Annotated in this window: 107 protein-coding genes and 3 tRNA genes (2 of these 110 only partly in view); 68 read left to right on the top strand and 42 right to left on the bottom strand. The window is 69.0% G+C overall.

What is annotated here, in order from left to right; all coding sequences use genetic code 11:
• Both ABDK56_RS05885 and ABDK56_RS05880 read left to right on the top strand, forming a co-directional pair.
• Positions 1-520, top strand: the 3' portion of a protein-coding gene (locus ABDK56_RS05885) for a L,D-transpeptidase family protein (RefSeq protein ID WP_349807217.1). 467 nt of this gene lie to the left of the window's left edge; the window shows 520 of its 987 coding nt (coding positions 468-987); the start codon falls outside the window, past its left edge; the stop codon is at positions 518-520.
• A gap of 96 nt (positions 521-616) precedes the next feature.
• Positions 617-1,294 (top strand): phytanoyl-CoA dioxygenase family protein, encoded by a 678-nt coding sequence (locus tag ABDK56_RS05880; RefSeq protein WP_349807216.1) that lies wholly within the window; start codon positions 617-619, stop codon positions 1,292-1,294.
• A gap of 32 nt (positions 1,295-1,326) precedes the next feature.
• Here the strand turns inward: ABDK56_RS05880 and ABDK56_RS05875 are convergent, their stop codons facing one another.
• Positions 1,327-2,352, bottom strand: a complete 1,026-nt coding sequence (locus ABDK56_RS05875) for a rod shape-determining protein (protein ID WP_349807215.1) — start codon at positions 2,350-2,352, stop codon at positions 1,327-1,329.
• A 189-nt stretch (positions 2,353-2,541) separates the two neighbouring features.
• Here ABDK56_RS05875 and ABDK56_RS05870 point away from each other — a divergent pair, with 189 nt between their 5' ends.
• On the top strand, positions 2,542-4,407 hold the full coding sequence (locus ABDK56_RS05870) for a TIR domain-containing protein (protein ID WP_349807213.1): 1,866 nt from the start codon (positions 2,542-2,544) through the stop codon (positions 4,405-4,407).
• Here ABDK56_RS05870 and ABDK56_RS05865 read toward each other — a convergent pair.
• The 4 genes from ABDK56_RS05865 to ABDK56_RS05850 form a co-directional block, all read right to left on the bottom strand.
• Positions 4,404-5,075, bottom strand: a complete 672-nt coding sequence (locus ABDK56_RS05865) for a glutathione S-transferase family protein (RefSeq protein ID WP_349807212.1) — start codon at positions 5,073-5,075, stop codon at positions 4,404-4,406. The two genes, ABDK56_RS05870 and ABDK56_RS05865, sit on opposite strands and share 4 nt — an antisense overlap.
• A 56-nt stretch (positions 5,076-5,131) precedes the next feature.
• The gene (locus ABDK56_RS05860) at positions 5,132-5,542 is read right to left on the bottom strand and encodes a hypothetical protein (protein WP_349807210.1); all 411 of its coding nucleotides are present in this window, start codon (positions 5,540-5,542) and stop codon (positions 5,132-5,134) included.
• Positions 5,543-5,621: 79 nt separating this feature from the next.
• Positions 5,622-6,434, bottom strand: coding sequence for an undecaprenyl-diphosphate phosphatase (locus tag ABDK56_RS05855; RefSeq protein WP_349807209.1), 813 nt, complete (start codon positions 6,432-6,434; stop codon positions 5,622-5,624).
• Positions 6,435-6,478: 44 nt separating this feature from the next.
• Positions 6,479-7,414, bottom strand: coding sequence for a complex I NDUFA9 subunit family protein (locus tag ABDK56_RS05850; RefSeq protein ID WP_349807208.1), 936 nt, complete (start codon positions 7,412-7,414; stop codon positions 6,479-6,481).
• A gap of 155 nt (positions 7,415-7,569) precedes the next feature.
• Here ABDK56_RS05850 and ABDK56_RS05845 point away from each other — a divergent pair.
• The 11 genes from ABDK56_RS05845 (at position 7,570) to ABDK56_RS05795 (ending at position 20,622) form a co-directional block, all read left to right on the top strand.
• Positions 7,570-7,656, top strand: a tRNA-Leu gene (locus ABDK56_RS05845).
• A 270-nt stretch (positions 7,657-7,926) separates the two neighbouring features.
• Positions 7,927-8,016: a potassium-transporting ATPase subunit F gene (locus tag ABDK56_RS05840; RefSeq protein ID WP_349807207.1), complete on the top strand. Its 90-nt coding sequence runs from the start codon at positions 7,927-7,929 to the stop codon at positions 8,014-8,016.
• 10 nt (positions 8,017-8,026) lie between these two features.
• Positions 8,027-9,715 carry a potassium-transporting ATPase subunit KdpA gene (kdpA, locus tag ABDK56_RS05835; protein ID WP_349807206.1) on the top strand — a complete coding sequence of 563 codons (1,689 nt, stop codon included), beginning with the start codon at positions 8,027-8,029 and terminating at the stop codon, positions 9,713-9,715.
• A gap of 13 nt (positions 9,716-9,728) precedes the next feature.
• Positions 9,729-11,726: a potassium-transporting ATPase subunit KdpB gene (kdpB, locus tag ABDK56_RS05830; RefSeq protein ID WP_349807205.1), complete on the top strand. Its 1,998-nt coding sequence runs from the start codon at positions 9,729-9,731 to the stop codon at positions 11,724-11,726.
• A 14-nt stretch (positions 11,727-11,740) separates the two neighbouring features.
• Positions 11,741-12,526, top strand: coding sequence for a transporter (locus ABDK56_RS05825; protein ID WP_349807203.1), 786 nt, complete (start codon positions 11,741-11,743; stop codon positions 12,524-12,526).
• Positions 12,527-12,539: 13 nt separating this feature from the next.
• Positions 12,540-13,127, top strand: a complete 588-nt coding sequence (gene kdpC / locus ABDK56_RS05820; protein WP_502959270.1) for a potassium-transporting ATPase subunit KdpC — start codon at positions 12,540-12,542, stop codon at positions 13,125-13,127.
• Positions 13,124-15,757, top strand: a complete 2,634-nt coding sequence (locus ABDK56_RS05815; protein WP_349807201.1) for a DUF4118 domain-containing protein — start codon at positions 13,124-13,126, stop codon at positions 15,755-15,757. The genes kdpC and ABDK56_RS05815 overlap by 4 nt, the downstream gene beginning before the upstream one ends.
• Complete coding sequence (locus ABDK56_RS05810; protein ID WP_349807200.1) at positions 15,754-16,428, top strand: response regulator; 675 nt, start codon at positions 15,754-15,756, stop codon at positions 16,426-16,428. The genes ABDK56_RS05815 and ABDK56_RS05810 overlap by 4 nt, the downstream gene beginning before the upstream one ends.
• A 55-nt stretch (positions 16,429-16,483) precedes the next feature.
• Entirely contained in the window at positions 16,484-17,176 is a 693-nt protein-coding gene (locus tag ABDK56_RS05805) for a pirin family protein (RefSeq protein ID WP_349807283.1), read from the top strand.
• A gap of 142 nt (positions 17,177-17,318) precedes the next feature.
• Positions 17,319-18,620 (top strand): hypothetical protein, encoded by a 1,302-nt coding sequence (locus ABDK56_RS05800; protein ID WP_349807199.1) that lies wholly within the window; start codon positions 17,319-17,321, stop codon positions 18,618-18,620.
• Between the two features lie 79 nt (positions 18,621-18,699).
• On the top strand, positions 18,700-20,622 hold the full coding sequence (locus ABDK56_RS05795; protein ID WP_502959269.1) for a CocE/NonD family hydrolase: 1,923 nt from the start codon (positions 18,700-18,702) through the stop codon (positions 20,620-20,622).
• Between the two features lie 3 nt (positions 20,623-20,625).
• Here ABDK56_RS05795 and ABDK56_RS05790 read toward each other — a convergent pair whose 3' ends face one another.
• From ABDK56_RS05790 to ABDK56_RS05715, 16 genes are all read right to left on the bottom strand, one after another.
• Positions 20,626-21,249: a DNA-3-methyladenine glycosylase family protein gene (locus ABDK56_RS05790; RefSeq protein WP_349807198.1), complete on the bottom strand. Its 624-nt coding sequence runs from the start codon at positions 21,247-21,249 to the stop codon at positions 20,626-20,628.
• Complete coding sequence (rlmB, locus tag ABDK56_RS05785; RefSeq protein WP_349807197.1) at positions 21,249-21,989, bottom strand: 23S rRNA (guanosine(2251)-2'-O)-methyltransferase RlmB; 741 nt, start codon at positions 21,987-21,989, stop codon at positions 21,249-21,251. Before rlmB ends, ABDK56_RS05790 begins: the two co-directional genes overlap by 1 nt.
• A gap of 33 nt (positions 21,990-22,022) precedes the next feature.
• Positions 22,023-22,706 carry a phosphate regulon transcriptional regulator PhoB gene (gene phoB / locus ABDK56_RS05780; protein WP_349807196.1) on the bottom strand — a complete coding sequence of 228 codons (684 nt, stop codon included), beginning with the start codon at positions 22,704-22,706 and terminating at the stop codon, positions 22,023-22,025.
• Between the two features lie 4 nt (positions 22,707-22,710).
• Complete coding sequence (gene phoU, locus ABDK56_RS05775) at positions 22,711-23,409, bottom strand: phosphate signaling complex protein PhoU (RefSeq protein WP_349807195.1); 699 nt, start codon at positions 23,407-23,409, stop codon at positions 22,711-22,713.
• Between the two features lie 14 nt (positions 23,410-23,423).
• Complete coding sequence (gene pstB / locus ABDK56_RS05770) at positions 23,424-24,221, bottom strand: phosphate ABC transporter ATP-binding protein PstB (protein ID WP_349807194.1); 798 nt, start codon at positions 24,219-24,221, stop codon at positions 23,424-23,426.
• Positions 24,218-25,060, bottom strand: coding sequence for a phosphate ABC transporter permease PstA (gene pstA, locus ABDK56_RS05765; protein ID WP_349807193.1), 843 nt, complete (start codon positions 25,058-25,060; stop codon positions 24,218-24,220). The genes pstB and pstA overlap by 4 nt, the downstream gene beginning before the upstream one ends.
• Positions 25,060-26,019 carry a phosphate ABC transporter permease subunit PstC gene (pstC, locus tag ABDK56_RS05760; protein ID WP_349807192.1) on the bottom strand — a complete coding sequence of 320 codons (960 nt, stop codon included), beginning with the start codon at positions 26,017-26,019 and terminating at the stop codon, positions 25,060-25,062. Before pstC ends, pstA begins: the two co-directional genes overlap by 1 nt.
• Positions 26,016-27,044, bottom strand: coding sequence for a phosphate ABC transporter substrate-binding protein PstS (gene pstS / locus ABDK56_RS05755; protein WP_349807281.1), 1,029 nt, complete (start codon positions 27,042-27,044; stop codon positions 26,016-26,018). The genes pstC and pstS overlap by 4 nt, the downstream gene beginning before the upstream one ends.
• Positions 27,045-27,155: 111 nt before the next feature.
• Complete coding sequence (locus ABDK56_RS05750; RefSeq protein ID WP_349807191.1) at positions 27,156-27,833, bottom strand: DUF2490 domain-containing protein; 678 nt, start codon at positions 27,831-27,833, stop codon at positions 27,156-27,158.
• A gap of 68 nt (positions 27,834-27,901) precedes the next feature.
• The gene (locus ABDK56_RS05745; protein WP_349807189.1) at positions 27,902-28,912 is read right to left on the bottom strand and encodes an ATP-binding protein; all 1,011 of its coding nucleotides are present in this window, start codon (positions 28,910-28,912) and stop codon (positions 27,902-27,904) included.
• A gap of 34 nt (positions 28,913-28,946) precedes the next feature.
• A complete protein-coding gene (locus tag ABDK56_RS05740; RefSeq protein ID WP_349807187.1) occupies positions 28,947-29,390 on the bottom strand; it encodes a hypothetical protein in 444 nt (147 codons plus the stop codon).
• A gap of 52 nt (positions 29,391-29,442) precedes the next feature.
• Positions 29,443-29,793: a hypothetical protein gene (locus ABDK56_RS05735; RefSeq protein WP_349807185.1), complete on the bottom strand. Its 351-nt coding sequence runs from the start codon at positions 29,791-29,793 to the stop codon at positions 29,443-29,445.
• Between the two features lie 79 nt (positions 29,794-29,872).
• Positions 29,873-30,454 carry a LuxR C-terminal-related transcriptional regulator gene (locus tag ABDK56_RS05730; RefSeq protein WP_349807184.1) on the bottom strand — a complete coding sequence of 194 codons (582 nt, stop codon included), beginning with the start codon at positions 30,452-30,454 and terminating at the stop codon, positions 29,873-29,875.
• Positions 30,455-30,641: 187 nt separating this feature from the next.
• Positions 30,642-30,728 (bottom strand) — tRNA-Tyr (locus ABDK56_RS05725).
• 43 nt (positions 30,729-30,771) lie between these two features.
• Entirely contained in the window at positions 30,772-32,154 is a 1,383-nt protein-coding gene (locus ABDK56_RS05720) for an ATP-binding protein (protein ID WP_349807182.1), read from the bottom strand.
• Position 32,155: 1 nt separating this feature from the next.
• The gene (locus tag ABDK56_RS05715; protein ID WP_349807181.1) at positions 32,156-32,818 is read right to left on the bottom strand and encodes a response regulator; all 663 of its coding nucleotides are present in this window, start codon (positions 32,816-32,818) and stop codon (positions 32,156-32,158) included.
• 106 nt (positions 32,819-32,924) lie between these two features.
• On the opposite strand from ABDK56_RS05715, the gene ABDK56_RS05710 reads away from it, so the two are divergent.
• Positions 32,925-33,596 carry a hypothetical protein gene (locus ABDK56_RS05710; RefSeq protein ID WP_349807180.1) on the top strand — a complete coding sequence of 224 codons (672 nt, stop codon included), beginning with the start codon at positions 32,925-32,927 and terminating at the stop codon, positions 33,594-33,596.
• A gap of 187 nt (positions 33,597-33,783) precedes the next feature.
• On the opposite strand, the gene ABDK56_RS05705 is transcribed toward ABDK56_RS05710, so the two are convergent.
• Positions 33,784-33,857 (bottom strand) — tRNA-Gly (locus ABDK56_RS05705).
• Positions 33,858-33,979: 122 nt separating this feature from the next.
• On the opposite strand from ABDK56_RS05705, the gene ku reads away from it, so the two are divergent.
• The 3 genes from ku to ABDK56_RS05690 are packed head-to-tail and all read left to right on the top strand — an operon-like array spanning position 33,980 to position 39,476.
• Positions 33,980-34,870 (top strand): non-homologous end joining protein Ku, encoded by an 891-nt coding sequence (gene ku, locus ABDK56_RS05700; protein WP_349807179.1) that lies wholly within the window; start codon positions 33,980-33,982, stop codon positions 34,868-34,870.
• 3 nt (positions 34,871-34,873) lie between these two features.
• Positions 34,874-37,300 carry a DNA ligase D gene (gene ligD, locus ABDK56_RS05695; protein WP_349807178.1) on the top strand — a complete coding sequence of 809 codons (2,427 nt, stop codon included), beginning with the start codon at positions 34,874-34,876 and terminating at the stop codon, positions 37,298-37,300.
• Complete coding sequence (locus tag ABDK56_RS05690) at positions 37,293-39,476, top strand: penicillin acylase family protein (protein ID WP_349807176.1); 2,184 nt, start codon at positions 37,293-37,295, stop codon at positions 39,474-39,476. The genes ligD and ABDK56_RS05690 overlap by 8 nt, the downstream gene beginning before the upstream one ends.
• A 3-nt stretch (positions 39,477-39,479) precedes the next feature.
• Here ABDK56_RS05690 and pip read toward each other — a convergent pair whose 3' ends face one another.
• The 4 genes from pip to ABDK56_RS05670 all read right to left on the bottom strand — a co-directional run bounded on the left by pip (position 39,480) and on the right by ABDK56_RS05670 (position 43,450).
• Positions 39,480-40,439 (bottom strand): prolyl aminopeptidase, encoded by a 960-nt coding sequence (pip, locus tag ABDK56_RS05685; RefSeq protein WP_349807175.1) that lies wholly within the window; start codon positions 40,437-40,439, stop codon positions 39,480-39,482.
• Between the two features lie 13 nt (positions 40,440-40,452).
• Positions 40,453-41,823: a glutamate--cysteine ligase gene (locus ABDK56_RS05680; protein WP_349807174.1), complete on the bottom strand. Its 1,371-nt coding sequence runs from the start codon at positions 41,821-41,823 to the stop codon at positions 40,453-40,455.
• A 65-nt stretch (positions 41,824-41,888) separates the two neighbouring features.
• Positions 41,889-42,626 (bottom strand): 16S rRNA (uracil(1498)-N(3))-methyltransferase, encoded by a 738-nt coding sequence (locus ABDK56_RS05675; protein WP_349807173.1) that lies wholly within the window; start codon positions 42,624-42,626, stop codon positions 41,889-41,891.
• Positions 42,626-43,450: a PEP-CTERM sorting domain-containing protein gene (locus tag ABDK56_RS05670; protein WP_349807172.1), complete on the bottom strand. Its 825-nt coding sequence runs from the start codon at positions 43,448-43,450 to the stop codon at positions 42,626-42,628. The genes ABDK56_RS05675 and ABDK56_RS05670 overlap by 1 nt, the downstream gene beginning before the upstream one ends.
• 46 nt (positions 43,451-43,496) lie before the next feature.
• On the opposite strand from ABDK56_RS05670, the gene ubiA reads away from it, so the two are divergent.
• Genes ubiA through ABDK56_RS05655 form a run of 3 tightly spaced genes read left to right on the top strand, consistent with a single transcriptional unit; the run spans position 43,497 to position 46,120 of the window.
• Positions 43,497-44,414, top strand: coding sequence for a 4-hydroxybenzoate octaprenyltransferase (ubiA, locus tag ABDK56_RS05665; RefSeq protein ID WP_349807171.1), 918 nt, complete (start codon positions 43,497-43,499; stop codon positions 44,412-44,414).
• A gap of 17 nt (positions 44,415-44,431) precedes the next feature.
• A complete protein-coding gene (locus ABDK56_RS05660) occupies positions 44,432-45,766 on the top strand; it encodes a TldD/PmbA family protein (protein WP_349807170.1) in 1,335 nt (444 codons plus the stop codon).
• 51 nt (positions 45,767-45,817) lie between these two features.
• Positions 45,818-46,120 carry a hypothetical protein gene (locus ABDK56_RS05655; protein ID WP_349807169.1) on the top strand — a complete coding sequence of 101 codons (303 nt, stop codon included), beginning with the start codon at positions 45,818-45,820 and terminating at the stop codon, positions 46,118-46,120.
• Here ABDK56_RS05655 and ABDK56_RS05650 read toward each other — a convergent pair.
• The gene (locus ABDK56_RS05650; RefSeq protein ID WP_349807168.1) at positions 46,117-46,554 is read right to left on the bottom strand and encodes a CoA-binding protein; all 438 of its coding nucleotides are present in this window, start codon (positions 46,552-46,554) and stop codon (positions 46,117-46,119) included. The genes ABDK56_RS05655 and ABDK56_RS05650 overlap by 4 nt on opposite strands.
• Positions 46,555-46,580: 26 nt before the next feature.
• Entirely contained in the window at positions 46,581-47,519 is a 939-nt protein-coding gene (locus ABDK56_RS05645) for an Mrp/NBP35 family ATP-binding protein (protein ID WP_349807167.1), read from the bottom strand.
• Between the two features lie 71 nt (positions 47,520-47,590).
• Here ABDK56_RS05645 and hflK point away from each other — a divergent pair, with 71 nt between their 5' ends.
• The 6 genes from hflK (at position 47,591) to ABDK56_RS05615 (ending at position 54,927) form a co-directional block, all read left to right on the top strand.
• On the top strand, positions 47,591-48,655 hold the full coding sequence (gene hflK / locus ABDK56_RS05640; RefSeq protein WP_349807166.1) for an FtsH protease activity modulator HflK: 1,065 nt from the start codon (positions 47,591-47,593) through the stop codon (positions 48,653-48,655).
• A complete protein-coding gene (gene hflC / locus ABDK56_RS05635; RefSeq protein WP_349807165.1) occupies positions 48,652-49,506 on the top strand; it encodes a protease modulator HflC in 855 nt (284 codons plus the stop codon). The genes hflK and hflC overlap by 4 nt, the downstream gene beginning before the upstream one ends.
• 86 nt (positions 49,507-49,592) lie before the next feature.
• On the top strand, positions 49,593-51,164 hold the full coding sequence (locus tag ABDK56_RS05630; protein ID WP_349807164.1) for a trypsin-like peptidase domain-containing protein: 1,572 nt from the start codon (positions 49,593-49,595) through the stop codon (positions 51,162-51,164).
• A gap of 85 nt (positions 51,165-51,249) precedes the next feature.
• A complete protein-coding gene (locus ABDK56_RS05625) occupies positions 51,250-51,648 on the top strand; it encodes a nuclear transport factor 2 family protein (RefSeq protein ID WP_349807163.1) in 399 nt (132 codons plus the stop codon).
• A 1-nt stretch (position 51,649) separates the two neighbouring features.
• On the top strand, positions 51,650-52,861 hold the full coding sequence (locus tag ABDK56_RS05620) for a M20 metallopeptidase family protein (protein WP_349807162.1): 1,212 nt from the start codon (positions 51,650-51,652) through the stop codon (positions 52,859-52,861).
• Between the two features lie 65 nt (positions 52,862-52,926).
• The gene (locus tag ABDK56_RS05615; RefSeq protein ID WP_349807161.1) at positions 52,927-54,927 is read left to right on the top strand and encodes an OPT family oligopeptide transporter; all 2,001 of its coding nucleotides are present in this window, start codon (positions 52,927-52,929) and stop codon (positions 54,925-54,927) included.
• A 4-nt stretch (positions 54,928-54,931) separates the two neighbouring features.
• On the opposite strand, the gene ABDK56_RS05610 is transcribed toward ABDK56_RS05615, so the two are convergent.
• Positions 54,932-57,619, bottom strand: coding sequence for a M1 family metallopeptidase (locus tag ABDK56_RS05610; protein ID WP_349807160.1), 2,688 nt, complete (start codon positions 57,617-57,619; stop codon positions 54,932-54,934).
• A 22-nt stretch (positions 57,620-57,641) separates the two neighbouring features.
• Positions 57,642-58,100: a preQ(1) synthase gene (queF, locus tag ABDK56_RS05605; protein WP_349807158.1), complete on the bottom strand. Its 459-nt coding sequence runs from the start codon at positions 58,098-58,100 to the stop codon at positions 57,642-57,644.
• Positions 58,101-58,166: 66 nt separating this feature from the next.
• Between queF and ABDK56_RS05600 the strand changes: the two genes are divergently transcribed.
• Together ABDK56_RS05600 and ABDK56_RS05595 are read left to right on the top strand one after the other, a co-directional pair.
• Positions 58,167-58,472 (top strand): rhodanese-like domain-containing protein, encoded by a 306-nt coding sequence (locus tag ABDK56_RS05600; RefSeq protein WP_349807157.1) that lies wholly within the window; start codon positions 58,167-58,169, stop codon positions 58,470-58,472.
• Between the two features lie 3 nt (positions 58,473-58,475).
• A complete protein-coding gene (locus ABDK56_RS05595; RefSeq protein WP_349807156.1) occupies positions 58,476-59,000 on the top strand; it encodes a sulfurtransferase in 525 nt (174 codons plus the stop codon).
• 3 nt (positions 59,001-59,003) lie between these two features.
• Here the strand turns inward: ABDK56_RS05595 and ABDK56_RS05590 are convergent, their stop codons facing one another.
• From ABDK56_RS05590 to ABDK56_RS05565, 6 genes are read right to left on the bottom strand one after another with little or no spacing between them, the layout of a single operon-like run.
• Complete coding sequence (locus ABDK56_RS05590; protein ID WP_349807155.1) at positions 59,004-59,405, bottom strand: hypothetical protein; 402 nt, start codon at positions 59,403-59,405, stop codon at positions 59,004-59,006.
• Positions 59,406-59,443: 38 nt separating this feature from the next.
• The gene (locus tag ABDK56_RS05585) at positions 59,444-59,992 is read right to left on the bottom strand and encodes a winged helix-turn-helix domain-containing protein (RefSeq protein ID WP_349807154.1); all 549 of its coding nucleotides are present in this window, start codon (positions 59,990-59,992) and stop codon (positions 59,444-59,446) included.
• Positions 59,993-60,017: 25 nt separating this feature from the next.
• Positions 60,018-60,413, bottom strand: a complete 396-nt coding sequence (locus ABDK56_RS05580; RefSeq protein ID WP_349807153.1) for a DUF3035 domain-containing protein — start codon at positions 60,411-60,413, stop codon at positions 60,018-60,020.
• Positions 60,406-60,909, bottom strand: coding sequence for a signal peptidase II (gene lspA / locus ABDK56_RS05575; RefSeq protein WP_349807151.1), 504 nt, complete (start codon positions 60,907-60,909; stop codon positions 60,406-60,408). The genes ABDK56_RS05580 and lspA overlap by 8 nt, the downstream gene beginning before the upstream one ends.
• Positions 60,902-63,763, bottom strand: a complete 2,862-nt coding sequence (ileS, locus tag ABDK56_RS05570; protein ID WP_349807150.1) for an isoleucine--tRNA ligase — start codon at positions 63,761-63,763, stop codon at positions 60,902-60,904. Before ileS ends, lspA begins: the two co-directional genes overlap by 8 nt.
• 24 nt (positions 63,764-63,787) lie before the next feature.
• On the bottom strand, positions 63,788-64,714 hold the full coding sequence (locus ABDK56_RS05565; protein ID WP_349807148.1) for a bifunctional riboflavin kinase/FAD synthetase: 927 nt from the start codon (positions 64,712-64,714) through the stop codon (positions 63,788-63,790).
• Positions 64,715-64,916: 202 nt separating this feature from the next.
• Between ABDK56_RS05565 and rpsM the strand changes: the two genes are divergently transcribed.
• The 5 genes from rpsM (at position 64,917) to ABDK56_RS05540 (ending at position 69,830) form a co-directional block, all read left to right on the top strand.
• Positions 64,917-65,285: a 30S ribosomal protein S13 gene (rpsM, locus tag ABDK56_RS05560; RefSeq protein WP_349807147.1), complete on the top strand. Its 369-nt coding sequence runs from the start codon at positions 64,917-64,919 to the stop codon at positions 65,283-65,285.
• A gap of 104 nt (positions 65,286-65,389) precedes the next feature.
• Entirely contained in the window at positions 65,390-65,779 is a 390-nt protein-coding gene (gene rpsK, locus ABDK56_RS05555; protein ID WP_349807146.1) for a 30S ribosomal protein S11, read from the top strand.
• A 94-nt stretch (positions 65,780-65,873) separates the two neighbouring features.
• Positions 65,874-66,962 carry a DNA-directed RNA polymerase subunit alpha gene (locus ABDK56_RS05550; protein WP_349807144.1) on the top strand — a complete coding sequence of 363 codons (1,089 nt, stop codon included), beginning with the start codon at positions 65,874-65,876 and terminating at the stop codon, positions 66,960-66,962.
• A 246-nt stretch (positions 66,963-67,208) separates the two neighbouring features.
• Positions 67,209-67,625: a 50S ribosomal protein L17 gene (gene rplQ, locus ABDK56_RS05545; RefSeq protein WP_349807143.1), complete on the top strand. Its 417-nt coding sequence runs from the start codon at positions 67,209-67,211 to the stop codon at positions 67,623-67,625.
• Positions 67,626-67,715: 90 nt separating this feature from the next.
• Entirely contained in the window at positions 67,716-69,830 is a 2,115-nt protein-coding gene (locus tag ABDK56_RS05540; protein WP_349807141.1) for a prolyl oligopeptidase family serine peptidase, read from the top strand.
• A gap of 3 nt (positions 69,831-69,833) precedes the next feature.
• On the opposite strand, the gene ABDK56_RS05535 is transcribed toward ABDK56_RS05540, so the two are convergent.
• The 4 genes from ABDK56_RS05535 to ABDK56_RS05520 are packed head-to-tail and all read right to left on the bottom strand — an operon-like array spanning position 69,834 to position 73,958.
• Positions 69,834-71,786 (bottom strand): glycoside hydrolase family 125 protein, encoded by a 1,953-nt coding sequence (locus ABDK56_RS05535; RefSeq protein ID WP_349807140.1) that lies wholly within the window; start codon positions 71,784-71,786, stop codon positions 69,834-69,836.
• Positions 71,787-71,837: 51 nt separating this feature from the next.
• A complete protein-coding gene (locus ABDK56_RS05530) occupies positions 71,838-72,692 on the bottom strand; it encodes a formate/nitrite transporter family protein (protein WP_349807139.1) in 855 nt (284 codons plus the stop codon).
• The gene (locus ABDK56_RS05525; RefSeq protein ID WP_349807138.1) at positions 72,689-73,321 is read right to left on the bottom strand and encodes a c-type cytochrome; all 633 of its coding nucleotides are present in this window, start codon (positions 73,319-73,321) and stop codon (positions 72,689-72,691) included. Before ABDK56_RS05525 ends, ABDK56_RS05530 begins: the two co-directional genes overlap by 4 nt.
• Before the next feature lie 7 nt (positions 73,322-73,328).
• Complete coding sequence (locus ABDK56_RS05520) at positions 73,329-73,958, bottom strand: c-type cytochrome (protein ID WP_349807136.1); 630 nt, start codon at positions 73,956-73,958, stop codon at positions 73,329-73,331.
• Between the two features lie 187 nt (positions 73,959-74,145).
• Between ABDK56_RS05520 and ABDK56_RS05515 the strand changes: the two genes are divergently transcribed.
• From ABDK56_RS05515 to ABDK56_RS05465, 11 genes are all read left to right on the top strand, one after another.
• A complete protein-coding gene (locus ABDK56_RS05515) occupies positions 74,146-74,742 on the top strand; it encodes a hypothetical protein (RefSeq protein ID WP_349807135.1) in 597 nt (198 codons plus the stop codon).
• Positions 74,743-74,843: 101 nt separating this feature from the next.
• Positions 74,844-76,415, top strand: coding sequence for a glutamine-hydrolyzing GMP synthase (guaA, locus tag ABDK56_RS05510; RefSeq protein WP_349807133.1), 1,572 nt, complete (start codon positions 74,844-74,846; stop codon positions 76,413-76,415).
• A 59-nt stretch (positions 76,416-76,474) separates the two neighbouring features.
• Positions 76,475-77,113, top strand: a complete 639-nt coding sequence (locus tag ABDK56_RS05505) for an alpha/beta hydrolase (protein WP_349807132.1) — start codon at positions 76,475-76,477, stop codon at positions 77,111-77,113.
• A complete protein-coding gene (locus ABDK56_RS05500; protein WP_349807131.1) occupies positions 77,113-77,394 on the top strand; it encodes a DUF427 domain-containing protein in 282 nt (93 codons plus the stop codon). The genes ABDK56_RS05505 and ABDK56_RS05500 overlap by 1 nt, the downstream gene beginning before the upstream one ends.
• Complete coding sequence (locus ABDK56_RS05495; RefSeq protein WP_349807130.1) at positions 77,391-77,726, top strand: ArsC/Spx/MgsR family protein; 336 nt, start codon at positions 77,391-77,393, stop codon at positions 77,724-77,726. The genes ABDK56_RS05500 and ABDK56_RS05495 overlap by 4 nt, the downstream gene beginning before the upstream one ends.
• Entirely contained in the window at positions 77,723-78,526 is an 804-nt protein-coding gene (locus tag ABDK56_RS05490) for an HAD family hydrolase (protein ID WP_349807129.1), read from the top strand. Before ABDK56_RS05495 ends, ABDK56_RS05490 begins: the two co-directional genes overlap by 4 nt.
• 36 nt (positions 78,527-78,562) lie before the next feature.
• Positions 78,563-79,432, top strand: a complete 870-nt coding sequence (panB, locus tag ABDK56_RS05485) for a 3-methyl-2-oxobutanoate hydroxymethyltransferase (protein ID WP_349807128.1) — start codon at positions 78,563-78,565, stop codon at positions 79,430-79,432.
• Positions 79,433-79,570: 138 nt separating this feature from the next.
• On the top strand, positions 79,571-80,284 hold the full coding sequence (locus ABDK56_RS05480) for a tetratricopeptide repeat protein (RefSeq protein ID WP_349807127.1): 714 nt from the start codon (positions 79,571-79,573) through the stop codon (positions 80,282-80,284).
• 17 nt (positions 80,285-80,301) lie between these two features.
• Positions 80,302-81,627, top strand: coding sequence for an outer membrane protein assembly factor BamB family protein (locus ABDK56_RS05475; RefSeq protein ID WP_349807125.1), 1,326 nt, complete (start codon positions 80,302-80,304; stop codon positions 81,625-81,627).
• Between the two features lie 47 nt (positions 81,628-81,674).
• A complete protein-coding gene (gene der, locus ABDK56_RS05470) occupies positions 81,675-83,039 on the top strand; it encodes a ribosome biogenesis GTPase Der (RefSeq protein ID WP_349807124.1) in 1,365 nt (454 codons plus the stop codon).
• A gap of 34 nt (positions 83,040-83,073) precedes the next feature.
• A complete protein-coding gene (locus tag ABDK56_RS05465) occupies positions 83,074-83,544 on the top strand; it encodes an Hpt domain-containing protein (RefSeq protein WP_349807123.1) in 471 nt (156 codons plus the stop codon).
• Positions 83,545-83,548: 4 nt separating this feature from the next.
• Here the strand turns inward: ABDK56_RS05465 and purL are convergent, their stop codons facing one another.
• A complete protein-coding gene (gene purL, locus ABDK56_RS05460) occupies positions 83,549-85,819 on the bottom strand; it encodes a phosphoribosylformylglycinamidine synthase subunit PurL (RefSeq protein WP_349807122.1) in 2,271 nt (756 codons plus the stop codon).
• Between the two features lie 209 nt (positions 85,820-86,028).
• Positions 86,029-86,361 carry a hypothetical protein gene (locus ABDK56_RS05455; RefSeq protein WP_349807121.1) on the bottom strand — a complete coding sequence of 111 codons (333 nt, stop codon included), beginning with the start codon at positions 86,359-86,361 and terminating at the stop codon, positions 86,029-86,031.
• Between the two features lie 82 nt (positions 86,362-86,443).
• On the opposite strand from ABDK56_RS05455, the gene ABDK56_RS05450 reads away from it, so the two are divergent.
• The 23 genes from ABDK56_RS05450 to argS form a co-directional block, all read left to right on the top strand.
• Positions 86,444-86,695, top strand: coding sequence for a hypothetical protein (locus ABDK56_RS05450; RefSeq protein WP_349807120.1), 252 nt, complete (start codon positions 86,444-86,446; stop codon positions 86,693-86,695).
• On the top strand, positions 86,692-87,342 hold the full coding sequence (locus ABDK56_RS05445) for a motility-associated ABC transporter substrate-binding family protein (RefSeq protein WP_349807119.1): 651 nt from the start codon (positions 86,692-86,694) through the stop codon (positions 87,340-87,342). The genes ABDK56_RS05450 and ABDK56_RS05445 overlap by 4 nt, the downstream gene beginning before the upstream one ends.
• Positions 87,343-87,671: 329 nt before the next feature.
• Positions 87,672-88,091: a division/cell wall cluster transcriptional repressor MraZ gene (locus ABDK56_RS05440; protein WP_349807118.1), complete on the top strand. Its 420-nt coding sequence runs from the start codon at positions 87,672-87,674 to the stop codon at positions 88,089-88,091.
• Entirely contained in the window at positions 88,088-89,053 is a 966-nt protein-coding gene (rsmH, locus tag ABDK56_RS05435) for a 16S rRNA (cytosine(1402)-N(4))-methyltransferase RsmH (protein WP_349807117.1), read from the top strand. Before ABDK56_RS05440 ends, rsmH begins: the two co-directional genes overlap by 4 nt.
• Complete coding sequence (locus ABDK56_RS05430; protein WP_349807116.1) at positions 89,050-89,721, top strand: hypothetical protein; 672 nt, start codon at positions 89,050-89,052, stop codon at positions 89,719-89,721. The genes rsmH and ABDK56_RS05430 overlap by 4 nt, the downstream gene beginning before the upstream one ends.
• Positions 89,721-91,433: a peptidoglycan D,D-transpeptidase FtsI family protein gene (locus ABDK56_RS05425; RefSeq protein ID WP_349807115.1), complete on the top strand. Its 1,713-nt coding sequence runs from the start codon at positions 89,721-89,723 to the stop codon at positions 91,431-91,433. Before ABDK56_RS05430 ends, ABDK56_RS05425 begins: the two co-directional genes overlap by 1 nt.
• Positions 91,434-91,437: 4 nt before the next feature.
• Positions 91,438-92,856 (top strand): UDP-N-acetylmuramoyl-L-alanyl-D-glutamate--2,6-diaminopimelate ligase, encoded by a 1,419-nt coding sequence (locus tag ABDK56_RS05420; RefSeq protein WP_349807114.1) that lies wholly within the window; start codon positions 91,438-91,440, stop codon positions 92,854-92,856.
• The gene (locus ABDK56_RS05415) at positions 92,853-94,244 is read left to right on the top strand and encodes a UDP-N-acetylmuramoyl-tripeptide--D-alanyl-D-alanine ligase (RefSeq protein WP_349807113.1); all 1,392 of its coding nucleotides are present in this window, start codon (positions 92,853-92,855) and stop codon (positions 94,242-94,244) included. The genes ABDK56_RS05420 and ABDK56_RS05415 overlap by 4 nt, the downstream gene beginning before the upstream one ends.
• A gap of 1 nt (position 94,245) precedes the next feature.
• Positions 94,246-95,316, top strand: a complete 1,071-nt coding sequence (gene mraY, locus ABDK56_RS05410; RefSeq protein WP_349807112.1) for a phospho-N-acetylmuramoyl-pentapeptide-transferase — start codon at positions 94,246-94,248, stop codon at positions 95,314-95,316.
• Positions 95,313-96,674, top strand: a complete 1,362-nt coding sequence (gene murD / locus ABDK56_RS05405; protein ID WP_349807111.1) for a UDP-N-acetylmuramoyl-L-alanine--D-glutamate ligase — start codon at positions 95,313-95,315, stop codon at positions 96,672-96,674. Before mraY ends, murD begins: the two co-directional genes overlap by 4 nt.
• Positions 96,671-97,897 carry an FtsW/RodA/SpoVE family cell cycle protein gene (locus ABDK56_RS05400; protein WP_349807110.1) on the top strand — a complete coding sequence of 409 codons (1,227 nt, stop codon included), beginning with the start codon at positions 96,671-96,673 and terminating at the stop codon, positions 97,895-97,897. The genes murD and ABDK56_RS05400 overlap by 4 nt, the downstream gene beginning before the upstream one ends.
• Entirely contained in the window at positions 97,894-99,054 is a 1,161-nt protein-coding gene (gene murG / locus ABDK56_RS05395) for an undecaprenyldiphospho-muramoylpentapeptide beta-N-acetylglucosaminyltransferase (RefSeq protein WP_349807109.1), read from the top strand. Before ABDK56_RS05400 ends, murG begins: the two co-directional genes overlap by 4 nt.
• Positions 99,051-100,472, top strand: a complete 1,422-nt coding sequence (gene murC / locus ABDK56_RS05390) for a UDP-N-acetylmuramate--L-alanine ligase (protein ID WP_349807108.1) — start codon at positions 99,051-99,053, stop codon at positions 100,470-100,472. The genes murG and murC overlap by 4 nt, the downstream gene beginning before the upstream one ends.
• Positions 100,469-101,401 (top strand): UDP-N-acetylmuramate dehydrogenase, encoded by a 933-nt coding sequence (gene murB, locus ABDK56_RS05385; protein ID WP_349807107.1) that lies wholly within the window; start codon positions 100,469-100,471, stop codon positions 101,399-101,401. Before murC ends, murB begins: the two co-directional genes overlap by 4 nt.
• Positions 101,398-102,348 (top strand): D-alanine--D-alanine ligase, encoded by a 951-nt coding sequence (locus ABDK56_RS05380; RefSeq protein WP_349807106.1) that lies wholly within the window; start codon positions 101,398-101,400, stop codon positions 102,346-102,348. The genes murB and ABDK56_RS05380 overlap by 4 nt, the downstream gene beginning before the upstream one ends.
• Entirely contained in the window at positions 102,345-103,190 is an 846-nt protein-coding gene (locus ABDK56_RS05375; RefSeq protein ID WP_349807105.1) for a cell division protein FtsQ/DivIB, read from the top strand. The genes ABDK56_RS05380 and ABDK56_RS05375 overlap by 4 nt, the downstream gene beginning before the upstream one ends.
• Positions 103,190-104,455 carry a cell division protein FtsA gene (ftsA, locus tag ABDK56_RS05370; RefSeq protein WP_349807104.1) on the top strand — a complete coding sequence of 422 codons (1,266 nt, stop codon included), beginning with the start codon at positions 103,190-103,192 and terminating at the stop codon, positions 104,453-104,455. The genes ABDK56_RS05375 and ftsA overlap by 1 nt, the downstream gene beginning before the upstream one ends.
• A 169-nt stretch (positions 104,456-104,624) precedes the next feature.
• Positions 104,625-106,040 carry a cell division protein FtsZ gene (gene ftsZ / locus ABDK56_RS05365; protein ID WP_349807103.1) on the top strand — a complete coding sequence of 472 codons (1,416 nt, stop codon included), beginning with the start codon at positions 104,625-104,627 and terminating at the stop codon, positions 106,038-106,040.
• A gap of 109 nt (positions 106,041-106,149) precedes the next feature.
• On the top strand, positions 106,150-107,862 hold the full coding sequence (locus ABDK56_RS05360) for an SPOR domain-containing protein (protein ID WP_349807102.1): 1,713 nt from the start codon (positions 106,150-106,152) through the stop codon (positions 107,860-107,862).
• Positions 107,862-109,022 carry a deoxyguanosinetriphosphate triphosphohydrolase gene (locus tag ABDK56_RS05355; protein ID WP_349807101.1) on the top strand — a complete coding sequence of 387 codons (1,161 nt, stop codon included), beginning with the start codon at positions 107,862-107,864 and terminating at the stop codon, positions 109,020-109,022. The genes ABDK56_RS05360 and ABDK56_RS05355 overlap by 1 nt, the downstream gene beginning before the upstream one ends.
• Positions 109,023-109,107: 85 nt before the next feature.
• Complete coding sequence (locus ABDK56_RS05350) at positions 109,108-110,589, top strand: DUF1800 domain-containing protein (RefSeq protein WP_349807100.1); 1,482 nt, start codon at positions 109,108-109,110, stop codon at positions 110,587-110,589.
• Between the two features lie 2 nt (positions 110,590-110,591).
• The gene (locus ABDK56_RS05345) at positions 110,592-111,734 is read left to right on the top strand and encodes a DUF1501 domain-containing protein (RefSeq protein ID WP_349807099.1); all 1,143 of its coding nucleotides are present in this window, start codon (positions 110,592-110,594) and stop codon (positions 111,732-111,734) included.
• An 82-nt stretch (positions 111,735-111,816) separates the two neighbouring features.
• A protein-coding gene (gene argS / locus ABDK56_RS05340) for an arginine--tRNA ligase (RefSeq protein WP_349807098.1) crosses the window boundary here: on the top strand, positions 111,817-113,055 show its 5' portion. 477 nt of this gene lie beyond the right edge of the window; only the first 1,239 of its 1,716 coding nucleotides appear in the window; it begins with the start codon at positions 111,817-111,819; the stop codon falls past the right edge of the window.

Below are 113,055 nucleotides of genomic sequence, written 5' to 3'. Positions count from 1 at the left end.
CATGGGCGGAACGGTGATCGTCGGCGGCGCCGCGGGCGAGGTTTCGACCGAACCCGAGGCCGGCGTGCTGGCGCCGCACATGCCGAGCGGCGCGCGCGCCGAACGCCGGCTTCTGGCGGATGGCGAGACGTTTCGCTGGCAACCGCATCTGTCGCCGTCGGGTCCGGTGTCGATCATCGTCTCGCGGCTCGACAAGCGGGTCATCGTGCTTCGCAACGGGATCGAGATCGGCCGCTCGCGGGCGGAGATCGCCGACCAGAAGTCGGACATCCACGTCTACACCTACATCGGCGAGGTCGGCGGCGAACGGCGCTGGATGGTCGCCGGCGTCGCGCGCGGCCAGGCCGCTCCCCCGGTCAAGCCGTGGCTGGCCGAAGGGATCGACATCCCGCCCGCCTTCCTCGCCAACGTCCGCTCCATCCTGACGCCCGGCGCCAGCATGCTCGTCACCCGCTCGCGGGTCCTCCCGTCGACCAGCGGCCGCCAGATGACCGTGCTCGATTCCGGCCCACGCGCCTGAGCGGAGATTGGCCCGCATGCCTTCGTGGCCAGTGTCCGCTAACGACCCATTGCGGTCGTTGCGCGGGAGTTAGGCTAGCGCCTACCAAGGTTGTCGATGACTGAAACCTCTTCCAGCGAATTAGCGACCGATGGCGCGCGAATCTTTCAGGGCGCGTTGAAGCCCTGCTTGGCCGAATTAGAGGCGGCACTAGCAAATCTTCCCTCGGACGAAGCCGGGGTACGTATTCAAGGGATAGACGCGCTGAAACCGTGGCTCGCTCGCGCCGGTCGCATTGGAGCAATCGCTGCGTCGGTCCTAGGTGAGGGTGCACGACCAGTTCGCGCTATCCTTTTCAACAAATCCCCGAAAGCTAACTGGTCCCTCGCGTGGCATCAGGACCGAACAATATGTGTGAAGGCGAAGCGCGACGTGGCTGGCTACGGGCCGTGGACGGTTAAGAGGGGCATGCATCACGTCGAGCCGCCATTTGAATTGCTCGCGAGAATGGTGACGCTGCGGGCGCACCTTGATGATGTTCCGTCCACCAATGCGCCCCTACTCATAGCGCCCGGCTCGCACCTTTTTGGTCGGATAGCGGTAGGCGACGTCGATGAGATTGCGAAGCGTTGCGGGACCAAGGCATGCTTGGCACACGCGGGCGACGTGTGGCTTTACGCGACGCCCCTCCTGCACGCATCCGAGGCGGCTACCGCACCCACTAGGAGGAGGGTCTTGCAAGTTGACTTCTCGGTGGACGTACTGCCCGGCGGACTCGAATGGCTCGGCTTTTAATGTCCGCTTTCCACCCTTAGCGGAAACTAAGGCTAGGCCGTCTGCAACGCCCCGCGGTAGACGCCTTCCTCCAGCGTCCGTCCCGCGCCCAGCGCCACGCAGTGCAGTGCGTCGCCGGCCACGCGCACCGGCAGCCCGGTCTCGTCAGCGATGACCGCGTCGAGCCCGGCAAGCAGCGATCCGCCCCCGGTCATGGTGATGCCCTCGTCGATGATGTCGGCGGCGATCTCGGGCTGGATATGCTCGAGCGCCTCGCGCACCGAATGGACGATCTGGCCGACCGGCTCGGCCACCGCGTTCGCCAGTTCGGCCTGCGTGATCGACAGCTCGCGCGGCACCCCGCGCTCGACGTCGCGGCCCTTGACCGCGATCGTCGCGCCCTTGCCGTCGACCGGCGGGCGCGCCAGCCCGAACGCCTTTTTCACCCGCTCGGCGGTCGCCTCGCCGATCTGGAGGTTATGCGCGCGGCGGATGTAGCTCATGATCGCCTCGTCCATCTTGTCGCCCCCGACCCGGACCGAGCGCGAATAGGCGAGGCCCTGGAGCGAGATGACGCCGACCTCGGTCGTCCCCCCGCCGATGTCGATCACCATCGAGCCGACCGGGTCGATCACCGGCAGCCCCGCGCCGATCGCGGCGGCCATCGGCTCCTCGATCAGCCGCACCTCGCTCGCCCCGGCGTTGGTCGCCGCGTCGCGGATCGCGCGCCGCTCGACGCTGGTCGATCCCGACGGCACGCACAGCACAACCTTCATCCGCCCGCCGATCCGCCTGCCGCCGGTCGCCTTGCCCATGAAATGCTTGATCATCTGCTCGGCGACTTCGAGGTCGGCGATCACCCCGGCGCGAAGCGGCCGGATGGTCTTCACATTGGCCGGGGTCTTGCCCAGCATCAGCTTGGCGTCGGCGCCGACCGCGCGGACCTTGGCCGGGCCGTTGCCATATTCGAGCGCGACCACCGAGGGCTCCTCGATGACGATGCCGCGGTCCTTCAGATAAACCACCGTGTTCGCGGTGCCGAGGTCGATCGCCAGGTCGCGCGATCCGAAATTGAACATAGGCAGGCCCATCTGGCGCGTCCCCCCGGACAACAGGAGGGGCACGCCGGTCGCCCCACTGGCGCCGGTCATCCTCCCTCGACGATTACAAGGTAGGCGGAAAGGGTAACCGCCCCGATTCCGGGCGTCGAGTTCGCTTGGCCGCACCCCAGCCGCGACTGGACGACAACAGGATTAACGTCCGTCCCGGTGTTGCGCCCGCGCGCACATCGGTCGCTCCCTTGCGAAGCCGCCGGCAATGCGCGACACTCGCCCCGGCCCGGCGTTGCCGACGTCGAAGGGCCTGGTGGGAGTCGGGGGCTGGCCAGGATCTTTTTAAGTTATGCGCGCCACGACCGCCCGGCGGTCGAAGGACTGGCCGCCGCCCTCGATAAGGCGGGCCACTCGGTCTGGTGGGATCGCCAGATCGGCGGCGGCGCGCGTTTCACCGACGAGATCGACCGCGCCCTTCGCGACAGCGACGCGGTGATCGTGCTGTGGTCGCCCGCCGCGATCGCCTCGACCTGGGTGCTCGACGAGGCCGCCGAAGGCCGCGACGCGGGCAAGCTCGTCCCGGTGCGGATCGACGATTGCAAGCCGCCGCTCGGCTTTCGCCAGTTCCAATCGATCGACCTGTCGGGCTGGCGCGCGGGCGACCCGCTGCCGGCCGATCTCGGCGACGCGCTGGCTCGCCACGGCGGCGAAGCGGACAGCGCCAAACGCGCCACGGCGGGCGCGGCCAAGCCCGCCGGGCCGGCACGGGTCGCGATCTGCGTGCTGCCCTTCCTCAACATGAGCGGGGATCCCGAGCAGGACTATTTCTCCGACGGCATTTCCGAGGACATCATCACCGACCTCAGCAAGGTGTCGGCGCTGTCGGTGGTCGCCCGCAACACGGCGTTCGCGCTCAAGGGCCAGTCGCTCGACGTGAAGGAGGTCGCGCAGCGGCTCGGCGTCACCCACGTGCTCGAAGGCAGCGTTCGCAAGGCGGGAGGACGGGTGCGCATCACCGCGCAGCTGATCGACGGAAAGGCGGGCGATCACCTGTGGGCCGAACGCTACGACCGCGACCTCGACGACATCTTCGCGATCCAGGACGAGATCAGCCACGCGATCGTCGCCGCACTGAAGCTCAAGCTTCTGCCCAGGGAAAAGAACGCGATCGCGCAGCGCGGAACGACCAACGTCGAGGCCTATAATCTCTACCTGATGGCCCACCAATATTGGAACCAGGGCAATTGGGGGGACATCCGCCAGCTCGAGCTGGTGCTCAAATTATGCCAGCGCGCGATCGACCTCGATCCGCATTACGCCAAGGCGATGGGCCTGATGGCGATCATCCAGAGCAATCTCCATCACATCTTCGACAAGTCGGGCGATGCCGGGGCCGCCGCGGCCGAGCGCGCGCTCGCGCTCGATCCCACGGTGGCGGAGGCGCACTGCGTTGCTGCCCGCCGCAAGTTCGAGGACGGCGACCTGGCCGGGTCGAAGGAATCGATCGGTCGCGCGCTGGCGCTCGATCCCGACAATTGGGCCGTCCGCAAGGAGGCCGGGCGGCTCGCCTATCACCAGGGCGACCTCGCGGGGATGCTCGAACATTTCGAACGCGCGGTCGAGATCGATCCGAAGGACTTCTACGTCTGGGGGATATTGGTCAACCTCTACCCTGCGGTCGGGCGGCCCGAATCGCGCCAGCACGCCGCCGAAATGGCGATCAGCGAGGCCGAACGCGCGCTCCAGCAGGATCCCACCAATGGCGCGGCGATCACCAGCGGGGTCGCCGGGCTTGCCGCGCTCGGCCAGATCGACCGGGCGCGGGACTGGATCGCCCGGGCCCAGGTGATGTGCCCCGACAACGACGTGCTTCGCTACAACCTGGCCTGCTGTATGGCCGATATAGGCGATATCGACGCGGCGATCGACCTGCTCGAAACGCTTTGCTCGCCGTCGGTTTTCTTCATCAGCGCGATCACCACCGATCCCGACCTCGAACCGCTCCGCGCCAGTCCGCGTTTCGCGCCGCTGGTCGAACGGCTCACGGCGCTCGGCGAGACGATGGCGGAACCGAAGCCCTAGAAATCGACCTTGTCGTAGTGGCCCGGCGGGACGATCACTTCCATCCGCTCGCCGAGGAGAGGGCGGAAGCAGGGGCGGCTCTTCATCACCGCGTACCAGTCCTTGGTCTGCTTGTGCCCGCGCCAGTCGAGCGCGCCGAGATAGTCGATCACACTGAGGTGCGCGGCGGCGGTGAAGTCGGCGAGGCTAAGCCCGGCGCCAGCGATCCAGCGGCGGTGGTCGAGCAGATAATCGAGATAGTCGAGATGCCCGTTGGCGATCCGCATCGCCTCGCGCAGCACCCGCGTGTCGGGGCTTTCTCGGCTGACGAGGCGCTTTCGCATCCGCTCGTGCATCAGCGGCTCGACCACTTCGCGGTAGAGCTTCTCGTCGAACCATTCGACCAGCCGCCGAATTTCGGCGCGCGCCTGCGCATTGCCGTGGAGCATCGGCATCTTGTCGACCGTCTCGTCGAAATATTCGCAGATCGGCTGCGATCCGATCAGGACGATCCCGCCGGTGGAATCGACCAGCACCGGGGTTTCGCCCGCCGGGTTGAGGTCGATGAACTCGTCGCGCCGCTCCCACGGATTTTCGCGCAACAGCTCATGCGCCACGCCCTTCTCGCCGAGCACGAGCCGGACCTTGCGCGAAAAGGGGCAGAGCGGGAATTGGTAGAGTTGCCACATCGGAGTCGGGATCAGGCTTTAGCGACCCCGCCGATTGTCACAACCCGGCGCGGGGCTCAGCGGACCGGATAATTTGGATTGGGCAGGTTGGCGGTCGCGCGGTCGATCTCGGCGCTGAGGTCGCCGACCGCCTTGAGGATCGCGGGAACCGACCGCGACAGCTGGTCGGTCGCCTGCTGGATCACCGGGCCCGACGCGGCCACCTTGCGCTGGATCTCGCGGACCGCGGCGGGGCCGCCGATCTCGTCGCCGACGGTGCGCTGCCGCTCGCGCGCGGTCGCGGTCCGTCCCTCGACCGCGGCGCGAAGCTCGCCGGTGTGGATTCCGGCGATCGCGCGGGTCATCGCCTCGGCCATGCCGCTGATCCGGTTGCCGAGATTGGGGTCGCCGATCACCGGCGGCGGCGCCGTCTGCGCCAGCGCGGGGGTCGCGACCGACAGGGCGATCAGGGGGACTAGAAAACGCATGCCACGCTCCACGACGGAATCGACAGCTTTCAAAATGGCAGGCTTCGCCAATCCGATCAATGGGTTGCGCGATGGCCGCCTAGAGCGCGCGGAGCCAGACCAGCGCGACCACGCCGGCGACGATCCGGTACCAGGCAAAGGGCGCGAAGCCGTGGCGCGAGATATAGCCGACGAACGCCCGGACCACGACCAGCGCGACGAGGAAGCTGACGATGAAGCCGACCGCGATCGTGCCCCAGCCGACGCCGTGCGCGCCGCTCATGATCTCGGCATGGTGCTTGGCGAGTTCGAGCGTGGTCGCGCCGACCATCGTCGGGACGGCGAGGAAGAAGCTGAATTCCGCCGCGGTTCGCCGCTCGACCCCGAGGCTCAGCGCCCCCATGATCGTCGCACCCGAGCGGCTGACGCCGGGGATCATCGCCAGGCACTGGGCGAGGCCGATGCCGAGCGCGGTGCCGACCGGAAGCTCGGCGACCCCGACCTTTTCGGCGCGCCGGGCGAGCCGCTCGATCAGCAGGATGGCGATGCCGCCGACGATGAACGCGATCGCGACCACCTCGGCATTGCCGAGCAGCGCCTCGATCTTCTTGATCAGCAGGAAGCCGAGGATCGCCGACGGCAGGAAGCCGAGCAGGATGTTGCGCACGAAGCGGATCGACACCGGGTTGCCGCGAAGCACGCCCTGGATGACGGTCCAGAAAGTCCGCCAGTAGAGCACGACGATCGCCAGGATCGCGCCGAGCTGGATGATCACGTTGAACGCGTTCCACTGCGCATCGTCATAGCCGAGCAGGCGGCTGGCGAGGATCAGGTGGCCGGTCGAACTGACCGGCAGGAACTCGGTAACCCCCTCGACGATGCCGAGGATGATGGCAATCAGCAGTATCGGCATGGCGGCTTACGCTTTCGACAAGGGGGCAGGTTCGATCGGGGGGATCAGGCGGCGGTCGGGGCGAAGCGGCCGCCGCGGCGATAGCGGCCGAGCCATTCGGGGGCGACCGCGTCGAGCGCGGTGGGGGTGATCCCGAACGCGGCGAGACCCTCGTTCGCGGCCACATTGTCGTGCTGGAGCATCGCCCACTGGTCGCGGCTGAGCGGCGCGCCGGGGAGAAAGCCGAGCGCCGCCATCGCCGAGCCGGCGACGTGGGGCAGGTCGACGAAATCGGCCTTTTTGCCCGCCAGTGCGGCGATCCGCTCGTTGAGCGCTCGCATCGTCAGCACCTCGGGCCCGGCGATGTCGTAGGTCTTCCCGCCATAGGTCGCGGGGTCGAGCGCGGCCTTGGCGATCGCCTGCGCGAGGTCGCGGACATAGACCGGCTGGAATTTGGTCTGCGGGGCGAGCACCGGCACGATCGGCAGCGAGGCCATCGAAGCGAACCGGTTGGTGAACTGGTCCTCGGGCCCGAACACCACGCTGGGGCGAAGGATGGTGGCGGCAGGGAACGCCCTGCGCACACGTGCCTCGCCCTCGCCCTTGGTCCGGCCGTAGAGCGAATCGGCGTGGGGGTCGGCGCCGATCGCCGAAATCTGGACGAAGGCGCTCACGCCCGCCTTTTTCGCTGCCTCGGCGAGCTGGCCCGGTCCGTCGGCGTGGAGCAGGTGAAGCCGGCCCTCGAACGCGCCGACGAGGTTGATCACCGCGTCGACCCCGTCAACCGCGGCGGCAAAGTGCGAAGGACGGGCCATGTCGAAGCCGGTCAGCGCGACCTGCCCGACCGACCCGAGCGGCTGGAGGAAATAGGCCTTGCGCGGGTCGCGCTCGGCGGCGCGGACGCGGACCCCGGCCTTGAGCAGCTGCTCGGCGACGTAGCGGCCGATGAAGCCGCTTGCGCCGATCAGCAGGACGGTCGGGGTGCGTTCGCTCTTTCGCATCGGTACGGGGCTCTGGCTGGTGTCGACGGCGAGGGTCTGTGGGCCAAGCGCGCCGCCCGCGCAAGGGGGCAGCGACTTGGCTGCGCGGGAGCGGTTGACAAGCCGCGCCGAGCCCCTCTAAGCGCCGCCGCCTACCGACACGACGATGTCCCTGTGCCCAGGTGGCGGAATTGGTAGACGCACCAGCTTCAGGTGCTGGCGATCGCAAGGTCGTGGAGGTTCGAGTCCTCTCCTGGGCACCATCAAATCAGTCCGGGGGACTGATTTGATCCGTCGGATGGCAACCCAAGCAAAAGCTTTCCGGGGGACTGATTTGATCCGCCGGATGGCAACCCAAGCAAAAGCTTCCCGGGGGACTGATTTGATCCGCCGGCGGGCGCAAGCGCGGCGGGCAGCTGGGCGTCTCGGTGATCTCCCCGGCTTTATGAAAACTTTACGCGGGCAGCGGCCGTCTCACCGCGCGGGTTAACGGCGATCGGGCCTAGGGGCGGCGCTCCGTTGGGAGAAACCGCGTGTCGTTCGATCTCGCCGCCGGGGCCGCCGTCGCCCTGATCATCCTCGTCTACCTGCTCGCCGTGCTGGCGCGCCCCGAGAAATATTGAGGCCCGCGCCATGACGCTTTCCGGCTGGACCCTGATCGTCCTGTTCACCGCCTTGTTCGTCGCGCTGGCCAAGCCGGTCGGGGCGTTGCTGTTCGCGACCTATTCGGACCGGCGCCTGCCGCTCGCGGCGATCGAGGAGGCTTTCTATCGCTGGTCGGGAGTCGGCGAGAAGGAGCAGGATTGGAAGGCCTATGCCTGGGCGGTGATGATGTTCACGCTCGTCGGCATCGCCAGCCTGTTCGCGATCCTCAAGCTCCAGGGCGGCCTGCCGCATAATCCGCAGGGCTTCGGCGGGGTCGAGACCTGGCTCGCGCTCGACACGGCGGTGAGCTTCGTCACCAACACCAACTGGCAGAACTATGCCGGCGAATCGACGCTGTCGAACTTCAGCCAGATGGCGGGCCTGACGGTTCACAACTTCCTGTCGGCGGCGACCGGGATCGCGGTCGCCTTCGCGCTGATCCGCGGCTTCGCGCGCAGCTCGACGAAGACGATCGGCAATTTCTGGGTCGATATCACCCGGGTCACGCTCTACCTGCTGCTTCCCGCGAGCCTCGTGCTGGCGCTCGCCTATGTCGCGCTTGGCGTCCCGCAGACGATGGCCGGGTCGGTTACCGCGACGACGCTCGAGGGCGCGAAGCAGGTCATTTCGATCGGGCCGGTCGCCTCGCAGCTGGCGATCAAGATGCTCGGCACCAACGGCGGCGGCTTCTTCAACGCCAACAGCGCCCACCCGTTCGAAAATCCGTCGGCGATCACCAATTTCATCGAGATGCTGTCGATCTTCGTGATCGGGGCGGGGCTGACGATCTGCTTCGGCAGGGCGGTCGGGCGCGAGCGGCAGGGCTGGGCGCTGCTCGCGGCGATGGTCGTGCTGTTCCTGATGGGGGTCGCGGTTGCCTACGCGGTCGAAGCGGGCGGCAACCCGTTCCAGCATGCGCTCGGCCTCGCCGGGCCGAGCATGGAAGGCAAGGAAGTGCGCTTCGGGCTGGCCGCGACGATTCTGTTCGTCGTCGTGACCACCGCGGCGAGCTGCGGCGCGGTCAACGCGATGCACGACAGCCTGATGCCGCTCGCCGGGCTGGTCCCGCTGTTCAACATGCAGCTCGGCGAGATCATCGTCGGCGGGGTTGGGGCGGGGCTCTACGGGATGCTGCTGTACGCGATCCTGGCGGTGTTCATCGCCGGGCTGATGGTCGGGCGGACGCCCGAATATGTCGGCAAGAAGATCGAGGCGCGCGAGATGAAGCTCAGCGTCATCGCCATCGCCATCCTGCCGCTGTTCATCCTCGGGCTGACCGCGATCGCCGCGGTCACCGTACCGGGGCTGGCGGGACCGCTCGCTAAGGGGCCGCACGGCTTCAGCGAGATCCTCTACGCCTATTCGAGCACGGTCGCGAACAACGGCAGCGCCTTCGCCGGGCTGAGCGGGAACACGACCTTCTATAACCTGACGCTGGCGCTCGCGATGTTCGTCGGGCGGTTCGGGGTCGTGCTGCCGGTGCTGGCGATCGCCGGCGGGCTGGCGGCCAAGAAAAAGGTGCCCGAGGGCCCGGGCAGCTTCCCGACCACCGGCGGGCTGTGGATCGGGCTGTTGGTCGCAATCATCCTGATCGTCGGCGGGCTGACCTTCCTGCCCAGCCTCGCGCTCGGCCCCATCGCCGACCAGCTCCAGCTCAACGCCCACGTCCTGTCGTAAAGGCGCCGAACCCGTGTCCAAGACTTCCTCGCTGTTCACCGCCGAGCTCGTCACCCCGGCGATCGCCCAAAGCTTCGCCAAGCTCGACCCTCGCACGCTGGTGCGCAACCCGGTGATGTTCGTCACCGCGATCGTCGCGGCGCTGTCGACGCTGGTATTCGTTCGCGGCCTCGTGACTGGTGGCGAGCATTTGTTCTTCCAGGGGCAACTTGTCTTCTGGCTGTGGCTGACGGTGCTGTTCGGCAATTTCGCGGAAGCCCTGGCCGAGGGACGCGGCAAGGCGCAGGCGGCCTCGCTGCGCGCGACCAAGGCCGACCTCAAGGCAAAGCTGCTCGACGGCCGCACGGTCGACGCCGCCGGCCTGAAGCTGGGCGATGTCGTGCGGGTCGATACCGGGGAACTGATCCCGGCCGACGGCGAGGTCGTGAAGGGCGTCGCCTTCGTCAACGAGGCGGCGATCACCGGCGAATCGGCGCCGGTCATCCGCGAGGGCGGGGGCGACCGCTCGGCGGTCACCGCGGGAACGCGGGTCATCGCCGACTGGATCGAGGTCAGGATCACCGCCGCGCCGGGCGAGGGCTTCCTCGACCGGATGATCGCGCTGGTCGAGGGCGCGAGCCGCCAGAAGACCCCGAACGAGATCGCGCTGACGATCCTGCTCGCCGGGCTGACGCTGATCTTCCTGATCGCGGTCGGCACGCTGCCCGCCTTCGCCGCCTACGCCAAGGGCTCGATCGCGGTGCCGGTGCTGGTCGCGTTGTTCGTGACGCTGATCCCGACCACCATCTCGGCGCTGCTCTCGGCGATCGGGATCGCGGGAATGGACCGGCTGGTGCGGTTCAACGTGCTCGCCAAGTCGGGCCGCGCGGTCGAGGCGGCGGGCGACATCGACGTCCTGCTGCTCGACAAGACCGGGACGATCACCATCGGCGACCGCCAGGCGACCGCCTTCTTGCCGGTCGACGGGGTGACCGGGGAGCAGCTCGCCGCCGCCGCGCGGCTCGCCAGCTTGGCTGACGAGACGCCCGAGGGCCGCTCGATCGTCGTGCTGGCCGGGGAGGGCGAGGCGATGCCCGCCAAGGCCGAGGCGATCCCGTTTACGTCGCAGACCCGCGTGTCTGGGCTCAAGATCGGCGAGCGGACGCTGATCAAGGGGGCGATCGACGCGGTGCTCAAGGTAGTCGGCGACCGGCCCGGCGCCGACCAGCTCCGCCAGATCGCCGACGGCATCGCGCGGCAGGGCGGGACCCCGCTCGCGGTCGCCGACGACGGCCGGCTGCTCGGGGTCGTCCAGCTCAAGGACATCGTCAAGGCGGGGATCCGCGAGCGCTTCGCCGAGCTTCGCCGGATGGGGATCCGAACGGTGATGATCACCGGCGACAACCCGCTCACCGCCGCCTCGATCGCCGCCGAAAGCGGGGTCGACGATTTCCTCGCCGAGGCGACGCCGGAGGACAAGCTCGACCTCATCCGCAAGGAGCAGCAGGGCGGTCGGCTGGTGGCGATGTGCGGCGACGGGACCAACGATGCTCCCGCGCTGGCCCAGTCCGACGTCGGGGTGGCGATGAACACGGGCACGCAGGCGGCGCGCGAGGCGGGCAACATGGTCGACCTCGACAGCGACCCGACCAAGCTGATCGAGGTGGTCGGGCTGGGCAAGCAATTGCTGATGACCCGCGGCGCGCTGACCACCTTTTCGATCGCCAACGACGTCGCGAAATATTTCGCCATCCTGCCGGCGATCTTCGTCGCGCTCTACCCGCCGCTCGGCGTGCTCAACGTGATGCGCCTCGCCAGCCCCGAAAGCGCGATTTTGAGCGCGATCATCTTCAATGCGCTGATCATCCCCGCGCTCGTCCCGCTCGCGCTCAAGGGGGTCAAGTATCGCCCCGCCCCCGCCGGGACCCTGCTCGCGCGCAACCTCGCCATTTTCGGCGTCGGCGGCCTCGTCGCGCCGTTCGCCGGGATCAAGCTGATCGACCTCGCGGTCGCCGGCCTTCACCTCGCCTGACCGGAGTGTCCCCGATGCGTTTCCTCGTCCTCGCCGCCGCCGCGATCGCCACGCCCGCGCTCGCCGACGATTCCCCGCCCGCGCTGTGCACCGACCGGCCGACCAAGGCGACCGGGCCGTGCATCGTCCCGACCGGCATGGTCCAGGTCGAAAGCGATGTCGGCAACTGGACCCACTACCGGATCGACGGGACCGGCACCGACACGGTGCTGTGGGTCAACCCGACGCTGAAATACGGCCTCGGCCCGTCGACCGACGTCGAGGTCAACTGGGCGCCGCTGGTTACCGTACGCACCAGCGACGGCGTTCACGACAGCGCGCTGTCGGGGACCGGCGACGTCTATCTGAAGGTCAAGCAGCGGCTGACCGATCCAGCCGCGAAGCTGCAGGTCGCGGTGCTGCCGTGGGTCAAGGCGCCGACCGCGAGACTGGGCATCGGCAACGGCGAATGGGAATATGGCGTGGTGCTTCCCGTCACCTACGCCATCGCCAACGGGACCACGCTTACCGCCGCGCCCGAAGTCGACGCGCTCGCCGATAGCGACGGACACGGCCATCACGCGCAGGTCCAGGGGTCGGTCAATATTGGCCAGGCGCTGTCGTCGACGGTGACCGCTTACGGCGAGCTGTGGACCGCGCAGAACGACGATCCGGCCGGCACCGTCCGCCAGTATTCGGCCGACGCCGCGGTGGCGTGGCTCGCGCGCCCGACGCTGCAGTTCGATGCCGGGGTCAACCTCGGGCTCAACCGCGCGACGCCCGGGGTGCAGGCCTATCTGGGCGTCTCGACCCGTTTCTGAATAGGAGCCACGCATCATGTCCGCGCTTTCCGCCACGATCCGCCCCGCGCTCGTCATGACGCTCGGCTTCACCCTGCTCACCGGGCTCGCCTATCCGCTGGCGGTGACGGGAATCGCGCAGGCGGTGTTGCCGGCGCAGGCGAACGGCAGTCTCGTCGTCGATGGCGGGCGGGTGGTCGGCTCGGCGCTGATCGGCCAGGGCTTCGCCAGCCCGCGCTATTTCCACGGGCGCCCGTCGGCGGCGGGCAAGGGCTATGACGCCTCGTCGTCGGGCGGAAGCAACCTCGCCCCCGGCTCGCGCGACCTCGAAACCCGGATCGAGGGCGACGTGAAGGCGCTCCACGCCGAGGGCATCGCGACGGTCCCCGCCGATCTCGTCACCACCTCGGCCTCGGGGCTCGATCCCGACGTCAGCCCCGATGCCGCGCTGGTGCAGGTGCCGCGAGTCGCCGCCGCGCGCGGTCTCGATCCGCGCGTGATCGAGGCGCTGGTCGAGGCGGCGGTCGAACCCTCGCCGCTCGGCATTCTCGGCGCGCCGCGGGTCAACCTGCTCGCGCTCAATCGACAACTCGACCGGCTGTCCGCTAATCGAAGGCCGTGAACGACGAGCGCCGTCCCTCTCCCGATGCCCTGTTGAAGGAAGCCGTGCGCGACGAGCGCGGGCGCCTGAAGATCCTGCTCGGCGCCGCCCCTGGGGTCGGCAAGACGGTCGAGATGCTGCGCGAGGGAGCCGACCTCCTCGCCGCCGGGGTCGACGTCGTCGCCGGGGTGATCGAGACTCACGGCCGTGCGCATACCGAGCAGCTCGCTGCCCCGTTCGAGCGGCTGCCCCCGCGGACGGTCGAGCACGAAGGTCACCGGCTGGCCGAGTTCGACGTCGACGCGATGCTGGCGCGGGCGCCGCGGGTCGCGCTGGTCGACGAGCTTGCCCACAGCAATGCGCCCGGGAGCCGCCACGCCAAGCGCTGGCAGGACGTCGAGGAACTTCGCGCGGCGGGGATCGACGTCCTCACCACGCTCAACATCCAGCACGTCGAGAGCCTTAACGACGTTGTCGCCAGCTTCACCCGCATCCGGATGCGCGAGACGGTGCCCGACAGCATCCTCGACGAAGCCGAGATCGAGATCGTCGACGTCCCCCCCGACGAGCTCATCGACCGGCTGAAGGCGGGAAAGATCTATGTCGCCGAGGAAGCCAACCGCGCGCTTGGCAATTTCTTCACCCGTGCCAACCTGTCGGCATTGCGCGAGCTGGCGCTTCGCCGCGCGGCGCAGACGGTCGACCGGCGCATGCTCGACGACCTGCGGGCGAGCGGGGCGCGGGGCAATTTCGCCGGGGCCGAGCGGTTCGTCGTCGCGGTCGGCGACCAGCCGGGGGGCGAGCGGCTGATCCGCGCGGCGAAGCGGATGGCCGACGCGTTCGACGCGCCGTGGACCGCGCTGGTGCTCGAAACCCCGCGCAGCGCGACGCTCGATGCCTCGGCGCGCGGGCGGATCGCCGACGCGCTCAAGCTGGCGGCGTCGCTGGGGGCCAATGTCGCGGTGGTCCCGGCCGCCGACGTCGTCGCCGGGCTCGCCGAGTTCCTCGAGGAAAACCGGACCACCGCGCTGGTGGTCGGCAAGGTGCGGCGGGGCTGGTGGTTCACGCTCCGCCACCCGTCGGTAGTCGACAAGCTGGTGCGCGAGCTCAAGGACGTGTCGGTCCACGTCATCCCGCTGAGCGCCTATGCGCCCGCCGATTCGCGGCCGGCGCGCTCGGTGCGGCGTTCGATCAACCCGGCGGGACTGCTCTGGTCGGTGCTGCTGGTCGGGTTGACCACGGTGCTCGCGCGCTTCGCCGAGCCGTTCACCGGGCCGAACTCGATCGACCTGATGTACATCTTGCCGGTGATGTTCACCGCGGCGCGGTTCGGGCTGCGCTCCTCGCTCGCCGCCGCGCTGATGGCGGCGCTGGCCTATAATTTCTTTTTCCTGCCGCCGCTCTACGAACTGACCATCCAGGACCCGCAGAACGTCACCACCTTCTTGGTGCTGATCGCGGTGGGGACGGTGGTCGGGCAGCTGGCGGGCAACCTTCAGCGCCGCGCGATCCTCGGGGCGCGGACCGCGAGCGAGAATGCCGCGGTCGCCGCCTTCGGCCAGAAGCTGGCGGGGCTGTCGGCGCGCGCCGAAACCGCCGCCGCGGTGGCCGAAGAGATTGCGCAGGCGTTCGGGGTCAGCGCGATCGTCGTGTTGCGCGATTCGACCGGGCGGGCCGCGGTCGACGCGGGCTCGCCGGCGATGGTCGAGCTCGACGCGATCGACGAAGCCTCGGCCGACTGGGCGTTCACCCATAACGAAGATACCGGGCGCGGAACCGGCACGCTCGCCGCGAGCGACTGGCAGTTCCACCCGCTGGCCACCTCGCTCGGCATCCATGCGCTGATCGGGCTGGCCAAGCCCGGCCCCGGCTCGCCGATCCCGCCCGACCGCCAGCTGCTGTTCACGACGATGAAGGGGCAGGCGGCGCTCGCCTACGAGCGCATCCGGCTCGAAAAGGACACGCGCGAGCTTCAGGCGCTGCGCCAGCGCGAGGACCTTCGGCGGACGCTGCTAAGCTCGATCGCGCACGACCTGAGGACCCCGCTGACCGCGCTCGTCGGTGCCGCGCAGGCGCGCCAGCCGCAGCTCGACGACGTCCGCGCCAATGCGCGCCGGCTGGCACATTTCTTCGACAATCTGCTCGAGATGACTCGGCTCCAGGAAGGCGGTCTCGAGCCGGCGCTCGAGCCGATCGACCTGACCGACGCGGTCGCCGCCGCGCTCGACGACCTCAAGCCCGAGCTGGCCGGGCGGACGGTCGCGGTCGACGTCCCGGCCGACCTGCCGCTGGTCTCGGCCGATGGGCGGATGCTCCACCAGTGCCTGCTCAACCTGCTCGCCAATGCCGCCCGGTTCACCCGCGCGGGCGGGCAGATCCGAATCGAAGCCGAGGCGCGTGAGGGCGGCGTCCGGCTCGAGGTGGTCGACGACGGCGTCGGCCTGCCCCCCGGCGACCCGGCGCAGCTGTTCGACCGGTTCCGCAAGGTCGAGGTCGGTGACCGCAGCGGCGGCACCGGTCTCGGGCTGGCGATCGTCAAGGGCTTCGCCGACGCGATGGGGATCGCGGTCGGCGCGCGCCGGGTCGAGCCCGCTGGCGCGGCCTTTTCGCTCCACTTGCCGGCCTCGCGGCTGGCGCCGGGCGGGACGTGAGTGCGCCGCTGCTGGTGATCGACGACGAGGCGGCGATCCGCAGCCTCGTGCGTCGCGCCGCCGAGCGCGCGGGCTGGGGCGTCGCCGAAGCCGCCGACGCGCGCGAAGGGCTCGACCTCGCGCGCCGGACGGGGTGCGAGGTGGTGCTGCTCGATCTCGGCCTGCCCGACCGTGACGGGGTCGAGATCATCCCCCAGCTCAAGGCCGCCGGCCGTTCGGTTATCGTGCTGACCGCGCGCGACAGCGCGTCGGAAAAGGTCACCGCGCTCGACCTCGGGGCCGACGATTATCTGGTCAAGCCGTTCGATACCGAGGAGCTGCTCGCCCGCGTCCGGGTCGCCTTTCGCAATCGCGGGCGCGGCGGCGGCGAGCTGGTGCGGGTGGGACCCATCGCGATCGACCTCGCCCGGCGGGTTGTGACCCGCGACGAGCGCGCGCTCGACCTGCCGCCGAAGGAATTCGCGTTGCTGCTCGAGCTTGCGCGCAACGCCGACCGGGTCGTCACCCACCGCCATTTGCTGGAGGCGGTTTGGGGCCCGGCGCATGTCGCCGACCTCGCCTATCTGCGCGTCGCGGTGCGCAATTTGCGGCAGAAGCTGGAAGCCGACCCGGCGCGACCTTCACTGCTGATCAACGTCCCGGCAATCGGCTACCGGCTGCGCTCGCAATAGCGGGTTACACGGCTGACACTTGAAGCCGTCGGCGCGCCGCGCGATCTTCGGCGGCATGATCGACATTCGCCCCTTCGCTTCGCTCGGCCACGCCGACCATGGCTGGCTCGACGCCCGCCACCACTTCAGCTTCGCCAACTATTACGACCCGGCCCGGATGGGCTGGGGCGCGATCCGGGTGTGGAACGACGACACCATCGCGGCGAAGAGCGGCTTCCCGCCGCACCCGCACCGCGACATGGAGATCGTCACCTACGTCCGCACCGGCGCGATCACCCACCAGGACTCGATGGGCAACAAGGGCCGCACCGCGGCGGGCGACGTCCAGGTGATGAGCGCGGGCTCGGGCGTCACCCACGCCGAATATAACCTCGAGGACGAGGCGACCACGCTGTTCCAGATCTGGATCGAGACCGACCGCCGCGGGGTCGCCCCCGGTTGGGGCCAGATGCCCTTTCCAAAGGAAGCGCGCGAAGGCAGCTTCCAGCTGCTTGCCAGCGGCAACCCGGATGACGGCGCGCTGTCGATCCATGCCGACGCGACCATTTGGGGCGCGACGCTGAAGGGCGGCGGGCGGCTGGCGTATCAGGCCGATCCCGCGCGCCACCTCTATCTCGTCTCGTCGGCACCGGTGCGGGTCAACGGGGTCGCCGCCAACCCGCGCGACGGAATCGCCGTGACCGGCGAGGACCGCATCGAGATCGAGGCCGAGTCCGACGCGGAAATCGTGCTGGTCGACGCGCGCTGATCCGCCGCGGACTTGCGGGGCGGCGCGGCTCGGGGCAATAGGGCCGGGCGAGGGTCCGGGGGCGAACGGACTCGCGCATCCGGTTCAACGGGGGAATTTGGGAGCGGTCATGGGCTTCGGCTCGCGGCACCTTTGGTCAATCGTGGCGTTCGTCGCCGCCACCCTGCTGCTCGCGCCGACCCCCTCGCTCGCCCAGTCGAGCGGGTCGCAGAGCCAGTCGGCGGGCACCATCGGTCCGGCCGAGCTCAAGAATTTCAGCCTCGGCAAGGGCGGCGGCGCGGGGCTTACCGTGACCCCGCCGCCCGCCACCACCCCGCCCCCCGCCTCGACCCAGGCGACCCCGTCGCTCGGCGACGTGGCGACGCCCTCACCGCGATCGGTCTTTTCGACCCGGATCGGGTCCGACCTTCCCGCCCGCTCGTCGCCCCAGGTCGCGGCCCGGCGGACCGAGCCCGCGCCGCGTCCCGAAGCGACCGTCAACGCGCCGGCGGCGCCCGCCGCGGCGCCGTCGAGCCCGAACAGCTCGCCGCTGGGCACCGACCTGCCGGTGACCGCGGCGGCCTCGGCGCCGACCCCGATCGAGCCGACCGGTTCGTTCGGCCCGACCGCGAGCGGCAGCCTCGGGATCTGGCCGTGGCTGCTCGCGCTTGTCGCCGCGGTCGGGATCGGGATCGTCTTTTGGGGGCTTCGCCGCCGCACTCCGCAAGTGGCGATGGCCGGCGTCCGGCTCGGCGACCTCGCCCAGCCGCGAGTGCCCGAGCCGTCGCCGGGTCCGCGGCCTTCGCCCCAGCCCCAGTCTGCGCCATCGCCCCATCCTTCGCCGATGCCGCGCGCGATGCAGCCTTCCGCCGCGCCCGCGCCGCGCCACGACCCGGTGCCCCCCGCCGGAACGCCGGCCCCCGCGCCCTCGTCGTCGCTGCTCGGCGGGATCGTCGCCCGGACGCTGCAGCCGAAGATCGCGTTCGAGTTCCAGCCGATCCGGGTCGATTACGATGCCGAGGGTCGCGCGACCCTGCTGTTCGACCTGACGATCACCAACACCGGCCACGCCCCCGCGCGCGACGTGCTGGTCGAGGGCAAGATGTTCAACGCCGGCCCGCGGCAGGACGAGGAAATCGCCGCCTTCTTCCTCAACCCGCGCGGGATGGGCGAGCGGATCAGCTTTCTCCCGCCGACCGAAAAGCTGTTGCTTCGCAGCCGTGTCGCGCTGACCGGGGACGACGTTCGCCCGGTGGGTTACGAGGGACGGCAGCTGTTCGTCCCGCTGGTCGGCTTCAATGCGCTCTATCGCGGTCCTTCGGGCGAGCAAAAGGATTCGGCGAGCTACCTCGTCGGGCGCGGCGGTCAGGACGGCGGCAAGATGGGCGCCTTCCCGCTCGACCAGGGGGCGAGGGGCTGGACCGAGGTGTCGGCCCGCCCGCACAGCGCCGGTCTCAGTTCGTAGAGTCTCAGTTCGTAGAATAGTCGCTGGACAAGCCGCGCGCCGCCGCCGAAGTCTGCCGCCCGAACAGGGAGACCGACCGATGCCGAACACCGCCGCGCCGCTGAAGTTTGCGCTGACCGCGCCGCTGACCGCCATGCTGCTCGCGGGCAGCGCCGCCGCCCAGCCGGTCACCCCGATGACTCCCGACGTCGTCGCCAGCTACGACCCGGTGATGCCGTGGGCCGACTTCGTCCGGCGCGAAGTGATGATCCCGATGCGCGACGGGACCAAGCTCTACACGGTGATCGTGATGAAGAAGAGCACCCGGAACGGGCCGATCCTGTTCTCGCGCACCCCCTACGACGCCCACGGGTCGGCGTTCGCGAACAAGAGCCAGCGCGCCGACGACATCCTGCCCGCGATGAACAAGGAGTTCGTCGATGACGGCTACATCATCGTCTACCAGGACATTCGCGGGCTGCACCGGTCCGAAGGCACCTTCATCATGACCCGGCCGATCGTCGGGCCGCTCAACAACAGCGGCATCGACGAGAGCACCGATGCCTACGACAGTATCGACTGGCTGGTGAAGAACATCCCCGAATCGAACGGCAAGGTGGCGACAATCGGCTCGTCCTACCTCGGCTTCACCACGCTGATGACCGAGATCAATCCGCATCCCGCGCTCAAGGCGGCGGTCCCCGAGAGCCCGATGGTCGATACGTGGATGGGCGACGACGACTTCCACAACGGCGCGTTCCGCGTCCCCTCGTTCGACTATTTCCTCGAGATGAGCACCGGCAAGGCCGACGCGGGCGCGGGAATCGCGCGTGGGCAGGGCGACGACTACACCGCCTACCTCGAGGCCGGCTCGGCGGGCGATTTCGCGCGGAAGTGGAAGATCGACCAGGTGCCGTTCGTGCGCAAGGTGATGGAGAACCCGGCCTACACCGCCTTCTGGCAGGAGCAGGCGGTCGACAAATGGTTCGCCGCCCGCGCGCTGACCGTGCCGACGATGCTCGAGGTCGGGCAGTGGGACCAGGAAGACAGCTATGGCGCGCCCGCGGTCTATCGCGCGCTCAAGGACCGTTACGAAGGCACCGACCTGCTCCACCTCGTGATCGGGCCGTGGCGGCATTCCGGGGCCAATCACTATGGCTACGAGCTCGGCGCGCTGACCTTCGCCGGCGACACCGCGCGCGAGTGGCGGGTCAAATATATGAAGCCGTGGCTCGACCATTATGTGAAGGGCGCGCCCGACCCGCACATTCCCGCCGCGCTGACCTACGCCACCGGGATCGACCAGTGGCAATCCGCGCCGCGCTGGCCGGCGGGGACGCCGACGCCCTATTATCTGGACGCGGGGCGGAGCGCCTCGTTCACGCCCGGCGGGGCGGGAAGCGACGACTATGTCTCCGACCCGGCGAACCCGGTGCCGTTCCTGCCGCGCCCGATCGACATGGCCGACGGCAGCCAGTGGAAGACATGGCTGGTGAAGGACCAGCGCTTCGTCGACGGTCGCCCCGACGTCCTCACCTGGACCGGTGCGCCGCTCGACAAGGCGGTGCACATCATGGGCGCGCCCAAGGCCGACATCTTCCTGTCGACCAGCGGCAGCGACACCGACGTGGTGGTCAAGCTGATCGACGTTTATCCCAACGACATTCCCGAAGGCGCGGGGCAGGGGTCGAAGCCGTCGATGGCGGGCTACGAGCTGCCGATCGGGATCGAGATCTTCCGCGGGCGCTACGTGAAGAGCCTGTCGAACCCCTCGCCGCTGAAGTCCGGCGCGGTCAACCGCTTCCAGTTCAGCCTGCCAAACGTCAACCATGTCTTCCTGCCCGGCCACCGCATCGCGGTACAGATCCAGTCGAGCCTGTTTCCGCTCTACGACCGCAACCCGCAGAGCTTCGTGCCCAACATCTTCAACGCGAGGCCGGGCGATTATCGCAAGGCGACGATCAGCGTGAAGCACGGCGGGGCGACGCCGAGCGCGGTGTGGCTGCCGGTGGTCGCCGACTAAAGGCTAGAGCGCGCTGTCGCCCGCCATATAGGCGTGCCAGGCGAACACCGCGGCCGCGCCGCGATGCGGGCGCCAGCGCTCGGCCCAGTCACGCACCTGCTTCTCGCTCGGGCGTTCGGCATGGCCGAGCATCCGGCCGATCTGGACCTGGACCGCTAGGTCGCCGGCAGGAAAGGCGTCGGCACGCCCTTCGGCGAACAGCAGGTAGATTTCCGCCGACCAGCGGCCGATGCCCTTGATCCGCGTCAAGAGCGCGATCGCTTCCTCGTCGTCATCGGGCAGGTTGGCGAGGTCGAGCTCGCCCGAGAGGACCAGCGCGGCGAGGCTCCGCGCATAGCCCGCCTTCTGCCGCGACAGCCCGGCCTCGCGAAGCTCGTCGTCGCTGGCGGCGACGATCGCGGCAAGGTCGGCGGGGTCGCCGAAGCGGGCGGTGAGCTTGGCCCACATCGAGCGCGCGGCGGCGACGCTGACCTGTTGGCCGACGATGGTCCGGAGCAGCGTCATCACCCCGGGCTCGCTCAGCCGCGGCTCGGGATGGCCGTGCGCCGCCAGCGCCGCCGCGAAGGCGGGTTCGCGCCGGGCAAGCTCGTCGAGACTGGAATGGAGGCTTGCGGCGGTGCGGACCATCAGGCGACGCTGGCGGCGTAGAGCGCGACCGCGGCGGCGTTGGAAACGTTGAGGCTCTCGATCGAATCGCTGATCGGCAGCCGGGCGAGCGCGTCGCAATGGTCGCGGATGTTCGATCGCATCCCCGGCCCCTCGGCGCCGAGCACCAGCGCGATCCGCGCCGGGCCGAGCGCGTCTTTCAACTCGTCCTTCGCCTCGCCCGCCAGCCCGATCCGCCAGAAGCCGGCCTCGGCCATTTCCTCGAGCGCGCGGGCAAGGTTGACGACCCTCACCCACGGCACGCGTTCGAGCGCGCCCGAGGCGGCCTTGGCGAGGGCCCCGCCTTCGGGCGGCGAATGGCGGTCCTGGGTGACGATGCCGATCGCGCCGAACGCCGCCACCGAGCGCAGGATTGCGCCGACGTTATGCGGGTCGGTGACCTGGTCGAGGACGAGCAGCGTCGCCCGCTCGGGCGCGTCGCTGAGCACGTCGCCGAGCCACTGGTCCTCGAGCGGCTCGACCTCGATCACCACGCCTTGGTGCGGGGCGTCGTGGGGGACGAGCCGGCCGAGGTCGGCGGCCTCGGCCATCACCACCGGCATTTCCGACGGGAACTGCATGAACCCCGCCGCCTCGCGCGTCGCCCACGCCTTCAGCACGCGGCGGTCGGGATTGTCGAGCGCGGCGGCGACCGCGTGCTTCCCCCAGAAACGGGGACGGTTGGGGTTGGCCCCGCCCTTGTGCTTGTTCTTGCGCGCCATCTTTTTCCGCCTAACGCGAGGCGGGCTTGGACGCTAGTGCGCGGCGTCGAGCGAATAGCCGGCCGAGCGCACGGTGCGGATGATGTCGGGCTCGCCGAGCGCGAGGCGCAGGCGGCGGACATGGACGTCGACCGTGCGAAGTTCGATTTCCTCGCTGTGTTGCCACACCGCCTCGAGCAGCTGCTGGCGCGAGAAGACCCGGCCCGGGTTTTCGAGGAAATGGCGCAGCAGCCGATATTCGGTCGGACCGAGCTGGAGCGGGGCATTGTCGCGGCGGACGCGGTGCGCAGCGAGATCCATCTCGATCCCGGCATAGCTGAGCGCCCCGGCGGCGATCGCCGGTCGCACCCGGCGCAGCACCGCGCTGGCGCGCGCGAGCAGCTCCTTGGGCGAGAAGGGCTTGGTCATATAGTCATCGGCGCCGGTTTCGAGCCCGCGGATCCGGTCTTCCTCCTCGCCGCGCGCGGTAAGCATGATGATCGGCACGTTGGCGCTGTTTTCCTTGCGGCGCAGCCGGCGGCACACCTCGATCCCGCTGATCCCCTCGATCATCCAGTCGAGCACGACGAGGTCGGGCTTGATCTCCTCGGACAGGATCAGCGCTTCCTCGCCGTCGCCGGTGCGCGTCACCGCCCAGCCGGCGCGGTCGAAGTGGAAGCCGACCAGTTCGGCCAGCGGGCGGTCGTCCTCGACCAGGAGGAGGCGCTTGATCGACATGGGGTCAGGCTCCGATCGAACTCGATCCGCGCGGGCGGTCGGCAAGGTGCTGACCGGTCGCGGCATAATAGACCATCTCGGCGATGTTGGTGGCGTGGTCGCCGACCCGTTCGATGTTCTTGGCGATGAACAGGAGGTGGGTCGACGGGCCGATGTTGTGCGGATCCTCCATCATGAAGGTCAGCAACGTGCGGAAGATCGAGTTGTAGAAATCGTCGACCGCGGCGTCGCGCTCGACCACCCGCACCGCCGCCTCGGCGTCGCGCTGGACGAAGGCGTTGAGCACGTCATGGACCATGCCGGTGGCGATCCGCGCCATTTCCGGAAGCAGCGAGATCGGCTCGATATTGCCGACATTGTCGAGCAGCGGAACGCGCTTCGAGATATTCTTGGCATAGTCGCCGATGCGTTCGACCACGCTCGAGATCTTCATCGCCGCGACGACGTCGCGAAGGTCGCCCGCCATCGGCGCGCGCAGCGCGATCAACTGGACCGCGCGGCGCTCGGTCTCGATCTCGAGCGCGTCGAGCTTCTTGTCGTTCTCGACGATCTTTTCGGCGCCCTCGAGGTCGCGCTGGATCAGGCATCGCATCGATTCGCGGATCGCGTGCTCGGCGAGCCCGCCCATCTGGCTGATGAGCGCGCGCAGCCGGTCGAGGTCCTCGTCGAATGCCTTGAGCGTGTGCCCGCTGGTGGTGGCCATCGTTCCTACTCCGATCAGCCGTAACGGCCGGTGATGTAATCGCGGGTGCGTTCTTCCGCGGGGTTGGTGAAGATGTCGGTGGTGCGGCCGAATTCGACCAGCTCGCCGAGGTGGAAGAAGCCGGTCCGGTCGGAAACGCGCGCCGCCTGCTGCATGTTATGGGTGACGATGAGGATGGTGTAGTCGGCCTTGAGCTCGTGGATCAGCTCCTCGACCTTGGCGGTCGAGATCGGGTCGAGCGCGCTGGTCGCCTCGTCGAGCAGCAGGATCTCGGGCCGCACGGCGATGGTCCGCGCGATGCACAGCCGCTGCTGCTGACCGCCCGACAGCGACAGCGCGCTGACGCCGAGCTTGTCCTTGACCTCGTCCCACAGCGCGGCGCGCTTCAGGGCGTCCTCGATCCGGTCGTCGCGTTCGGACTTCGACAATTTCTCGAAATAGCTGAGCGCGAAGCCGACGTTGTTGCGGATCGACGAGGCAAACGGGGTCGGCTTCTGGAACACCATGCCGACCTTGCGGCGAAGATCGGACAGCGGGTAATTGCGCGCGAGGACGTTCTCGCCGTCGATGAGAATTTCGCCTTCGGCGCGCTGCTCGGGGTAAAGCTCGTAGATGCGGTTGACGGTGCGCAGCAGCGTCGACTTGCCGCACCCCGACGGGCCGATCACCGCGGTCACGGTGTTCTTGGCAAGATCCATGTTGACGTTCTTCAGCGCCGGCGACTTGCCGTAGAAGAAGTTGAGGTCGCGGATCGACAGCTCGGGATCGGCGCTGGCCGCGGTCGTCGCCGGGCTCGCCACATATTCGTTCATTTGCGTTTCCTTTGCCGTGCGAACAGCCGGACCAGAAGGTTCAGGCCGAGCACGAAGGTCGTCAGGATCAGCGCCCCGGCCCAGGCCAGTGCGTGCCATTCGTCATAAGGGCTCATCGCATATTGGAAAATGACCACCGGCACGTTGGCCAGCGGACCGCCCATGTCGCTGCTCCAGAACTGGTTGTTGAGCGCGGTGAACAGCAGCGGCGCGGTCTCGCCCGCGATCCGCGCGAGGCCGAGAAGCACGCCGGTGAGAATCGAGCTCTTGGCGGCGACATAGAGGATCTGGCTGGTCACCTTCCAGCGCGGGACGCCGAGCGCGAAGGCGGCCTCGCGCATTTGGTCGGGGACGAGGCGAAGCGCCTCGTCGCTGGTGCGAACGACGATCGGCAGCAGGATCATCGCCAGCGCGACCGACCCCGCCCAGCCCGAGAAATGGCCCATCGGCCGGACCAGCAGTTCGTAGACGAACAGACCGATCACGATCGACGGCGCGGAAAGCAGGATATCGTTGACGAAGCTGACCAGCTTGGCGAGCCGCGAGTAGCGGCCATGCTCGGCAAGGTAGGTACCCGCCGCGACCCCAACCGGGGTGCCGATCGCCAGCGCGAGGAGGATCATCACCCCGCTTCCGTAAAAGGCGTTGAGCAGCCCGCCCGACGCGCCCGGTGGCGGGGTCATCTGGGTGAACATCGCGGCGTTGATCGCGCCCACGCCCTGCTTGATCGTGGTCCACAGGATCCATGTCAGCCAGGTCAGGCCGAACAGGGTGGCGGCACCGGCGAAGGTCAGCGCGATGGCGTCGACCGCGCGGCGTCGGCGTTCGATCGGGCCCATCAGCCGGCCCGCCCGTGGGTCTTGTTGACCCGCGCCAGCAGCAGCTTGGCGAGGCTCAGGACGATCAGCGTGACCATGAACAGCAGGAAGGCGAGCGCGATCAGCGACGAGCGGTAGAGCTCGGTATCGGCCTCGGTGAATTCGTTGGCGATCGCCGCGGCGATCGAGTTGGACGGCATCAAGAGCGAGCCCGACAGGTCGTGGGCGTTGCCGAGCACGAAGGTCACCGCCATCGTCTCGCCGAGCGCGCGCCCGAGGCCGAGGAAGATCGCGCCGATGATCGCCGAGCGGGTGTACGGGAGGGTCACGCGGCTGAGGATTTCCCATCGGGTCGAGCCGAGCGCGACCGCCGATTCGCGAAGCGCGGGAGGCACCGCGTTGAACACGTCGCGCGCGACCGAGGCGATGAACGGGATGACCATGATGCCGAGCACGATTCCGGCGGTCAGCATGCCGATCCCGATCGGCGGCCCCTGGAAGAGCGGACCCACCAGCGGCAGCGGGCCGAGGTGCGCGGTCAGCCACGGCTCGACGTTGGCGGCCATGAACGGGGCGAAGATGAACAGCCCCCACATGCCGTAGATGATGCTGGGGATGGCGGCGAGCAGCTCGATCGCCATGCCGATCGGCCCGCGCGTCCAGCGCGGCGCGATATCGGTCAGGAACAGCGCGATGCCGATGCTGACCGGGACCGCGATGACCAGCGCGATGATCGAGGTGACCAGCGTCCCGTAGATCGGGACCAGCGCGCCGAACTTCGCGCCGACGACGTCCCAGTCGCGGCCGGTGACGAAGCCAGGGCCGAAGGTCTGGAACGCCAGCCTTCCGCCCCACGCCATCGCCGCCATCGCCGCGCCGAGAACGATCAGCACGAGCCAGGCGGCGCCGGCGGTGACGAGTCCGAAGACCCGGTCCGCGCCGGCGCCGGAAGCGGGCTTGGACAAGCCCCTGTCGCTCACTTGATCGACTTGCCGATGTAATCGTCGACCTGCTTCACCAGCGCGTCGGGCAGCGGGACATAGTCGAGCTTGCCGGCCTGCGCCTGGCCCTTGGCCAGCGCCCACTTGAAGAAGGCGAGCGCCGCGTCCGAACGCGCCTTGTCCTTCGGCGCCTTCGGCATCAGCACGAAGGTGGTCGCGGTGATCGGGTAGGCGTTGGCGCCCGGCGCGTTGGTCATGACCAGGAAAAAGTCCTGCGCATGCGCCCAGTCGGCACTGGCGGCGGCTTCCTGGAAGCTCGCCGCGCTCGGCGCCGGGAAGTTGCCCGCCGAATTCTGCAGCCCGGCGTAGTTCATCTTGTTCTGGACGACATAGGCATATTCGACATAGCCGATCGAGTTCGGGATCTGGCGGACATAGCCCGCGACGCCCTCGTTACCCTTGCCACCGACGCCGACCGGCCAGTCGACCGACTTGCCCTCGCCCGGCCCCGCCTTCCACGCCGGGCTGACCTGGCTGAGGTAGTGGGTGAAGTTGAAGCTGGTGCCCGACCCGTCCGAACGGTGGACGACGGCGATATCGGCGTTGGGCAGCGCGACGCCGGCGTTGAGCGCGGCGATCGCCGGGTCGTTCCACTTCTTGATCTTGCCCTGGAAGATGTCGGCGAGCAGCTGGCCCGACAGGTGGAGCTTGCCCGGCTCGATCCCGGCGACGTTGATCACGGGGACGATCCCGCCGATCACGACCGGGAACTGGGCCAGACCCGAAGCGGCGAGCTCCTTGGGATCGAGCGGCTGGTCCGACGCGCCGAAGTCGACGGTGCCGGCCTTGATCTGGGTGATCCCGCCGCCCGAGCCGATCGACTGGTAGTTGATCTGCGGGTTGCCGGCCTTGGCATAGTCAGCCGACCAAGCCGACAGGACCGGGTAGACGAAGGTCGAACCGGCGCCGGTGATGCTGCCGGCGGCGGCCTGCTTGTTGTCGCCCTTGCCGCCGCAGCTGGCGAGGCCGGTCGCGGCCAGCGCGATCGCGAGGCCGAAAATCATCTTCTTCAAGGCATGTCTCCCAATTCTGTTCGCGCCTTATGAGCGCTCGGCGTCGAATATTTTACGTGGTCGTGACACTATGATGACAGTCGCGGCGACTGCCGCGGCGAATCAGAAGGACAGGCCGATCGTGCCGGTCAGCGCATGGTCCATCTGGTCGGGACCGTTCTTTACCACCCGATACTGGTTGAGGTAGCCGATGTCGGCCTTGATCGTCTTGCTGAGCGGGACCGACAGCGCGACCGCGTTGCGAACCCGGTCGAAGCCGTTGATCGTCTGGAAGCTGGTCCGGTTGAGATTGATGAACGGCTCGGTCGTGAAGACGAGGCTCGGCGCGGTTTTGCCGCCGAGCGGGAGCGCGAGCTTGGCATAGGGGCGAAACCGCCAGCCGGTGCCGCCCACCCCGTCGCGCCAGCGCTGCTCGGTGCGGGCCCGAAAGCTCAGGCTTGCCGATCCGAGCGAGGCGACATTGTCGAAGGTGACCTGCTCGCGCGCGCGATGTTCCATCACCGTGAAGTCGCCGCCGGCGTAGTTGGGATCGTGGACGTAACCGGCCCAGAAGCCGATCTTCTTGTTGAGCTGGTAGCCGACCAGCGTGCTGTTCTCGACCTCGTAGAGCCCGTGCCGCTGGTCGCTGAAGCGAAGCACCAGCTCGTTCGACAACCGCCAGTGGCTATCGAGCTTCACGCTGGTGTTCGAAGTCAGCCATTGCTGGAAGTCGTCGCCGGCCGAAGCGGTCGACGGAAGCGCGAGGAGGGCGGCGCCGGCCGCGAGGATCAGCTTTGTCATGCGGCGCCCCTGCGACAATATTATTGCAGCAATATGACAGTTTGGCCGGCGACGTAGAGGCGAGACGTTCAGGCGCCGGCCAGCAGCGGTAATCGCACTGTCACAATCGTCCCCCTGCCGGGCCGACTGGCGATGTCGAGCGTGCCGCGGTGCCGCTCGACGATATGCTTGACGATGGCGAGGCCGAGCCCGGTCCCGCCGCTGTCGCGGCTGCGCGCGGCGTCGACGCGGTAGAATCGTTCGGTCAGCCGCGGCAAATGATCGGCGGCGATGCCTTCGCCGTCGTCGGCGACGTCGAGTCGCGCCATCCCGCCGGCGTGCGCCAAGTGCAGCCGCACTTCGCCGCCCGGCTTGGGACAGGCATAGCGCAGCGCATTGCTGACAAGGTTATTCACCAGCTGGACGAGTTGGCTCCGGTCCCCAGCGACGACCAGCGGTTCGGCTTCGACCAGGACTCGCGCGCCGCGCTGCCGGGCGAGTTCGCCGGTGTCGCTGACCGCCGTCTCGATCACCGCGGCAAGGTCGACCGGGTCGGTCGGGTGCTGGAAGCGGCCCGCCTCGATCCGGCTGAGACCCATCAGCTCCTCGATCAGCCGGAGCATCCGCCGCGCCTCGCCGAGGATGGTATGCCCGAAGCGGCGGCGAAGCTCGTCGTCGAGCGGGTCTTCGTCGGCGAGCGTCTCGCCATAGCCGACGATGGTGGCGAGCGGGGTGCGGAGCTCGTGGCTGGCGTTGGCGACGAAATCGACCCGCTGGCGTTCGGCGGCGCGCGCCTCGCCGCGATCGATCAGCCGGATCAGCCGGCGACCCTCGCCGAGATCGTTGACGGTCAGCGCCCACGGCCGCTCGACCCCACCGATGCCGACGATCTCGCGGCTTCCCTCGGGCGAGGGGCCGAGGATGAGGTCGAGCGCCTCGGGATGGCGGATCGCGAGACGGACGTCGCGCCCGATCGCATCGACCCCGACAAGCGAGCGCGCCGCGCGATTGACCGCGACCACCCGCTGGCGGTCGATGATAAGGGTCGGTTCCTCGATCGCGTCGATGAGGGTTGCGGTGATCGGCGGGAGGCTGGCCATCGCCGTTCCTGATAAAGGCGGCGGAAGGGGACGACTAGGGGGCGGCGAAGCGGTCGCGATAGCGCTCGATCTCGGCATAGCGCCACGGGCTGCTGAGCGCGGCCACGAGGACGATTACCACGATCGGGTAGCTCCAGAACCGCTCGGCCACGGCGTAGACGCGGGGCATCAGGCCGAAGTCCATCGCCTTGAAGAAGTGGGCGATGATCGTCGACAATTGCAGCCCGGCAATCCACAGCGGCCAGAAGCGCGGCGACTGTAGCGCGAGCCAGACGAAGGCGGCGAGCGTGATCACGTCGATCCCGGCAAGCCCCATCTCGACATCGCTGAACCGCTCGCGAAGCGGGGCTTGGAGGAACACCGACACGAGGCTCGCGCCCAGGCAGATGAAGGCGGCGACGCGCTCGTCGCGTCCGCCCTTGGCGAGCGCGCTGAGGCAGGCCAATGCCACCAGCGTCCAGAAGAAATATTTGGTCATGATCGGCCAGTGGACCGGACCATGTCGCCCATGGTCCGGTCAACCCTTCGTGTCAGGCGACCACGCGAAGCGGGGTCGGCATCGCGCCGCTGGCGGGGGGGCAATCGCTGCCGTCGCCGAACGACACGGTGCGAAGCCCGGGGACGAACCTTTGCGCGCTGGCGAGTTCGCGGTGGCATTCGACCATCGAGCCGCGCGCTTGAATCAGAGCCGATACGGTGACCGACAGCTGGGCCAGCGCTTCGTGGCCGGTCGCGGGGCCGACGCCCATCACGCCGCGCGCGGCGATCATCCGCGACTGGAGTTCGGCAAGGTCGCTCAAGGTGGCGTCGATCGCGTCCTCGACGGTCCGCACCTGGGTGGCGATATCGTAGGCGGCATTTTCGATCAGCTGCTTGCGCATAACACGTACCTTTCCAGTGCCGGGCGCCACGTGAAGGCGCGCCGGTCGGACAAGGCCAGCGATGAACGCGAGGGTCGGCTTACTTGGCCATCAGTCTTGAAAGGCTCTCCAGGCCGGCGAGATACATTCCGGCGCAGAACATCGCGCCAAGCGCGATCAGGAGGACCCAGAGCAGGCGGGCGCCGACGCCCAGTTCATTCGCAGGCTTGCTCCTCGTTGCGAACGGCAGAGGCAAGGAGGACCAGCGACCCGACGTTGCCTGCTCGGTTATGACACCGGCGGAACTGGTCCCCCCTGCACGGTCAGCGTGCCGAATCTGATGACTGACCGCCTCACTGGGTTGGGGGACTGCCGCCGGATCGTCGATGTGCGGCGCTTGATGTATCAATCGCTGATATGGGGCTTCGAACAGCCCGGCGGCGGCGGCGAGGCGCGCCGCCTCGCTCCGCCGCTCGACCCCGAGGGTCTGGAGCGCGAGGCGGATCCGCTGGTCGACGGTGTGCGGCGAGATCTCGAGCCGGGCCGCGATCTCCTTGCTGTTCATGTGCTGATAGACCAGCGCCAGGCAGTCGATCTGCCCCGCGCTCAACCGGTCCAGGCGTGGCTCGCTCCGGTCAGGCACGAAATCGCAAACTCCGTAGCGGGACGCAGCCGTCGCCATCGTCAGCTCCTTCATCGAAGGGTCGGCACGGTTCACTAGCCATTAGACCCGACAGATATAACAATCGTCGCAAAGTCGCCACTCCGCAACGAATCCGGAAGGAAATTGCATCCGAACTGGATCGGCGCAAACGACGAATGACAGTAAATCCCCGTTCGCCATTAGGCGTTGCGCATTTGCCGCAGCGTGGTGGAGAGGGCTGGATTCGAACCAGCGTACGGGAAACCCGGGCAGATTTACAGTCTGCTGCCTTTAACCACTCGGCCACCTCTCCAGGTGCAGGCAGGCGCGCCCAATGGCCGGGGAGCGGCGGGGTGTCAACTGCGAGAAACGACTCGCGGCAGGCGAATGGTCACCCCGAGGCCTCCCAGAGGGCTTGTCGCCAGCGCCAGCGACCCGCCGTAGAGCGCGACCAGCTCGCTCGCGATAGACAGGCCGAAGCCGTAGCCGTCGCCGCGCTCGTCGAGCCGGGTGCCGCCCCGAATCGCCCGTTCGACGTCGGCCGACGCGATGCCGGGCCCGTCGTCGTCGATCCGGATCGTGGCGGTTCGCGGATCGTCGGGGGCGGGCGACGCGGTGACCTCGACCCGCCGACGCGCGTGCCGGGCGGCATTGTCGAGGATGTTGCCGACCAGTTCGGTGACGTCGTCGGGATCGACCGCGACGCTGAGCCCGTCGTCGACCGCTGCCGCGATGCCGAGCCCGCGGTCGTGGTGGATCCGCCCGATGGTCGCGACCAGGTCGTCGACCAGCGGCGCGAGCTCGCTCGCCGAGCGGCGATTCGCGATCTCCGACCGGGCGCGTGCGAGGTGATGGCGGATGCTCCGGTCGATCCGCTCGACCTGCGCGGCGAGGTCGGGGCGATCGCGGACGTCGATCGCCAGCTTTGCGACCGGGGTCTTGAGCGCATGCGCGAGGTTGGCCGACGACAGGCGCGCCGCGGCGAGCGCCGAGCGATTGTCGGCGGCCAGCGCGTCGAGCTCGCTCGCGAGCGGGGCCAGCTCGGTCGGCTGGTCGGGCGCGATCGATTCGCGCGCGCCGCGCCGGATCGCGGCGACGTCGGCCCGCAAGCGGCGGAGCGGGCGGAGGCCGAGCCTCAGCTGGACGATCGTCGCCGTCACCAGCAGGACCGCGAGCGCGGCGAGCACCGCGAGCAGCGGCGCGACCGCGGCGGCGAGCGGCCGGTCGATCAGCGAACGCGGCGCGACGGCGGTGATCGTCACCGGGCCGTCGCGGGCGGGAATGACCAGCTGGCGCGCATGAACCTCCGACCGGTCGTAGGCGTGACCGTCGAGCGCGCTGATCGGCGACGATTCGATCGGCGGCGGTGGCGGGGGCGGCGGCGCGGCGCGGCGATCGTCCCCGTGCGGCGGACGCGGACGGGGAAGGCGGTCGAGCCGGGGAAAGTCGCTCGACCCGACCGACCCGTGCGGCCCGGCGATCTGCCACTGCCAGCCCGGTGCCTCGTCGAGCGCGCCAAGCTTCTGCCGGAGCGCGGGCAGGTCGACCCGTCCGTCGGGCCCGACCGTGCTGGCGAGAAGCGCGACCTCGCCGTCGAGCCGCCGGTCGAGCCCCTGCACCACGAATTTTTCGAGGATTCCCCCGATCACCCAGCCCGCGACCAGCAAGGCGACGAGCGTCGCGAGCGCCGACAGGACGATCATCCGTCCCTCGATCGACCCCAGGATCAGCCGCCGCATATCAACCGCCGCACGTCAGCCGGTACCCGCGCCCGCGAACGGTCTCGATCATCTCGCTGCCGATCTTGCGGCGAAGCCGGCCGATGATCACCTCGAGGCTGTTCGAATCGACGTCGGCGTCGCCTTCGTAGACGCGCTCGAGCAGGTCGAGCCGCTCGATCACCGCCTCCTTGCGAAGCATAAGCTGCGACAGCACCCGCCATTCGAACGCGGTCAGCCGGAGCGGCAGCCCGTCGAGCTCGAACTGGCCGACCTGGCTGTCGAACGCCAGCCGGCCGCATTCGAGCCGGGTCTGCGCATGACCCGCCGACCGGCGCACCAGCGCGCGCAGCCGCATCACCAGTTCCTCAAGCCGGAACGGCTTGACCAGATAGTCGTCGGCCCCGGCCTTGAACCCGGCGACCTTGTCGGGCCACGCTTCGCGCGCGGTGAGGACGAGGACCGGGAGCGAGCGTCCCGCCTTGCGCCACTCGGCGATCACCGACACGCCGTCCTTTCCGGGCAGCCCGAGGTCGACCACCGCGACGTCGTAGGCCTCGGTCTCGCCAAGATGCGCGGCGTCGATCCCGTCGCTGGCGAGGTCGACGGCGAAGCTCTGGTCGCGCAGCGCCCGTGCGATGGTCGGGCCGAGGTCGCGGTCGTCTTCGGCGAGCAGGACACGCATCGTCGGCCTCCTAGGTCGCTGGCTTAAACCCAATCTGAACCGCTTGGTTCAGCGCGCGTCGGCCGGCGCCGGATAGGAATCGCGGCACCAACCAAGGAGTATCGCGATGAATATTCGAAAATTTCCCTCGCTCGGCGTTCGCCAGCGGATCGCGCTCGGCGGGGCGACGCTGCTCGCGCTCGGGGCCGCGGGCGGGGCGGGGGCGGTGTCGATGACCCGCCCGAGCGTCAGCATGGCCCCGACCGTGGTGACCGCCGCCGCCAAGCTTCCTCAGTCGAGCGGGATCGTCACCGTCAAGGGCAAGGTGGCCGAGGTCTATGGCGACCGCTTCGTCGTCCAGGACGGGTCGGGCAAGGCGATGGTCGACGCCGGCCGCGACGGCGAACAATATGCCCAGCTCGGCGCGCCGCTGCTCGTCCAGGGCCGCTACGACAACGGCCAGCTCAAGGCCGACTATCTGGTCAATGCCTCGGGCCAGGTCGCGCAGGTCGGCCCGCCGCCGCGCGGTCCGCGCGGTCGCCCGCACGGCGGGCCGGGCGGACCCGGTGGTCCCGGCCGGCCCGGCGATCCGCGCTGCGCCGCGGGCGGTCCGCCGCCGCCGCCGCCGCCCGGGATGGCGGGGCCCGCCGGTCGCGGGATGGCGCCGCCCCCGCCGCCGCCGGGCGCCGGTCGGCGCGGTGGACCGGGCGCGCCGCCGCCGCCGCCGGGCGCTGGCCCCGCCGGCCAGGCCATGACGCCGCCCCCGCCCCCGCCGGGCAACGCTGCGCCCGCCGCCTGACGGCGACGGGCCAGGAACGACCGGCCGAGCGCCCCCACGGCCGGTCGTTCAATGGCGGTGGTCAGATGAGTTCGGCGTTGGCCGACAACTTTTCGCCCCTACGGCTGCGCCTCGTGCGCTACGCCGCCACGGCAGGCCGTGACGCGCTCCAAGTCGCGAACTGCCCCCGGCAGTTCGCTTAAAGGCTTGGAGCGGGTGAAGGGAATCGAACCCTCGTCGTAAGCTTGGAAGGCTTCTGCTCTACCATTGAGCTACACCCGCCCGGGGCGAGGCCGGGCTTTGCCAGAGCCCCCCGCGCACGGTCAAGCGCAACGACGGGGTGTCGGAACGACTTTGGGCGCCGTCGATTGAATCGGGACCGAATCAATCGTGGAGTCCGCCATATGCCCGCTCGTCCGACCTGGCGCGGCCAGATCCGCCTGGCGCTCGTCTCGATCCCGGTCGAGATCTACCCGGCGACCAAGGCGGGAAAGTCGATTGCGTTCCACCAGGTCCACGAACCGTCGGGCCAGCGGGTCAAATATGAAAAGGTCGTCCCCGGCATCGGCCCGGTCGACCGCGACGACATCCTCAAGGGCTATGAGGTCGAGAAGGGCGAATACGTCCTGCTCGATCCCGAGGAGATCGAAAAGGTCAAGCTGGAGAGCCGCAAGACGCTCGAGCTGACCCAGTTCGTCGACCTGAAGGACATCGACCCCATCTATTACGACAAGCCCTATTTCGTCGTCCCCGCCGACGACCTCGCCGAGGAAGCGTTCATCGTCGTTCGCGAGGCGCTGAAGAAGACCGGCAAGGTCGGGGTGGGGCAGCTCGCGATGCGCGGGCAGGAATATGTGGTGAGCCTGAAGGCGTGCGGGCGCGGGATGGTACTCGAAACGCTGCGCTACGCCGACGAGGTCAACAAGGCGTCGAGCTATTTCCGCGACATCGGCGATGCCAAGCCCGACGCCGACCTGCTCGACATGGCCGAGAGCCTGATCGAGAAGAAGAGCAGCGACTTCGATGCCGCAGAGTTCAAGAACCGCTACATCGACGCGCTGAAAGGGCTGATCGAGGAAAAGATCAAGAAGAAGGGCAAGCGCGTCATCCAGGACCGTTCGTCGGACGAGCCGCCCAAGGGGAGCAACGTCGTCGACCTGATGGCCGCGCTCAAGAAGAGCCTCGGCAGCGATGCCCCCGCTCGTAAGGCGACCGAGACGTCGAAGGCCAAAAAGGCGCCCGCGAAAAAGGCGCCGCCGAAAAAGGCAGCTGCCCCGGCGAAGAAGCGGGCTTGAGCGATGGCGCGCAAGCTCGACATCGACACCTACAACGAGAAGCGCGACTTCAAGAAAACCGCCGAGCCCAAGGGGCGCAAGGCCCGGCGAAAGGGCAACAGCTTCGTCGTCCAGAAGCATGACGCGAGCCGGCTCCACTGGGACTTCCGGCTCGAGATGGACGGAGTGCTGAAAAGCTGGGCGGTCCCCAAGGGCCCCTCGCTCGATCCCGACGACAAGCGCCTCGCGGTGCGGACCGAGGATCATCCGCTCGACTATGCAAGCTTCGAAGGGACCATCCCCGAGGGCGAATACGGCGGCGGGACGGTGATGCTGTGGGACCGCGGCACCTGGACGCCCGAGCCGGGCAAGGACCCGGCCAAGACGATCGAGGAGGGTCATCTCCACTTCCGGCTCGAAGGCGAGCGTATGCGCGGGGACTGGGTGATGTTCCGGCTGAAGGGCAAGGACGGAGAACGCCAGGAACCGTGGATGCTCAAGAAGGTCGACGACGAGTTCGCGGGGGATAGCGACACGCTGGTCGAACGCGACGTCACCAGCGTCGAGACCGGGCGGACGATGGCCGAGATCGCCGCCGGGACCGACGAGTGGCGGACCAAGAAGGGCGGCGCGCGCAAGAAGGCGGCGAGCGTCGAGCCGCCCAAATACCAGCCGCCGCAGCTGGCGACGCTGGTCGACGCGGTGCCGACCGGGCCAGGCTGGCTGTTCGAATATAAGTATGACGGCTACCGGCTGCTGCTCGCGACCGGCGGCGGGACCGCGACCGCGTGGACCCGCAACGGCAAGGACTGGACCGACAAGTTTCGCGGCATCGTCAAGGCAGCGGGCGAGCTGCCGGGCGGATGCCTGATCGACGGCGAGGCGGTCGCGCTCGGCGACAATGGCAAGCCCGACTTCGGCAAGTTGCAGGCCAGCCTCAAGGACGGCGGCGGCGAGCTCGCCTATTACGCCTTCGACCTGCTGGTCGATCGCGGCGAGGACATCCGCAAGCTGCCCAACTTCGAACGCAAGGCGCGTCTCGCTGCGTTGCTGGAGGGCGTGGCCGGGCCGATCCTCTACGGCGACCATGTCGAAGACAAGGGCGAGGCGTTGCTCAAGGCGATCTGCAAGGAGGGCGGCGAGGGGGTCATCGCCAAGAAGGCCGACGCGCCATACCGCGGCGACCGGGGCCGCAACTGGCTCAAGATCAAGTGCGTCGCGCGGCAGGAGTTCGTGATCGTCGGCTGGCAGGCGAGCGACAGGCGCAACGGCTTCCGTTCGCTTCACCTCGCCGCGCGCGAGGGCAAGGCGCTGACCTATGCGGGTAAGGTCGGCACCGGCTTCGACACCGCGCTTCGCGACGAATTGCTGGCGACGATGTCACCGCTCGAAGTCGCCGAGCCGGGGGTCGAGGTGCCGCGCGCCGCCCGCAAGGGGTCGCACTGGATCAAGCCGAAGCTGGTCGCCGAGATCGCCTTCACCGAGTTCACCCGCGAGGGCACGCTTCGCCACCCGAGCTTCGTCGGGCTGCGCGGCGACAAGACGGCGACCGAGGTCGTTCGCGAACGCCCGCAGCCGGTTGCGTCCGACGATTTCGTGAAGATCACCAACCGCGACCGCGTCATCTTCCCCGGCGACAATCTCACCAAGGGCGAACTGGCCGACTATTACGCCGCGCTCGGCGACGAGCTTCTCGTCACTATGCGCGACCGGCCAATGACGCTGATCCGTTGCCCGCAGGGACGCGGCAAGCATTGCTTCTTCCAGAAGCACGACAGCGGCTCGATGGGGGCCGACGTCCACCAGGTGACGATCGCCGAGAACGACGGCGACAAGGCCGACTATCTGTACGTCGACGACGTCAAGGGGCTGCTCGAGTGCGTGCAGATGGGGACGATCGAGTTCCACGGCTGGGGCAGCCGGGTGAAGCCGCTCGAACAGCCCGACCGGCTGGTGTTCGACCTCGACCCCGACGCCGGGCTCGACTGGGCGACGGTCAAGCAGGCGGCGGTGCGGCTGCGAGACTTGCTCGCCGACATAGGGCTGGTGACCTTTCCTTTATTGTCGGGGGGCAAGGGGGTACACGTCATCGCCCCGCTGACGCCAAAGGCCGACTGGCCGGCGGTCAAGTCGTTCGCCGAACGCTTCTCGCGAGCGGTCGCGGAAAGCGAGCCCGAGCTGTTCACCGCCAATATCCGCAAGGCGCAGCGCAAGGGGCGGATCTTCCTCGACTGGCTGCGCAACCAGCGAGGCGCGACCGCGGTGATGCCCTACAGCGCGCGCGCCCGCGACGGCGCGCCGGTCGCGGCGCCGATCGCGTGGGACGAGATCGACGATTACAAGGGCGCCAACGCGTTTACGATCCGCGATGCCGGGGCGCTGCTGGAGCGCGCCGCGTCGAAGGCGCTTGCGGGATGGGGAGAAGCCGCGCAATTCTTGCCCGATGCGTAACGTCCTTCTCGCGCCGCTCGCCTTTTCGCTAATCGCCGCCGCCGATCCGCCGATCCCGGTCCACGGCCCAGCCGACTGGAAGGCGACCGCCGCGCGGGTGACGATTACCCGCGACGACTGGGGCATCGCCCATGTGCGCGGCCACACCGACGCCGACGCGGTGTTCGGCATGATCTACGCCCAGGCCGAGGATGATTTCGCGCGGATCGAGGCCAACTACCTCACCAGCCTTGGCCGCACCGCCGAGGCCGATGGTCCGAAGGCGGTGTGGCAGGACCTTCGTGCGCGCTTCTACGTCAGCGAGCCCGAACTGAAGGCCGATTACTGGAAGAGCCCGCAGGCGATGCGGCGGTTGATGGACGCGTGGGCCGACGGGCTGAACTATTATCTGGCGACCCACCCCGCGGTGAAACCGCGCGTGCTCAAGCGGTTCGAGCCGTGGATGGCGCTGAGCTTCACCGAGGGGTCGATCGGCGGCGATATCGAGCGGATCGACCTCGACAAGCTCGCCGCCTTCTACGGCGGCAAGACGATTGGTGGTAACATTGGGCCGAAGGTCGCGATGCTGAACCCCGACCTCGAACCGCGCGGATCGAACGGGATCGCGATCGCGCCGGGGCGGACCGGCGACGGTCACGCGCTGCTGCTGATCAACCCGCACACCAGCTTCTACTTTCGCTCCGAACAGCAGGTGACGAGCGACGAGGGTCTCGACGTCTATGGCGCGGCGACCTGGGGGCAATTCTTCATCTATCAGGGGTTCAACGCCCACGCCGGGTGGATGCACACCTCGAGCGGCGTCGATAATGTCGACGAGTTCGCCTACCCGGTGCGGCGTATGGGGGCGGGCTGGCAATATCGCTTCGGCGGCAAGTGGCAGCCGATCGTCGCGCGACCGATCGCGATCAAGGTGCGTCAGGCGAACGGCACGCTCGCGACCCGCCGCTTCACCGGCTGGATGACCCGGCGCGGGCCGGTGGTGCGAAGCGAGGGCGGCAAGTGGATCGCCTTCGCGATGATGGACCGCCCGGTCGAGGCGCTGCAGCAATCGTTCGGGCGGACCAAGGCGACCGATCTCGACCAGTTCGTCGCGGTCTCGCAGTTGAAGGCGAACAGCTCCAACAACACGGTGTTCGCCGATAACAAGGGCGAGATCGCGTTTCTCGCGCCGCAGTTCGTGCCTGCGCGCGACGACCGGTTCGATTATACGAAAGCGGTCGACGGCGACGATGTGGCGACCGACTGGGGCGCATTGCTGCCGGTGTCGCGGCTACCCAACGTCATTTCGCCAGCCAACGGCTGGATCGCCAACAGCAACGATTCGCCCTGGTCGGTCGCGGGGCCCTTTTCGCCCGACCCCAAGCGGTTTCCGCCTTATCTCGATACGGCCGGGCGCAACTACCGGACGGTCCATTACACCCGGCTGCTGAGCCAGCCGGGGCCGTGGTCGCTCGACCGGCTGCAGAAAGCGGCCTACGACCGCGACCAGCCCGCGTTCGAGACGCTCGTGCCGATGCTCCAGCAGGCGTGGGCGCGGCTTCCCGCCGGCGACCCGCGCCGCGCGCGCTTCGCGGCGCCGGTGCAGGCGATGGCCAATTGGGACAAGCGCTGGTCGGTCTCGTCGGTCCCCAACACGCTGGCGAATTACTGGGGCGACGAATTGTACAAGGCGGTGCTGGCGCGCGACTCGGCCGACCATGACAATGCCTTCCGTCACATCGAGCGGCTGAGCGACGCGGCCAAGCTCGACGCGTTCGCCGCGGCGCTCGACCGGATCGAGCGCGATTTCGGCCGCTGGCAGGTGCCGTGGGGCGAGGTCAACCGCTACCAGCGGCTCAGCGGCGCGATCGACCCGCCCTACAGCGACTCCGCGCCGAGCCTGCCGGTCGGCTTCACCTCGAACCGGTGGGGGAGCCTCGCCTCGTTCGGCGCGCGCCCGCGCGACGGGACGAAGCGCTGGTATGGCGACAATGGCAACAGCTTCGTCGCGGTGGTCGAGTTCGGGCCGCGGGTCCGCGCGCGGGCGGTGACCGCGGGCGGCGAGAGCGGCGATCCCAAATCGCCCCACTTCACCGACGAGGCGCGGCGCTACGTCGACGGGAACCTGCGCGACGTCTATTTCTATCCCGACCAGCTCGCCGGCCACACCGAGCGAACCTACCGCCCGGGCGAATAGGCCCTAGAGGCCGGCGAAGCGGTCGGTCGCGCGGACGAGGCCGTCGGTGATCCCCGGCTCGCTGAACAGATGCCCGCCGTCGGGAACGATCTGAAGGTCGACCTCGGGCCACGCCTGCTTCAGCTTCCACGCCGCCGCGGGAGGCGTGCAGCTGTCGTGGCGGCCCTGGACGATGACGCCGGGAATGCCCCGAAGCTTATGCGCGTCGCGCAGCAGCTGGCCCGGTTCGAACCAGCCCATGTTCGCCATGTAATGGTTCTCGATCCGCGCCACCGCGACCGCGACCTTGGGATCGGTGATATGGTCGATCGTGCCGGGGCTCGGCAGCAGGGTGACGATGTCGCCCTCCCACTTGCTCCATGCCTTGGCCGCCTCGATCTTGGCCGCCTCGTCGTCGCCGGTCAGCCGCTTGCGATAGGCTTCGACCATGTCGCCGCGCTCGGCCTCGGGGATCGGGGCGAGGAACTCGGCGAACTTGTCGGGGTAGATTTGCGAAGCCCCGCCTTCCACATACATCCAGTCGAGCTCATATTGCTCGAACAGGAAGATGCCGCGAAGCACCAGCTCGGTCACTCGCTCGGGATGCGTCTCGGCATAAGCGAGCGCCAGCGTCGAGCCCCAGCTTCCGCCGAACACCTGCCACTTCTCGACCTTCATCACCCGCTCGCGAAGCTGCTCGAGGTCGGCGACGAGGTGCCAGGTCGTGTTGTTCTCGAGGCTGGCGTAGGGCGTCGAGCGCCCGCAGCCGCGCTGGTCGAAGACGAGGATGTTATACTTGTCGGGGTTGAACTGGCGGCGATGCGCCGGGCTCGCGCCGCCGCCGGGGCCGCCGTGGAGGAAGACCACTGGCTTGCCGTCGGGATTGCCGGATAGCTCCCAGAACAGCGCATGTCCGTCACCGACGTCGAGCATGCCGCTCTCGCGCGGCTCGATCGGCGGATAAAGCGTTCGGCGGTCGGTCATTCTGTCCCCCCGGTCAGAAACTATAGTCGTTGTAGACATGAGCGACGTCGCCGCCCCATTCGCCGCGATATTTGGCGAGCATCTTCTCGGCGAAGGTCTGCCAGCTCGCCACCACCTCGCGCAGCGGGTCGAGGAAACCCCCCTCGTTATCGCCAGCGGCGTTGAGTTCGGCGCGCTCCGTCAGTCCCATCGCGGCGATCTCGATCACCCGCTCGGCCAGCTCGCGCACCGTCCCGCCGCCCGGCACCGGCGCCTTGAGCGCCAGTTCGGGCACCGCGTGGCGAAGCGTCTCGCGCTCGTCGATCGACCAGTGCTTCACCACTTCCCACGCCGCGTCCATCGCCTTGTCCGAATAGAGCAGCCCGACCCACAGCGCGGGGAGCGCGCATATCCTCCCCCATCGCCCGCCGTCGGCACCACGCATCTCGAGGAAGCTCTTCAGCCGCACCTCGGGGAAGGCGGTCGACAGGTGATCGGTGAAGTCGGCCAGCGTCGGCTTCTCGCCCGGAAGCACCGCGAGCTTGCCCTCGAGGAAATCGCGGAAGCTGTGCCCTGCCGCGTCGATATATTTGCCGTCGCGGAAGACGAAATACATCGGCACGTCGAGCGCATAGTCGCAATAGCGTTCGTAACCGAACCCGTCCTCGAACACGAACGGCAGCATGCCGGTGCGGTGCGGGTCGGTGTCTTCCCAGATATGGCTGCGGAACGACAGGAAGCCGTTGGGCTGGCCTTCGGTGAACGGCGAATTGGCGAACAGCGCGGTGGCGACCGGCTGCAGCGCCAGCGCGACCCGGAATTTCTTCACCATATCCGCCTCGCTCAAATAATCGAGGTTGGTCTGGATGGTGCAGGTGCGCAGCATCATGTCGAGGCCGAGATTGCCAACGCGCGGCATGTGGCGAAGCATGATCTGGTAACGCCCCTTCGGCATCAGCGGCAGGTCTTCGCGCCGCTTGTCGGGCCACATGCCGAGCCCGAGGAAGCCGAGCCCGAGCCGGTCGCCGACCGCCTTGACCTGCTCGAGATGGCGCCCGCTCTCGGCGCAGCTTTCGTGGAGGTCGCGAAGCGGCGCGCCGCTGAGCTCGAGCTGGCCCGCGGGCTCGAGGCTGATCGTCCCGTCGGGGCCGGTCAGCGCGATGATCTTGCCGCCCTCCTCGACCGGCTGCCAGCCGAACTCGGTCAGCCCGACGAGCAGGTCGCGGATCCCGCCGGGCTCGTCCCACGACGGGGCGCGGTGGTCGGCGAGGCGATAGACGAACTTCTCGTGCTCGGTCCCGATCCGCCAGTCGGCGCGCGGCTTCTCGCCCTTTTCGAACACCGAGATGAGGTCGGCGCGGCTCTCGATCGGGGGGCTTTCCGACAGGTCGGTGCGGGTCGTCATGATGTGTCAGCCCCTAGCCGCCGGAAGAAAGCGGTCAATGACAATCTGGTGGCGGATCGAAACGATTACCAGTCGCCCGCTGTCGCCATCCATGCCGTCACCGCCGCCAGCGCGGCGGTTTCGGCGCGCAGGATGCGCGGGCCGAGCGAGACTGGCACGGCGCCCGGCGCGGCGCGGACCCGTGCGGCCTCGTCGGGAGTGAAGCCGCCTTCGGGACCGACGAGAATCGTCGCCGGGCCGGGCCGGATGGCTTCGCCGAACGGCGGCCCGCCGGTTTCGTCGGCGAAATAGAGGGTCCGGCCGGCGGGGCGGGCGGCGAGCCAGTCGCCGAACCTCGCCGGCGCCTCGATCGTCGCCAGCGCGGTTCGGCCGCATTGCTCGGCCGCCTCGACGATGTGGCTTCGCATCCGTTCGAGGTTGAGGTCGCGAACGATGGTCCGCTCGGTGATCACCGGCAGCAGCCGCGCCACCCCGAGCTCGACCGCCTTTTCGACCAGCCAGTCGACCCGGCCCTTCTTGATCGGCGCGAAGGCGAGCCACAGGTCGGGGACCGTCTCTTGCTCGCGGGTGGCCTGCGCGATCGTCAGCGTGACCCGCTTGCGCCCGGGCTCGACGATTCGGGCAAGCCATTCGCCGTCGCGTCCGTTGAACAGCAACAGCGCGTCGCCGGCCTTAAGCCGCAGGACGTTGGCGAGATAGTTGGCGCCCGAACCCTCGACGCTCACCGCCGCGCCCTCGCTAAGCGCCGCCTCGACGAACAGCCGCGGCAGGCTTCGCGGCGGCCAGGCGGGGGTGGCGACCATCAGCCGCAGCGGCCCCGCACGGTGTCCGACGCGATCCGCTGGAGGCTCGCCGCGAGCGTCGGCGCGATGCCGAGGTCGCGCGCCGCCGCCTCGCGCGCGCCGAGCCGCCGCGGGTCGCGCCCGCTAAGCCCCGCGAACACCACCAGCGCTTCGAGATAATAGCCCTCGGTTGAGGCGTGATAATGATCGCTCGCCCACAGGTCTATCTTGCCGCGCTCGATCCCGTCGTAGGGATTGGCGTCGGCCAGCCCGCGACGGATCGCGCAGTCGAACGCCGCGCCGACCCGGTTGACGGTCGGGATCTGCGCGATCCGCGCGGCGAGCCGGTCCCCCTGCTCAACCGTCGCCTGCATCGTGCTGATCGACTGGCCCGACCACGGCTTGCCCGCGGGAACGGTGAGGTCAGGGCGCGACCAGGTCGCGGTCAGGCTGAGCGTGACCGCCGGGTTGCGCGCGCGCATCAGACCGGCGAAGCTTTCGGCCGCGACGATGGTCGAGGCGGGATCGCCGGGCCGCTCCTCGCTCAACGTCGAATATTGCTGGAGCACGACCTTGTCCCAGCGCCGGTCGAGCAGCGCCTTCTTGTTGTCGAGATGCCAGCCGAGCGACTTGCCCGGCGAGGTTTCGAGCGACACCTGCCACTTGAGCCCGCTCTCGTCGGCGAAGCGCTTGACCAGCGCGGGGACGCCGCCGATCCCCTCGCCGTTGAGGTCGGTGACGCTGTGCGCGCGATAGGTCATGACCGGCGACAGCGCGCCGAAGGTGAAGCTGTTGCCGACGAACAGCACGCTGGACTGGGCAGCAAGGACAAGCAGTGGAAGCATGGCGGCCAGCCTAGCGGGTGCATCGCTTAGCCGCTAGGCGGTCGGGGTGAGCGAAAACGACCTCCTCGTCCCCGACAGCGAACGGCGCGGGCTGATCGGCGCGCTTCCGGCGTTCGTCCGACCGTTCGCCTCGCTGATGCGGATCGACCGGCCGATCGGGAGCTGGCTGCTCTACTGGCCGTGCGCGTGGAGCGTCGCGCTGGCTGGGGTCGGCGGGACGTGGGCGCTGTTCGCGTGGCTCGGGCTCGGCGCCTTCGCGATGCGCTCGGCGGGGTGCGTCTACAATGACATCGTCGACCGCGACCTCGACCGGCAGGTCGAACGGACCCGGCTTCGCCCGCTCGCGTCGGGGCGGGTGACGAAGCGGGCGGCGTGGGGGCTGCTGGTGGCGCTCTCGCTGGTCGGGCTGCTCGTCCTGCTCCAGCTCCCACGCGCTGCGCAGATCGTGTCGCTGCTGAGCCTTGCCCCGGTCGCCGCCTATCCGTTCATGAAGCGCATCACCTGGTGGCCGCAGGCGTGGCTGGGGCTGGTGTTCAGCTGGGGCGCGCTGGTCGGCTGGCCGGCGGTGACCGGCCACTTCGCCTTGCCCGCGCTGCTGCTGTGGCTGGGGTCGATCCCGTGGGTGATCGGCTACGACACGCTCTACGCGGTGCAGGACATCGAGGACGATGCGCTGGTCGGGGTGCGATCGAGCGCCCGGGCGCTGGGACGCCATGTGCGGCGCGGGGTGGCGGCCTGCTACGCGGTCGCGCTGTTCGGCTGGGGCGCGGCGATCTGGTCGGTGTTCCCTGAGCCGCTGGCGCTCGCCGCGCTGCTTCCGGCGGCGGCGCATCTCACGTGGCAGGCGGCGCGAGCCGATTCCGACGACGGTGCGCTCGGCCTGCGCCTGTTCCGGTCGAACCGTTTCACCGGACTGTTGCTGCTGCTCGGCTTCCTGACGGTCGGCTTGTCGGTCGCGCCGTAAGGCCCTAGGCCCCGCCGATGCTCGATCCCGCCGCCGCCCGCGATGCCGCCGCCGCCCTTGTCGACAAGGCGCTGAAGCTCGGCGCCGACGCCGCCGACGCGGCCTATGTCGGCGAGCGATCGAGCGGGGTCGGGGTCCGTCTCGGCGCGCTCGAGGACGTCCAGCGCAGCGAGGGCGAGGAGATGGGGCTGCGCGTGTTCGTCGGCCGCCGCAACGCGCTGGTCGGCGCGTCCAACCTCGCCGACCTCGACACGCTCGCCGAGCGCGCGATCGCGATGGCGCGCGAGGCGCCCGAAGACCCCTATGCCGGGCTCGCCCCGCGCGACCTGCTGTTCACCGGCGAGCCGGCCGAGCTCGACCTCGACGATCGCGGCGATCCCGACATGGCGAGCCTGCGCGAGCGCGCGCTGGCGGTCGAGGCGGCGGCGCGGGCGGTCGACGGCGTCACCAATTCGAGCGGGGGGAGCGCATCGGCCTCGGCCTCGACCTTCGCCATCGCCACCAGCGACGGCTTCGCCGGGGCGACCCGCGCAACGGGTTACAGCTGCTCGGCCAGCGTCGTCGCGGGCGAGGGGGCGGGGATGCAGCGCGACTATGGCTGGCATTCGGCGCGCCACCTCGCCGATCTCGAGCCGCCCGAGGCGATCGGGCGCCGCGCGGGCGAGCGGGCGGTGGCGCGGCTCAACCCGCGCGCCGTCGGGCAGGGGCGGATGGCGGTGTTGTTCGACCCGCGCGTCGCGACCAGCCTGCTCGGCCATCTCGCCGCCGCGATCAACGGCGCCAGCGTCGCGCGCAAGTCGAGTTTCCTCCAGGACCGGCTCGGCGAGCGGATCTTCGCCGCGGGCGTCACCGTGGTCGACGACCCGCTCCGCCCGCGCGGGCTGCGCAGCCGGGCATTCGACGGCGAGGGGCTGCCCGTCGCCCGCCGGGCCCTGATCGAGGACGGGGTGCTCACCGGCTGGTTCGCCGACAGCGCCGCGGCGCGCCAGCTTGGCATCCAGCCAACCGGCAGCGCGATCCGCGGCAGCGGCGGCGGCCCTTCGGCGGGACCGTCGAACCTGTTCATGGCCGCGGGTCCGCGCTCACGCGAAGACATGATTGCCGGGCTCGACCGCGCGATCCTCGTCACCGAGCTGATCGGGCAGGGGGTCAACGGGGTCACCGGCGACTATTCGCGCGGGGCGTCTGGGTTGCTCGTCGAACGGGGCGAGATCGTCGGCGCGGTCAGCGGCCTCACCATCGCCTCGAACCTCTTCGACATGTTCGCCGGCCTCGAGCCCGCGAGCGACCTCGTCATTCGCCGAGGAATCGACGCGCCGACCATCCTCGTCCCCGAAATGACGGTCGCCTGATCGCGCGGATCGGCTAAAGTGCGCGACCTCGCTTGAGTCAGGAGAGACGCGATGAGCCTATTTGACGATATCCTCGGTCAGGCCGGCGGCAATGCCACGGTCCAGAACCTCGTTTCGAAGGTCGGGCTGTCGCCCGAACAGGTCGAGCAGGCGGTCGCCGCGCTCGGACAGGCGCACGCGCAGGAAGGCGACACGGTCGAAACCGCCGCCGCCGACACCGGGCTGCCGACCGACAAGCTGCAGGAAATCGTCGGTCACATCGGCGGCGAGGGCTCGCTCGGCAAATTCGCCTCGCTGCTCGATTCCGAGGGCGGGATCGGCGGGCTGCTCGGCAAGGCGAAGGGTTTCTTCTAGGCCTTTTCGCCGACCGGCTTAAGCCCGAGCCGGGGGATCTCGATGTGCGGGCAGCGGTCCATCACGACCTTGAGCCCCGCCGCCTCGGCGCGCGCGGCGGCGGCCTCGTCGATCACGCCGAGCTGCATCCACACCGCCTTCGCCCGGGTCGCGATCGCCTGGTCGACGATGTCGCCGACCAGCTCCGAACGGACGAAGCAATCGACGATGTCGATCGGCTCGCCGATCTGCGACAGCTCGCGCCACACATATTCGCCGTGGACATGCTCGCCGGTGATGCGTGGATTGACCGGGATCACGCGATAGCCCTGCTCCTGAAGGAAGCGCATCACTCCGAAGGCGGCGCGGCGCGGATTGTCGCTCGCGCCGACCATCGCGATGGTCCGGGCGCTTCGCAGCAGGTCGGCGATGTCCTCGTCACGGGTCAGCGGCACGATTGTCTCCTAGCCGCCCCAACGCGTCAGGCGGGGAGCGTTTCCAGCAGGCGACGCGCGATCGACGCGAAGGCCTCGGCGGCGGGGCCGTCGCCGGCGGCGGGCGGGCGGCCCGCGTCCGACGCTTCGCGCAGGCTCGCCGACAGCGGCAGGCGCCCGAGGAATTCGATTCCGAGCCGCGCGGCGCTGGCCTCGGCCCCGCCCGAGCCGAACGGGTCGCTGGCCTCGCCGCAATGCGGGCAGGTGTAGCCCGCCATATTCTCGACGAGCCCGAGGATCGGCACCGCCGCCTTGCCGAACAGGTCGATCGCGCGCGCCGCGTCGATCAGCGCGAGATCCTGCGGCGTCGAGACGATCACCGCGCCGTCGGGCCGCGCCTTCTGCAGCAGTGACAGCTGGACGTCGCCGGTGCCCGGCGGAAGGTCGACCAGCAGCAGGTCGCAATCGCCCCACTCGCCGTCGATCAGCTGGCCGAGCGCGCCCGCCGCCATCGGCCCGCGCCACGCCAGCGCCTGCCCCGGGGGGACCAGCTGGCCGACCGACAGCAGCTTGACGCCGAAGCGCGTGTCGGCGGCGAACAGCTTCTCCTTTTCGGCGCGCGGGCGGTCGGGGGCGGCGAGCAGCGTCGGTTGCGACGGGCCGTAGATGTCGGCGTCGATCAGCCCGACCCGGCGCCCCATCTTGGCGAGCGCGACGGCAAGGTTGGCGGTGAGGGTCGACTTGCCGACCCCGCCCTTGCCCGATCCGACCGCGATCACCGTTCGCTGCGGCTTTGCGGCAGTCATCGCGATCCGCACGTCGGTGACGCCGGGAAGCGCGCGGGCGCGCGCCTCGATCGCGTCGTAAAGCGCGATCCGCTCGCTTTTGCCGAGCCCGGTCGAATCGACGACCAGTGTCGCGATCCCGTCGGCGAGGCGTTTCGAGCGGAGGCGCGGGTCGTCGAGCGAGGCGAGCGGGTCGGACATCAGCGAGCGCTTAAGCGGCTTTTCGACCGGCGCCACTGTTTTTCGCGCGAACAGTTCCTATGATGGCGTGCATGACATTATTTCAGCGCGCGGGGCGCATCTTGTTCGCCGATTCCAAGGGCCCGTGGGGAAGCGGCAGCGGGTCGGGCGATCCGCCCAAGCCCGAAAAGCCGGCAAGCCCGTGGGCAGGGCCGCAACCGGGCCAGCCGGGCGGCAATGCGTTCGACGAATGGCTGAAGGCGCGGACCCGCGGCGTCGGCGGTGGCGGCGGCGGAGGCGGGGGCTTCGGCGGCTTCCGCGGACGGCCCGACCGATCGCTGATCGGCTGGGGGCTGGTGGCGTTCGCGACGCTGTGGCTGCTGCTGTCGACCACGCACAGCATCGGCGCGAGCGACGAGGGCGTGGTGATGCAGCTCGGCCGCTACAACCGGACGCTTCCGCCGGGCGTGTCGCTGACCCTGCCGTGGCCGATCGAGAGCGTGCGCAAGGTCAACGTCAGCCAGACCCGGACGACCGAGCTCGGCAGTTCGGGCAGCCAGGACCTGATGCTGACCGGCGACCAGAGCCTGATCGACATCGCCTTCCTCGTCCGCTGGAACATCAAGAACCCCGAGCAATATCTGTTCGAGCTGTCGGACCCGCAGGAAACGATCAAGCAGGTCGCCGAAAGCGCGATGCGCGCGGTCGTCGCCAATGCGACGCTGAAGGGCGCGATGGGGCCGCAGCGCCCGGACATCGAGGCGCGGGTGCGCGACGAGATGCAGCGCACGCTCGACAGCTACAAGTCGGGGATCCAGGTGCTCGGCGTCTCGCTTAGCCAGGCCGACCCGCCCGACCAGGTCAACGACGCGTTCAAGGCGGTCACCGCCGCGCAGCAGGAGGCCCAGTCGTACAAGAACGGCGCGACCGGCTACGCGAACCAGGTGCTCCAGAAGGCGCAGGGCGAGGCGACCGCGTTCGACAAGGTCTACGAGCAGTACAAGGCTGCCCCCGGCGTGACCAAGCGGCGCATGTATTACGAGACGATGGAACAGGTGCTGCGCAAGAACGACAAGACGATCATCGAGGCGCCGGGGGTCAACAGCTACCAGCCGCTGCCGCCGATCCGCCGCACGGTCGAGGGAGGCGGGCAATGAGCTTTGTCCGCCGCCATCCGATCGCGACGCTGGTGATCGCCTTCATCCTGCTGATCGCCGCGTTCAGCTCGGTCCGGATCGTTCCAGAGACCCAGCAGGGGCTCGTCCTGCGCTTCGGCAAGCCGGTGCGCGTCATCAACCGCTACACCCCCGGCGCGCCGTTCGGGGCCGGGGGCGCGGGGCTGACGGCCAAGCTGCCGTTCGCCGAGGATTATGTCTGGGTCGACAAGCGGATCCACGCGGTCGAGATGCAGCAGCAGCAGGTCGTTTCGACCGACCAGCGGCGGCTCGAGGTCGACGCCTTCGCCAACTATCGCGTGGTCGATCCGCAGCGGATGTACACCGTCGCCCGAAGCCAGGACCAGGTCGGCGAGGCGCTAAAGCCGATCCTGAGCTCGGCGCTCCGCAACGAGCTCGGCAAGCGCCCGTTCGCCTCGCTGCTCAGCCCCGAGCGCGAAGGGGTGATGGAGGGCATCCGCGAGGGGCTCGACCGTACCGCGCGCCAATATGGCGTCGAGATCATCGACGTTCGCATCAAGAAGGCCGACCTGCCCGACGGCGCGCCGCTCCAGTCGGCGCTCGACCAGATGCGCACCGCGCGCCTCCAGGAAGCGCAGCTGATCCGCGCCGAGGGGATGAAGCAGGCGCAGATCATCCAGGCGCAGGCCGACGCCGACGCGTCGAAGATCTACGCCGCCAGCTTCGGCAAGGACCCCGAATTCTACGACTTCTACCGGGCGATGCAGTCGTACCGGACGACCTTCGTCGGGGACGACCAGAACAAGGTCGCGCCGACGACCATCATCCTGTCGCCGCAAAGCGACTATCTGAAGGAATTCACTGGACGATAGGGAGACGCACCGTTCAATTTGCGTTCAACAGGGCAGGCTAGCCTCGGCGTCCCCAACGCCCAGATCATGTAAGGATCGATGTCGACATGAGTTCAAACAAGGAGTTCCGACCGGTGCGATATGCCTATACCGTCGCCGCAGCCCTTTTGTTGGGCGGGACCGCTTTTTCCGTCGTGACCGGTCAGGCGGGGGCGCAGGTTGCGCAGAACGCGACCACCGGGCTGTCGCCGCGCGCCGGTGGCCCCGCCAGCTTCGCCGACCTCGCCGCGCGGCTCCAGCCGGCGGTGGTCAACATCTCGACCAAGCAGCGGATCGCGGTGAAGCAGCAGGCCGATCCCTTCTCGGAATTCCTCCGCCGCTTCGGCGGGCAGGACGGTTCGGGCGGCGGTGACGACGGCAGCGGGTCGAGCCCGGGCAGCGCCGCGCCGCGCACCCGCGAGACCGGGTCGCTGGGTTCGGGGTTCATCATCTCGCCCGACGGCTATGTCGTCACCAACAACCACCTCATCCAGGGCGAGAGCGGCACCGGGACGGTCGACAGCGTCACCGTCATCACCACCGACCGCAAGGAATATCCGGCGCGGATCGTCGGTCGCGACCAGGCGTCGGACCTCGCGCTGCTCAAGATCGAAGGGCGCAATCTGCCCTACGTCAACTGGGGCGACAGCACCCGGGCGCGGGTCGGCGACTGGGTGATCGCGATCGGCAATCCCTACGGGCTGGGCGGGACGGTCACCGCCGGCATCATCTCGGCGATCCATCGCGGCATCACCGGGCTCGGCGCCTACGACCGCTACATCCAGACCGACGCCAGCATCAACATGGGCAATTCGGGCGGCCCGATGTTCGACATGGCGGGCAACGTCATCGGCATCAACTCGGCGCTGATCTCGCCGACCGGGGCGAGCGTCGGCATCGGCCTCGCCATCCCGGCCGAGCTCGCCAAGCCGGTGATCGACTCGCTTCGCCGCGGGCAGGCGCCGCAGCGCGGCTATCTCGGCGTCGGGCTGCAGGAGCTCGACGAGACGATCGCCGCCTCGCTCGGCATTTCGAAGGACAATGGCGAGCTGGTGCGCTCGGTCATGCCGGGCGGCGCCGCGGCGCGCGCCGGGCTGCAGCAGGGCGACGTCATCGTCGCGGTCGGCGGGCGCACCGTCACCCCCGACGAGACGGTCAGCTACCTCGTCGCCAACACCCCGGTCGGAACCACAACCCCGCTCGACATCATCCGGCAGGGCCGGCGGATGCGGGTCAACGTCACCGTCGCGCAGCGGCCGAGCGAGGACGTGCTCGCCAAGCAGCTCGGCGGCGGGGCCGACGATTCGATCCCGATGCAGCAGGAAGCGCCGGTGTCCCCGTCGAGCGCGCTCGGCCTGTCGCTCCAGGCGATCAACCCGCAGATCGCGCAGGCGATCGGCGTCCCGGCGGGGACTCGCGGCGTGGTCGTGACGGCAGTCGACCCGAACAGCGACGCCTACGACAAGGGGCTGAAGCGCGGCTACGTCATCGTGTCGGTCGACAACCAGCCGGTGAGCGCGCCGGCGCAGGTCGCCGCGGCGGTCGCCAATGCCCGCAAGGCCGGGCGCAAGGCGGTGCTGCTGCTGGTCAAGGCCGGCAAGACCCCCGAGGTCTATGTCGGGGTGTCTATCGCCAACTGACGCGGTTGCGTTGACCTAACTCATGCGCCTAGGCTCCCTCGTCGGGGCCTGGCGCGTGAGGAGAGTCGGTTGAGCTGGATGAGCCGTGGTCGCTAGGCCTAACGACGTCCGCGCGCTCGAGGCGCGGTGGCGCGACGCGCTGTTCGCCAAGGACGAGGCGACGCTTCGCGCGCTGATCCACCCGCAGTTCAAGCTGGTCGGGATCCGCTCGACCGGAAGCGTCGCGGTCGACCTCGAACAATGGATGGCCGCGCTCCAGCGGATGGACCTCGCCAGCCTCGAGGTGCGGGTGATGGACTCGGTCGCGACCGAGCACACGATCATCGCCTCGATCGATGCGCACTGGAAGGTCCGCTACCTCGGCCAGCTGATCGACGAGCGAGTGCTGCTGACCGATGTGTGGGTGCGCGAGGACGGCGGCGAATGGCAGGTGATCCGGCGGCACAGCTCGCCGGTGCCCGCCAATGTCGAACTGTGCTGCTGAAATGACCAGCCTCGATGCGCTCGCCGACGAATGGGCCGCCGCCGCGGACGAGGAGGCCGGCGCGACCGTCGCGCTTCGTCACGCGATCCACCGCGAGCCCGAGTTGGGGCTCGACTGCCCCCGGACCCGCGACAAGCTCAAGGCGGCGCTCGCCAACCTGCCGCTGACGATTCGCGACAGTGTTCGGACCAGCGGCTTCGTCGCGCTGCTCGAGGGGACCGGCGCGGGCGATCCTTCGCGCACCGTGCTGCTTCGCGGCGACATGGACGCGCTGCCGATCCGCGAGGCGACCGGGCTCGATTTCGCGTCCGAGATCGAGGGGGCAATGCACGCCTGCGGGCACGACAGCCATTCGGCGATGCTGGCGGGCGCGGCGCGGGTGCTGTGCCGCCAGCGCGACCGCTTCGCCGGTCGGATCCTGTTCATGTTCCAGCCGGGCGAGGAAGGCCATCACGGCGCGCGCGAGATGATCGCCGAGGGGTTGATCGACGACCCGCTGCCGGGCGCGGCGTTCGCGATCCACATCTGGCCCAACCTGCCCGGCGGGGTGCTGGCGTGCCGCGCCGGGGCGATGCTCGCCTCGACCGACCAGGTCCATATCCGGGTCGACGGCAAGGGCGGGCACGCGGCGATGCCGCACGACGCGATCGACCCGGTGCCGGTCGCCGCCGAGATCGTTCTCGCGCTCCAGTCCGAGGCGTCGCGCAAGGCACCGGTGACGACCGATCCGATCGTCATCTCGATCAGCTCGATCCATGCCGGCGAAACCCACAACGTCCTGCCCGATTCGGTGAAGCTGCACGGCACCTTCCGCGCGTTGTCGCCCGAGGGGCGCGCGCGGGGGCGGGCGGGGATCGAGCGGGTCGCGACCCATGTCGCGCTCGCCCACGGGGCCGAGGCCGAGGTGTGGTTCGAGGACGGCTATCCGCCGACGATGAACGATCCGCGCGCCGTCGCGCTGGTGCGGCAAATCGCCGGAGCGAGCTATGTCGAGGCGCCCGCGCCGAGCATGGGAGGCGAAGACTTCGCCTATGTCCTGCAGAAGGTGCCGGGGGCGATGGGCTTTCTCGGGGTCGCCCCGCCCGACGGCGATCCGCTCAAGCGCGCGCCGCTGCACAACCCGGCGATGCTGGTCGACGACGCGGTGCTTCCGCGTGGGGTCGCGCTGCACTGCGCCTTCGCAATGGCCTTCCTCCAGCGCGGCTTCGACTAAAGGCTTGTCCTTGCACTCCCCGCCTGCTTGGTTCGGCGGCGTTTCGAGATCTGGAGAATGTGACGATGGCGACCGACGTTGAACAAGTGCGCCCGGCGGGGGCGGGAGTCGCCGAGCTGACCATCCGTGGCATCGTCCTCGGCGCGCTGCTGACCTTCCTGTTCACCGCCGCCAACGTCTATCTCGGACTCAAGCTCGGGCTGACCTTCGCGACCTCGATCCCGGCGGCGGTGATCTCGATGGCGGTGCTGAAGTTCTTCGCCGATTCCACCATCCAGGAAAACAACATCGTCCAGACCATCGCCTCGGCGGCGGGGACGCTGAGCGCGATCATCTTCGTCCTGCCGGGGCTGATCATGATCGGCTACTGGACCGACTTTCCCTACTGGCTGAGCGTGCTGGTGATCGGGCTCGGCGGCATATTGGGCGTGATGTATTCGGTGCCGCTGCGCCGCGCGCTGGTGACCGGGAGCGACCTTCCCTATCCCGAGGGGCTGGCGGCGGCCGAGGTGCTCAAGGTCGGTGCGGGGGTCGGCGGGGCCGAGGAAAACCGGCGCGGGCTGGTCGCGATCGTCTGGGCCTCGATCGTCTCGGCGGCCTATTTCACCCTGACCAAGACCAAGATCATTGTCGATACCGCGACCAAGTCGTTCCGCGTCGGCGCTGGGGCGAGCCACCTAACCGCCAGCCTGTCGCTCGCGCTGATCGGGGTCGGCCACCTCGTCGGCATGGCGGTCGGCATCGCGATGTTTGTCGGCGTGCTGATCAGCTGGACCTGGCTGGTGCCGCACTACACCGCGATCGCCGGCATCCCGACCGGGGCCGAGATCGACCCGATCATCAGCGACGTCTTCCGGAGCAAGGTGCGCTTCATCGGCGCGGGAACGATGCTGATCGCGGCGGTGTGGACGCTCGCCAAGGTGATCGGCCCGATCGTTCGCGGGATCACCCAGGCGATCGCCGCCAACCGCGCGCGCGGCGCGGGCGAGCAGCTCGACCTGACCGAGCGCGACCTGCCGATCACCATCGTCGGCGGCGCGATCCTCGCCTCGATGCTGCCTATCGGGCTGCTGCTATGGGACTTCGCGGGGAAAGGCGCGCTCGCCAGCCACGCCGGGGCGTTGGTCGCCATGTCGCTTGCCTACATCATCGTCGCCGGGCTGATCATCGCCTCGATCACCGGCTACATGGCGGGGCTGATCGGCGCGTCGAACAGCCCGGTCAGCGGGGTCGGAATCCTCACGGCGGTCGGCATTTCGCTGATCCTGCTGACCGTCGCCAGCGGGCTTGGACCCGACGCGTCGAAGAGCCTCGTCGCCTTCGCGCTGCTGGTCACCGCGATCATCTTCGGGGTTGCGACGATCGCCAACGACAACCTCCAGGACCTTAAGACCGGGCAGCTGGTCGGGGCGACTCCATGGCGGCAGCAGGTCGCGCTGGTGATCGGCGTCGTGTTCGGCGCGCTGATCATCCCGCCGGTGCTAAACGTGCTCAATTCGACGCTCGGCTTCGTCGGGGTGCCAGGCGCGGGCAAGGACGCGCTCAACGCGCCGCAGGCGGCGCTGATCAGCTCGATCACCACCGGCATCCTCGGCGGCAGCCTCGACTGGTCGCTGCTCCGCAACGGGGCGATCATCGGCGCGGTGATCGTCGTCGTCGACGAGGTGCTGAAGCGCGCGTCGGGGGGCAAGTACAGCCTGCCCCCGCTCGCGGTCGGCATGGGCATCTACCTACCGATGGAGCTGACCCTGTTCGTATCGCTCGGCGCGCTGCTCGGCTGGTTCTACAACCGCTGGGCCGAACGCGCCCCCAACCCGGCGTTCGCCGAGCGGATGGGCGTGCTGATGGCGACCGGCCTCATCGTCGGCGAAAGCCTGATGGGGGTCGCCTATGCGATTGTCGTCTACGCCGCCGACAAGGCCGGGTCGAAGGACAGCGCCAACGTCCTCGCGCTGGTCGGCGACACGCCATGGGCGATGCCGCTGGCGATCGCCTTGTTCGCGGCGGCGGTCGCCTTCCTCTACGTGTGGACGAAGGGCCGCGCGGCGCGGCCCCTCGACGCCTAAGGCCCTAGCCGACCTTTTTCGCATTCACCCACGCCAGCGTCTCGCGCTTGATGCGCGGGGTGTTGGCGAGGCGAACCTTGATCGCGCTTTTGGCTTCCTCGATCGCCTTGCGGTCCGACGGCTTGACGTTTGCCTTCGCATAGGCGTCGAGCTTGGCGACCATTTCCGGCTTGTCGCTGCCCGACGCGAGCCGCGCGACATAGCGCGACTGCGCCGACAGATCGACCAGCCTGGTAACCTGCGCCAGGTGGGCGATGGTGAAGTCGAACGCCAAGTCGGGATGACTACCGGCGACCCGACCGATCATGCCCGCGCTGATCGTCTTGCCCGGCTCGCTGGTCAGCGCCAGCTCGAGCGCACGGCGGGCGAGAACCTCGCTCTTGGCCGACGCCAGCAGCCCATAGAGGTTCTGGCGCTCGGTCGCCGTCGATGCGCGCTTGGCCATCGCGTGGAGCCGGTCCCAGGTGGCGGCATCGGCGTCGTAGGCGATGCGACCCAGCCAGGTCTGCTTCAGGCCCTTTGGCGCAGCGTTCGGATCCTTTTCGATCGCCGTGAACAGGCGCGCCGCTTCGGCCTTGATCCGCGGGTCGCCGGCATTGCCAAGCGTCGCGATCAGGCGGGGACGAAGCGTCGTCACGCCGACCGGCTCGCCGTCGCGCGGGGCGATCCCGATGCGGTCGATCACGGGTCCGAACCGGGCAATGATCAGCTTCTTCACCTTGGCCTGCGCCGCCGCATTGCCGTCGAGGAGGCCTTGGATCCCGGACATCTTGGCGCTGGCGTCGCCGATCAATTCGGGGGCGGCATCGGTCGGCACCGCGTTGAGGATGTCGAGCGCGGTGCCCATCGGCTGGTAGCCCGCGACCGACAGCGAGAACTGGTCGTCGAGCACGCCGTAGCGGTCGATCGGCGACAGGGCGGTGAAGTTGGTCGCCAGCCGCGCCGCGGCGGCGGCGGGGTAGAGCGTGCGGTAATAGCCCGCCTGCCCGGTGTTGACGACCAGCTGGCCGCAGCCCGGCACGCTGGCGCTGGTCGTCCGGCCCGAGGTGACCACCGTCACCGGCGTGCCGCCCGCGCTCATCGTCACCGGCACGTGCCAGCTGAGCGGGGTGAAGCTGCCCGGCTTGCGGTCGGCGCTAAATTGGTCCTGGGTCAGCACGACGCTGGTGCTGCCGCCGACGCACCGGCTGGCGCCGACGCGGATCAGCGGGACGCCCGGCTGGTTGGTGAAGTCGTGCGCGATGGTCGTCAGCCCGCGCGCGCCCGCCCCCTCGATCGCCGCCCACAGCTGGTCGGTCTTGCTGTTCTGGTAGGCGTGGGCGCGCATGTAGGCCTGGATGCCGCGCTGCCACACGTCGGGGGTGGCATAGGCCTCGAGCATGGTGATGACCGACTGGCCCTTCGAATAGGTGATGCCGTCGAACGCCTGGTTGGCCTGCTCGACGGTCCGGACGTCCTGGACGATCGGGTGGGTCGACAGCTTGTCGTCCTGGCTCATCGCGCCTTCGCGCGCGCCGACCGCGCCATATTCGGCGCCCCAGTCGGGGTGGAAATGCTTGGTCGCCTTGGTCGCCATCCAGCTGGCGAAGCCCTCGTTGAGCCACAGATCGCCCCACCAGCCCATGGTGACGAGGTCGCCGAACCACTGGTGCGCCATTTCGTGCGCGTCGACTTCGAAGATATTCTGCCGCTCGCCCTCGGTGGTCACCGCGGGATCGTCGAGCAGGATGCGTTCGAAGGTGAAGATCGCGCCCCAATTCTCCATCGCGCCGAAGAACTGCGACTGGCCCGGCCCGGCGACGTTGTCGAGCTTGGGCAGCGGGTAGTTGTAGCCGAAATAGCTGTTGTAATAGGGCAGGATCTGCGCCTGCGCGTCGAGCGCGGTGTAGCTCTTGGCCTCGTTGCCCTTGCTCGCCACCACGCCGACCTCGGTGGTCGGGGTCGCCATCTTCGCCACCCGGCCGAACTCGCCCGCGCCGAAGAACAGCAGGTAGGTCGACATTTCGGGGGTGGTCAGGAAGGTCACCCGCTGCATCCCGTTGCCGATCGGCTCGCTCCTGGCGGCGGGCATGTTGCTGACGCCCATCTGGTTCGCCGGGATGACGGCGCTCAGGTCGAACTTGGCCTTGTAGTCGGGCTCGTCCCACGAAGGGAAGAAGCGGCGCGCGTCGGCGGGCTCGAACTGGGTGAAGATCGAGCGCTTGTCGGCGCCGGCGGTGTCCTTGTAGTCGAGCGCGAACAGCCCGTTGGCCTGCTCGTTGATCTTGCCGGTATAGGCGATCGACAGGCGATAGGCGCCCGGCGCGAGCGTCCGGCCGAAGGCGAGGGTCGCGCTCTGGTTGTCGGCGTCGGTGGTGACGCTCGCGGCGACTGGCGCGCCACCGGTCAGCGGCATGATGCTGACCGCGCCAAAGCCGAGGTCGACCGCGTTGAGCGTCAGCCGGTCGGTCGGCTGGACGATCTGAAGGTCGATCGTTTCCTGCCCCGCGAACTTGAGGTTCGGCGCGTCGGGGGTGATCGTCAGCGTATAATGATGCGGCACCGCGGTGCGCGGGAGCTGGGTGGCGAGGCTGGTGTCGACCGTGTCGCGATAGCCGGCGAAGGCGCCGCCGTTCTGCGCGATGGCGGGCGTCGCGGCGAGCGCGAGCAGCGAGGTGGCGGCGGCGAGCGTCGCCCGGGTGCGCAAGGTCATCGGGTAATCCTCCTGAAAGCGTTCAGCCCCGGCCCCGGTAAGGCGCGACGCCCTGGTCCGGCAGCCATAATCCTTCGGGCGGGAGCCCCGACTGCCAGAAGACGTCGATCGGGATTCCGCCGCGCGGGTACCAATAGCCGCCGATGCGAAGCCATTGCGGCTTCATTTCGACGAACAGCCGCTGGCCTATGCCGACGGTGCAGTCCTCGTGAAACGCGGCATGGTTGCGGAACGCGCCGAGGAACAGCTTGAGGCTTTTCGATTCGACGATCGTTGCGCCCGGCGCATAGTCGATCACCAGGTGCGCGAAGTCGGGCTGGCCGGTCACCGGGCAGAGCGAGGTGAATTCGGGCGCGGCGAAGCGCACGAGGTAGAGCGTCCCGGGACGCGGGTTGGGGACATAGTCGAGCTCGGCCGCGTCGGGAGAGGCGGGAAGCGCGCTCGCCTGGCCGAGATGCTTGGGCGAGAGGGTGTCGGTCATCGCCGCGCTCCTAGCAGCGTGGGCGCGACTGGGCTATCCTGCCGGCGCGACGCGAAAGGACAGGGCATGGGCGACTTCGTTTCGACCGAATGGCTGGCGGCCAATCTCGATCGGGCCGACCTCGTGATCGTCGATTCGACGATGTTTCTTCCCGGCACCGGGCGCGATGCCAGGGCCGAGTATGAGGCCGCGCACATCCCCGGCGCGCGCTTTCTCGACATCGCCGAGGTTGCCGACCACGACCATCCGGCCCCGCACATGCTGCCCTCGGCTTCGGCGTTCGGGGCAGCGATGGAAGCGCTCGGCATTGGGCGCGACGATTTGATCGTTGTCTACGACAATACCCCGCTCCGGAGCGCGGCGCGCGGCTGATTCATGCTTCGCCACTTCGGCGCGGGGCAGGTCGCGGTGCTCGACGGCGGGCTTGGCAAGTGGACCGCCGAGGGGCGTCCTCTCGAGCACGGAACCGCGAGCCCGCGAACAGCGCGCTTCCCCGCCGAGGCGCGTGCCGACGAGGTGGTGAGCAAGCAGCAGCTGATCAACGGCGCCGGCTTGCCGGTGGTCGACGCCCGCCCGCGCGCGCGGTTCGAGGGGCGCGAGCCCGACCCGCGCCCGGCGGTCGCCGACGGTCACATCCCTGGCGCGCGCAACCTGCCGATGGGCGAGCTCTATCGCGAGGACGGGACGCTGAGATCCGACGACGAGCTGTCGCGCGCCTTCGCGGCGGCGGGGATCGACCCGGCGCGGCCGTTCGTCGCCAGCTGCGGGTCGGGGGTCACCGCCAACTCGCTGATCCTGGCCGCGCGGCGGCTCGGCGGGCGCGACGCGCGGCTCTACGACGGCAGCTGGAGCGAATGGGGCGCCGACCCGGCAACGCCCAAGGAAATCGGCGCGAGCTAAGCCTTAGAGGCTGAACAGCAGGTCGAGGTCGTCGAGCCCGCGCCCGAGCTCGGCGCGCAGCCGGCGAAGCGCGGCGGGATTAAGCGGCTGGCCGGTGGCGGCATTGGCGGCGAGCGCCTCGAGCCCGTCGGCGGCGGCCGAGGCGGTGCGGGCCGAGCGCGCTTCGAAGGCGCGCTTGCGCGCCGCGCCGACGCTGGGCCACATCACCGCCAGCCGCGCCTCGCTGTCGCGATCGCTGGGCGGGTCGCCCGCGGCGCGTTCGACGCAGGCGAGCGCCTGGCGGATGCTGGCGAGCCGGGCGACCGCCTCGGCGTACGGACCGGCGAGAGAGGGTCCACCTGTGGCGGCGGCTTCATCCGCCAGCGGCGTCACCTGGTCGGGCGAATCGGGGATGAAGTGAATCATCCCGCCGGTTTAGGCGCCGACGGTAAAGCTTCGGTGAATCAGGCGGCCGAAGCGGACTCGAGGTCGCGCAGGATCCAGCCGCGCTGCGGGATCGTCTCGATGAACTCGGCCCCGCTGCTCGCCGAGCGGAGCTTCTTGCGCAGCTTGCTGATGAACACGTCGATGATCTTGGGCTGCGGCTGGTCGTCGGCGCGGCGGTAGAGGTGCTTCAGCAGCATCGAGCGGGTGACGACGTTGTTGCGCGCGAAAGCGAGCAGTTCGAGCACGCGATATTCCATCTCGGTGATGCCGATCGGGTGGCCGTCGATGCGGATCAGCCGCTGGACCGGGTCGACCGACAGGCGGCCGCCGCAAAGCGTTTCGGGCAGCGTCTGCCCGCTCGCCTTGAGGCTGGCGAGAAGTCGCGAGGCGGCTTCCTCATTTTCCTCGGCCGAAAGGGTGACCGGCGAGCCGATGAGCGCCTGCTGCACCTCGGCGATCGCGGCGTGGGCGTCCTCGACCAGCCGCTGGCCTTCCTCGAACCGGCGGCGCGACCTCTCGAGCATCGATTCGATCTCGACCAGGCGGGCGGAAAGCGTGTCGCTCATGCGGTCGTGGCCCCCTCTTCGATGCTTATTGCGCCGAGGCGATGCTGGTGTTGCCCTGCTGCGCGGCGAGGACGGTCAGCGTGTAGGCGCCCTTGTCGACGACGCGGGTCTGTTCGTCCCCGGCGGTCGACCGCGCGCCCTCGATGGTCCGGTCGCGACCGGCCTTTTCGAGGATCGTGCGCTCGATCTCGCTGCGCGGCGAGGGGCCGCCGAACAGCGCGTCGATCGCCTGCTGCTGCGCCTGTTCGGCCGACAGGGTTGTGGTGCCGACCGTCGGCGGGGTCAGCGAGAAGTCGGGCGGGATCACCAGCGGGGCGTTGCGCGCGACCGAGAATTCGTCGAGCGGGGCGCTCCGGTGCGCACAGGCGCCCAAGGTCAGCACGCTCGAGGCGGCGAGGGCGAGGAAAAGGGCCTTACGCATGGGTAGTCTCCGTGTTCGCCGGCTTCTTATGCACGAAGACGGCCCGAATGAGTAGGATGGCGACGCCGATGCTAATCGCGGCGTCGCTGACATTAAAGACCAAAAAGGGTCGCCACTCGCCGAAGTGAAGGTCGAGGAAGTCGGTGACGAACCCCTGGCGCGCGCGGTCGAGGATGTTGCCGAGCGCCCCGCCGAGGATCATCGCCAGCGCGATCCGCTCGCCCGGCGCGTCTTCGCGGCGGATCCACCAGGCGACGCCGATGGCGATCGCGGTGGTGGCGGCGACCAGCAGCCAGCGCCCGGTATCGCCGTCGGCATGGAGATAGCCGAGGCTGATCCCGCGATTCTCGACATAGGTCAGGTTGAAGATCGGCAGCAGCACCTTCTGGTCGCCGAGCGCGCGAACGCCGAGCGGCCCGGTGACCAGCCACTTCGACAGCTGGTCGACCGCGAAGACGATGAGGGCGAAAATATAGGCCCCGCGCTTGCTAGTCATTCACTACCCCCTCGCAGCGATCGCACAGGTCGCCGTCTTCGGTCACTTCGGGCAAATGCCGCCAGCAGCGGCCGCACTTGTGATGCGCGGTCTTGTGGGCAACCGCACCGACCGATCGATCGGCATTCCATGACACTTCCCGCAATTCGAAGGGATTCCCTTGGGTGACGTTGACTTCGCCCGAGATGAACAACTCAGAAAGAAATCCCTCATTGGAATCGATGAGCTGGAGGATATCACCTTGGCTCATCACTTCGGAAGGGACGAGCGTAATCGCCGCTTCAAGAGAAGATCCGATCACTTTGTCTCGCCTAGCACCCTCTGCCGCGAGAAACGCAACCTCGCGAAGCTTCCGGAGCCTGTCCCACTTACTGACTAACTCTTCGTCCATGACGCTTTCGAAGGCATGCCATTCGAGCAGGTGGACGCTGCCGCCGTCGGGAAAACGCGTGCCCCACACTTCCTCGGCGGTGAACACCAGCACCGGCGCGGCCCAGCGGACCAGCGCGTGGAACAGCGTGTCGAGGACAGTGCGATAGGCGCGGCGCTTATCCGTCTGGAACCCCGTCGCCGGGTTCACATCGCAGTAGAGGCAGTCCTTGCGGATATCGAAGAAGAAGGCGCTGAGGTCGTTGTTGCAGAAGTCGGTGAGCGCGCGGGTGTAGTCGTTGAAGTCGTAGTCCTCGACCGCCTTGCGCATCCGCCGGTCGAGCTGCGCGAGCAGGACGAGCATGTAGCGTTCGAGCTCGGGCATCGCCTCGGGTGCGACCTTCTCGCTCTCGTCATACCCGTCGAGCGCGCCGAGCAGGTAGCGGAAGGTGTTCCTGAGCTTGCGATACTGGTCGGCGACCCCGTTGAGGATTTCTTTGCCGATCCGGTGATCCTCGGTGAAGTCGACGCTCATCGCCCACAGACGGAGGATGTCGGCGCCGAAGTCGCGCATCAGGTCGAGCGGGCTCACCGTGTTGCCGAGCGACTTGGACATCTTCATGCCCTTGGCGTCCATGGTGAAGCCGTGGGTCAGCACCTCACCGTAGGGCGCACGGCCGCGGGTGCCGCAGCTTTCGAGCAGCGAGGACTGGAACCAGCCGCGATGCTGGTCGGAGCCTTCGACATAGATGTCGGCGGGCCAGCGCAGGTCGGGCCATTCGCCGCTTTCGAGGACGAAGGCATGGGTGCAGCCGCTGTCGAACCAGACGTCGAGGATGTCGCGCTGCATCTCGTAATCGGCGGCGTCGTGGTTGTTGCCGAGATATTCCTGCGCACGCGCCTCGTCCCACGCGTCGACGCCTTCCTCGCGGACGGCGGCGACGATTCGGGCGTTGACCTCGGGGTCGACCAGCAGTTCGCCGGTCCCGCGGTGGACGAACAGCGCGATCGGCACGCCCCACGCGCGCTGGCGGGAAATCACCCAGTCGGGGCGGCCCTCCACCATGCTGGCGAGGCGGTTGCGGCCCTTTTCGGGGACGAAGCGGGTGTCGGCGATCGCCTTGGTGGCGCGCTCGCGGAGCGTGCCGCCGTCCTGCGCGCGGTCCATGGCGATGAACCACTGCGGGGTGCAGCGGTAGATGACCTTGGCCTTGCTGCGCCACGAATGGGGGTAGCTGTGGTGGTAGTCGGCGCTGGCGGCGAGGAGCGCCCCTGCGTTTCCGAGATCGCTACAGATGGGGCCATCGGGGGCGTTGAACCTGGGGTTGATGACGCTGCCCTGGCCGCCGAGCCAGGCCCAGTCCTCGCGGTACTTGCCGTCGCCCTCGACCGCGAAGACGGGGTCGATGCCGTTCGCCTTGCACAGGTCGAAGTCGTCCTCGCCATGGTCGGGCGCCAAGTGGACGAGGCCGGTGCCGCTGTCGGTGGTGACGAAGTCGCCGGGGAGGAACGGGCGGGGCTTGGCGAAGAAGCCGCCGAGCTTGTGCATCGGGTGGCGGGCGATGGTGCCGGCGAGATCGGAGCCTTTGCCCTGCCACTCGATATCGGCATAAGATTCGTAGCCGAGCCGCTGATAGAGATCAGTCTCTTCGAGCAGTTTCTTCGCGACCAACAGTTGCTGTCCGCCGCGCTCTCCGAGCAGCACGTAATCTAAATCCGGCCCATAGGCGATCGCCTGGTTGACCGGAATCGTCCACGGCGTCGTCGTCCAGATAACGGCTTGGGCGCCGACTAGGGCGGGCACCCGAGGTGCCTCGACGATCTCGAACGCGACGTCGATCTGGGTCGAGACGATGTCCTCATACTCGATCTCGGCCTCGGCCAGCGCGGTCTTTTCGACCGGGGACCACATCACCGGCTTGGCGCCGCGATAGAGCTGGCCGCTCTCGGCGAACTTCATCAGCTCGGCGACGATCGTCGCTTCCGCCGCCGGGGCCATGGTGAGGTAGGGATGGTCCCAGTCGCCGCCGATGCCGAGCCGGCGGAACTGCTCGCGCTGCACCCCGACCCAATGCTGGGCATAGGCGCGGCACTCGGCGCGGAATTCCTTCGCCGGCACCTCGTCCTTGTTCCGCTTCTTCTTGCGGTACTGCTCCTCGATCTTCCACTCGATCGGCAGGCCGTGGCAGTCCCAGCCGGGCACGTAGGGCGCGTCCTTGCCGAGCAACGTCTGGGTGCGGACGACCATGTCCTTGAGCGTCTTGTTGAGCGCGTGGCCGATGTGGATGTCGCCGTTGGCGTAGGGCGGGCCGTCGTGGAGGATGAACTTTTCGCGGCCCTTGCGGGCGGCGCGCAGCTGTCCCTCGAGGTCCTCGTCGATCCAGCGCTCGAGGATGACCGGCTCCTTGGCGGGGAGGCCGGCCTTCATCGGGAAATCGGTCTTCGGCAGGAAGACGGTGTCTCTGTAATCGCGCTTGTCGGACATTGGGCGAGGGCCTTAGGCGAGCCTCTACCCGGCGGCAAGCAGCGCGCGGGCCTGTTCCTCGTCGCGGGCAATCTGTGCTTTCAACGTGGCGAGGTCGCGGAAGGCCGCTTCGGGGCGCAGGTAATGGAGGAGCGCGACGTCGATCGTCCGGCCGTAAAGATCGCCGCGCCAGTCGAAGATGTAGGTTTCGAGCAGTTCCTTCGGCGGATCGAACATCGGGCGCACGCCGAGGTTAGCGACCCCGGGATGCTCGCTGCCGTCGTCCAGCGTCAAGCGCACCGCGTAGATTCCGTAGGCGGGGCGAAGATAGTGGCCGAGCTCGACATTGGCGGTCGGCCAGCCGAGTTCGCGCCCGCGCTTGTCGCCGTGGACCACCTCGCCGCGGATCGTGAATGGGCGGGTGAGCAGGCGGGTGGCGGTGTGCGGATCGCCAGCCTGGAGCGCGGTGCGGATCCGGCTCGACGACACCGGCTCGCCCTCCAATGCGATCGGGGCGACCGCCTCGGCGACCAGCCCGCGCAGGGCGCCCAGCGCGCGTAAGGAAGCGGCGTCGCCGGCGCGGCCCTTGCCGAAGGTGAAGTCCTCGCCGGTGACGACCCCGCTCGCGCCGATCCGCGTGGCGAGCAGGTCGACGAAGCCGTCGGCGCTGGTCCCGGCCATCGCGGCGTCGAAGCCGAACACCAGCATCGCGTCGGCCCCGGCATGGGCGAACAGCCCCTCGCGCTGGTCGAGCGTGGTGAGGCGGAACGGCGGGGCGTCGGGGCGGAAGTGGCGCACCGGGTGCGGATCGAAGGTGGCGACGATGGCGGGCTTGCGCTCGTGCGCGGCGCGCTGGACCGCGCGGCCGACCACCGCCTGGTGGCCGAGGTGAAAGCCGTCGAAATTGCCGAGCGCGACCACCGCGCCGCGAAGCGCGTCGGGGATCGGCTGGTCGAGGCTGAGGCGCTCCATCGCAGCCCACCGCTTAACGGCAATCGGTTCCAAGTCCAGACGGTTGACTCTGACGAGCGTCGCCCATAGATGGCGTCCATCCCGTTTTACCGGTTCCCGGCGGCGCAGCTGTGCGCGCGCCGTTTTTCCGTTGAGACGGGTCGATGCTTTGAGATGGGGCGGCGTGAAGCCCGCCCTGTGGAGCTTGGGAGAATATCGCTTCATGGCACGTATCGCGGGCGTCAACCTGCCCACCAACAAGCGCGTGGTGATCGCGCTCCAGTACATCCACGGCATTGGCCAGGCCAAAGCCAAGGAAATCACCGAAAAGCTGTCGATCTCGCCGGAACGCCGGGTCCAGGATCTGTCGGACCAGGAAGTGCTCCACATCCGCGAGACGATCGACGCCGACTACACCGTCGAGGGCGACCTTCGCCGCGAGACGGCGATGAACATCAAGCGGTTGATGGACCTCGCCTGCTATCGCGGCCTTCGCCATCGCAAGGGCCTGCCGGTCCGTGGCCAGCGCACGCATACCAATGCGCGCACCCGCAAGGGCAAGGCCAAGCCGATCGCCGGCAAGAAGAAGTAGCAGCAACAGTCCGGGGGACTGGTCCGTCACTATTTCTCCGCCGGATGGCGTGACGAGAGGTGCGGAACGGAAGACCGGTTAGCTTTTCGGAATAGGAACTACGAATGGCACAAGCACCCCAGCGTCTTCGCCGTCGCGAGCGCAAGAATATTTCGGCCGGCGTCGCGCACGTCAACGCCAGCTTCAACAACACGATGATCACCATCACCGACGCGCAGGGCAACGCGATTGCCTGGTCGTCGGCGGGCATGATGGGCTTCAAGGGCAGCCGCAAGTCGACCCCTTATGCCGCCCAGGTCGCCGCCGAGGACGCGGGCAAGAAGGCCGCCGAACATGGCGTCCGCACGCTCGAGGTCGAGGTCAAGGGCCCGGGGTCGGGCCGCGAGAGCGCGCTTCGTGCGCTCCAGGCGGTCGGTTTCCAGATCACCTCGATCCGCGACGTCACGCCGATCCCGCACAACGGGGTCCGGCCGAGCAAGCGCCGCCGCGTCTAACGATTTCGGCCGAAGCGATGCTTTGGTCGGGATCGAACAAAAGTTTCCAACAGGAGCCCGCGGGACGCCGCCGCTCCGCTGCCAGGGATGAAAAATGGCCGTCAACGCAAAGAATTGGCAGGAACTGAAGAAGCCCAACGCGCTTGAGCGCAAGGGCGGCACCGACACGCGCCGCAAGGCCTCGTTCGTCGCCGAACCGCTCGAGCGCGGGTTCGGCATGACGCTCGGCAACTCGCTTCGCCGGGTCCTGCTGTCGTCGCTGCAGGGTGCGGCGGTGACCTCGATCAAGATCGACGGCGTGCTCCACGAATTCTCGAGCCTCGCCGGGGTGCGCGAGGACGTCACCGACATCATCCTCAACATCAAGCAGGTCGCGCTGAAGATGGAGGGCGAAGGCCCCAAGCGGCTGCACCTGTCGGCGACCGGCCCGGGCGAAGTGACCGCCGGCCAGATCGTCTGCCCGGCCGACATCGAGGTGACCAACCCCGATCTCGTCATCTGCCACCTCGACCAGGGCGCGACGCTCAACATGGAACTGACCGCGACCACCGGTAAGGGCTATGTCGCCGCGGCCAACAACCGCCCGGCCGACGCGCCGATCGGCCTGATCCCGGTCGACAGCCTGTTCAGCCCGGTCCGCCAGGTCGCCTACAAGGTCGAGAACACCCGCGTCGGGCAGGAGCTTGATTACGACAAGCTGACGCTGACGGTCGATACCGACGGCACCGTCTCGCCCGAGGACGCGCTCGCCTATGCGGCGCGGATCCTGCAGGACCAGCTCAGCCTGTTCGTCCACTTCGACGACAGCATGGTCCGTTCGTCCCCGTCGGCGATGATCGGCGGCGCGGGCGCCTCTGCCGGCGGCATGGGCGGCGAGGCGGGCGGCGTCCCGACCGACACCAACCAGCTCAACCGCTACCTGCTCAAGAAGGTCGACGAGCTCGAGCTGTCGGTGCGCAGCGCCAACTGCCTCAAGAACGACAACATCATCTACATCGGCGACCTGGTCCAGAAGACCGAGGCCGAGATGCTCCGGACGCCGAATTTCGGCCGCAAGAGCCTCAACGAGATCAAGGAGGTCCTGAGCTCGATGGGCCTGCGCCTCGGCATGGACATCCCCGGCTGGCCGCCCGAGAACATCGAGGAAATGGCGAAGAAGCTCGAACAGGAATTGCTCGGCTGACGCCGAGCCGAAGGGAGCGATCGCGAAAGCGATCGCACACTTCGGCGAAGAGACGCAGCGAGCCGGCCGACAGGTCGCGAAGCGAGCCTGATCGACGTCACGGGGTTAACCCCCGTGACGGCCTCGCCGGAAGAAACACGAGTCCCCACCACCGGGTCTCGACCAACGGGTTAAGGGGCGGTCCCGCGAAAATCGCCTGCCCGGGGTTACCTTGCACGGACCCCCGACGAACGAAGGAAGAATATCATGCGTCATCGCGTTGCCGGTCGTAAGCTGCAGCGGACTTCGGCCCACCGCGCCGCCCTGTTCCGGAACATGGCCGCCGCGCTCATCAAGCATGAGCAGATCACAACCACGCTGGCCAAGGCGAAGGAGCTTCGCCCCTATGTCGAGAAGCTGGTGACTCTGGCCAAGAAGGGCGGGCTGTCGAACCGTCGCCTCGCCCATGCGCGGCTGATGGACGCGGCGCAGGAAGCCAAGCTGTTCGAGGTTCTGGCCGATCGCTACGCGGGCCGCGCCGGGGGTTATACCCGCGTGATCAAGGCGGGCATCCGCCAATCGGACGCCTCGCCGATGGCGGTGATCGAGTTCATCGACCGCGACACGAGCGCCAAGGGTCAGGATTCGGGTCCGGTGCTGGTCGACGAGGACGTCGAGGCGTAACGCCGGCACGGGCGTTTGCCGCCGATTGAAAAGTGAAAGGCGTCGGCTAGGTTGCCGGCGCCTTTTTCTTCGTTCGATCAGGGGAAATCCATGCGCCCGACCGTCGCCGTCCTGCTAGCCTGCGCCATCGCCATGCCGACCAGCCTCTCCGCCCAGCCGATCGCCTATCCGCCCGCGCGGACCGTCACGCAGGTTGACGATTATTCGGGGACGAAGGTCGCCGACCCTTATCGCTGGCTGGAAAACGACGTCCGCAACGACAAGGAGGTCGAGGCGTGGGTCGCGGCGCAGGGCGCGCTGACCCAGTCGGTGCTGGCGAAAATGCCGCTCCGCGACTGGTTCAAGGCCGAGATGACGCGGCTGTTCGACTATGAGCGCTACAACCTGCCGGTAAAGCGCGGGGCGGCCTATTTCTATCGGCACAACACGGGCCTTCAGAACCAGTCGCTGCTGTTCGTCCGCGACGGCCTCGACGGCAAGCCGCGGCTGCTGATCGACCCCAACGGCTGGTCTAAGGACGGGGCGACCGCGCTGGCCGAATGGACTCCGAGCGAGGACGGGCGGCTGCTCGCCTATTCGATTCAGGACGGCGGGACCGACTGGCGGACGGTGCGGCTGATCGACGTGGCGAGCGGCAAGCCGCTGCCCGACGAGCTCAAGTGGCTCAAATATAGCGGCGACGTCGCCTGGGCAAAGGACGGCAGCGGCTTCTATTATTCACGCTATCCCGCCCCGGCCGCGGGCGAGACCTTCCAGCAGTCGACGCTCAACCAGAAAATCTACTTCCACCGTCTCGGCACCGCGCAGGAGGCCGACCGGGTGGTCTACGCGACCCCGGCGCAGCCGAAGCTCAACCATGGCGCGATCGTCACCGACGACGGGCGCTACCTCGTGGTCGTCAGCTCGGACGCGGGCGACGAGAACGACGTCCATGTGATCGACCTCGCCAAGCCGGCCGCGAAGCCGGTCGCGCTGTTCACCGGGCTCAAGCACCAGTGGCAGTTCCTCGGTAACGAAGGCACGCGCTTCTATTTCGTCACCGACAAGGACGCGCCCAATCGCAAGATCGCGACCGCCGACCTCGCCCGGCCGACCGCGCCCGCGCGCACGCTCATTCCCGCCGGGCCGATGTCGATCGACTCGGCCTCGCTGGTCGGCGGGCGACTGGTGCTCGGCTACCTGAAGGACGCCAGCAGCGAGGCGCAGATCTACACACTCGGCGGCAAGCGCCAGTCGGTCGTCGCGCTGCCTGGGCTGGGGACGGTCAGCGGGTTCGGCGGCAAGGCCGACGATCCCGAGACGTTTTTCGCCTTCACCAGCTACAACCAGCCCGGCGCGATCTACCGGCTCGACGTCCATACCGGGCAGGAAAGCGTCTGGGCTCGGACCAAGACGACGTTCGACCCGGACAGCATTTCGGTCGCCGAGACCTTTTACAAGTCGAAGGACGGGACGCGGATCCCGCTGTGGATCGTCAAGCGCAAGGACGTCACCGGCCCCGCGCCGACGATGCTCTACGGCTATGGCGGGTTCGACATTTCGCTGACCCCCAGCTTCAACCCGGCGAACCTCGCCTGGGTTGAGCGGGGCGGGGTGTTCGCGCTCGCCAACCTGCGCGGTGGCGGCGAATATGGCACCGCGTGGCACGACGCGGGCAAGCTCGCGAAGAAGCAGAACGTGTTCGACGACTTCATCGCCGCGGGCGAGTATCTGAAGGCCAGCGGCATCTCGACCCCGCACGGCCTGTCGGCGATCGGCCGGTCGAACGGCGGGCTGCTGATCGGCGCGACCACCAACCAGCGCCCCGACCTGTTCGACGCGGTCAGCCCCGGGGTGGGGGTGATGGACATGCTGCGATTCGACCAGTTCACCGCCGGGCGGTTCTGGGTCGGCGACTATGGCTATCCCGAAAAGCCCGCCGATTTCAAAACGCTCTACGCCTATTCGCCCTATCACAACATCCGCGGCGGGCGCGCCTATCCGCCGCTGATCGCGGTGACCGCCGACACCGACGACCGGGTCGTGCCCGGGCACACGTTCAAATATATGGCGCGCTTGCAGCACACCCCCGGCGTCGGCGAGGAACCGCACATCGTCCGGATCGAAACGCGGGCGGGGCATGGCAGCGGCAAGCCGATCAGCAAAACGATCGACGAATATGCCGACGTCTACGCCTTCCTCGCCTATTACACCGGGCTCAAATAGGGGTCAGCGGGGCCGGGCCGGACGGTCCGGTTCGTCGATGCAGTATCGGGCGCAGATCGCGTGGGCGACGTAGCCCGCGGCGGTAGCGAAGGCGCGTCCCTGCTGGTCGGCGATCGCGGTGTCGGGCTTGATCCCCTCGGTGATGATCCCCCCATCCCACGGGCTGGCTTTCAGGATGGCGAGCGCGCGGGCGCGACCGCGATCGAGCGCGAGGTGGTCCGCCACCGCCCACGAGGTGGTGAACGGGAGGCGGTAGCTGCCCGGCAGCCCGAACGGCTGGTCGGCATAGGCGAACAAATAGTTGCGCGAATGGAGCCAGTCGTAGGTGCGCCGGAACAGCGGGTCGTCCTCGCGAAGGAAGCCGAGCGCGGGCAGCTTCATCAGCGAGCCCGGCGGCACGTCGACGAAGTCGCTGCCGCTGGCATCGACCGTCGCGGCGAGGATCGAACCGGTGGCGCCGGGGGCGCCGTTGCGGACTCCGTGCCGCAGGATCGCGGCCTTCAAGGCCGCCGCCTCGCGAATGAACCGCGCTCCGTCGCCCGCCCGCCCGTCGCGCCGCGCGATCGCGGCCAGGTCCTTCAGGGCGCGCCACGCGACGACATTGTCGTAGATCGAGAAGGGCTTTCGGACATATTCGTCCTGCGCGTCCTGGAAAGTCGAATAGAGCCCCATGTCGGGATCGCGCCGGGCCGCCAGCCGCGCGGCGAGATCGTCGATCGAATCTCGGTAGCGCGCGAGGACCGAGCGATCCCCGGTCCGCTCGAGGTAGGATTCGAGCCCGAGAATCGGGGCGGCCAGCTCGTCGAGCTCGAACCCGTCCTCGAGCACCACGCCGTCGATGAAGCGGCTGTGGACCCCGGCGTTGCGCGCCTGCAGGCCGAGCGCGACGTCGAGCGCCTGCCGGGCGCGTGCCGGGTCGCTGTCGAGCAGCCCCGGCAGGCTCCACAACATCGCGTCGCGGTCCCAGTAGGCGGCCGAGACATAGTAGCGGTTGCTGCGCGAGGTCATGCCGACGAACTGGTCGGTGTCGAGCGTTCGGCCCCAGGCGAAATAGGTGGTGAACAGCAGGTTGCGGTTCATGATCCGGTCGAGCGTCGGGTCGCCGGTGGTCCGCGTGCGGCGGTGCGCATCGTCGGCGGCCTGGGCGATGACCCCGTCGATCCCGTAGCGGTCGATCGCCTTGTTGAGCACCCGCATCGCATAAGCCGCGCTATATTCCTCGAGCCCGACGCCGATCAGGAAATGGGTGTCGAGCGTCTGTCCGGGTGCGAGCGTCGCCGCGCGCCTGGCGGTAAGGCCCGGCTCCGCCCCGTCGCGAAGCACGCCCTTCGCGCCGACGTAGGCGAAGCCCCAGGCGAAATGGGTGTCGTCGGTGCCGTAGCGGAAGATCTCCATGTCGCTGTCGATCGGGGTCGGCGACATCGACCGTTCGCCCTTCAGCGGCTCGGGCGAGTAGGTGACGCGGTTGGTCCGCCCCCACGCGACGTCGGCGCCGGGCGCGACCTCGATCGGGGCGGCGGAGACGTTCGTCACCTCGATTCGCATGATCGCCGCGCGGCTATCGGGCGGAACGGCATAGGTCAGCGCGACGCGAAGCCCGCCCGCCTCCATCGTCCCGGTCGGGATCCAGTAATCGCGCAGCGTCCATTTGAGGTTCGCCAGCGGCCGCCTTACCCCGCCGACCTCAATGAACGGCGTGATCAGCGGTTTTCCGGCCGGCCCGGCATATTCGATCAGCCCGCGATAGCGCATCGAGGTGACGTTGACCGTGTCGAGCGCGCCGTCGCCCGCGCGGATCGAAGGAAGGGCGAGCCAGTCGTTGGCGGTCGGGATGACGTCGTCGGCCTTGAGCTCGAGCGCGACCGATCGCGGCGCCTCGGGCTTTGCGGCGGGCGCTGGCGAGGTGGCGGCGAGGAACGACCCGGCGAACACGGCGGCGCGGAAGAAGCGGCTCATGCGGACGGCTTATCGCCGAACGGCCGCGAGACCAACGGCGATGTCGCGCGTTCAGAGTTCCTTGCTGACCTGCGCGTGGGCGAGGACCGCGAACAGCCCGGTGCCGCCGACGATGTTGCCCGCCAGCGTTGGCAGGGTGAAGGTGAAGATGACGAAGCCGAGCCCGCGCTCGCCGGTAGTCATCAGCAGCCACGCCTCGGCCGAGCCGGCGATGACATGGCTGAACCCGCACAACGCGATCAGCGAGGTCATCAGGATGATGATCCAAAATTCCTGGCCGCGCGCGTTGGGGAGCACCCAGGCGATGGTCGCGAGGATGAAGCCGGCGGGAATGCCGAGGGTAAAGGCGTCGAGCGCGCCGTGCGCTTCGAGATGGCGCGAGATGTCGACCATCGCGGCGACCTGTTCGGGGCTGACCAGCCCGGCGAACGGGATGATCGCGGCGACCAGCAACGTGCCGATCGAATTGGCGAGGAACACCGTCGCCCATAGCCTCAGCGTCAGCCCAAGGTTTCGCGCTGTCGGCTCGGTCGCGGTCGGAAGCACCGCGGTGACGGTCGATTCGGTGAACAGCTGGAGCTTGCCGAGGATCACGACGAGGAAGCCGACCGAGTAGCCGAGCGCTGCGATCGCCGGGCGCCACGGCGTGTCGGGCAGCTTCATCATCAGCGCCGACTGGGCGATCAGCGACATCCAGATCGATACGCCCCCGGCGATCCCGGACCAGATCAGCGAGGCGAGCGGGCGTTCAAGCTCCTCGACGCCTTGGAGGCGGATGACTTCGTGGACGACCTTGGCGGGGGGCGACTTGCGCGCCTCGACCTCGTGCCGTTCGTCCTTGGTAAGGGCGTCGGACTTGCCTGCCGAGACCTTCGATTCGGCCGACGAGCGCGGCGCCTTTCTCACCGGGCCGCTTGCCGAACCTGGACCGCTGGCCGCGCCTGGACCGGTACCGGGGGCTGGGCGGCGTACCAGGCGGCGACCGCGTCGATCTGCGCCGGGGTCAGTCCGCGCGCGATCGCGGTCATCGGGTTGTCGCCGCGCGCGGTCGAGCCGCGGCCGTCGCCGGCGAACAACCGCATCTGGTTGGCGATATACCACGCCGACTGACCCTCGAGCCGCGGATAGGCCTTGCCAGTCCGCGCGGTGGCACCATGGCAGCTGGCGCAGGCGCCGATGCCCTTGGCCGATTCACCGCGAAGCGCGACCGCCTCGCCGAGCGCGGTCGGCGCGGGCGGGTTGGCATCGGCGCGTCGACGCGGTTGCGACGCATAATATTTGGCGAGCGCGTTGATCTGTTGCGGCGAGAGCTGTGAGGCCATGATCTGCATGTAGGCGCTCCGCCGGGTCCCCGCGGCAAAGGCGTAGAGCGTGTCGCGAAGGTAGGTCTCGTCCTGCAGCGTCAGGTTGGGGAAGACCCCGCCGCCGCCGCCGTCCTTGCCGTGGCACGAGGCGCAGGCGGCGACCGGCGTGCCCTTCAGCGCGATGTCCTCGAACCCGTAGTTGGCGCGGGTGTAGGCTGATTCGCCTGGCACCTCGCTATTATGCATCTCGTACGGGCGCGACGGCGGGGTGGCGCCGTAAGGGGTCGGGGCCCCGGTCGCCGGGGGGGGGCCCCACCCCGGCGGGCGGCGGGCCGCCCCCCCCCCCCCCCCCGCGGAACTGGTCGCCGCTCATCTTCGGCTGAGCGCGCAGATAGGCGACGAGGTGCCAGACCTCGTCGTCGCGGCCATCGGCGGGCCAGCCGGGCATGGCGCTGTACTTCACCCCGTGGCGAACGATCCAGAACAGCTGCGACGGGCTGTACTGGCGCGTGACGGCGGGCAGGTACTGCGGGCGCGGGGTCATCGACAGCGCGACCGGGTTCTGGCCGAGCCCCGGCGCGCCGTGGCAGTGCGCGCAGGTCCGCGAATAATAGAGCGCCCCGGCCTGGATGCGGATCGGCGAATCGAGGTCGGCGGGGGGTTTGATGTCGTCGGCGTGGAAGGCGGTCGAGCGCTTGAACACGAAGTGGAGCAGGTCGGCCCATCCTTCCGGATGCGGGGTGGTCGCGGTCAGGTTGAGCACGCCGCTGACGATCACCGCCACCGCCAGCAGGCCCCCGGCAATCCCCAGCGCGAGCAGCGGTCCGATCCACTGGCGAAGATGCGGGGGGAAGAGATAGCGGAGCACGAAGGCGCTAAGCCCCCGCAAGCGTGAAAGGTTCCTCGTCCGCCGCAATTCGTTTCGGCGTGACAACATCACATCCTGACTATTTCGCGAACGAATCGTTCAGCGGGAATGCAGCCCAAATCGACCATAGGCGTTGGGGTGGGCAAGGCCGCCGTTGCGGCAGCCAGTATCAACAGGAGTGTTTGCCATGAAGGCTTTTGCGAAATTGCTGATCGCCGGCGCGGCGACGGTCGCGGTGGCGGCCCCGGCGGCGGCCCAATATTATCCTGGCTACGGCTATGGCTATAACAACGGCGGCAACGTCGTCGGCCAGATCATCAACAGCGTGCTCGGCTACGGCCAGTATCCGTATGGCAATTATGGCTATGGCCAGCCGATGTACATGAACAGCCAGGCGGCGATCAACCAGTGCGCCCGCGCGGCCGAGCAGCGTCTCGGCGGCGGCTATGGCGGCTATGGCGGTTACGGCAGCTACGGCGCCTATGGCTATGCCGGCGGTCAGGCCCGCGTGCTCGGCATCACCTCGGTCCAGATCCGCAGCGGCAACGCGCTGCGCATCCACGGGGTGGCCAGCTCGGGCCGCAGCTATGCCCGCCCGTTCGGCTACGGCAGCTATGGCTATAACAGCAACTATGGCGTTCCCGACGTCGGCTTCACCTGCAAGGTGGACGGCTATGGCCGGATCGTCGACCTCGGCTTCGACCGCAATTACAGCGGCTATGCCGGCCCCTATGGCGACAACGGCGGCTACGGCAACAATTACGGCGGCTATCCGCGCTACTAAGCGCCGATGACCGACGCGAAAGGAGCGCGCGTCCCCAGGCGGGGCGCGCGCTTTTTCGTGCGGCGGTTGCGTGGGGCCCGCCGCCTGACTATCGCCCGGCCATGACGGCCCAGCACCCCGATTCCATCCTCATCGTCGACTTCGGCAGCCAGGTCACCCAGCTGATCGCGCGACGGGTGCGCGAGGCGGGGGTCTATTCCGAAATCGCCCCGTTCAGCCAGGCCGAGGCGGCCTATGCGCGGATGCAGCCCAAGGGCATCATCCTGTCGGGATCGCCCGCCGGGGTCCCCGAGGAAGGAAGCCCGCGCGCGCCTCAGATCCTGTTCGACAGCGGGCTGCCGATCCTCGGCATCTGCTATGGCCAGCAGGTGATGAGCCACCAGCTCGGCGGGCGGGTCGAAGCGGGCAAGGATGGCGAATGGGACGGCGAGTTCGGCCGCGCCTTCCTGACCGTCACCGAGGATTGCGCGCTGTTCGACGGGCTGTGGCAGGTCGGCGAGCGGCACCAGGTGTGGATGAGCCACGGCGACAAGGTCACCGAGTTCGCGCCCGGCTTCCGAATCGTCGCGACCAGCGATGGCGCTCCCTTCGCGGTGATCGCCAACGAGGAACGGCGTTATTACGGTACCCAGTTCCACCCCGAGGTCGCGCATACCCCCGACGGGGCGAAGCTGATCGCGAACTTCGTCCACAAGGTGTGCGGCCTGAAGGGCGACTGGACGATGGCCGCCTACCGCGACACCAAGGTCGCCGAGATCCGCGAACAGGTGGGGTCGGGCCGGGTGATCTGCGGCCTGTCGGGCGGGGTCGACAGCAGCGTCGCGGCGATCCTGATTCACGAGGCGATCGGCGACCAGCTGACCTGCGTGTTCGTCGATCACGGGCTGCTCCGGCTGAACGAGCGCGAGCAGGTCGAGCGGCTGTTCCGCGACCATTACAACATCCCGCTGGTGGTGGTCGACGCGAGCGAGCGGTTCATGGCGGGCTTGGCGGCCGTCACCGACCCCGAGAAGAAGCGCAAGTTCATCGGCGGCGAGTTCATCGCCGTATTCGAGGAGGTGGCGAAGAAGCTCGGCGGCGCCGAATTCCTGGCGCAGGGCACGCTCTACCCCGACGTGATCGAAAGCGTCAGCTTCACAGGCGGGCCGTCGGTGACGATCAAGAGCCACCATAACGTCGGCGGCCTGCCCGAGCGGATGAACATGAAGCTGGTCGAGCCGCTTCGCGAGCTGTTCAAGGACGAGGTCCGGCTGCTCGGGCGCGAGCTTGGGCTCGACGAGGCGTTCGTCGGGCGGCACCCCTTTCCCGGGCCGGGGCTGGCGATCCGCATCCCCGGCGAGGTCACGCGCGAGCGCTGCGACATCTTGCGCAAGGCCGACGCCATCTACCTCGACGAGATCCGCAGCGCGGGCCTGTACGACGCGATCTGGCAGGCGTTCGCGGTGCTGCTGCCGGTCAAGACGGTCGGCGTGATGGGCGACTACCGGACCTACGACAGCGTCTGCGCGCTTCGCGCGGTGACCAGCGTCGACGGGATGACCGCCGACATCTACCCGTTCGACGCCGGCTTCCTCAGCCGCGTCGCGACCCGTATCATCAACGAGGTCAAGGGCATCAACCGCGTGGTCTACGACTATACGTCGAAGCCGCCGGGCACGATCGAGTGGGAGTGACCGGGCCGAAGCGGGCCGGGGGTCCGATTCGGCCCGGTCACCCGGCCGACAGGCCGTAAGTGAGCGACATACACATCGTCTTCGCCGCCGGGCGCGGCGGGGCGCCGCGGCGGCACGCGGCGCTGATCGAGCGGATCGAGGCGGCGGGGATCGGCGTGTCCGCGCCCGATTTCCCGATGCTGGCGAACCAGAGGCCCACCGCACAGGAATTGACCGCACGCGCCGAGGCGCTGGCCGAGGCGATTGCGGCGGCGCCGGCTGGCGCGCCCGTCGTCGGGGTCGGACATTCGATCGGCGCGACATTGCTGCTGGCGCTGGCGGGCGGGCAGATGTGGCTCGACCGGTCGGGACCGCTGCCGTCGCCGCGAAGCGCGCGGCTGGTCGGGCTGGTGCTGCTCGCCCCGCCGGTCGGCTTCTTCGGTGCGCCGGGGGCGGTCGAGCGGGTCGCGCTGCCGCTGATGTTCCGCGTCGGTGCGGTCGATACGCTGACCCCGCCCGCGGCGCTGTTAGAGCTGGTGGAGCGGTTGCGGCCGCGCTGCCCGGTCGATTACGCGGTGCTGCCCGACGCCGGTCATTTCGCCTTCATGGACGTCGCCCCGCCGGGACACGAGGCCGAGGTCGCGGCGAGCGCCCAACTTCGCGCGGGCCTTGCCGGCGAGATCGTGCGTTTCGCGCGGGACATCGAAGGAGCCCAATGATGGTCAAGGCAATGTGGAACGGCGAGACGATCGCCGAGAGCGACGACACGATCGTGGTCGAGGGCAATCATTATTTCCCGCGCGCCGACGTGGCGATCGACAAGCTCGTCCCCTCCGACACGCACAGCCATTGCCCGTGGAAGGGCGAGGCCTCCTATTATTCGGTGCGCGCAGGCGGCGCCGAGAACCGCGACGCGGCCTGGTATTATCCCGAGCCGAAGGAGGCAGCGAGCCAGATCAATGACCGGATCGCCTTCTGGAAGGGTGTCGAGGTCGCGTGATCACGCTCCACGGCATCGCCAACTGCGACACGGTGAAAAAGGCGCGGACCGCGCTTCCCGATGCCGCCTTCCGCGACTTCAAGAAGCAGGCGCCGAGCGGGGCCGAGCTGGCGCGCTGGGCCGACGCGGTCGGCTGGGAGGCGCTGCTCAATCGCAAGGGCACGACCTTTCGCGCGCTGTCCGAGGCGGACAGGGCGGGCCTCGACCGCGACCGCGCGCTGGCGCTGATGGAAGCGCAGCCGAGCCTGATCAAGCGCCCGGTGATCGACGACGGCGCGACGGTGACCGTCGGCTGGACTCCCGAGGCGCGGGCGGCGTGGGGCGCGGCATGATCCGGCTGCTCGTTTCCGACATCGACGGGACGCTGGTCCGGACCGACAAGACGTTGAGCGAGGCCAATATCGCGGCCATCGCGCGGGCGCGGGCGGCGGGCCTTCGCGTCAGCCTGGTCAGCGCGCGACCGCCGAGCGGGATGCGCTGGATCGCCGAGGCACTCGGGCTCGACGGGCCGATCGGGGCGTTCAACGGCGCGACGCTGTTCGAGCCCGACGGGCGGGTGATCTCGGCCGAGCGGATCGCGGCCGGCGCGGCCGCACGCGCGCTCGACATCATCGAGTCGAGGGGGGCGAAGCCGTGGCTGTTCGCCGACGGCAAATGGTGCGTCCACGACACCGACACCCACCATATCGCGCACGAGGTCAAGGCGGCGGGGATCGAGCCGACGGTGCTGGCCGACTTCGGCGATCTCGTGCGGCGGGCCGACAAGATCGTCGCGGTCGACGACGACGAGGCGCGGCTGGTCGCGACCGAGGCGGCGCTCCAGGCGGCGCTCGGGCACGACGCGACGGTCGCCCGCTCGCAGGTCTATTACTGCGACGTGATGAGCCCGGGCGGGAACAAGGGCGACGGCGTCACCGCGCTGGCGAAGGCCTATGGCGTGACGCTCGCCGAGGTCGCGGTGCTCGGCGACCAGCGCAACGACCTGCCGATGTTCGCGGTCGCCGCGCTGAGCGTCGCGATGGCGCAGGGGCCGGCCGAGGTCCGCGCCGCCGCCACCCATGTCGCCGCCTCGAACGACGCGGACGGGGTGGCCGACGCGATCGATCGGTTCGTGCTTCCCGCCGCCCGCTAGCTTGCGCCGCCGGGGCGGCGGGGGCAGACAGCGCGGATGAGCACCTTCACCATCGACAGCGCGACCAGCCGCGCCACCCCGACCCCGGTGCCGGGCAAGCGGATGACCGTCCCCGCGATCCGCGCGCGCAAGGCGGGCGGGACGAGCGCCGAGCCGCTGGTGATGCTGACCGCCTACACGATGCGCACCGCGCAATTGCTCGACCCGCATTGCGAGATGCTGCTGGTCGGCGATTCGCTTGGGCAGGTGATCTACGGGCTGCCCTCGACGGTGCCGGTGACGCTCGAGATGATGTGCGCCCACGGGGCGGCGGTGGTGCGCGGCTCGTGGCACGCGCTGGTGGCGGTCGACATGCCGTTCGGAAGCTACGAGGGCTCGCCCGAACAGGCGTTCGCCAGTGCGGCGCGGGTGATGAAGGAAACCGGCTGCGCGGCGGTCAAGCTCGAGGGCGGGGAGGCGATGGCGCCGACGGTCGAGTTCCTCACCCGTCGCGGGATCCCGGTGATCGGCCATGTCGGGCTGACCCCCCAGGCGGTCAATGTCCTCGGCGGCTACGGGGCGCGTGGCAAGAGCGAGGCCGAGGCGGCCAAGATCGTCGGCGATGCGAAGGCGGTGGCCGACGCGGGGGCCTTCTGCGTTGTGGTCGAGGGCGTCATCGAAAGCATCGCCGACGCGGTGACGAAGGCGATTGGGGTGCCGACCATCGGCATCGGCGCGTCGGCCAATTGCGACGGGCAGGTGCTGGTGACCGAGGACATGCTCGGGCTGTTCGAGCGGACCCCGCGGTTCGTGAAGCGCTACGCCGACCTGGCGAGCGAGATCGGCGCGGCGGCGGCGGCCTATCGCGACGAGGTGCGCGCGCGCGCCTTTCCGAGCGCCGAGCAGGTCTATCGCGCCAAGCCCTGAACCGGTCCCGGCGCGGCGACCCCCTTTGCCTTTGCCGCCGCTTTCGCTAGACGATCCGCCGCCAGCTTCCGTTCATCCGGGGTGGAAGAGGAAGCAAGCGCTGGCGCCGCACCCCGTGACAGTTGATTGAGGATCGATTTGGCCCTTCCCCCATCCGACCATGACGAAGCCTTTCTGCGCGAAGTCGACGAAGGCGTTCGCCGCGACGAAATGGAGGCGAAGGCCAAGCGCTACGGACCGCAGGTGGTCGGGGCGTCGATCGTCCTGATCGCGGCGGCGGGCGGTTTCCTGTTCTGGCAGGACCATCAGCGCAAGCTGGCCGCCGACGACACCGCGGCGCTGAGCCAGGTGCTCGACCGCGCCGGGGCGGGCGACGTCGCGACCGCCGCGACCCAGCTGGTGCCGCTGACCAAGTCGTCGAGCGAGGGCGTGAGCGCCGAGGCGCGGCTGACGCAGGCCGCGCTGCTGCTCCAGAAGAACGATTCGAAGGGCGCGTCGGCGATCTACCAGGCGGTGGCGGCGGACAAGGACCTTGCCAAGCCGTATCGCGACCTCGCGCTCGTGCGGGCGACGCAGATCGATTATGATTCGCTCAAGCCCGACGAGGTGATCGCGCGCCTCGCGCCGCTGACCAAGCCGGGCGAGCCCTTTTTCGGGTCGGCCGGGGAAATGACCGGGATGGCGATGATCGCCAAGGGGCAGCGCGCGCAGGCCGGCCAGCTGTTCGCCCAGATTGCCGGGGACAAGACCGTCCCCGACACGCTTCGTTCGCGGGCGGTGCAGGTCGCGGGCTCGCTTGGCGTCGACGCCAGCGCCTCGATGCCCGACACCGCCGCCGCGCCCGCCTCCTGACAGAAATGAGAGCCAAGATGAGCCACCGCCGAGCGATTGCCCTGACCCTCAGCCTGGCCCTGCTGGGCGGCTGTTCGGTGATCCACAAGGGCAAGCCCCGCATCACGCCGACCGTCGGCGAGCGGATCGACGTGCTGACCAACGACATCGACTACACGATCGACCCGGCGACGATGGCGCTGCCCTATGCGCCGGTCGAGGCGGTCGCCAACGCCGACTGGGGCCAGCCCGGGGGCAATGCGCAGCACCTTCTGCAGGCGGTCGCGCTGCCCGACCGGGTCAGCCAGGCGTGGTCGGTGTCGATCGGCCAGGGCAACGCCAAGGGCGAGCGGCTGGGCGCCGGCCCGGTGGTCGCGGGCGGCAAGGTGTTCACCATCGATACCCAGTCGGTGGTCAAGGCGTTCGACGTGCGCAACGGCGGGCTCCTGTGGTCGCGCCAGTTCGGGACCGAGAAGCGCGGCAACGCCTCGCTCTACGGCGGCGGCGTGTCGACCGACGGCACCCATGTCTATGCGACCAACGGGCTCGGCTTCGTCACCGCGCTCGACGCGGCGACCGGCAAGGCGCTGTGGCAGGTCAAGCCCGGCGGGCCGCTGCGCGGGGCGCCGACGCTCGACAATGGCGCGGTCTACGTCACCAGCCAGGACAGCCAGCTCTACGCGCTCGACGCGGGCACCGGGAAGACCAACTGGAACGCGGCGGCGGCGGTCGAGATCGCGGCGGTGTTCGGCGCGGGCTCGCCCGCTTCGGGCCGCGGGACGATCATCGCCGGTTTCCCCTCGGGCGACCTCAACGCCTATCGCTACGAGAACGGGCGCGAGGTGTGGCAGGACGCGCTGACCCGCACCTCGATGTCGACCGGGGTCGCCGACCTCAGCGACATCGATGCCTCGCCGGTGATCGACGACAACATGGTCTACGCCTTCGGGCTCGGCGGGCGGCTGGTCGCGCTCGACATCCTGAGCGGGCAACGGACGTGGGAACTGCCGATGGGCGGGATCGCGACCCCGTGGGTCTCGGGCGACTGGCTGTTCGCGATCAACGACAAGGCGCAGGTCGTGTCGGTCAACCGCACGACCGGCAAGATCCGCTGGATCCGCCAGCTGCCCAAGTGGGCGAACGAGAAGAAGAAGAGCGGCCAGGTCTTCTACGTCGGCCCGGTGCTGGCGGGCAACCGGCTGATCGTGACCGGGACCAACGGCGCGCTGATCAGCGTCGATCCGGCGAGCGGCAACATCCTCGGCCAGCAGGCAGTGCTCGGCTCGGTTCGGTTCCAGCCGGTGGTTGCGGGCGGGACGCTTTACCTGTTGACCGATACCGGGCGGCTGCTCGCCTATCGCTAGGCGAAGGTTGACGCTGGCGTGAGGCGCGGGCAGGGCAATTGGTGCCCATGCCCCGCCCAACGCTCGCCATCGTCGGCCGACCCAATGTCGGCAAATCGACCCTGTTCAACCGGCTGGTCGGCAAGCGCGTCGCGCTGGTCGACGACCGTCCCGGCGTCACCCGCGACCGGCGCGAGGGCGAGGGCAAGCTGCTCGACCTCAGCTTCCGGGTGATCGACACCGCGGGGTTCGAGGACGAGGACCCGTCGAGCCTTCCCGGCCGGATGCGGCGGCAGACCGAGGCGGCGGTGCACGACGCCGACGTCGCCTTGTTCCTGATCGACGGGCGCGAAGGCGTCACCCCGCTCGACGAGGAAATCGCGCGCTGGCTGCGATCGTCGGATACGCCGGTGATCGTCGCCGCCAACAAGGCCGAGGGACGCGCGGGCGAGACCGGGCGGCTCGAGGCCTATGGGCTGGGGCTGGGCGAGCCGTTCGCGCTGTCGGCCGAGCATGGCGAAGGGCTGGTCGACCTGTTCGAGGCGGTGCTGCCGTTCCTCGACCGCGACGAGGACGAGGTGCTCGAGGAGGTCGGCGAGGGCGAGGAGAAGCCGCTCGGCCCGCTCAAGCTGGCGATCGTCGGGCGGCCCAACGCGGGCAAGTCGACGCTGGTCAACAAGATGATCGGCGAGGAACGGATGATCACCGGGCCCGAGGCCGGGATCACCCGCGACAGCATCACCATCGACTGGCAGCACCAGGGCCGCGCGGTGCAACTGGTCGACACTGCGGGCCTCAGGAAGCGCGCCAAGGTCGACGACAAGCTGGAGAAGCTGTCGGCGATGGACACCCGCCGCTCGATCGACATGGCCGAGGTGGTGGTGCTGCTGCTCGACGCGACCCGCGGGCTCGAGGCGCAGGACCTGCGCATCGCCGACCAGGTGTTCGAAGAAGGCCGCGCGCTGGTGCTCGCGCTCAACAAGTGGGACGTCGCCGAGGGTGCGTCGGCGCTGTTCAACGGGATCAAGGCGGCGCTCGAGGAAGGGCTCAGCCAGGCCAAGGGCGTGCCGCTGCTGACCGTGTCGGCCAAGACCGGCAAGGGCATCGACGCGCTGGTCGAGGCCTGCTTCGTAGTTCGCGAGCAATGGAACCGGCGCGTGTCGACCGGCGAGCTCAACCGCTGGTTCGAGCGCGCGGTCGAGGCCAATCCGCCGCCCGCGCCGGGGGGCAAGCGGATCAAGCTGCGCTACATCACCCAGGTCAAGGCGCGGCCGCCGAGCTTCGTCATTTTCGGCACGCGGGTCGACCAGCTGCCGATGAGCTACCAGCGCTATCTCACCAATTCGCTGCGGCGCGATCTCGACATGGGGCCGGTGCCGATCCGGCTGACGCTGCGCGCGTCGAAAAATCCCTACGGGACGAAAGGGCAATAACGGCTCCTTTACCCTTTGCGGGCTAGCAGGGGGCGTGAACCATTATTCGCCCGACCTGCCGAACGCCGGCCCGCTGCCCCCTGCCGCCCTGGTGGACTGGGTCCATTTCGAAAAGTCGCGCGGCGAGCTCGGCCCGGGCTTCATCCGCATCCTCGGCTATTATAGGGAGGACGGGGTCAAGAGCCTCGAGGCGATCGACGCGGCGATGCGCGAGCATAACACCGTCGCGCTGGTGCTTCCGGCGCACACGCTGAAGGGCGAATCGCGCCAGTTCGGGGCCGAGGCGGTCGCCCGCGTCGCCGAGAAGATCGAGGACGTCGCGCGCTTCGCGATCGAGCAGCAGCGCTTTCCCGACGAGCTGGTCCCCGACGTGGTCGAGCTTCGCCGGCTGTGGCAGGGCACGATCGAGGCGCTCGACCAGGCGGTCAACCCGCTGATGAGCCGCGGCGCCCAGGGCGGCGGCTTCGGCAAGAAGGTCACCAACCAGAGCTTCGGGCGGATCTGAGCCCCTAAAGCTCGTTCGACATCAGCTTGGGAAAGAAACCTTCGTGCGCGGCGCGGAGGTCGGCGAGGGAGACAAAGCGATCGCTCGCCTCGCATAATATTCCCTCGCATCCATTCAAAGGCGAATGAAAGCCGGTGGCGCCGATAATTGTTGCGCTCAGGTTTAAATCCCAAGCCAACTCGCGCATATTGAAGTTCTCATCGACGGTAACAAGGTAACGTCCTTGATCCTCGCCAAAATGCGCAGCCGAAAAGGTCGTTTTCGTGGGATCTGCGCTGTCCAGCGTGATTTCCGCACCAATACCGCCGGCTAACGCCATTTCCGCCAAAGCAACCAGCATTCCCCCATCGGAAATGTCGTGAACAGCGTTGACGCGCTTTTCGTCAATCATGCGTCGAATAAACTCTCCGACACGGCGCTCCCGCGCCAGATCGACCGTTGGCGCGGGACCGGCGCGCTCGCCGTGACATTCATGCAACCAAAGCGATTGCCCAAGATGAGTCGCCAATTCCGACGTGCCAACGAGCCAAATCGTTTGACCTGGTTCCTTGAAACCGATCGTCGCGTTCTTCCGCCAGTCGTCCAGCAGCCCCACAGCGCCAATCGCGGGGGTCGGCAGGATCGCGCTGCCGCCGCCGGTCGCCTTGCTCTCGTTGTAGAGGCTGACGTTGCCGCTGACGATCGGCATGTCGAGCGCGCGGCAGGCGTCGGCCATGCCGCGCAGGCACTCGACGAACTGGGCCATGATTTCGGGCCGCTGGGGGTTGCCGAAGTTGAGGCAGTTGGTCACCGCGAGCGGCTTCGCGCCGACCGCGCACAGGTTGCGATAGGCCTCGGCGATCGCCTGCTTCCCGCCCTCGTAGGGGTCGGCGTAGCAGTAGCGTGGGGTGCAGTCGGTGGTGATGGCGAGCGCCTTGTCGGTGCCATGGACGCGGACCACCGCGGCGTCGCCGCCGGGCTTCTGGACGGTGTCGGCGCCGACCTGGCTGTCGTACTGCTCCCAGATCCAGCGGCGGCTGGCGAGGTTGGGCGAGCCCATCAGCTTCAAGAGGTCGGCGGCGATGTCGGTGGACTCGGGGATGTCGCCAAGCGGCTTCACCTGCGCCCACGCCTTATACTCGTCGAGGCTGAGGTGCGGGCGGTCATATTCGGGGGCGTCGTCGGCGAGCGGGCCGAGCGGGATGTCGCACACCACCTCGCCGCCGAACTCGAGCACCATGTGGCCGGTATCGGTGACTTCGCCGATCACCGCGAAGTCGAGCTCCCACTTGCGGAAGATCGCCTCGGCCTCGGCCTCGCGGCCGGGCTTGAGGACCATCAGCATCCGCTCCTGGCTCTCGCTCAGCATCATCTCGTAGGGGGTCATGCCCTCTTCGCGGCAGGGGACCTTGTCCATGTCGAGCCGGATGCCCGCGCCGCCCTTTGACGCCATTTCCACCGACGAGCTGGTGAGCCCCGCCGCGCCCATGTCCTGGATCGCGACGATCGCGTCGGTCGCCATCAGCTCGAGGCAGGCCTCGATCAGTAGCTTCTCGGTGAACGGGTCGCCGACCTGCACCGTCGGGCGCTTCTCGTCGCTGTTTTCGTCGAAGTCGGCGCTCGCCATCGTCGCGCCGTGGATGCCGTCGCGGCCGGTCTTGCTGCCGACGTAGACGATCGGGTTGCCGATGCCGGTCGCCGCCGAATAGAAGATCTTGGCCTGGTCGGCGATGCCGACGGTCATCGCGTTGACGAGGATGTTGCCGTCATAGGCCGGGTCGAAATTGACCTCGCCGCCCACGGTCGGCACGCCGACGCAATTGCCGTAGCCGCCGATCCCCGCGACGACGCCGCTGATCAGGTGGCGCATCTTGGGATGATCGGGCCGCCCGAAGCGCAGCGCGTTCATGTTGGCGACCGGCCGCGCACCCATGGTGAACACGTCGCGCAAAATCCCGCCGACCCCGGTCGCCGCACCCTGGTAGGGCTCGATGTAGCTCGGGTGGTTGTGGCTCTCCATCTTGAAGATGCACGCCAGCTTTGTCCCGTCGGGCCCGTCGCCGATGTCGATCACCCCGGCATTCTCGCCCGGGCCGCAGATCACCCACGACGCCTCGGTCGGCAGCTTCTTCAAATGGAAGCGCGAGCTCTTGTAGCTGCAATGCTCGGACCACATCACCGAGAAGATGCCGAGCTCGACCAGGTTCGGCTCGCGGCCCATGGCGTTGAGGATGCGCTGGTATTCCTCGTCGTTGAGGCCGTGGTCGGCGACGATCTGCGGGGTGATCTGGCTCATGCGCGCGCCCTAGCGGGCGGGGGCGCAAAGAAAAACCCCCGGCGGGTGAGGCCGGGGGGGAATTTGAACTCTTTGGGGCGGGCATCACGGGGAGTAAATCCCCGTGACGTCGATCCGGTCGCTTCGCGCCGGTCGGCCGGCGTTCGCGGTCTCTTCGCGCTGCTTCGGCGACGCTTCGCGTCGGCGGCGCTGCGCTCGGCCGCTCCGCCTTAGGCCTTACAGTCCTGGCCCTTGTAGGTGATGGTCGAGTCGGACGACGCGCCCTTCAGCTCTTCGCCGACCTTGACCGAGGTGCCGGTCGTGTCGGTCTTCGACTTCTTGACCATCGCGGTCTGGTTCGACAGCCAGTCGATGTAGACGACGCTGTTGTCCTTGCAGCGATAGCTCTTGCTGGCGACGATCGACGGCGGCAGCGACGCCGGGTCGACCGGCGGCGGCGCGTTGTTCGCACCCGGCGGGCCGGCGACGATGGTGTTGTCCTTCTTGTTGCACGCGGCGAGCGCCAGTGCGGCAACGGCGACAGTGAGCAGGGCCTTGGTCATGAAAATCGCCTTCGCGGCTGCAACATGATTCGTCAAGCCGAGAGGTTTGCATATCCTGGCGGCGACGCTTAGGATTCGACGAATGGCGGGGGAGCCTGACGATGAACCGCAGCAGCGCGTCCGGATCGGCCTGACCGGGCTGGCCTTCGTGTTCCTGCTCGTCCTGCTCGGGACGATGATCATCCGGTCGAGCGAGAGCAGTGCGCCGAGCCCGCCCGTCACCGCCAACAACGCGGTCGCCGACGAGCCCAACGAGCCGCTTGCCGAGATCGGCGCCGCGCCCGGGCAGGCCGCGAGCGACAACGCGGCGACACCGGCCAAGAAGCACAAGTGAAGGCGGCGCTGCGGGCGCTTGCGCTCGCGTCGATGCTGGCTTCGGCGGGGTGCGCCCGGCCCGCGCCGCCGCGCGCGAAGCCGGCGCTGGCGCTGCTCACCAGCCTGCCGATCCTGTTTCCCGAGCGGTTCGGGCTCGGACGTCCCGCGGGCGCGGCGGTGGCCGAGCGGCTCGAACGCGACTTCCGGCTGATGCCGATCGCGGCGAGCGACACGGCGTCGCTCGACGGACAGCGGCTGCTCCTGATGATCCAGCCGCGCGCGCAGACCGCCGAGAATCTCGTCGCGCTCGACGACTGGATGCGCGGCGGGGGGCGGGCGATGCTGCTCGCCGACCCGCGGCTCGACTGGCCGAGCGACAAGCCGCTCGGCGACCTGACGCGCCCGCCGATGGCCTTTCCCGACACCGGGCTGCTGCTCCATTGGGGGGTGCGCTTGGACGACTCCGGCACCAGCGCCGGGCGGCTGGTCGCGACCGGGCCGGGCTGCGCGGTCGAGGCTGAAGGCGCGAGGGCGCGCTGCCGGATCGGGCGGGGGGAAGCAGTGATCGTCGCCGACGCCGACGCGATCGACCCGCGCCGCCAGGGATCGGCCGCGGCGACCGATGCGCTGGTAACCTTATTGAAGGCGCTTGCGACTCCGCGCTGAGCGGCAATCCCAACAGGCTTATCCACAGGCTTGTGCACGCCCGCAGCAGCGGCAGCGAACCCCTTGTCACGGCATCGAAAATCATGGAAATCCGCCAAAGGGCATGATTTCCCACAATATGGCATCAAAACCCATTGTTTCCCGCCGATGATTGAGTTACCAACATCAATCGAAGCGCGGGGCATCCGTACGAGAGTCGGAGAAAGATCGGGCGGACACCGTGTCCGCGCGGCCAGGGAAGCCTTGCGCCTGGAGAGGGGCCGGTGGCGCTGGAGCATCTGTTTCAGGGAAGCGCGCTGAACGCGGTGGACGCGAAGGGTCGCGTCTCCGTGCCCGCTTTCCTGCGCTCCGTGATCGAACGCCGCGGCGATGCGAAGGCGATCGTGCTCGCCAAGCACGACCAGTTCCCCTGCCTCAGCGCCTACGACCCCGCCTATGCGGCGATGAAGCATTCGAAGATCGAGCGGCTGCTCGAGAAGCAGGAAACCGACCCCGCGTCGGAGCTCGACTATGCCCGCCGGACGATGATGGCGTTCGGCGCGACCGAGGAGGTCGCTTACGACAGTAGCGGCCGGATCATCGTGCCCCCGATGATGCGGCGCAAGGGCCAGCTCGCCGAGCTGGCCCTGTTCATCGGTGTCGGCGAGACGTTCCAGCTGTGGAACCCCGAGATTTTCCTCGCGCATCCCGACATTCCCGAGGACATGAAGGACATCGCCCGCTTCCGGCTCGAGGAGCGCGGGCTGTGACCCATTCGGCCCCCTCGAATGAGACCCCCCACGTCCCGGTCTTGCTGGACGAAGTCGTCGAACGTCTCGCCGTTGCCCCCGGCGCAGTCATTGTCGACGGCACGTTCGGAGCAGGCGGCTACAGCCGTGCGCTGCTCGGGGCGGGGGCTGGGCGAGTGATTGGCTTCGATCGCGACCCGCATGCGATTCGAGATGGCCAGTCGCTCGCCCAGGAAGACAAGCGCCTGACGCTGATCCACGAACGCTTCTCGGCGATGCACGAGGCGCTGGCCGAGCGCGACCTGCTGCCGGTCGACGGCGTCACGCTCGATATCGGCGTCAGCTCGATGCAGTTCGACCAGGCCGAGCGTGGTTTTTCGTTCCAGAACGACGGCCCGCTCGACATGCGCATGAGCCAGGAAGGCGAAAGCGCGGCCGATTTCCTCAACGGCGCCGACGAGGCCGAGATCGCGCGCGTCATCCGCGACTATGGCGAGGAGCCGCGCGCCCGCTCGGTCGCGAAGGCGATCGTCAGGGCGCGCCCGTTGACCCGCACGGCCGAGCTGGCGGCGGTGGTGCGCAAGGCGGTCGGCTATCACCCGGGGATGAAGAGCGACCCGGCGACGCGCACCTTTCAGGCGATCCGGATCCACCTCAACGCCGAGCTCGACGAGCTAGAGGCCGGGCTTCGCGCGGCGGAAAAGAGCCTTCGTCCCGGCGGTCGGCTGGCGGTGGTGACCTTCCACAGCCTCGAGGACCGCATAGTCAAGCGCTTCCTGAAGGTGCGCAGCGGCGACACGCCGGCGGGCTCGCGCCATCGCCCGATGGCGGCGGCCGGCCCCGCGCCGAGCTTCGAACAGATCGCCAAGCCGGTCGCCCCGTCGGCGGCCGAGCTGGCCCGTAACCCGCGCGCGCGCTCGGCAAAACTGCGGACGGCGATCCGCACCGCCGAGCCCGCGTGGGACCAGGAGAAGGCAGCATGAGTGCGCGTGGGTTCAAGGCGGTCTACATGACCGGGGTGATCGCGGGGGCGGCGCTCGGCTGCTACCTCGTCTCGCTTCGCGTCGCCTCCGAGCGCGCGCAGCTCGACGGGGTCGAGAGCCAGATCGCGATGACCCAGCGCGACATCCGCCTGCTCCAGACCGAGATCGGCACCCGCGGCCGGCTCGCCCAGCTCGAACGGTGGAACGCCAACTTCATCCAGCTAAGCGCACCGAAGGCCGACCAGCTGGTCGACAATGGTTTCCATCTCGCAACCTTGATGAAGCCGCAAGACAAGCCCGCGACCGAGGCGCCGGTGATCTATGCCTCCGCGCCCGCGCCGGCCCCCGCCGGTCCCGTGGTCAGCAATGACGGCGACGACGGCGCCCCCGCGACGACGGTCGCACCGGCGCCGGCCCCCGGACGTCCCGACCAGATGATGCACGTCGCCGGCTATTCCAAGCCTTCGCCGCAAGTCGCCGGAAAGCCCATCTCGAAGCCCGTCGCGAAATTCGCCGCGAAGCCGGTCACGCTGGCGCTGGCGTCGCCGACGCACGCGACGAACAAGGGCAAAGCTGCGGCGGCCGATCCGCTCGCGCCCTTGCCCAAGTCGAAGCCGGTCGCCAAAGCCGCCGCACCCCGCAAATCCAAGGACTCCGGCAACCCCTGATGAACGCCCCGACGCCCGCTCTCGTCGCACGGCCCGAGCGGCTCCGTCTGGTCGGACAGCGGCGGCAATTCCTCGCGCTGATGCACCAGCGGCTGATGTTCGGCCTGCTGCTGTTCGCCGGGATCGTCGTCGTGATCGTGCTTCGCCTCGCCTGGCTGGCGGCGTTCGGCGACCATGCCGGGCGGCGCGGCGGGTTCGACGCCTTCCTCCCCGAGCGCGGAGACATCGTCGACCGCGACGGCCAGCCGCTCGCGCGCACGATCGACGTGTGGACGATCGGACTGTCCCCGGCCAAGGTGATCGGCGACAAGCTGGCGCTGGCGCAGAAGCTCGCCGCGATCCTGCCCGAGCATGACGCGGCCTACTATCACGCGCTGCTGGTGTCGGGCCGGCCCTTCTATTTCCTTCGGCGGCGGGCGAGTCCCGACGTCGTCCAGGCGATAAACGCGCTCGGCGAGCCGGGCCTGCAGCTCGAGCGCGAGCCCGACCGGCTTTACCCGCAGACCAGCCTTGCCGCGCACCTGCTCGGATTCACCGACATCGACGGGCACGGGACGTCGGGCGCCGAGCGCGCGTTCGACGAGTTGCTGCGCGATCCCGCGCGGCGCGGCCAGCCGCTGCAGCTGTCGATCTCGTCGAGGGTGCAGCAGGCGCTTGAGCATGAACTTGGCGACGCGATGGCGCATTTCCAGGCGATCGGCGCGGCGGGCGTGGTGATGGACGTCCATACCGGCGAATTGCTCGCGCTGGCGTCGCTGCCGAATTTCAATCCCAACGTGCCGGGGCAGGCGAGCGCCGACCAGCGCTTCAACCGCGCGACGCTGGGGGTCTACGAACTCGGCTCGACCTTCAAGCCGTTCACCGTCGCGATGGCGATGGACTCGGGCGTCGTCCGCTCGGTCGGGCAGCAGTACAATTGCGCCAACGCGCTTCCCGCCTACGGCCACATCATCCACGACACCCACCCATTCGGGCGGATGTGCTCGGTCGCCGAGATCATGCAGGAAAGCTCGAACATCGGCACCGCGCAGATCGCCGACCAGCTCGGGACGACGCGGCAGAAGGCGTGGCTCAAGAAGATGGGATTCCTCGACAAGGTCGAGGTCGAATTGCGGGAACGCGGGCGCACGCTGACCCCGGGCAGCCGCTGGGGCCCGTTCGAGACGATGAACGTCGGCTTCGGGCAGGGCATCGCGGTCGCCCCGCTGCAGCTGGCACAGGGCTATGCGACGCTGTTCAACGGCGGGGTCTACCACCCCGCGACGATGCTCAAGGTCGGGCCGGGGCACTCGCTTCCCGCCGGGCGGCGCGTGTTCAGCGCCGATACCAGCTACCGGATGCGCGCGCTGCTTCGGCTGGTGGTGATGAAGGGTACCGGCAAGAACGCCGACGCGGTCGGCTATCGCGTGGGCGGCAAGACCGGCACCGCGCAAAAAGTAATCGACGGCCGCTATTCGAAGACCATCAACATCACCAGTTTCGCCGGGGTCTTCCCGATGGACGACCCGCGCTACGTCGTCGTGGCGATGCTCGATTCGCCCAAGGCGATGCCCGAGACCTACGGCTTCACCACCGCCGGCTGGAACGTCGCGCCGGTGGTCAACAAGGTCGTCAGCCGGATCGGCCCGATGCTCGGCGTCCAGCCCGACACCAACCGCGAGCCGAACATGGCCGAGGTGATGCCCTTCGTCCACGACAAGGCGGGGAAGTAAGCCGGTGATCCTCGACGATCTGACCGCCGGCGGCGGAACGACCGCGGTTACCGGTTTCGCGCTCGACCATCGCAAGGTCGCGCCGGGCAATGTGTTCGGCGCGTTTCGCGGTGCGGTGTCGAACGGTGAGGACTTTATCGTCGCCGCGGTCGAGCGCGGGGCGGTAGCAGTGGTCGCGAGGCCCGAGGCCGAGGTGCCCGCACCCGCGCTGCACATCGCCGACGCCAACCCGCGCGCGCGCTTCGCCGCGCTCGCCGCGCGCTATTACGCGCCCTATCCGGAGACGGTGGTCGCGGTGACCGGGACCAACGGCAAGACCTCGACGGTCGAGATGACCCGCCAGCTGTGGCGGATGGCGGGGCATCGCTCGGCGTCGATCGGGACGCTCGGGGTGACCACCGCCGACGACCAGGTGAGCACCGGGCTGACCACCCCCGACATCGTCACTTTCCTCAACAACGTCGCCGGGCTGAAACGGCTGGGGATCAGCCACCTCGCTTACGAAGCGTCGAGCCATGGGCTCGACCAGTATCGCGCCGAGGGGGTGCCGCTGAAGGCGGTGGCGTTCACCAACTTCAGCCGCGACCACCTCGATTATCACGCGACGATGGGCGAGTATTTCGCCGCCAAGATGCGGCTGGTCGACGAGGTCGCGGCCGACGATGCCACTGCGGTGGTGTGGGCCGACGACCCGCGATCGGACGAGGTCGTCGATCATGTCCGCCGGCGCGGGCTCAGGCTGATGACGGTCGGGACGAAGGGCGAGGCGATCCGGCTGGTCGATCGCAGCTCGACCCCGCTCGGGCAGAAGCTGACGCTCGAGCGCGAGGGCCAGCGCCACGTCGTCTCGCTGCCGTTGATCGGCGGTTACCAGGCGGCGAACGTGCTGGTGTCGGCGGGGCTGGTGCTCGCGACCGGTGGCGCGTGGGACGCGACCCGCGCCGCGCTGGCCCGGATCGCGCCGGTGCGCGGGCGGCTCGAACGCGCGGTGATCACCCGCGCCGGGGCCCCGGTCTATGTTGATTATGCCCACACCCCCGACGCGATCGAGGCGGCGATCGCCGCGCTTCGCCCCCACGTGACCGGTCGGCTGATTACCGTGGTCGGGGCGGGCGGCGACCGCGACGAGGGCAAGCGGCCCGAGATGGGGCGCGTGGCGAGCGAGCTTAGCGACCTCGTCATCGTCACCGACGACAATCCGCGCACCGAGGACCCGGCGAAAATCCGTGCCGCGGTGATGGGCGGCGCCACCGGCGCGCGCGAAGTCGCCGGTCGCCGCGCCGCGATCGCCGCCGCGATCGCCGAGGCGCGCGAGGGCGATATCGTCCTGCTCGCGGGCAAGGGCCACGAACAGGGGCAGGTGATCGGCACCACGGTCCACCCGTTCGACGACGCGCAGGTTGCAAGGGAATGCGCGGCATGAGGCCGCCGCTGTGGACCAGCGACGAGATCGTCGCCGCGACCGGCGGCACCCTCCACGGCGCGCCGTTCGCGGTCGACGGGGTGACCTTCGACAGCCGGGAGGTCGAGGGCGGCGAGCTGTTCGTCGCCATGCCCGGCACCGCGCACGACGGGCACGACCATGTCGCCAGGGCGCTCGCCGACGGCGCGATCGCGGCGCTGGTGTCGCGGCCGGCGGCCGACGGAAGCGATTGGGGCCCCCACGTGCTGGTCGACGACGTCCCCGCCGCGCTGACCGCGCTCGCCGTGGCGGCGCGGGCGCGGATGGCGGGGCCGGTGGTCGGCGTCACCGGCTCGGTCGGCAAGACCTCGACCAAGGAGGCGCTCGCCGCCGCGCTCGACCGGCAGGAGCCGGGGTTCACGCATCGGTCGGTCAAAAGCTATAACAACCACACCGGGGTGCCGCTGAGCCTGGCGCGGATGCCGCGCGACAGCCGATTCGCGGTGCTCGAAATGGGGATGAACCATGCCGGCGAGATCGCCTCTCTGACCCGCCTGGTGCGGCCGCACGTCGCGCTGATCACCACTATCGCGTCGGCGCATATCGAGCATCTCGGCTCGATGGAGGCGATCGCCGACGCCAAGGCGGAGATTTTCGAAGGGCTCGAGCCCGGCGGCACCGCGGTGATCCCGGAGGACACGCCCTATCGCGACCGGCTGCTCAAGGCGGCCAAGCGCCAGGCCGACGCGATCGTCACCTTCGGCGGCGGCGAGGCCGACGTCACCGCGACCCACGCGGTCACCGCCGAGGGCGGGGGAAGCCTCGTCACCGCGCGGCTGCGCGAGAGCGAGCTGACCTTCACCATCGCCCAGCGCGGCGATCATTGGGTGACCAATTCGCTCGGCGTGCTGGCGGTGGTCGAGGCACTTGGCGCCGACCTCGCGATCGCCGGGCTGGCGCTGGCCGACCTCGGCGGGCTTAAGGGGCGCGGCGAGCGTCACCGGATCGCGGCCGAGGGCGGCGAATATTTGCTGATCGACGAAAGCTACAACGCCAACCCGGCGTCGATGGCGGCGACGCTGAAGGCGCTCGGCGAAGAGCGCGGGGTCAGCCGGCGGATCGCGGTGCTGGGGCCGATGCGCGAGCTTGGCGAGCAGGCCGACGCGCTCCACGCAGGGCTCGCCCCGGCGATCGAGGCGGCGAAGGTCGAGCTCGCGCTGCTGGTCGGGGACGACATGGCGCCGCTCGCCGGGGCGCTCGCCGGGCGGGTCGAGGTAAGGCGCGCCGACAGCGTCGAGGCGGCGACCGGGCTGCTCAAAGCCACCGTCCGTCCCGGCGACGCGGTGCTGGTCAAGGCATCGAACTCGATCGGGCTTGCGAAGCTCGTGACCGCGATGGCAGGGGGCTGAAATGTTATATGTTTTGGCCGACTGGGCGCATTTTCCCGGCATCCTCAACCTGATCCGCTACATCAGCTTCCGCGCCGGCGCGGGGGCGATGACCGCGCTGTTCATCGGCCTGTTCTTCGGCAAGCGCTTCATCCAGTGGCTGCGTACCAAGCAGGGCAAGGGCCAGCCGATCCGCGCCGACGGGCCGCAGAGCCACCTCGCCAAGCGCGGCACCCCGACGATGGGCGGGCTGCTGATCCTGATTTCGGCGGGAATTTCGTGCCTGCTGTGGATGGACCTCACCAACCGCTACGTCTGGGCGTGCCTGCTGGTGACCGCGGGGTTCGGGCTGATCGGATTTCTCGACGATTATGACAAGGTCAAGAAGGCGCACCATGCCGGGCTGAGCGGCAAGATGCGGCTGGCGCTCGAATTCGCGATCGCCGGCTTCGCCACCTGGCTGATGGTCGGGTGGGGCGGGACCAAGCTCTATGTGCCCTTCTACACCGGCCATGTGTTCGACATCGGGCTGATCTACATCCTGTTCGGGGCGTTCGTGATCGTCGCCTTCGGCAATGCGGTGAACCTGACCGACGGGCTCGACGGGCTGGCGACGATGCCGGTGGTGATCGCGTCGATGGCGTTCGTGCTGATCAGCTACCTCGTCGGCAACGTGAAGTTCGCGACTTATCTCGGCATTCCCTATGTCGCCGGGGTCGGCGATTTGACCGTGCTGCTGCTCGCGATCTGCGGGGCGAGCCTGGCCTTCCTCTGGTTCAACGCCCCCCCGGCGGCGGTGTTCATGGGCGACACCGGCAGCCTCGCGCTCGGCGGCGCGCTCGGCGCGGTGGCGGTGGCGACGCACCACGAGTTCGTGCTGGCGATCATTGGCGGGTTGTTCGTGCTCGAGGCGGTGAGCGTCATCGTCCAGGTGGTCTGGTTCAAGCGAACCGGCAGGCGGATCTTCAAGATGGCGCCGATCCACCATCATTTCGAGCATATGGGGTGGAGCGAGCCGACCGTCGTCATCCGCTTCTGGATCATCAGCTTCATCCTCGCGCTGGCGGGGCTTTCGACGCTCAAGCTGCGGTGATCACGGCCAGGGCGTTCGCCGGAAAACATTATGCGGTGCTGGGGCTTGCGCGCAGCGGGCTGGCGACGGTGCGCGCGTTGCTGGCGTCGGGCGCGAAGGTCACCGCGTGGGACGATAAAGAGGAGGCGCGCGCGGCGGCGCCCGAGGGCACGACGATCGAGGATTTCGTCGGCGGGGACCTCTCCCGGTTCGACAGCATCGTCGTGACGCCCGGCCTGCCGCTCAACCGCCACCCGATCGCCCCGGCGGCCAAGGCGGCGGGGGTCGGGATCATCGGCGACATCGAGCTGTTCGCCCGCGCCCGGCCCGAGCTGCCTCCGCACAAGGTGGTCGGGATCACCGGGACAAACGGCAAGTCGACCACCACCGCGCTGGTCCATCACATCCTCGAGACCGCCGGGGTGCCGACGACGATGGGCGGCAACATCGGCCTGCCGATCCTGGCGCAGGAGCCGCTTCCGAAAGGCGGGGTGTATGTGCTCGAACTGTCGAGCTACCAGATCGACCTGACCCAAAGCCTCGACTGCGACGTCGCGGCGTTGCTCAACATCACGCCGGACCATCTCGACCGCTATGAGAGTTTCGAGGCCTATGCGCGGTCGAAGCTGCGCCTGTTTGCAATGCAAGGTCCATGGCGTCCAGTGGTCATCGGCGACCCCTGCGGCATGCAGGATGATTTCATCGGCGACTATCTCGATGACCTTCATTCCACTGATCGCAAGCCAGTCGAATTTCAGGCGATGGTGGATACCGCCTGGGACAAGGGGGTGAGTTTCTCGGGGGGCGCATTGTTCGTCGACGGGCGGCGGGTTTCGCCGCAAACTGACTGGCCCGCCCTGCAGGGCCCGCACAATGCCTGGAACGCGTCGGTCGCCGTTTTGTGCTGCCAGCTCGTCGGGCTCGACATTGGGGCGATCATGGAAGGGTTGATGACCTACCCCGGCCTTCCGCACCGCATGGAGCGGATTCGCGACCGTGACGGCGTCCTCTTCGTCAATGACAGCAAGGCGACGAATGCCGAGGCCGCGGCGCCCGCGCTTGCCGCTTATCCGCGCGTGCGGTGGATCGTCGGGGGGCGGGCGAAGGCCGAGACGCTCGGCGAGACCGAGAAGCATCTTGGTCACGTCGCGCACGCCTATACCATCGGCGAGGCGGGGCCGATGTTCGCGCGGCTGCTGCGCGACAGGGGAATCGCCGTAAGCGAATGTGAATCTTTGGAAAATGCCGTGAAAATGGCGGCGAGGGATTCACAAGCCGGGGACACCGTTCTACTCTCCCCGGCGAGCGCGTCGTTCGACCAGTTTCGCGACTTCGAGGCGCGCGGGGACCGGTTCCGGCAGCTGGTGGGGGAATTATGAACGCCACGTCGATCACCCAGACGATCAAGGCCAAGGCGGCGCTGGTCGATCCCGAACGTTATGGCCGCTCGGACCGCTCGGCGATCGGGCGCTGGTTCTGGGAAGTCGACAAGGTATTGCTGCTGATGGTCGCGGTGCTGATCGGCATGGGGCTGATCGCGGTCGCCGCCGCCTCGCCGGCGGTGGCGCAGCGCTATTCGGGCGGCAGCGTGCGGGTCGGCGACCTCTATTATTTCTACCGCCAGATCGGCTGGATCGCGCTGTCGCTGCCGGTGATGATCCTCGTCTCGATGATGCCGCGCGAGCGCGCGCGGCGGCTGTCGCTGATCGGCGCGGCGGTGTTCATCGGCATGATGGTGCTGGTCCCGATCATCGGCCCCTCGCACAACGGCGCGAAGCGCTGGCTCGAGTTCGGCTTCGGGCAGGTCCAGCCGTCGGAATTTTTGAAGCCCTTCTTCGTCGTCGGCATGGCGTGGCTGCTGTCGTTCGCCGACGGGCAGAACAAGTGGCTGGTCTACGGGCTCAGCGCGGCGGTGACCGGCACGATCGCGCTGCTGCTGATGCTCCAGCCAGACTTCGGCTCGACGATCATCTTCGTGTCGGTGTGGGTGGCGATGCTGGCGATCGCCGGGCTCGACCTCAAGATCCTCGGCGGCCTTGGCGTCGCGGGGGTGATCGGGGTGATCCTCGCCTACTTCTTCTATCCGGTCGCGACCGTCCGCATCGACGGCTTCCTGTTCGGCGAGGGCGACAATTTCCAGGTCGAGAACGCGATGCGCACGCTGACCGCGGGCGGGCTGTTCGGGATGGGGCCGGGCGGGGGGACGCGCAAGTTCGGGCTGCCCGAGCCGCACACCGACTACATCTTTTCGGTGATCGGCGAAGAATTCGGGCTGATCGCCTGCATCGCCATCGCCTGTCTCTACCTTGCGATCGTCGCGCGGGTGCTGATCAAGCTGCTCGACGAGGAGCAGCCGGTGGCGCTGCTGGCGGCGGCGGGGCTGGCGGTCGAATTCGGGCTGCAGGCGCTGATCAACATGCTGGTCAACGTCCACCTCGCCCCGTCGAAGGGGATGACGCTGCCGTTCATCAGCTATGGCGGTTCATCGATGCTGGCGCTGTCGATCGGGATGGGATTGCTGCTCGCCTTCACCCGCCGCAACCCCTATCTGACCCGCTCGCCCTACGTCGTGAAATGGGGCGGGGAGACGGGACGGGAATGAACATCACGCTCGCGGCCGGCGGCACCGGCGGGCACATGGTGCCGGCCCACGCGCTGGCCGAGGAACTCAAGAAGCGCGGGCACGGCGTGATGCTGGTCACCGACGAGCGCGGGAAGAAGATCCCCGCGATCTTCGGCGACGTCCCGGTCCACGTGCTTCCCGCCGGTCGGCTCGGCGGCGGGCCGCTCGGGCTCGCCAAGGGCGTGCTGTCGGTGATCGCCGGGCGGCGCGAGGCGAAGCGGCTCTATCGCGAGTTCCGCCCCGACGCGGTGGTCGGATTCGGCGGCTATCCGGCCTTTCCCGCGCTGCTCGCGGCGAGTTCGGCGCGGGTGCCAACCGTGCTTCACGAGCAGAATGCGGTGCTCGGCCGGGTCAACCGGCTGCTCGCGGGCGAGGCGGCGGCGATCGCCACCGCCTACCCCGAGGTCGAGCGGCTGAAGCCCGCCTATGCAAGCAAGACGGTGCTGGTCGGCAACCCGGTGCGGACCAGCGTCGCGCGGCTTGGCGAGATGCCCTTTCCCGAGTTCGACGACACCGCGCCGCTCAAGATTTTGATCACCGGCGGCAGCCAGGGGGCGAGCGTGCTCGGTCGGGTCGTTCCGGTCGGGCTGGGGATGCTCCCGCCCGGGCTACGGCTGCGCCTGCAGGTCGTTCAGCAGTGCCGCCCCGACGATATCGAGGCGGTGCGCGCGCGCTATGCCGAGCTCGGCATTCCCGCCGAACTGCTGACCTATATCGAGGACATGCCCGACCGGATCGCCGATGCGCACCTGGTCATCGCCCGCGCCGGCGCCTCGACCATCGCCGAGCTGACCGCGGCGGGGCGCCCCGCGATCCTGGTGCCGCTGCCGATCGCGACCGACGACCACCAGACCGTCAATGCGCGCGAGATGGCCAGGGCGGGCGGGGCGCGGATGATCGCCGAACCCGACTTCACGCCCGAGGCGCTGGCGGCGCAGGTCGCGGCGATCGCGGGCGAGCCGCAGGCGCTGGCCAATGCCGCCGCGCGCGCGCTGTCGGTCGGGCGTCCCCACGCTACCCGCGATCTCGCCGACCTGGTCGAGCGGATCGCGAACCGGCTGTCGCCGGTCGAGGTCGGGCTGGCCCGCGTCGCGCCCGTCTCGAGCGGCATCGGTCTTGCGGGAGCCGCCGCTTGAAAGCGATGGGGACCGAGATCGGGCCGATCCATTTCGTCGGCATCGGCGGGATCGGCATGTCGGGCATTGCCGAGGTGATGCACCACCTCGGCTACAAGGTGCAGGGCTCGGACATGGCCGAAAGCTATGTCACCGAGGGACTGCGAAAGGCCGGGATCCCGGTGATGATCGGGCAGGCCGCCGAGAACCTGGGCGACGCCAAGGTGCTGGTCTGCTCGACCGCGATCCGCGACGACAATCCCGAGGTGAAGGCCGCCGCCGAGCGCCGGCTGCCCCGCGTCCGCCGCGCCGAAATGCTGGCCGAGTTGATGCGGATGCAGTCGACCATCGCGGTCGCTGGCACCCACGGCAAGACCACCACCACTTCGATGATCGCGACGATGCTCGACGCGGGCGGGATCGAGCCGACCGTCATCAACGGCGGGATCATCAACAGCTATGGCTCGAATGCCCGGCTCGGGAAGTCCGACTGGATGGTGGTCGAGGCCGACGAGAGCGACGGCAGCTTCCTGCGGCTCGACGGGACGATCGCGGTGGTCACCAACATCGATCCCGAGCATCTCGACCATTACGGCGATTTCGACGCGGTCAAGCGGGCGTTCTGCGAGTTCATCGAGAACGTGCCCTTCTACGGGCTGGCCGTGATGTGCGTCGACGATCCCGACGTGCAGGCGGTGCTGAGCAGGATCCGCGACCGACGGATCGTCACCTACGGCACTTCGGCGCTGGCCGACCTGCGCGCCGAGAATTTGCGCCCCGAAAAGGGCGGCACCCGGTTCGACGTCAGCGTGCTGAGCAGCGCGGGCGAGCGGCGGACGATCCGCGACGTGTTCGTGCCGCTGCCGGGGCGGCATAACGTGCTGAACGCGGTCGCCTCGGTCGCGGTGGGACTCGAATTCGGGATGAGCGACGAGACGGTCGCGCGCGGCCTCGAGAAGTTCGCCGGGGTGAAGCGCCGCTTCAGCCGGGTCGGCGAGGTCGGCGGGGCGACGATCATCGACGACTACGCCCACCACCCGGTCGAGATTCGCGCGGTGCTGTCGGCGGCGCGCGAGGCGGCGACCAGCGAGGACGGGCGGGTGATCGCGGTGGTCCAGCCGCATCGCTACTCGCGGCTCGGCGACCTGATGGACGAGTTCCAGGCCGCGTTCAACGACGCCGACATGGTGTTTGTCGCCCCCGTCTACGCCGCGGGCGAAGCGCCGATCGAGGGGGTCGACGCCGAGGCGCTGGCCGACGGGCTTCGCGCGCGCGGCCACCGGATGGTGCGCACGGTCAGCGACGCGGGCGACCTTGCCGCCGCGCTGCGCGACATCGTCGCCGAGGGCGATCTCGTCATCTGTCTCGGTGCGGGCGACATCACCAAATGGGCGGCGGGGCTCGCCAGGGGGATCGAGGCGGCGAGGGCGGCGAGATGAGCGCGCTCACCGAGCTACCCAAGATCCGTGGGCGGCTGACGCCAGACGCGCCGCTCGCGCCGCTGGTGTGGTTCAAGGCGGGGGGCGCGGCGCAGTGGCTGTTCGAGCCCGCCGACGTCGACGACCTCGCCGATTTCCTCCGCGACCTCGATCCGGCGATGCCGGTGATGGGATTGGGGCTCGGCAGTAACCTCATCGTCCGTGACGGCGGGGTGCCGGGGGTGGTGGTTCGCCTGGGCAAGCCGTTCGCCAAGGTCGTCGCGAGCGGGCTGGCGCTGAGCTGCGGGGGCGGGGCGAGCGGCATCCTCGTCAGCTCGACCGCGCGCGACGCCGGGGTGGCGGGGCTCGAGTTCCTGCGGTCGATCCCGGGCACGGTCGGCGGCTTCGTGCGGATGAACGGCGGCGCCTACGGGCGCGAGACCAAGGACGTGCTGGTCGATTGCGAGGTCGTGCTCCGTTCGGGCGAGCGGCGGACGCTGGCGAATGCCGAGCTGGGCTACACCTATCGGCACAGCGAATTGCCCGAGGGCGCGATCGTGGTGTCGGCCACCTTTCGCGGCGAACCGGGCGAGCCCGCCGCGATCCAGGCCGAGATGGACCGCATCGCCGAAGCGCGAGAGGAATCGCAGCCGCTCAGGAGCAAGACCGGCGGCTCGACCTTCAAGAACCCGCTGCCGCAAAAGGCGTGGCAGGCGATCGACGCGGCGGGGTGCCGTGGATTGACGATGGGCGGCGCGCAGGTCAGCGAGAAGCATTGCAATTTCCTGCTCAATCTCGGTAACGCCACCAGCGCCGAGATCGAGGGACTGGGCGAGGAAGTGCGCCGCCGCGTCCGTGCCCACAGCGGCATCGAGCTCGCATGGGAAATCCAGCGTGTCGGCAAGCTCGCCGACGACGCCGGCCACAAAGGCGTTGGAGTAGAAGCGTGACCGAGCCGCTCGACCGGAACATCCATATCGTCGCCCTGATGGGCGGCTGGTCGAGCGAGCGACCGGTGTCGCTGATGAGCGGCAACGGCGTCGCCGACGCGCTCGAGGCGCAGGGCTTCACCCGGGTCAGCCGGCTCGACATGGAGCGCGACGTCGCCTCGCGGCTCGCCGAGCTGAAACCCGATGTGGTCTTCAACGCGCTCCACGGCGCGCCGGGCGAGGACGGCACGGTACAGGGCATGCTCGAGCTGATGGGCATTCCCTACACCCATTCGGGCGTGGTCACCTCGGCGATCGCGATCGACAAGGAGCTGACCAAGGCGGTGCTCGTCCCCCACGGCATCCGCATGCCCAAGGGCAAGGTGGTCCGGTCGGACAGCCTGTTCGAGGGCGACCCGATGCCGCGCCCCTATGTGCTGAAGCCGGTCAACGAGGGCTCGTCGGTCGGGGTCGCGATCGTCACCGACGAGGGCAATTTCGGCAACCCGATCGCGGCGAGCGCCGAGGGGCCGTGGAAACATTTCCGCGAGCTGCTCGCCGAGCCGTTCATCCGCGGGCGCGAGCTGACCGTCGCGGTGCTCGGCGGCGAGCCGCTGTGCGTCACCGAGCTGAAGCCCAAGGCGGGATTCTACGACTTCGACGCCAAATATACCGACGGGCTGACCGAGCATGTCTGCCCCGCCGACGTTCCGCCGCCGATCGCGCAGGCGATGCTGCACATGGCCGCCGCGGCGCACCGTCACCTCGGCTGCAGGGGCGCGTCGCGCTCGGACTTCCGCTGGGACGACAGCCAGGGCGAGGAGGGGCTCTACCTGCTCGAGACCAATACCCAGCCGGGGATGACCCCGCTCAGCCTCGTCCCCGAACAGGCGCGGCAGGTCGGCATTTCCTATGGCGAGCTGTGCGAGCGGATCGTCGCCGAGGCGCTGACGGACCGGCCGGCATGAGCCGCGCCCCCGCCAAGCGGCGGCCGTCCTCGGCCCGCCCCTCGAAGGGCCGCCCGGCGAGGCGGTCGGTCAAGCCGATCGAGCGGCGCGCGAACAAGCTCGCGGCGTGGGGGTTCGGGGCGTTCGTGCTGATCCTCGGCGCGGGCGCGGGCTATGCGCTCGGGCTTCCGGCAAAGGTCGGCGAGGCGGCGGGCGACGCGGGTTTTCGGGTCCGCTCGATCGAGGTGCAGGGCACGCACAACATGGACCCCAGGCCGATCTACGCGATCGCGCTCGGGCAGAAATCGGAATCGCTGCCGCTGGTCGACGTCGGCGCGATCCGCCGCCAGCTGCTCGGCTTCGGCTGGGTGAAGGACGCGCGGGTGATGCGGCGCTACCCCGACACGCTGGTGGTCGACATCGTCGAGCGCACCCCCGCCGCGCTGTGGCAGGACGGGGCGAGCCTGACCCAGGTCGACAAGGACGGGGTGGTGCTCGGCCGCGTGCCGATCAGCGCGATGCCCGACCTTCCGCTGATGACCGGCGCGGGGGCGAACACGCATAGCGCCCAGCTGCTTTCGCTGCTCGACCAGGCGCCAGCGATCCGCGCCCAGCTCGCCTCGGCCAACTGGGTCGGCCAGCGGCGGTGGGACCTCAAGGTCGCCTCGGGCGAGGTGATCGCGCTGCCCGAAGGCGAGGCGGCGGCGCGCGACGCACTCGCCAAGTTCGCGCGCGACGACAAGGCCAATGGCTATATCGGCCGCGGCTACCTGCGCTTCGACCTTCGCCAGCCGGGCAAGATGACCGTCCGCCTGCCGCACGAAATCGCCCCCGCCACCGCCAAGCCCCCGGCGCAGATCTGATGGCCGCGCCCAGCGAACGGCCGCTGATCGCGGCGCTCGACATCGGCTCGTCGAAGGTCAGCGCGCTGATCTGCGCGCGCGAGGCCGACGACCGGCTGGTGGTGCTCGGCACCGGCCAGCGCGAGAGCCGCGGGGTCAAGCGCGGCTATGTCACCGACATGGACGCGACCGAGGTCGCGGTGCGCGAGGCGGTCGAAATCGCCGAACGGATCAGCGGCGTGACGATCGAGGACGTGTGGGCGAGCTTCGGCGCGGGCGGGCTGGCGAGCGACGTCGCCAACGTCGAGGTCGAGCTCGGCGGCCACCAGGTCGAGGAAGCCGACGTCCAGGAACTGCTGTCGGCGGGGCGCGGCGCGATCGACCGCGACGGGCAGGTCGTGCTCCACGCGCACCCGGCGCTCTATTCGCTCGACGGGGTCGAGGGCGTCCCCAACCCGCGCGGGCTCTACGCGCACAAGATGGGGGTCGACATCCACGTCGTCGCCGCCCCGATCGCGCCGCTGCGCAACATCGATTTCGTGATCCGCTCGGCGCATCTCGGGGTGCGCGCGATCGTCGCCTCGCCGGTCGCGGCGGCGCTCGCCTGCCTGACGAAGGAGGAGCGCGAGCTCGGCGTCGCGCTGGTCGAGCTCGGCGCCGAGGTCACCAACGTCTCGCTCCACGCGGGCGGGATGCTGGTCGGGCTGCGCTCGATCCCGCTCGGCGCGAAGGACATTACCGACGACATCGCCTGCGCCTTCGCGGTCGCGCGGCGCGACGCCGAGCGGCTGAAATGCTTCTACGGCTCGGCGATGACGAGCCCGCGCGACAATCACGAGATGATCGACGCGACCCCGATCGGCGAGGCGACCAACGGCATTCCCGCCGAGCCGATCCGGCTGACCCGCGCGCAGCTTATGACCGTCATCCGCCAGCGCACCGAGCAGCTGACCGGCGAGATCGACGCGGCGCTGAAGAGCCTCGGCTTCTCTGGACCGGTCGGGCGGCAGGTGGTGCTGACCGGCGGCGGGGCCGAGCTCAAGAACATCGCCGACTATATGCAGGGCGTGCTCGGGCGCGCGGTGCGGGTCGGGCGGCCGCGCGCGATCGCCGGCCTGCCCGAGGCGCACTCGGGGCCGGCCTTTTCGACGCTGGTCGGATTGGGGCTGCTCGCCGGGTCGGCGAGCGCGGACCTGCGCGATCTCGCCATCCCCGCGTCGCGCCCGGCGCGGTCGAGCGCGGGGCTGATCGGCAAGCTGATCGGGGCACTCAAGGCCGGTTACTGACGGCGATTTGCGGTCAACTGCGGGCGGGTCGTCCCATAATGAATCAATTCTTCACTTTTTTGCCGGTCCGACCATTTTTCGCTTGGGTGCGGGACTCGCTTGGTGCATTGATTCGTGCCGTAGGTTCAAACGCTTGGCTATACGCTTGGCACTTCAGGGGAGCGCATCCATGAGCATTGATTTCATCCGGCCGGAAGTCGACGAACTCCGCCCGAGGATCAGTGTCATCGGCGTCGGCGGCGCGGGCGGCAACGCCATCGCCAACATGATCCGCCGCGACGTGCAGGGCGTCCAGTTCCTCGTCGCCAACACCGACGCGCAGGCGCTCAACGCCTCGGCCGCCGACCGCCGCATCCAGCTTGGCTTGAAGATCACCCAGGGCCTCGGCGCGGGCAGCCGGCCCGAAATCGGGCGCGCCGCCGCCGAAGAAACGCTCGACGAGGTCGAACAGGCGCTCGACGGCGCGCACATGTGCTTCATCGCCGCGGGCATGGGCGGGGGCACCGGCACCGGCGCCGCCCCGGTGATCGCCAAGGCCGCGCGCGACCGTGGCATCCTCACCGTCGGCGTGGTCACCAAGCCGTTCGCGTTCGAGGGCGCGCGCCGGATGCGCAGCGCCGAGGCGGGGATCGAGGAACTCCAGAAGCACGTCGACACGCTGATCGTCATCCCCAACCAGAACCTGTTCCGCCTCGCCAATTCGGACACGACCTTCAAGGAAGCGTTCGAAATGGCCGACGAGGTGCTCCAGCAGGGCGTCCGCGGGATCACCGACCTGATGGTCATGCCGGGCCTGATCAACCTCGACTTCGCCGACGTGCGCTCGGTGATGGGCGAGATGGGCAAGGCGATGATGGGCACCGGCGAGGCCTCGGGCGAGAACCGCGCGATCGAGGCCGCCGAAAAGGCGATTTCGAACCCGCTGCTCGACGGCGTCAGCATGAAGGGCGCCAAGGGCGTCATCGTGTCGATCGTCGGCGGCGAGGACATGAAGCTGATGGAGGTCGACGAGGCCGCCAGCCACATCAAGGAACTGGTCGACAGCGACGCCAACATCATCTGGGGGTCGGCGTTCAACAACGACCTCGACGGCAAGATCCGGGTCAGCGTCGTCGCCACCGGGATCGAGGCTGACGAGATCGCCGCCAGCCCGAGCCAGGGCAAGGTGTTCACCTTTCCCTCGTCGCGCACCCCGACCTTTACGCCTGCGCCGGTGACGACGACTCACGCACCGGTCGCCGCGGCCCCCGCGCCGACCCCGGCGAAGCCCGATGCCGACGACACGCTCGAGCTCGGCGCCGACGACGAGGCGGGCGACGAGCTGATGCTCGACAGCGACGACATCCTGACCCCGCCGGTGATGGCGAGCCCGGTGCCGCCGCCGTCGGACGAGGATGACAGCGGGCTGGCCCCGACAGCCTCGACCGCCGCGCCCAAGGCCGCGGGCGGCGGGACGCTGTTCGAACGGATGAGCAGCATCGCGCGCGGGGCGGCGCAGGCGCAGGTCGGCGACGAGCCGGCTCCGACGATCCGCCGCGAGCCGCTCGACATCCCGCGCTTCCTCAACCGGCAGAACAACCAGTAAGCGAGGCGTTCCGCGACCGGGCGGTGCCATTGCGCACCGTTCGGCGCTCGCCCGAAACGGTCCGGCGATACTGTCCCGATTGAAAGCTTTGCGACAGCCGTCTTCTGCCATGATCGCCGCCATGCGGACTTTACGGATTCTCGTCGTGCCGATCGCCGGCACGGCGCTGCTCTCGGCCACCCCGGCGATGGCGCAATATATCGGCGGCAACCCGCCCCCGCTCCCGGCCGCGCCGACGGGGCCGGAGACCGCCTCGGCCTCGCTCGCGCGGCAGGTGCGGATCCTCGCGCAGAGCCCGCGCGACTTCAACGCGCTGATCGCCGCCGGTCGTGCCGAGCTCGAGCTTGGCGACCTCGACGCGGCGGCGGGCTTTTACGGGCGCGCCGACGAGGTGTGGCCGACCTCGCCCGCGCCCAAGGTCGGGATGGGGGCGATCGCCGCGCAGAACGGCAACACCGCCGACGCGCTCGCCTGGTTCGCCAAGGCGCAGGCGCTCGGTGCGACCCCGCCACAGCTCGGCGCGGGTCGCGGGCTGGCGCAGGACCTGCTCGGCAACCAGGGCGCGGCGCAAAGCGATTATCGCGCGGCGCTGTCGGGGGCCGACGGCGACGTCGCGCGCCGACGGCTCGCGCTCAGCCTCGCCATCTCGGGCCGCCCGTCGGACGGGCTCAAGGTGCTCGAGCCGCTACTGATGCGGCGCGACGCCGAGGCGCAGCGGACCCGCGCCTTCGTCCTGGCGCTCGGCGGCAACCGCGCCGCCGCCGATGCCGCGATCGAGGCGGCGATGCCCGGCGCGTCGCGCTCGATCGACAGCTTCTTCACCCGGCTCCCCGCGCTGACCCCCGCGCAGAAGGCGGCGGCGGTCAATCTCGGGATTTTCCCGGACTCGAGCGGGTCGGCGACGGCGAGCGCGACCGCGGTTTATTCGCCCCCGCCACCCCCGGTTGCGGTGCCGCCCACGGTTGCGCCTCCTACCGCCGTGGCCGCCCGGCCTGTCTTCACCGCCCCGCGCAGTTACGCGCCGGTCGTCGCGCAGTCGGTGACGCGTCCGGCCGCATCGCCGCCGCCGCTCGCCGTGGCGGCCCCGCCGCCCGCGCAGGTCGCCGAGCGGCGGGTGACGACGCGGCGATTCCTCGACGATGGCGGGCCGCTGTCCTCGGCGTCCGACCTTCGCGCGCCCGAGCCGCCGCGATCGACGATCCGCGTCGTCCAGACCCCGCTGCCGCGACCGGCCGAGGCGCAGGCTGCTCCGATCACGTCCGAAGCCGCGCCGCCCCCACAGGCCACGCTCCCGAGCGCGCCGGCGCCGATCCGCCTCGCCGACCTCGACCGGGCGATCGCCAGCGGGCAGGACCGGCAGATCGCCCCGATCGCCGAGACCGCGCCGCCGCCACCGCAATCCAGGCCCAAGGTCGACACGCGCGCGATCGCGGCGAAGCGGGCCGCCGACGCGCGCAAGCTTGCCGAGGCGAAGAAGGCCGCCGAGGCGAAGAAGGCGGCCGACCTCGCCGCGAAAAAGGAGCGCGAGGACGCCGCGCGGCTGGGGGTCAAGGGGACCTATTGGGTGCAGCTCGCCGGCGGCACCGATGCCGACCGCATGGCGGCGGAGTATCGCAAGATCCGCGCGAAAAAGGCCGCCCTGTTCGCCGGGCGCGCGGGCTATGTCACCCAGGGCAAGGATTATTTCCGGCTGCTGATCGGCCCGTTCGACGATGCCGCCGAGGCGCACGCGATGGTCGCCAAGCTCGACAAGTCGGGGATCGACAGCTTCGGCTGGACCCGCACCCCGGCCCAGATCAAGATCGAGAAACTGCGCGACTGATGACTTCGCTGAAGGCCCTCGCCGCCGACCCGTGGCAGTCGCGCGGCCGGGCCTTCGCCGAGGACGACCGCGGCCCGCGCGGACCGCGCGACGCGTTCCAGCGCGATCGCGACCGGATCGTCCATTCCGCCGCCTTCCGCCGCCTGCGTCACAAGACGCAGGTGTTCGTCGCCCCCGACGGCGACCATTTCCGGGTCCGCCTGACCCACAGCCTCGAAGTCGCGCAGATCGGGCGCACCATGGCGCGCGCGCTCGGGCTCAACGAGGACCTGACCGAGGCGCTGTGCCTTGCCCACGATCTCGGCCACCCGCCGTTCGGCCACGGCGGGGAGGACGCGCTCGACCAGCGGCTCGCCGACGCGGGCGGGTTCGACCACAACGGCCACACGCTTCGCATCGTCACCCGGCTCGAAAGCCCCTATCCCGACTTCCCGGGGCTCAACCTCAGCTGGGAGATGCTCGAGGGGCTGGCCAAGCACAACGGCCCGGTCGCCGACCCGAAATGGGCGCTTGCCGAGGCCGACGCCGCCTTCGAGCTCGAACTCGACCGCTGGCCGAGTCTCGAGGCGCAGGTCGCGGCGATCGCCGACGACATCGCCTACGACAATCACGACATCGACGACGGGCTCCGCTCGGGGATCATCGACCTCGACGGGTTGCTCGGGCTCGATTTCGTGCGCGAGGTGTGGCGCGGGGTCGAGGCGCGGCACCCGGGGCTCGATCCGACCCGGCAGGTCAAGGCGCTGGTCCGCGACGGGATCGGCGGGATGGTCGGCGACGTGCTCGCCGAGACCCGGCGGCGGGTGGCCGAGGCGGGCGTCGGCTCGATCGACGAGGTGCGCGGCTGCGGGCTTCAGCTGGTCGGCTTTTCGGCGCCGATGCGCACCGCCGAACGCGCCTTGAAGCGCCATCTCTACACTCATCTCTACGACAGCGAGGCGCTTCGCCCGATCCGGGTCGAGGCGCAGCGGATCGTCGGCGACCTTGCCGACGCCTATCGCGGCGATCCCTCGCTGCTGCCCGACGGCTGGGCCGGCGGCGAGGACGAGAGGGGGCGGCTGCGCGGGATCGGCGATTATATCGCGGGGATGACCGACCCGTTCGCGATCCGCCAGCACGAACGGCTGGTCGGCCCGGTCTCGCTGCCCGACCGCTTTTAGAAAATTCGCGCGGTCCGTCGCGGTCAGTCGAGGTTCAGTGCGAAGGGTTCAGTCCGTTGCCGCGTTATCGGGACCGAGGTGGACGATGGTTGATCTGATTTTCGCGGAAAGCCGGTTTGGATTGGGACCGAGGGGCGGCAAGCCGGTGGCAGGAAGCGACCCGCGCGGCTGGGCCGATTCGCAGCTTGGCCGCTTTCGGCCCGCGTTGCCGGTGGCGATCCCGTCGCGCACCCAGGTCGCCGAGAACCTGATCGCGCTCAACGAGGCGAGGCGCGACATGCGCCAGGAAAGTGGGGGCCCGCGCCAGCGCGCGGCGCTTGCCGATCCGTCGATGCAGGCCAATCCCGCCGCGGCGATGATGACCCCCGCGGCGATGCCCAAGCCCGAACGCTCGCCCGAGGTCGCCGCCGCCGCCAAGGCGCAGCGCGACAGCTATACCGCGATGGTCGGCGCGCGGATGCAATCGGCGCTGACCACCGACACGCCGTTCGCCGAGCGGATGGTCCATTTCTGGGCCAATCACTTCGCCGTCGCCGCGAACATGCAGAACACGACCGGCTTCGGCGGGCTGCTGGAGATGGAGGCGATCCGCCCGCACGTCACCGGGCGGTTCCGCGACATGCTGTTCGCGGTCGAGCAGCATCCGGCGATGCTCTATTACCTCAACCAGGCGCAGTCGGTCGGGCCGAATTCGCCCGCGGGCGGGCGCGCCAACCGCGCCGGCAAGGTGCGCGGCCTCAACGAGAACCTCGCGCGCGAGATCATGGAGCTTCACACGCTCGGCGTGCGCACCGGCTACACCCAGGCCGACGTCACCGAGTTCGCGCGCGCGCTGACCGGCTGGACGGTCGGCGGGATGGGGCGTGGCCCCGCCGGGCGGATGGCGCAGGCGCAGCCGGTCGCGCCGGGCAGCTTCATTTTCAACGCCGGGCTCCACGAGCCCGGCGCGCGGACGATCATGGGTCGCCGCTTCCCCGAGGGCGGCGAGGAGCAGGCCGCCGCCGTGCTCGACATGTTCGCCAGCCACCCCGCGACCGCGCGCCATGTCGCGACCAAGCTGGCGCGCCACTTCACCGGCGACACGCCGCCTCCGGCAATGGTCGACCGGCTGGCGCAGGCGTTCACCGCGAGCGGCGGCGATTTGCCGACCGTCTATCGCGCGATCGTCGCCAGTCCCGAGGCGTGGAATTCCGCGACGCCAAAGTTCCGCGACCCGTGGGACTGGTCGGTCGCCGCGCTCCGGGCGATGGACGTTACCAGCCTGTCGCCCGCCGCGACGGTGCAGATGCTCAAGGAACTCGGCCAGCCGGTGTGGCAGCCGCCCGCGCCGAGCGGGTGGGACGACATCACCGCCAGCTGGGCCGGCCCCGACGCGCTGATGCGCCGGGTCGAGGCGGCGCAGCGGATGGCCGACGAGGGCGGGCAGGGGATCGACGCGCGCGCGCTCGCCCCGCAGATCCTCGGCAGCCGGCTGAGCCAAGCCACCGGCACCGCCATCGCCCGCGCCGAAAGCCCGAAGACCGGGCTCGCGATCCTGCTTGCTTCACCCGAAATGTTGCGGAGGTAAATATGTTCGACCGCCGTCAGTTCATCCAGCTCGGGGGTGCCGCCGGGGCGCTGCTCGGTCTTCCGCGGATCGCGCTCGCGGGGCGCGCCGCCGGCGGGCAGAAGCGGCTGCTGTTCATCATCCAGCGCGGCGCGGCCGACGGGCTGGCGATCGTCGCCCCGACCGGCGACCCGGCCTATGTCGGGCTTCGCGGCGACCTTGCCGCCGACGTGTCACACGGGACCAAACTCGATTCGATGTTCTCCCTGCACCCGGCGATGGCGCGCACCGCGCAGCTGTTCCAGGCGCGGCAGGCGCTGTTCGTGCATGCGGTCGCCTCGCCCTATCGCGACCGTTCGCACTTCGACGGGCAGAACGTGCTCGAGACGGGGGCCTCGGGACCTTACCGGGTCAAGGACGGCTGGATGAACCGGCTGCTCGCCGAACTTCCCGGAGACAAGGCTGTCGCACTGGCCCCGAGCGTGCCGATGGCGCTTCGCGGGGCCAACGCGGTGTCGTCCTACGCGCCGTCGAACCTGCCTGACGCACCCGACGACCTGATGCTTCGGATCGGCGATCTCTACGCCGCCGACAAGCAGCTCGGCCCGCTGTGGAGCGAGGCGCAGTCGGCGCGCAAGATGGCGGGCGACGTCACCAGCGCCGACAGCGGCAAGGCGGCGGGCGACCTCGCCGCGCGGATGATGGCGGGACCCGCCGGCGCGCGGGTCGCGATGATCGAGACCAACGGCTGGGACACGCACAACGGGCAGAACGGGCGGCTCGCCAACCAGCTCAAGGGGCTCGACGCGATGGTCGGCGCGTTCCGCGACGGGATGGGCGCCGACTGGAACAATTCGCTGGTGCTGGTCGCGACCGAGTTCGGGCGCACCGCCCATGCCAATGGCACCGGCGGCACCGACCACGGGACCGGATCGATGGCGATGCTGCTGGGCGGCGGGCTGCAGGGTGGGCGGGTGCTGGCCGACTGGCCGGGGCTGTCGAACGGCGCGCTCTACCAGGCGCGCGACCTCAAGCCGACCACCGACCTCGACGCGCTGATCGCGACCGCGCTCAGCCAGCATTTCGCGCTCGATCCGGCGCGGACCAGCGGGCTGCTGTTCCCCGAGACCAGGCCGGCGGCGCTGCGCCAGACGCTGGTCGCCTGAAGCGGGGTGTGCGCGGGCGGGGTGACGCTCCCCGCCGGACAGGCTAGGGGGCGGCTTCCAGTCCCTCTCGAAGCGAACCGCCGTGTCCCTTTACGCCCGCTATGCCGCCCTCATCGACGAAGCCCTCGACGGGCTGGTCCCCGCCGACGCCAGCCGCAAGGTGGTGACGGTCGAGCCGCCGCGCGACCCCGCGCACGGCGACCTTGCGACCAACGCGGCGATGGTGCTGTCGAAGGCGGCGGGAATGAACCCGCGCGCGCTCGCCGAGGCATTGAAGCCCAGGCTCGAGGCGCTGCCCGGGGTGACCTCGGCCGAGATCGCCGGGCCGGGGTTCATCAACCTGCGGCTCGCCGACGCGGCGTGGCGTGACGAGCTCACCACCATCCTCGCCGAGGGCGAACGCTACGGGCTGAGCACGATCGGCGCGAACGAGCGGGTCAACGTCGAATATGTCTCGGCCAACCCGACCGGGCCGATGCACATGGGCCATTGCCGCGGCGCAGTGGTCGGCGACGCGCTCGCCCGGCTGCTCGAGGCGGCGGGTTTTCGAGTCACCAAGGAATATTATGTCAACGACGCTGGGAGCCAGGTCGACACGCTCGCCCGCTCGGCGCACCTGCGCTACCGCGAGGCGCTCGGCGAGGACATCGGCGAAATCCCCGAGGGACTCTATCCGGGCGATTATCTCGTTCCCGTCGGGCAGGCGCTGGCCGCGGAATATGGCGACCGGTTCGTCGCCGCGCCCGAGGCCGAGTGGCTCGGCCTGTTCAAGGCGAAGACCGTCGCGGCGATGATCGAGATGATCAAGGCCGACCTCGCGCTGCTCGGAATCCACCACGACCTGTTCGCCTCCGAGGCGCAGTTGCAGGCGTCGGGCAAGGTCGAGCAGGCCGAGGCCGAGCTTCGCGCCAAGGGTCTCGTCTACGAAGGGATGATGGAAGCGCCCAAGGGCCAGACCCCAGACGACTGGGAGCCGGTCGAGCTGACCCTGTTCAAGTCGACCGCGTTCGGCGACGACCAGGACCGGCCGATGAAGAAGTCCGACGGCAGCTGGACCTATTTCGGCGCCGACGCGGCCTATCACCTGCAAAAGGCCGAAGCCGCCGACCACCTCGTCAACATCTGGGGCGCAGACCATTCGGGGACGGTCAAGCGGGTCCAGGCGGCGGTCACCGCGCTCACCGACGGGCGGGTCGATCTCGACGTCAAGCTGGTCCAGATGGTCAAGCTGCTGCGCGGCGGCGAGCCGATCAAGATGAGCAAGCGGGCGGGCAATTTCGTCACGCTGGCGGACGTGGTGCGCGAGGTCGGCAAGGACGTC

Source organism: Sphingomonas sp. ASV193 (assembly GCF_040203355.1).
Taxonomy (GTDB): domain Bacteria; phylum Pseudomonadota; class Alphaproteobacteria; order Sphingomonadales; family Sphingomonadaceae; genus Sphingomicrobium.
This window is presented reverse-complemented; position numbering and strand designations above follow the sequence as displayed.

What these genes read in the sequence shown, in the direction of transcription:
- kdpA (WP_349807206.1), top strand. Translation starts at nt 8,027, where the DNA reads ATGACGCTTTCCGGCTGGACCCTGATCGTCCTGTTCACCGCCTTGTTC.
- hflK (WP_349807166.1), top strand. Translation starts at nt 47,591, where the DNA reads ATGACATTATTTCAGCGCGCGGGGCGCATCTTGTTCGCCGATTCCAAG.
- ABDK56_RS05730 (WP_349807184.1), bottom strand. Translation starts at nt 30,454, where the DNA reads ATGGCGACGGCTGCGTCCCGCTACGGAGTTTGCGATTTCGTGCCTGAC.
- murG (WP_349807109.1), top strand. Translation starts at nt 97,894, where the DNA reads ATGAACATCACGCTCGCGGCCGGCGGCACCGGCGGGCACATGGTGCCG.
- ABDK56_RS05615 (WP_349807161.1), top strand. Translation starts at nt 52,927, where the DNA reads ATGGCGACCGACGTTGAACAAGTGCGCCCGGCGGGGGCGGGAGTCGCC.
- ABDK56_RS05860 (WP_349807210.1), bottom strand. Translation starts at nt 5,542, where the DNA reads ATGCGTTTTCTAGTCCCCCTGATCGCCCTGTCGGTCGCGACCCCCGCG.
- ABDK56_RS05880 (WP_349807216.1), top strand. Translation starts at nt 617, where the DNA reads ATGACTGAAACCTCTTCCAGCGAATTAGCGACCGATGGCGCGCGAATC.
- ABDK56_RS05425 (WP_349807115.1), top strand. Translation starts at nt 89,721, where the DNA reads ATGAACGCCCCGACGCCCGCTCTCGTCGCACGGCCCGAGCGGCTCCGT.
- ABDK56_RS05375 (WP_349807105.1), top strand. Translation starts at nt 102,345, where the DNA reads ATGAGCCGCGCCCCCGCCAAGCGGCGGCCGTCCTCGGCCCGCCCCTCG.
- ABDK56_RS05875 (WP_349807215.1), bottom strand. Translation starts at nt 2,352, where the DNA reads ATGTTCAATTTCGGATCGCGCGACCTGGCGATCGACCTCGGCACCGCG.
- ABDK56_RS05790 (WP_349807198.1), bottom strand. Translation starts at nt 21,249, where the DNA reads ATGGTCCGCACCGCCGCAAGCCTCCATTCCAGTCTCGACGAGCTTGCC.
- lspA (WP_349807151.1), bottom strand. Translation starts at nt 60,909, where the DNA reads ATGACTAGCAAGCGCGGGGCCTATATTTTCGCCCTCATCGTCTTCGCG.
- ABDK56_RS05595 (WP_349807156.1), top strand. Translation starts at nt 58,476, where the DNA reads ATGCTTCGCCACTTCGGCGCGGGGCAGGTCGCGGTGCTCGACGGCGGG.
- ABDK56_RS05740 (WP_349807187.1), bottom strand. Translation starts at nt 29,390, where the DNA reads ATGACCAAATATTTCTTCTGGACGCTGGTGGCATTGGCCTGCCTCAGC.
- ABDK56_RS05565 (WP_349807148.1), bottom strand. Translation starts at nt 64,714, where the DNA reads ATGGAGCGCCTCAGCCTCGACCAGCCGATCCCCGACGCGCTTCGCGGC.
- ABDK56_RS05500 (WP_349807131.1), top strand. Translation starts at nt 77,113, where the DNA reads ATGGTCAAGGCAATGTGGAACGGCGAGACGATCGCCGAGAGCGACGAC.
- ABDK56_RS05600 (WP_349807157.1), top strand. Translation starts at nt 58,167, where the DNA reads ATGGGCGACTTCGTTTCGACCGAATGGCTGGCGGCCAATCTCGATCGG.
- murB (WP_349807107.1), top strand. Translation starts at nt 100,469, where the DNA reads ATGAGCGCGCTCACCGAGCTACCCAAGATCCGTGGGCGGCTGACGCCA.
- ABDK56_RS05660 (WP_349807170.1), top strand. Translation starts at nt 44,432, where the DNA reads ATGCTCGATCCCGCCGCCGCCCGCGATGCCGCCGCCGCCCTTGTCGAC.
- ABDK56_RS05490 (WP_349807129.1), top strand. Translation starts at nt 77,723, where the DNA reads ATGATCCGGCTGCTCGTTTCCGACATCGACGGGACGCTGGTCCGGACC.
- ABDK56_RS05455 (WP_349807121.1), bottom strand. Translation starts at nt 86,361, where the DNA reads ATGACCAAGGCCCTGCTCACTGTCGCCGTTGCCGCACTGGCGCTCGCC.
- ABDK56_RS05795 (WP_502959269.1), top strand. Translation starts at nt 18,700, where the DNA reads ATGCCGAACACCGCCGCGCCGCTGAAGTTTGCGCTGACCGCGCCGCTG.
- ABDK56_RS05585 (WP_349807154.1), bottom strand. Translation starts at nt 59,992, where the DNA reads ATGAGCGACACGCTTTCCGCCCGCCTGGTCGAGATCGAATCGATGCTC.
- ABDK56_RS05350 (WP_349807100.1), top strand. Translation starts at nt 109,108, where the DNA reads ATGGTTGATCTGATTTTCGCGGAAAGCCGGTTTGGATTGGGACCGAGG.
- ABDK56_RS05750 (WP_349807191.1), bottom strand. Translation starts at nt 27,833, where the DNA reads ATGACAAAGCTGATCCTCGCGGCCGGCGCCGCCCTCCTCGCGCTTCCG.
- rpsK (WP_349807146.1), top strand. Translation starts at nt 65,390, where the DNA reads ATGGCACAAGCACCCCAGCGTCTTCGCCGTCGCGAGCGCAAGAATATT.
- ABDK56_RS05690 (WP_349807176.1), top strand. Translation starts at nt 37,293, where the DNA reads ATGCGTAACGTCCTTCTCGCGCCGCTCGCCTTTTCGCTAATCGCCGCC.
- ABDK56_RS05415 (WP_349807113.1), top strand. Translation starts at nt 92,853, where the DNA reads ATGAGGCCGCCGCTGTGGACCAGCGACGAGATCGTCGCCGCGACCGGC.
- ABDK56_RS05645 (WP_349807167.1), bottom strand. Translation starts at nt 47,519, where the DNA reads ATGTCCGACCCGCTCGCCTCGCTCGACGACCCGCGCCTCCGCTCGAAA.
- ABDK56_RS05715 (WP_349807181.1), bottom strand. Translation starts at nt 32,818, where the DNA reads ATGCGTGTCCTGCTCGCCGAAGACGACCGCGACCTCGGCCCGACCATC.
- ABDK56_RS05745 (WP_349807189.1), bottom strand. Translation starts at nt 28,912, where the DNA reads ATGGCCAGCCTCCCGCCGATCACCGCAACCCTCATCGACGCGATCGAG.
- ABDK56_RS05515 (WP_349807135.1), top strand. Translation starts at nt 74,146, where the DNA reads ATGAAGGCTTTTGCGAAATTGCTGATCGCCGGCGCGGCGACGGTCGCG.
- phoU (WP_349807195.1), bottom strand. Translation starts at nt 23,409, where the DNA reads ATGGCCACCACCAGCGGGCACACGCTCAAGGCATTCGACGAGGACCTC.
- ABDK56_RS05630 (WP_349807164.1), top strand. Translation starts at nt 49,593, where the DNA reads ATGAGTTCAAACAAGGAGTTCCGACCGGTGCGATATGCCTATACCGTC.
- pip (WP_349807175.1), bottom strand. Translation starts at nt 40,439, where the DNA reads ATGACCGACCGCCGAACGCTTTATCCGCCGATCGAGCCGCGCGAGAGC.
- ABDK56_RS05655 (WP_349807169.1), top strand. Translation starts at nt 45,818, where the DNA reads ATGAGCCTATTTGACGATATCCTCGGTCAGGCCGGCGGCAATGCCACG.
- ABDK56_RS05855 (WP_349807209.1), bottom strand. Translation starts at nt 6,434, where the DNA reads ATGCCGATACTGCTGATTGCCATCATCCTCGGCATCGTCGAGGGGGTT.
- ileS (WP_349807150.1), bottom strand. Translation starts at nt 63,763, where the DNA reads ATGTCCGACAAGCGCGATTACAGAGACACCGTCTTCCTGCCGAAGACC.
- ABDK56_RS05720 (WP_349807182.1), bottom strand. Translation starts at nt 32,154, where the DNA reads ATGCGGCGGCTGATCCTGGGGTCGATCGAGGGACGGATGATCGTCCTG.
- ABDK56_RS05710 (WP_349807180.1), top strand. Translation starts at nt 32,925, where the DNA reads ATGAATATTCGAAAATTTCCCTCGCTCGGCGTTCGCCAGCGGATCGCG.
- ABDK56_RS05620 (WP_349807162.1), top strand. Translation starts at nt 51,650, where the DNA reads ATGACCAGCCTCGATGCGCTCGCCGACGAATGGGCCGCCGCCGCGGAC.
- ABDK56_RS05355 (WP_349807101.1), top strand. Translation starts at nt 107,862, where the DNA reads ATGACTTCGCTGAAGGCCCTCGCCGCCGACCCGTGGCAGTCGCGCGGC.
- ABDK56_RS05550 (WP_349807144.1), top strand. Translation starts at nt 65,874, where the DNA reads ATGGCCGTCAACGCAAAGAATTGGCAGGAACTGAAGAAGCCCAACGCG.
- ABDK56_RS05535 (WP_349807140.1), bottom strand. Translation starts at nt 71,786, where the DNA reads ATGAGCCGCTTCTTCCGCGCCGCCGTGTTCGCCGGGTCGTTCCTCGCC.
- ftsA (WP_349807104.1), top strand. Translation starts at nt 103,190, where the DNA reads ATGGCCGCGCCCAGCGAACGGCCGCTGATCGCGGCGCTCGACATCGGC.
- queF (WP_349807158.1), bottom strand. Translation starts at nt 58,100, where the DNA reads ATGACCGACACCCTCTCGCCCAAGCATCTCGGCCAGGCGAGCGCGCTT.
- pstS (WP_349807281.1), bottom strand. Translation starts at nt 27,044, where the DNA reads ATGATTTTCGGCCTCGCGATCGCGCTGGCCGCGACCGGCCTCGCCAGC.
- ftsZ (WP_349807103.1), top strand. Translation starts at nt 104,625, where the DNA reads ATGAGCATTGATTTCATCCGGCCGGAAGTCGACGAACTCCGCCCGAGG.
- ligD (WP_349807178.1), top strand. Translation starts at nt 34,874, where the DNA reads ATGGCGCGCAAGCTCGACATCGACACCTACAACGAGAAGCGCGACTTC.
- ABDK56_RS05540 (WP_349807141.1), top strand. Translation starts at nt 67,716, where the DNA reads ATGCGCCCGACCGTCGCCGTCCTGCTAGCCTGCGCCATCGCCATGCCG.
- ABDK56_RS05805 (WP_349807283.1), top strand. Translation starts at nt 16,484, where the DNA reads ATGATCGACATTCGCCCCTTCGCTTCGCTCGGCCACGCCGACCATGGC.
- rlmB (WP_349807197.1), bottom strand. Translation starts at nt 21,989, where the DNA reads ATGGCGCGCAAGAACAAGCACAAGGGCGGGGCCAACCCCAACCGTCCC.
- ABDK56_RS05610 (WP_349807160.1), bottom strand. Translation starts at nt 57,619, where the DNA reads ATGACCTTGCGCACCCGGGCGACGCTCGCCGCCGCCACCTCGCTGCTC.
- ABDK56_RS05580 (WP_349807153.1), bottom strand. Translation starts at nt 60,413, where the DNA reads ATGCGTAAGGCCCTTTTCCTCGCCCTCGCCGCCTCGAGCGTGCTGACC.
- rplQ (WP_349807143.1), top strand. Translation starts at nt 67,209, where the DNA reads ATGCGTCATCGCGTTGCCGGTCGTAAGCTGCAGCGGACTTCGGCCCAC.
- phoB (WP_349807196.1), bottom strand. Translation starts at nt 22,706, where the DNA reads ATGTCGATCAAGCGCCTCCTCCTGGTCGAGGACGACCGCCCGCTGGCC.
- purL (WP_349807122.1), bottom strand. Translation starts at nt 85,819, where the DNA reads ATGAGCCAGATCACCCCGCAGATCGTCGCCGACCACGGCCTCAACGAC.
- ABDK56_RS05475 (WP_349807125.1), top strand. Translation starts at nt 80,302, where the DNA reads ATGAGCCACCGCCGAGCGATTGCCCTGACCCTCAGCCTGGCCCTGCTG.
- pstA (WP_349807193.1), bottom strand. Translation starts at nt 25,060, where the DNA reads ATGGGCCCGATCGAACGCCGACGCCGCGCGGTCGACGCCATCGCGCTG.
- pstB (WP_349807194.1), bottom strand. Translation starts at nt 24,221, where the DNA reads ATGAACGAATATGTGGCGAGCCCGGCGACGACCGCGGCCAGCGCCGAT.
- ABDK56_RS05735 (WP_349807185.1), bottom strand. Translation starts at nt 29,793, where the DNA reads ATGCGCAAGCAGCTGATCGAAAATGCCGCCTACGATATCGCCACCCAG.
- ku (WP_349807179.1), top strand. Translation starts at nt 33,980, where the DNA reads ATGCCCGCTCGTCCGACCTGGCGCGGCCAGATCCGCCTGGCGCTCGTC.
- hflC (WP_349807165.1), top strand. Translation starts at nt 48,652, where the DNA reads ATGAGCTTTGTCCGCCGCCATCCGATCGCGACGCTGGTGATCGCCTTC.
- ABDK56_RS05675 (WP_349807173.1), bottom strand. Translation starts at nt 42,626, where the DNA reads ATGGTCGCCACCCCCGCCTGGCCGCCGCGAAGCCTGCCGCGGCTGTTC.
- ABDK56_RS05680 (WP_349807174.1), bottom strand. Translation starts at nt 41,823, where the DNA reads ATGACGACCCGCACCGACCTGTCGGAAAGCCCCCCGATCGAGAGCCGC.
- ABDK56_RS05345 (WP_349807099.1), top strand. Translation starts at nt 110,592, where the DNA reads ATGTTCGACCGCCGTCAGTTCATCCAGCTCGGGGGTGCCGCCGGGGCG.
- rpsM (WP_349807147.1), top strand. Translation starts at nt 64,917, where the DNA reads ATGGCACGTATCGCGGGCGTCAACCTGCCCACCAACAAGCGCGTGGTG.
- ABDK56_RS05865 (WP_349807212.1), bottom strand. Translation starts at nt 5,075, where the DNA reads ATGTGGCAACTCTACCAATTCCCGCTCTGCCCCTTTTCGCGCAAGGTC.
- ABDK56_RS05430 (WP_349807116.1), top strand. Translation starts at nt 89,050, where the DNA reads ATGAGTGCGCGTGGGTTCAAGGCGGTCTACATGACCGGGGTGATCGCG.
- guaA (WP_349807133.1), top strand. Translation starts at nt 74,844, where the DNA reads ATGACGGCCCAGCACCCCGATTCCATCCTCATCGTCGACTTCGGCAGC.
- ABDK56_RS05360 (WP_349807102.1), top strand. Translation starts at nt 106,150, where the DNA reads ATGATCGCCGCCATGCGGACTTTACGGATTCTCGTCGTGCCGATCGCC.
- ABDK56_RS05850 (WP_349807208.1), bottom strand. Translation starts at nt 7,414, where the DNA reads ATGCGAAAGAGCGAACGCACCCCGACCGTCCTGCTGATCGGCGCAAGC.
- der (WP_349807124.1), top strand. Translation starts at nt 81,675, where the DNA reads ATGCCCCGCCCAACGCTCGCCATCGTCGGCCGACCCAATGTCGGCAAA.
- ABDK56_RS05670 (WP_349807172.1), bottom strand. Translation starts at nt 43,450, where the DNA reads ATGCTTCCACTGCTTGTCCTTGCTGCCCAGTCCAGCGTGCTGTTCGTC.
- ABDK56_RS05825 (WP_349807203.1), top strand. Translation starts at nt 11,741, where the DNA reads ATGCGTTTCCTCGTCCTCGCCGCCGCCGCGATCGCCACGCCCGCGCTC.
- mraY (WP_349807112.1), top strand. Translation starts at nt 94,246, where the DNA reads ATGTTATATGTTTTGGCCGACTGGGCGCATTTTCCCGGCATCCTCAAC.
- ABDK56_RS05450 (WP_349807120.1), top strand. Translation starts at nt 86,444, where the DNA reads ATGGCGGGGGAGCCTGACGATGAACCGCAGCAGCGCGTCCGGATCGGC.
- ABDK56_RS05590 (WP_349807155.1), bottom strand. Translation starts at nt 59,405, where the DNA reads ATGATTCACTTCATCCCCGATTCGCCCGACCAGGTGACGCCGCTGGCG.
- panB (WP_349807128.1), top strand. Translation starts at nt 78,563, where the DNA reads ATGAGCACCTTCACCATCGACAGCGCGACCAGCCGCGCCACCCCGACC.
- ABDK56_RS05400 (WP_349807110.1), top strand. Translation starts at nt 96,671, where the DNA reads ATGAACGCCACGTCGATCACCCAGACGATCAAGGCCAAGGCGGCGCTG.